The organism is Ralstonia condita (assembly GCF_958405655.1).
Classification (GTDB): Bacteria; Pseudomonadota; Gammaproteobacteria; order Burkholderiales; family Burkholderiaceae; genus Ralstonia; species Ralstonia condita.
In genome coordinates this window covers 1-115343 of the sequence record NZ_CATYWO010000001.1, presented here as the reverse complement: position 1 = coordinate 115343, position 115343 = coordinate 1, and the positions used below count along the sequence as shown (strand labels likewise).

At 65.0% G+C, this 115343-nt stretch carries 101 protein-coding genes, 1 tRNA gene and 2 pseudogenes (1 of these 104 running past the window's edge); 43 read left to right on the top strand and 61 right to left on the bottom strand.

Annotation, left to right across the window (positions count from 1 at the left end; genetic code table 11):
- Positions 1–208, top strand: the 3' end of a protein-coding gene (locus R2N03_RS00520) for a CinA family protein (protein ID WP_316653832.1). 293 nt of this gene lie to the left of the window's left edge; only the last 208 of its 501 coding nucleotides appear in the window; its start codon lies beyond the left edge, outside the window; its stop codon occupies positions 206–208.
- Here R2N03_RS00520 and R2N03_RS00515 read toward each other — a convergent pair.
- Positions 205–429: a metal transporter gene (locus tag R2N03_RS00515; protein ID WP_316653829.1), complete on the bottom strand. Its 225-nt coding sequence runs from the start codon at positions 427–429 to the stop codon at positions 205–207. The genes R2N03_RS00520 and R2N03_RS00515 overlap by 4 nt on opposite strands.
- A 37-nt stretch (positions 430–466) precedes the next feature.
- On the bottom strand, positions 467–1282 hold the full coding sequence (gene pyrF, locus R2N03_RS00510; RefSeq protein ID WP_316653827.1) for an orotidine-5'-phosphate decarboxylase: 816 nt from the start codon (positions 1280–1282) through the stop codon (positions 467–469).
- Positions 1283–1495: 213 nt separating this feature from the next.
- Here pyrF and corA point away from each other — a divergent pair, with 213 nt between their 5' ends.
- Entirely contained in the window at positions 1496–2458 is a 963-nt protein-coding gene (corA, locus tag R2N03_RS00505) for a magnesium/cobalt transporter CorA (RefSeq protein WP_316653825.1), read from the top strand.
- 16 nt (positions 2459–2474) lie between these two features.
- On the opposite strand, the gene mtgA is transcribed toward corA, so the two are convergent.
- From mtgA to mpl, 7 genes are all read right to left on the bottom strand, one after another.
- Entirely contained in the window at positions 2475–3179 is a 705-nt protein-coding gene (gene mtgA / locus R2N03_RS00500) for a monofunctional biosynthetic peptidoglycan transglycosylase (protein ID WP_316653823.1), read from the bottom strand.
- Positions 3180–3197: 18 nt separating this feature from the next.
- Positions 3198–4115 (bottom strand): shikimate dehydrogenase, encoded by a 918-nt coding sequence (aroE, locus tag R2N03_RS00495; RefSeq protein ID WP_316653822.1) that lies wholly within the window; start codon positions 4113–4115, stop codon positions 3198–3200.
- On the bottom strand, positions 4112–5026 hold the full coding sequence (locus tag R2N03_RS00490) for an energy transducer TonB family protein (protein ID WP_316653820.1): 915 nt from the start codon (positions 5024–5026) through the stop codon (positions 4112–4114). The genes aroE and R2N03_RS00490 overlap by 4 nt, the downstream gene beginning before the upstream one ends.
- A gap of 51 nt (positions 5027–5077) precedes the next feature.
- Positions 5078–7180, bottom strand: a complete 2103-nt coding sequence (locus R2N03_RS00485; protein ID WP_316653818.1) for a ribonuclease catalytic domain-containing protein — start codon at positions 7178–7180, stop codon at positions 5078–5080.
- Positions 7181–7311: 131 nt separating this feature from the next.
- Complete coding sequence (locus R2N03_RS00480; RefSeq protein ID WP_316653816.1) at positions 7312–7890, bottom strand: chorismate--pyruvate lyase family protein; 579 nt, start codon at positions 7888–7890, stop codon at positions 7312–7314.
- The gene (locus tag R2N03_RS00475; protein ID WP_316653814.1) at positions 7887–8513 is read right to left on the bottom strand and encodes a YqiA/YcfP family alpha/beta fold hydrolase; all 627 of its coding nucleotides are present in this window, start codon (positions 8511–8513) and stop codon (positions 7887–7889) included. The genes R2N03_RS00480 and R2N03_RS00475 overlap by 4 nt, the downstream gene beginning before the upstream one ends.
- A 7-nt stretch (positions 8514–8520) precedes the next feature.
- The gene (gene mpl / locus R2N03_RS00470; protein WP_316653812.1) at positions 8521–9906 is read right to left on the bottom strand and encodes a UDP-N-acetylmuramate:L-alanyl-gamma-D-glutamyl-meso-diaminopimelate ligase; all 1386 of its coding nucleotides are present in this window, start codon (positions 9904–9906) and stop codon (positions 8521–8523) included.
- Between the two features lie 79 nt (positions 9907–9985).
- Between mpl and R2N03_RS00465 the strand changes: the two genes are divergently transcribed.
- From R2N03_RS00465 to R2N03_RS00420, 10 genes are all read left to right on the top strand, one after another.
- Positions 9986–10660 (top strand): UDP-N-acetylmuramate--alanine ligase, encoded by a 675-nt coding sequence (locus R2N03_RS00465; protein ID WP_316653810.1) that lies wholly within the window; start codon positions 9986–9988, stop codon positions 10658–10660.
- 63 nt (positions 10661–10723) lie between these two features.
- Complete coding sequence (locus R2N03_RS00460; RefSeq protein WP_316653808.1) at positions 10724–11248, top strand: TlpA family protein disulfide reductase; 525 nt, start codon at positions 10724–10726, stop codon at positions 11246–11248.
- A gap of 182 nt (positions 11249–11430) precedes the next feature.
- The gene (gene aroQ, locus R2N03_RS00455; protein ID WP_316653806.1) at positions 11431–11898 is read left to right on the top strand and encodes a type II 3-dehydroquinate dehydratase; all 468 of its coding nucleotides are present in this window, start codon (positions 11431–11433) and stop codon (positions 11896–11898) included.
- A 142-nt stretch (positions 11899–12040) separates the two neighbouring features.
- Entirely contained in the window at positions 12041–12508 is a 468-nt protein-coding gene (gene accB, locus R2N03_RS00450) for an acetyl-CoA carboxylase biotin carboxyl carrier protein (protein WP_316653803.1), read from the top strand.
- A 132-nt stretch (positions 12509–12640) separates the two neighbouring features.
- Positions 12641–14008: an acetyl-CoA carboxylase biotin carboxylase subunit gene (gene accC, locus R2N03_RS00445; RefSeq protein ID WP_232041037.1), complete on the top strand. Its 1368-nt coding sequence runs from the start codon at positions 12641–12643 to the stop codon at positions 14006–14008.
- A complete protein-coding gene (gene prmA, locus R2N03_RS00440; protein ID WP_316653798.1) occupies positions 14005–14901 on the top strand; it encodes a 50S ribosomal protein L11 methyltransferase in 897 nt (298 codons plus the stop codon). The genes accC and prmA overlap by 4 nt, the downstream gene beginning before the upstream one ends.
- Before the next feature lie 95 nt (positions 14902–14996).
- Positions 14997–16451 carry a DUF3426 domain-containing protein gene (locus tag R2N03_RS00435; protein WP_316653796.1) on the top strand — a complete coding sequence of 485 codons (1455 nt, stop codon included), beginning with the start codon at positions 14997–14999 and terminating at the stop codon, positions 16449–16451.
- 37 nt (positions 16452–16488) lie between these two features.
- Positions 16489–16989, top strand: coding sequence for a thiol peroxidase (tpx, locus tag R2N03_RS00430; protein ID WP_316653794.1), 501 nt, complete (start codon positions 16489–16491; stop codon positions 16987–16989).
- Positions 16990–17086: 97 nt separating this feature from the next.
- Positions 17087–18022, top strand: coding sequence for a carbohydrate kinase family protein (locus R2N03_RS00425; RefSeq protein WP_316653791.1), 936 nt, complete (start codon positions 17087–17089; stop codon positions 18020–18022).
- A 9-nt stretch (positions 18023–18031) separates the two neighbouring features.
- The gene (locus R2N03_RS00420; RefSeq protein WP_316653789.1) at positions 18032–18499 is read left to right on the top strand and encodes an outer membrane lipoprotein; all 468 of its coding nucleotides are present in this window, start codon (positions 18032–18034) and stop codon (positions 18497–18499) included.
- 236 nt (positions 18500–18735) lie between these two features.
- On the opposite strand, the gene R2N03_RS00415 is transcribed toward R2N03_RS00420, so the two are convergent.
- The gene (locus R2N03_RS00415) at positions 18736–19323 is read right to left on the bottom strand and encodes a histone H1-like DNA-binding protein (RefSeq protein ID WP_316653786.1); all 588 of its coding nucleotides are present in this window, start codon (positions 19321–19323) and stop codon (positions 18736–18738) included.
- Positions 19324–19352: 29 nt separating this feature from the next.
- Positions 19353–19796, bottom strand: a complete 444-nt coding sequence (locus tag R2N03_RS00410; protein ID WP_316653784.1) for a hypothetical protein — start codon at positions 19794–19796, stop codon at positions 19353–19355.
- 1263 nt (positions 19797–21059) lie between these two features.
- On the opposite strand from R2N03_RS00410, the gene R2N03_RS00405 reads away from it, so the two are divergent.
- From R2N03_RS00405 to R2N03_RS00380, 6 genes are all read left to right on the top strand, one after another.
- Positions 21060–21836 (top strand): collagen-like triple helix repeat-containing protein, encoded by a 777-nt coding sequence (locus R2N03_RS00405; protein ID WP_316653782.1) that lies wholly within the window; start codon positions 21060–21062, stop codon positions 21834–21836.
- Positions 21837–21966: 130 nt separating this feature from the next.
- The gene (locus R2N03_RS00400) at positions 21967–23061 is read left to right on the top strand and encodes a collagen-like triple helix repeat-containing protein (protein ID WP_316653780.1); all 1095 of its coding nucleotides are present in this window, start codon (positions 21967–21969) and stop codon (positions 23059–23061) included.
- A gap of 63 nt (positions 23062–23124) precedes the next feature.
- Positions 23125–23577, top strand: a complete 453-nt coding sequence (locus R2N03_RS00395) for a DUF2147 domain-containing protein (RefSeq protein ID WP_316653778.1) — start codon at positions 23125–23127, stop codon at positions 23575–23577.
- 201 nt (positions 23578–23778) lie between these two features.
- On the top strand, positions 23779–25326 hold the full coding sequence (locus R2N03_RS00390) for a methyl-accepting chemotaxis protein (protein WP_316653776.1): 1548 nt from the start codon (positions 23779–23781) through the stop codon (positions 25324–25326).
- Between the two features lie 107 nt (positions 25327–25433).
- Positions 25434–26786: a peroxidase gene (locus tag R2N03_RS00385; RefSeq protein WP_316653774.1), complete on the top strand. Its 1353-nt coding sequence runs from the start codon at positions 25434–25436 to the stop codon at positions 26784–26786.
- Positions 26787–26884: 98 nt separating this feature from the next.
- Positions 26885–27778 carry an EamA family transporter gene (locus R2N03_RS00380; protein ID WP_316653772.1) on the top strand — a complete coding sequence of 298 codons (894 nt, stop codon included), beginning with the start codon at positions 26885–26887 and terminating at the stop codon, positions 27776–27778.
- Here R2N03_RS00380 and R2N03_RS00375 read toward each other — a convergent pair.
- The 3 genes from R2N03_RS00375 to R2N03_RS00365 all read right to left on the bottom strand — a co-directional run bounded on the left by R2N03_RS00375 (position 27775) and on the right by R2N03_RS00365 (position 33324).
- On the bottom strand, positions 27775–28857 hold the full coding sequence (locus R2N03_RS00375; RefSeq protein ID WP_316653771.1) for a M14 family metallopeptidase: 1083 nt from the start codon (positions 28855–28857) through the stop codon (positions 27775–27777). The genes R2N03_RS00380 and R2N03_RS00375 overlap by 4 nt on opposite strands.
- 154 nt (positions 28858–29011) lie before the next feature.
- Complete coding sequence (locus R2N03_RS00370; protein WP_316653769.1) at positions 29012–30223, bottom strand: ribonucleotide-diphosphate reductase subunit beta; 1212 nt, start codon at positions 30221–30223, stop codon at positions 29012–29014.
- A 128-nt stretch (positions 30224–30351) separates the two neighbouring features.
- The gene (locus R2N03_RS00365; protein ID WP_316653768.1) at positions 30352–33324 is read right to left on the bottom strand and encodes a ribonucleoside-diphosphate reductase subunit alpha; all 2973 of its coding nucleotides are present in this window, start codon (positions 33322–33324) and stop codon (positions 30352–30354) included.
- Positions 33325–33968: 644 nt separating this feature from the next.
- Between R2N03_RS00365 and R2N03_RS00360 the strand changes: the two are divergent.
- Positions 33969–34182 (top strand): annotated as a pseudogene (locus R2N03_RS00360) (hypothetical protein); the annotation flags it as partial.
- Between the two features lie 198 nt (positions 34183–34380).
- Here R2N03_RS00360 and ampD read toward each other — a convergent pair.
- Genes ampD through R2N03_RS00335 form a run of 5 tightly spaced genes read right to left on the bottom strand, consistent with a single transcriptional unit; the run spans position 34381 to position 39866 of the window.
- Positions 34381–34983, bottom strand: a complete 603-nt coding sequence (ampD, locus tag R2N03_RS00355; protein WP_316653767.1) for a 1,6-anhydro-N-acetylmuramyl-L-alanine amidase AmpD — start codon at positions 34981–34983, stop codon at positions 34381–34383.
- Entirely contained in the window at positions 34976–36583 is a 1608-nt protein-coding gene (locus tag R2N03_RS00350) for a sigma 54-interacting transcriptional regulator (protein ID WP_316653766.1), read from the bottom strand. Before R2N03_RS00350 ends, ampD begins: the two co-directional genes overlap by 8 nt.
- A gap of 35 nt (positions 36584–36618) precedes the next feature.
- Positions 36619–38664 (bottom strand): ATP-binding protein, encoded by a 2046-nt coding sequence (locus R2N03_RS00345; RefSeq protein WP_316653765.1) that lies wholly within the window; start codon positions 38662–38664, stop codon positions 36619–36621.
- The gene (locus R2N03_RS00340; RefSeq protein ID WP_316653764.1) at positions 38661–38912 is read right to left on the bottom strand and encodes a hypothetical protein; all 252 of its coding nucleotides are present in this window, start codon (positions 38910–38912) and stop codon (positions 38661–38663) included. The genes R2N03_RS00345 and R2N03_RS00340 overlap by 4 nt, the downstream gene beginning before the upstream one ends.
- 36 nt (positions 38913–38948) lie before the next feature.
- Positions 38949–39866, bottom strand: a complete 918-nt coding sequence (locus R2N03_RS00335) for a cytochrome C assembly family protein (protein WP_316653762.1) — start codon at positions 39864–39866, stop codon at positions 38949–38951.
- Between the two features lie 155 nt (positions 39867–40021).
- Between R2N03_RS00335 and ffh the strand changes: the two genes are divergently transcribed.
- Both ffh and R2N03_RS00325 read left to right on the top strand, forming a co-directional pair.
- Positions 40022–41437 carry a signal recognition particle protein gene (gene ffh, locus R2N03_RS00330; RefSeq protein WP_316653761.1) on the top strand — a complete coding sequence of 472 codons (1416 nt, stop codon included), beginning with the start codon at positions 40022–40024 and terminating at the stop codon, positions 41435–41437.
- A 68-nt stretch (positions 41438–41505) separates the two neighbouring features.
- Positions 41506–42054 carry a hypoxanthine-guanine phosphoribosyltransferase gene (locus tag R2N03_RS00325; RefSeq protein ID WP_316656466.1) on the top strand — a complete coding sequence of 183 codons (549 nt, stop codon included), beginning with the start codon at positions 41506–41508 and terminating at the stop codon, positions 42052–42054.
- Positions 42055–42130: 76 nt separating this feature from the next.
- Here R2N03_RS00325 and R2N03_RS00320 read toward each other — a convergent pair.
- From R2N03_RS00320 to R2N03_RS00305, 4 genes and pseudogenes are all read right to left on the bottom strand, one after another.
- A pseudogene (locus R2N03_RS00320) lies at positions 42131–42369 on the bottom strand (MarC family protein); the annotation flags it as partial.
- 85 nt (positions 42370–42454) lie between these two features.
- Positions 42455–43321 carry a 2OG-Fe(II) oxygenase gene (locus R2N03_RS00315; protein ID WP_316653757.1) on the bottom strand — a complete coding sequence of 289 codons (867 nt, stop codon included), beginning with the start codon at positions 43319–43321 and terminating at the stop codon, positions 42455–42457.
- A 70-nt stretch (positions 43322–43391) separates the two neighbouring features.
- Positions 43392–44126 carry a lytic transglycosylase domain-containing protein gene (locus tag R2N03_RS00310; protein ID WP_316653755.1) on the bottom strand — a complete coding sequence of 245 codons (735 nt, stop codon included), beginning with the start codon at positions 44124–44126 and terminating at the stop codon, positions 43392–43394.
- Positions 44127–44146: 20 nt separating this feature from the next.
- Positions 44147–45871 carry a proline--tRNA ligase gene (locus R2N03_RS00305; RefSeq protein WP_316653753.1) on the bottom strand — a complete coding sequence of 575 codons (1725 nt, stop codon included), beginning with the start codon at positions 45869–45871 and terminating at the stop codon, positions 44147–44149.
- 220 nt (positions 45872–46091) lie between these two features.
- Here R2N03_RS00305 and R2N03_RS00300 point away from each other — a divergent pair, with 220 nt between their 5' ends.
- Together R2N03_RS00300 and R2N03_RS00295 are read left to right on the top strand one after the other, a co-directional pair.
- A complete protein-coding gene (locus R2N03_RS00300) occupies positions 46092–46772 on the top strand; it encodes an RNA pyrophosphohydrolase (protein WP_316653751.1) in 681 nt (226 codons plus the stop codon).
- The gene (locus R2N03_RS00295; protein WP_316653749.1) at positions 46769–47407 is read left to right on the top strand and encodes a CNP1-like family protein; all 639 of its coding nucleotides are present in this window, start codon (positions 46769–46771) and stop codon (positions 47405–47407) included. The genes R2N03_RS00300 and R2N03_RS00295 overlap by 4 nt, the downstream gene beginning before the upstream one ends.
- 96 nt (positions 47408–47503) lie before the next feature.
- Here the strand turns inward: R2N03_RS00295 and proB are convergent, their stop codons facing one another.
- The 4 genes from proB to rplU all read right to left on the bottom strand — a co-directional run bounded on the left by proB (position 47504) and on the right by rplU (position 50575).
- On the bottom strand, positions 47504–48628 hold the full coding sequence (proB, locus tag R2N03_RS00290; RefSeq protein ID WP_316653747.1) for a glutamate 5-kinase: 1125 nt from the start codon (positions 48626–48628) through the stop codon (positions 47504–47506).
- A gap of 31 nt (positions 48629–48659) precedes the next feature.
- Positions 48660–49769, bottom strand: a complete 1110-nt coding sequence (gene obgE / locus R2N03_RS00285) for a GTPase ObgE (protein WP_316653744.1) — start codon at positions 49767–49769, stop codon at positions 48660–48662.
- 196 nt (positions 49770–49965) lie between these two features.
- Complete coding sequence (gene rpmA / locus R2N03_RS00280) at positions 49966–50226, bottom strand: 50S ribosomal protein L27 (protein ID WP_004633021.1); 261 nt, start codon at positions 50224–50226, stop codon at positions 49966–49968.
- 37 nt (positions 50227–50263) lie between these two features.
- Positions 50264–50575 (bottom strand): 50S ribosomal protein L21, encoded by a 312-nt coding sequence (gene rplU / locus R2N03_RS00275; RefSeq protein ID WP_011002728.1) that lies wholly within the window; start codon positions 50573–50575, stop codon positions 50264–50266.
- 322 nt (positions 50576–50897) lie between these two features.
- Between rplU and ispB the strand changes: the two genes are divergently transcribed.
- The 11 genes from ispB to R2N03_RS00220 all read left to right on the top strand — a co-directional run bounded on the left by ispB (position 50898) and on the right by R2N03_RS00220 (position 61500).
- Positions 50898–51827, top strand: coding sequence for an octaprenyl diphosphate synthase (ispB, locus tag R2N03_RS00270; protein ID WP_316656465.1), 930 nt, complete (start codon positions 50898–50900; stop codon positions 51825–51827).
- Between the two features lie 26 nt (positions 51828–51853).
- Positions 51854–51930, top strand: a tRNA-Pro gene (locus R2N03_RS00265).
- 188 nt (positions 51931–52118) lie between these two features.
- Positions 52119–53393: an HlyC/CorC family transporter gene (locus tag R2N03_RS00260; RefSeq protein WP_316653723.1), complete on the top strand. Its 1275-nt coding sequence runs from the start codon at positions 52119–52121 to the stop codon at positions 53391–53393.
- Between the two features lie 249 nt (positions 53394–53642).
- Complete coding sequence (pilB, locus tag R2N03_RS00255) at positions 53643–55370, top strand: type IV-A pilus assembly ATPase PilB (protein ID WP_316653721.1); 1728 nt, start codon at positions 53643–53645, stop codon at positions 55368–55370.
- 44 nt (positions 55371–55414) lie between these two features.
- Positions 55415–56692 (top strand): type II secretion system F family protein, encoded by a 1278-nt coding sequence (locus tag R2N03_RS00250; protein WP_316653720.1) that lies wholly within the window; start codon positions 55415–55417, stop codon positions 56690–56692.
- The gene (locus R2N03_RS00245) at positions 56692–57573 is read left to right on the top strand and encodes a prepilin peptidase (protein ID WP_316653718.1); all 882 of its coding nucleotides are present in this window, start codon (positions 56692–56694) and stop codon (positions 57571–57573) included. Before R2N03_RS00250 ends, R2N03_RS00245 begins: the two co-directional genes overlap by 1 nt.
- 13 nt (positions 57574–57586) lie before the next feature.
- The gene (coaE, locus tag R2N03_RS00240) at positions 57587–58201 is read left to right on the top strand and encodes a dephospho-CoA kinase (RefSeq protein ID WP_316653716.1); all 615 of its coding nucleotides are present in this window, start codon (positions 57587–57589) and stop codon (positions 58199–58201) included.
- 134 nt (positions 58202–58335) lie between these two features.
- Positions 58336–59094: a cell division protein ZapD gene (gene zapD / locus R2N03_RS00235; RefSeq protein WP_316653715.1), complete on the top strand. Its 759-nt coding sequence runs from the start codon at positions 58336–58338 to the stop codon at positions 59092–59094.
- Positions 59095–59103: 9 nt separating this feature from the next.
- Positions 59104–59310, top strand: coding sequence for a DNA gyrase inhibitor YacG (locus R2N03_RS00230; RefSeq protein WP_316653714.1), 207 nt, complete (start codon positions 59104–59106; stop codon positions 59308–59310).
- Between the two features lie 189 nt (positions 59311–59499).
- Positions 59500–60840 (top strand): cytochrome C, encoded by a 1341-nt coding sequence (locus R2N03_RS00225; protein WP_316653713.1) that lies wholly within the window; start codon positions 59500–59502, stop codon positions 60838–60840.
- A 39-nt stretch (positions 60841–60879) separates the two neighbouring features.
- The gene (locus R2N03_RS00220; RefSeq protein WP_316653712.1) at positions 60880–61500 is read left to right on the top strand and encodes a c-type cytochrome; all 621 of its coding nucleotides are present in this window, start codon (positions 60880–60882) and stop codon (positions 61498–61500) included.
- A gap of 21 nt (positions 61501–61521) precedes the next feature.
- On the opposite strand, the gene R2N03_RS00215 is transcribed toward R2N03_RS00220, so the two are convergent.
- The 5 genes from R2N03_RS00215 to R2N03_RS00195 all read right to left on the bottom strand — a co-directional run bounded on the left by R2N03_RS00215 (position 61522) and on the right by R2N03_RS00195 (position 68209).
- On the bottom strand, positions 61522–61977 hold the full coding sequence (locus R2N03_RS00215) for an NUDIX domain-containing protein (protein ID WP_316653711.1): 456 nt from the start codon (positions 61975–61977) through the stop codon (positions 61522–61524).
- The gene (locus R2N03_RS00210; protein WP_316653710.1) at positions 61967–62851 is read right to left on the bottom strand and encodes an ATP-binding protein; all 885 of its coding nucleotides are present in this window, start codon (positions 62849–62851) and stop codon (positions 61967–61969) included. The genes R2N03_RS00215 and R2N03_RS00210 overlap by 11 nt, the downstream gene beginning before the upstream one ends.
- Before the next feature lie 16 nt (positions 62852–62867).
- Positions 62868–64097 carry a bifunctional glutamate N-acetyltransferase/amino-acid acetyltransferase ArgJ gene (gene argJ / locus R2N03_RS00205; RefSeq protein ID WP_316653708.1) on the bottom strand — a complete coding sequence of 410 codons (1230 nt, stop codon included), beginning with the start codon at positions 64095–64097 and terminating at the stop codon, positions 62868–62870.
- Between the two features lie 94 nt (positions 64098–64191).
- A complete protein-coding gene (gene secA / locus R2N03_RS00200; protein WP_316653707.1) occupies positions 64192–66996 on the bottom strand; it encodes a preprotein translocase subunit SecA in 2805 nt (934 codons plus the stop codon).
- Positions 66997–67243: 247 nt separating this feature from the next.
- A complete protein-coding gene (locus tag R2N03_RS00195; RefSeq protein ID WP_316653706.1) occupies positions 67244–68209 on the bottom strand; it encodes a M23 family metallopeptidase in 966 nt (321 codons plus the stop codon).
- Positions 68210–68278: 69 nt separating this feature from the next.
- Between R2N03_RS00195 and R2N03_RS00190 the strand changes: the two genes are divergently transcribed.
- Positions 68279–68800 carry a DciA family protein gene (locus R2N03_RS00190; RefSeq protein WP_316656463.1) on the top strand — a complete coding sequence of 174 codons (522 nt, stop codon included), beginning with the start codon at positions 68279–68281 and terminating at the stop codon, positions 68798–68800.
- Positions 68801–68849: 49 nt separating this feature from the next.
- Here R2N03_RS00190 and lpxC read toward each other — a convergent pair whose 3' ends face one another.
- The 18 genes from lpxC to coq7 all read right to left on the bottom strand — a co-directional run bounded on the left by lpxC (position 68850) and on the right by coq7 (position 89555).
- Complete coding sequence (gene lpxC, locus R2N03_RS00185; RefSeq protein WP_316653705.1) at positions 68850–69767, bottom strand: UDP-3-O-acyl-N-acetylglucosamine deacetylase; 918 nt, start codon at positions 69765–69767, stop codon at positions 68850–68852.
- A 245-nt stretch (positions 69768–70012) separates the two neighbouring features.
- Entirely contained in the window at positions 70013–70513 is a 501-nt protein-coding gene (locus R2N03_RS00180; protein WP_316656461.1) for a peroxiredoxin, read from the bottom strand.
- A 446-nt stretch (positions 70514–70959) separates the two neighbouring features.
- On the bottom strand, positions 70960–72162 hold the full coding sequence (gene ftsZ / locus R2N03_RS00175; RefSeq protein WP_316656460.1) for a cell division protein FtsZ: 1203 nt from the start codon (positions 72160–72162) through the stop codon (positions 70960–70962).
- Between the two features lie 140 nt (positions 72163–72302).
- Complete coding sequence (ftsA, locus tag R2N03_RS00170; protein WP_316653704.1) at positions 72303–73535, bottom strand: cell division protein FtsA; 1233 nt, start codon at positions 73533–73535, stop codon at positions 72303–72305.
- A complete protein-coding gene (locus R2N03_RS00165; RefSeq protein WP_316653703.1) occupies positions 73532–74419 on the bottom strand; it encodes a cell division protein FtsQ/DivIB in 888 nt (295 codons plus the stop codon). Before R2N03_RS00165 ends, ftsA begins: the two co-directional genes overlap by 4 nt.
- Positions 74420–74442: 23 nt before the next feature.
- Positions 74443–75438, bottom strand: a complete 996-nt coding sequence (locus tag R2N03_RS00160; RefSeq protein WP_316653702.1) for a D-alanine--D-alanine ligase — start codon at positions 75436–75438, stop codon at positions 74443–74445.
- Positions 75435–76886: a UDP-N-acetylmuramate--L-alanine ligase gene (gene murC / locus R2N03_RS00155; protein WP_316653701.1), complete on the bottom strand. Its 1452-nt coding sequence runs from the start codon at positions 76884–76886 to the stop codon at positions 75435–75437. Before murC ends, R2N03_RS00160 begins: the two co-directional genes overlap by 4 nt.
- Positions 76887–76901: 15 nt before the next feature.
- Positions 76902–77999 (bottom strand): undecaprenyldiphospho-muramoylpentapeptide beta-N-acetylglucosaminyltransferase, encoded by a 1098-nt coding sequence (murG, locus tag R2N03_RS00150; protein WP_316653700.1) that lies wholly within the window; start codon positions 77997–77999, stop codon positions 76902–76904.
- On the bottom strand, positions 77996–79237 hold the full coding sequence (gene ftsW, locus R2N03_RS00145; protein WP_316653699.1) for a putative lipid II flippase FtsW: 1242 nt from the start codon (positions 79235–79237) through the stop codon (positions 77996–77998). The genes murG and ftsW overlap by 4 nt, the downstream gene beginning before the upstream one ends.
- The gene (gene murD / locus R2N03_RS00140; protein ID WP_316656458.1) at positions 79234–80733 is read right to left on the bottom strand and encodes a UDP-N-acetylmuramoyl-L-alanine--D-glutamate ligase; all 1500 of its coding nucleotides are present in this window, start codon (positions 80731–80733) and stop codon (positions 79234–79236) included. The genes ftsW and murD overlap by 4 nt, the downstream gene beginning before the upstream one ends.
- Positions 80734–80861: 128 nt before the next feature.
- Positions 80862–82031 carry a phospho-N-acetylmuramoyl-pentapeptide-transferase gene (gene mraY, locus R2N03_RS00135; RefSeq protein WP_316653698.1) on the bottom strand — a complete coding sequence of 390 codons (1170 nt, stop codon included), beginning with the start codon at positions 82029–82031 and terminating at the stop codon, positions 80862–80864.
- A 16-nt stretch (positions 82032–82047) separates the two neighbouring features.
- A complete protein-coding gene (locus R2N03_RS00130) occupies positions 82048–83487 on the bottom strand; it encodes a UDP-N-acetylmuramoyl-tripeptide--D-alanyl-D-alanine ligase (RefSeq protein WP_316653697.1) in 1440 nt (479 codons plus the stop codon).
- Positions 83484–85028, bottom strand: coding sequence for a UDP-N-acetylmuramoyl-L-alanyl-D-glutamate--2,6-diaminopimelate ligase (locus R2N03_RS00125; RefSeq protein WP_316653696.1), 1545 nt, complete (start codon positions 85026–85028; stop codon positions 83484–83486). Before R2N03_RS00125 ends, R2N03_RS00130 begins: the two co-directional genes overlap by 4 nt.
- Positions 85025–86812, bottom strand: a complete 1788-nt coding sequence (locus tag R2N03_RS00120) for a peptidoglycan D,D-transpeptidase FtsI family protein (protein WP_316653695.1) — start codon at positions 86810–86812, stop codon at positions 85025–85027. Before R2N03_RS00120 ends, R2N03_RS00125 begins: the two co-directional genes overlap by 4 nt.
- Positions 86809–87144 carry a cell division protein FtsL gene (gene ftsL, locus R2N03_RS00115; RefSeq protein WP_316653694.1) on the bottom strand — a complete coding sequence of 112 codons (336 nt, stop codon included), beginning with the start codon at positions 87142–87144 and terminating at the stop codon, positions 86809–86811. Before ftsL ends, R2N03_RS00120 begins: the two co-directional genes overlap by 4 nt.
- 17 nt (positions 87145–87161) lie before the next feature.
- Complete coding sequence (rsmH, locus tag R2N03_RS00110; protein WP_316653693.1) at positions 87162–88121, bottom strand: 16S rRNA (cytosine(1402)-N(4))-methyltransferase RsmH; 960 nt, start codon at positions 88119–88121, stop codon at positions 87162–87164.
- A 9-nt stretch (positions 88122–88130) separates the two neighbouring features.
- Positions 88131–88559 (bottom strand): division/cell wall cluster transcriptional repressor MraZ, encoded by a 429-nt coding sequence (gene mraZ / locus R2N03_RS00105; RefSeq protein WP_316653692.1) that lies wholly within the window; start codon positions 88557–88559, stop codon positions 88131–88133.
- Positions 88560–88919: 360 nt separating this feature from the next.
- Positions 88920–89555: a 2-polyprenyl-3-methyl-6-methoxy-1,4-benzoquinone monooxygenase gene (gene coq7 / locus R2N03_RS00100; protein ID WP_316656456.1), complete on the bottom strand. Its 636-nt coding sequence runs from the start codon at positions 89553–89555 to the stop codon at positions 88920–88922.
- Between the two features lie 377 nt (positions 89556–89932).
- On the opposite strand from coq7, the gene R2N03_RS00095 reads away from it, so the two are divergent.
- Both R2N03_RS00095 and R2N03_RS00090 read left to right on the top strand, forming a co-directional pair.
- A complete protein-coding gene (locus R2N03_RS00095) occupies positions 89933–91114 on the top strand; it encodes a porin (protein WP_316653690.1) in 1182 nt (393 codons plus the stop codon).
- Between the two features lie 188 nt (positions 91115–91302).
- Positions 91303–92622, top strand: coding sequence for an MFS transporter (locus R2N03_RS00090; RefSeq protein ID WP_316653689.1), 1320 nt, complete (start codon positions 91303–91305; stop codon positions 92620–92622).
- Positions 92623–92644: 22 nt separating this feature from the next.
- On the opposite strand, the gene arfB is transcribed toward R2N03_RS00090, so the two are convergent.
- Positions 92645–93079: an alternative ribosome rescue aminoacyl-tRNA hydrolase ArfB gene (arfB, locus tag R2N03_RS00085; protein ID WP_316653688.1), complete on the bottom strand. Its 435-nt coding sequence runs from the start codon at positions 93077–93079 to the stop codon at positions 92645–92647.
- Between the two features lie 43 nt (positions 93080–93122).
- Between arfB and trhA the strand changes: the two genes are divergently transcribed.
- Positions 93123–93740: a PAQR family membrane homeostasis protein TrhA gene (gene trhA / locus R2N03_RS00080; protein ID WP_232041095.1), complete on the top strand. Its 618-nt coding sequence runs from the start codon at positions 93123–93125 to the stop codon at positions 93738–93740.
- A gap of 76 nt (positions 93741–93816) precedes the next feature.
- Here the strand turns inward: trhA and R2N03_RS00075 are convergent, their stop codons facing one another.
- From R2N03_RS00075 to R2N03_RS00060, 4 genes are all read right to left on the bottom strand, one after another.
- The gene (locus tag R2N03_RS00075; protein WP_316653687.1) at positions 93817–95526 is read right to left on the bottom strand and encodes a long-chain fatty acid--CoA ligase; all 1710 of its coding nucleotides are present in this window, start codon (positions 95524–95526) and stop codon (positions 93817–93819) included.
- Between the two features lie 150 nt (positions 95527–95676).
- Positions 95677–96777 (bottom strand): aminopeptidase, encoded by a 1101-nt coding sequence (locus tag R2N03_RS00070; RefSeq protein ID WP_316653686.1) that lies wholly within the window; start codon positions 96775–96777, stop codon positions 95677–95679.
- A gap of 11 nt (positions 96778–96788) precedes the next feature.
- Complete coding sequence (locus R2N03_RS00065; RefSeq protein ID WP_316653685.1) at positions 96789–98894, bottom strand: molybdopterin-containing oxidoreductase family protein; 2106 nt, start codon at positions 98892–98894, stop codon at positions 96789–96791.
- Between the two features lie 82 nt (positions 98895–98976).
- On the bottom strand, positions 98977–99972 hold the full coding sequence (locus R2N03_RS00060; protein ID WP_316653684.1) for a LacI family DNA-binding transcriptional regulator: 996 nt from the start codon (positions 99970–99972) through the stop codon (positions 98977–98979).
- Between the two features lie 216 nt (positions 99973–100188).
- Here R2N03_RS00060 and ptsP point away from each other — a divergent pair, with 216 nt between their 5' ends.
- The 4 genes from ptsP to R2N03_RS00040 all read left to right on the top strand — a co-directional run bounded on the left by ptsP (position 100189) and on the right by R2N03_RS00040 (position 106752).
- Positions 100189–102729, top strand: coding sequence for a phosphoenolpyruvate--protein phosphotransferase (ptsP, locus tag R2N03_RS00055; protein WP_316653683.1), 2541 nt, complete (start codon positions 100189–100191; stop codon positions 102727–102729).
- Positions 102726–103679 carry a 1-phosphofructokinase gene (gene pfkB / locus R2N03_RS00050; protein WP_316653682.1) on the top strand — a complete coding sequence of 318 codons (954 nt, stop codon included), beginning with the start codon at positions 102726–102728 and terminating at the stop codon, positions 103677–103679. Before ptsP ends, pfkB begins: the two co-directional genes overlap by 4 nt.
- 48 nt (positions 103680–103727) lie before the next feature.
- Positions 103728–105443: a PTS fructose transporter subunit IIC gene (locus tag R2N03_RS00045; protein ID WP_316653681.1), complete on the top strand. Its 1716-nt coding sequence runs from the start codon at positions 103728–103730 to the stop codon at positions 105441–105443.
- 151 nt (positions 105444–105594) lie between these two features.
- Complete coding sequence (locus R2N03_RS00040) at positions 105595–106752, top strand: ABC transporter substrate-binding protein (RefSeq protein ID WP_316653680.1); 1158 nt, start codon at positions 105595–105597, stop codon at positions 106750–106752.
- Positions 106753–106868: 116 nt separating this feature from the next.
- On the opposite strand, the gene argE is transcribed toward R2N03_RS00040, so the two are convergent.
- From argE to R2N03_RS00010, 6 genes are read right to left on the bottom strand one after another with little or no spacing between them, the layout of a single operon-like run.
- Positions 106869–108056, bottom strand: coding sequence for an acetylornithine deacetylase (gene argE / locus R2N03_RS00035; RefSeq protein WP_316653679.1), 1188 nt, complete (start codon positions 108054–108056; stop codon positions 106869–106871).
- 6 nt (positions 108057–108062) lie between these two features.
- Positions 108063–109130, bottom strand: coding sequence for an ABC transporter ATP-binding protein (locus tag R2N03_RS00030; RefSeq protein WP_316653678.1), 1068 nt, complete (start codon positions 109128–109130; stop codon positions 108063–108065).
- Positions 109127–110143, bottom strand: a complete 1017-nt coding sequence (locus R2N03_RS00025) for an ABC transporter ATP-binding protein (RefSeq protein ID WP_316653677.1) — start codon at positions 110141–110143, stop codon at positions 109127–109129. Before R2N03_RS00025 ends, R2N03_RS00030 begins: the two co-directional genes overlap by 4 nt.
- On the bottom strand, positions 110140–111054 hold the full coding sequence (locus R2N03_RS00020) for an ABC transporter permease (RefSeq protein WP_316653676.1): 915 nt from the start codon (positions 111052–111054) through the stop codon (positions 110140–110142). Before R2N03_RS00020 ends, R2N03_RS00025 begins: the two co-directional genes overlap by 4 nt.
- Position 111055: 1 nt before the next feature.
- Complete coding sequence (locus tag R2N03_RS00015) at positions 111056–112033, bottom strand: ABC transporter permease (RefSeq protein ID WP_316653675.1); 978 nt, start codon at positions 112031–112033, stop codon at positions 111056–111058.
- Positions 112034–112068: 35 nt separating this feature from the next.
- A complete protein-coding gene (locus tag R2N03_RS00010; RefSeq protein WP_428984366.1) occupies positions 112069–113619 on the bottom strand; it encodes an ABC transporter substrate-binding protein in 1551 nt (516 codons plus the stop codon).
- 351 nt (positions 113620–113970) lie between these two features.
- Here R2N03_RS00010 and R2N03_RS00005 point away from each other — a divergent pair, with 351 nt between their 5' ends.
- Positions 113971–115161, top strand: a complete 1191-nt coding sequence (locus tag R2N03_RS00005) for a M20 aminoacylase family protein (protein WP_316653674.1) — start codon at positions 113971–113973, stop codon at positions 115159–115161.
- Positions 115162–115343: the final 182 nt, after the last annotated feature.

Sequence of the window (115343 nt, the reverse complement as noted above, 5' to 3'; positions counted from 1 at the left end):
GGTAGCGCTGGCGATCACCGGTGTGGCAGGGCCGACCGGCGGCACACCTGACAAGCCGGTCGGCATGGTGTGTTTCGGGTGGAGCAACCGCCTGCAGACGCAGGTGGAGACACGCCAGTTCAAAGGCGACCGCAAGCAGGTCCGCCTGCAGGCCGCCGAGCATGCACTGCGCGGCTTGCTCGACTTCCTCGCGACCGCCGAATCCTAGGCGGCGCGCTCGCTGGGGTGGTCCGGCTGGCGACGCTCCTCGTGCTCGTGCTCCGGCTGGTGCTCATGATCGTGCTCGTGTCGGCGATCGCGATCGTGATCACGGCGCGTCGTCTCGTGCTCGTGGGTGTCGTCGCGTTCCTTCTCGAGCTTGCGGTTCGGATCCTGGCCAGTCGCCTCGCGCCGGATGCTGGCGGCGGGATGGTGCAGATGCGGGGTCATGGCGTCCTCGCTGTGACGGCGACCGGACCAGCGCGGCTCAGTCGCGGAACAGGTTGATCTGGTCGCGCGTGGCTTGGGCAACGCGGCGAGCGGCATCGGCGAAATCGCTGTCAGTGCTGGCGTAGAGAATGGCCCGCGACGAGTTGATCATCATGCCGGTGCCATCCGCGGTACGGCCCGCGCGCACGGTCGCCTCGATGTCGCCACCCTGGGCGCCGATACCGGGGATCAGCAGCGGCATGTCGCCGACGATCTCGCGTACCTTGGCAATTTCCTGCGGGAAGGTCGCGCCCACCACCAAGCCCATCTGGCCGCTGGTGTTCCACACGTCGCGCGCACGCTCAGCCACCACCTGATAGACGGGGCGACCGCCGGTTTCGAGGAATTGCACATCGCTGCCACCCGCGTTGGACGTGCGGCAGAGCACGATCACGCCCTTGTCGGCGTGCGCGAGGTACGGCTGCATCGAATCGAACCCCATGTAGGGGCTGACGGTGATGGCATCGGCCTGGTAGCGCTCGAAGGCTTCCTTGGCATAGTGCTCGGCGGTGGACCCGATATCGCCACGCTTGGCATCCAGAATGACGGGGATGCCCGGATAGGCCTCGTGAATGTAGTTGATGAGCTGCTCGAGCTGATCTTCAGCGCGCTGCGAGGCGAAGTAGGCGATCTGCGGCTTGAACGCGCAGACGAGATCGGCCGTGGCATCGACGATGGCCCGACAGAACGAGAAGATCGCGCCGCCCGTGCCGGTGAGCGACGCCGGCAGGCGGGCCGGATCGGGGTCGAGCCCGACACACAGCAGGGAATTGTTGCGCTGCCAGGCGGCGGCCAGTTGTTCGGTGAATCGCATGATGTCGGGAAAGTGAGGGTGCAGCCGGACGGCCGCATGACTTGCCTGCATTTTACCCGCGAGCCGGCCCGGTGGCGGCATCTTCCTGGCGTGGCATCGGCCCTGCGCGTGCGCGTGAAGTCACGGTTTCCGGCGGAATGGGCCGCGCCTTTACGCTACACTCGGCGCGATTTTTCGCCCATCCGTCAACGCATCGCCTCGAGGAACTACCGCATGATCAACCTGTTCGTCGTGCAAAAAGGCCGTCTCGCGCAAGAACAGATCGAAGAACGCAGTGAACTGCTGCAGCACAAGCCGATCTGGATCGACGTCATTGACCCCGACGACGAAGAGCTCGCGTGGATCCAGGAAGCCTACGGCGTGAGACTGCCCGAGCTGGAGCAATTAGGAGACCTGGAAGCCTCCGCCCGCTACTTTGAAGGCGAAGACGGCCACATCCACATCCGGACCGATTTTCTCCTCGACGAAGAAACCACGTCGCGCAATGTGCGCGTGGCCTTCGTGCTGACCAGGGATGTGCTGTTCTCCATCCATGACGAGGACCTTCCTGCCTTCCGGCTTGTGCGCATGCGCGCACGGCTGCGCCCGGGGTCGGTGCGCAACGCCAAGGACGTGCTGATGGACCTCTACGCCACGGACGCTGAATACTCGGCGGATTCGATCGAAGAAGTTTACGAGCGCCTGGAAGATGCCAGCAAACGTGTGCTGGCCGATGAAGTGACCGATGCCGCTGCCGCGGACGTGCTGGAGATCATCGCGCGCGTGGAAGACCTGAACGGGCGCATCCGCCGTAACGTGATGGACACGCGCCGCGCGGTGTCATTCCTGCTGCGCAGCCAACTGCTTTCAACCGATCAGCAAGACGAGGCGCGGCAGGTGCTGCGTGACATCGACTCGATCGAGAACCACACCGCCTTCCTGTCGGACAAGGTCAACTTTCTGATGGACGCCACGGTCGGTTTCATCAACATCAACCAGAACAAGATCATCAAGCTGTTCTCCGTGGTGTCCGTGGCGCTGATGCCGCCCACGCTGATCGCTTCGATCTACGGCATGAACTTCAAGGTGATGCCCGAACTGGACTGGGCCGAGGGCTATCCGTATGCGATCATGATGATGATCGTGTCCGCGGCGATCCCGCTGATCTACTTCCGCCGCAAGGGCTGGCTGCGGTAGATGCCCCGGGACGGCATCAATCCGGCAGCGTAGCCGACCCCATCCGGTTGGCAATGATGGTGGCCTTGCGCGTGAAGTTCACGTGCACGTTCGCGCAATAACTCTTCTTGTCGAAGCACTTGGGCGCGGGCAGCGCCGCCGCCAGGCGTGCCGCCTGCCCGACCGTCAATTGCGAGGCCGGGCGCTTGAAGTAATGCTGCGCGGCGGCTTCGGCGCCGAACACGCCCTCGCCCCACTCAACAGAATTCAGATAGATCTCGAGAATGCGCTCCTTGTCGAGCCAGAACTCGAGCATCCACGTGATGACCAGTTCCTCGCCCTTGCGCAGGTAGTGGCGCTCGCCTGACAGGAACAGGTTCTTGGCGAGCTGCTGCGTGATGGTCGAGCCGCCCGCGACCACATGGCCACGCCGCTTGTTCTTCTCCCACGCATCCAGCATGGCGTCGACCTCCCAGCCGCTGTGCGAGACGAAATCGGCGTCTTCGCTGGCAATGACCGCGCGCTTGAGGTTGCGCGAGATCTGGTCGTAGTTGACCCAGCGATGGTCGATCCTGCACGTGAAGACATTGGCACCGCACAGGCGCATGCGTTCGGCGCGCATGAACGTGGTGGACGACGGGTCGAATACCTGCCAGCTCGCGATGGTGACGAAGAAGTACAGGTTGAGCGCGACCACGCCCGCGACGAAACAGCCGATCACATAGCCGAACCAACGCATCATCGCGGGACGCTCTCCGGTTCAGCGAGGCGCGCGCGCAGCGACCGCCGCTTCGCCCTGCAGCCCTTCCCGCATGGCATGCAGCACGGGGCCGGTATCCGGGCGCACGCCGCGCCAGACGAAGAACGATTCCGCCGCCTGCTCCACCAGCATGCCCAGGCCGTCCCATGCGCGCGCGCCATGACGCTTGGCGAATTGCATGAACAGCGTCGGCTGCGCGCCGTACATCATGTCGTAGGCCAATGCGTTGGGGCCGAATACGGTCGCCGGCACGGGCGGCACCTGCGCCTGCAGGCTACTGGCCGTGGCGTTGATGATGACGTCGAAGACGTCGTCGACGGCGAGTTCATCGTAACCGCCGCCGACGAGTTCCACTTCGTGCAGCTTGGCGGACACCTCGAAGCGCTGCACCAGCGAAACCGCGCGATCCGCCGTGCGGTTGGCGATGAACACGCGCGCCGGCTTGTGCTCGAGCAACGGAAGCAGCACGCCGCGCGCCGCGCCCCCGGCCCCGAGCAGCAGCACACGCTCGCCGACGAGCGCATTGCCGATGTTGTGGGTGATGTCGCGCATCAGCCCGACACCGTCGGTGTTGTCGCCAAAAATCTCGTCGCCGTCGAACTTGAACGTATTCACCGCGCCCGCCGATTCCGCACGCAGCGACAGCGAGGTCGACATCGCATAGGCATCGAGCTTGAACGGTACCGTCACGTTGAGCCCGCGCCCGCCCTCGCGCACGAAGTTCAGGACGGTCTCTTCAAAGGCGATCAGTTCGGCATAGATGCGGTCGTAGCGGATGTGCTGACCGGTCTGCTGGGCAAACGCGGCATGGATGGCGGGCGACTTGCTGTGCGAGATCGGGTTGCCGATCACGCCGTACCGATCCGTCGGGGGCGCGCTTGCAGCGGCAAGGATGGCTTCTTGAAACGACGAGGTCATCGGGTCTGCAGGTGAGTTTCCAGGCCGGCGCGGGTGAACTTGAAGGTCGCGACGACATCCTGGATATCAACGCGCTTGCGCATTTCGGCGGGGAAAGCGCCGAACGGCGCGGACGAACGCACGATGGCGACAGCCTGGCGGTCCAGCGCCGGATTGCCGGAACTCTTGGCAATCTCGATGCCTTCGATCTTGTAACCGTCCTGGTTGTAACCGAGTCGGCCGTCGCGGTTGATGCTGATCACGACGATCAGCTCGCCGTACAGCGGGCGGCCATTCTGGCTGGGGAAGTTGGCGGTGCCGCGCACTTCGATCTTGCGGCGCACGGCGTCATAGTAGCGGGCGTAGTCGACCTGGCGTGCGCTGGCGGCGGTCAGCACGTTGCGGCGCGGGCGCTTGGCGTAGTTCTCGAGATTGCGATCGATTTCGGCCTGCAGGCGGGCGATCTCGTCCTGCGTGGTGCGGTCATCGGTGCCGTTGGTGGGGGACGGCTGCGGGCGCTCGCCAGGTTTGACCTGGCGGTCGTTGACCAGCGGGGCACGATCCTTTGACTGCGTGAGCAGCCGGCGCTGCTCCTGTTCCAGGAACTCCAGCCGACGCTGCGTCAGCTTGATGGCATCGCCGGTCTGCTCGTTCGTGTCGGCCGGGAGGGGCGTGGTGGCGCGCTGGCGGTCATACTCGCCGCCGCCGTTCAGGTTGACCTGCGCCACGGCAGTCGCCTTCGCGGGCGCCGTGGAGGACTTGGCATTGACGAGCACCACGTCCAGCCCCGGATCGTCACGCTTGATGTCGAACGCCTCGGGCGCCACCACACGCACGAACAGCAGCAGAACGTGCAGAGCCAGCGACACCACCAGCGCCTTGGTGAGCGTGCTGTTGCCGGACCAGTCCGGTCGGTTTGCGAGGGCGGCCATGGGGCGAATTCCTGGGGTGTCGCGCGATGAAAAGTCAGACTGCGATTGTAGTTAGGCGGCGCCTGGCGTTCCACCGCTCTCGCCATCCTGCTGCGGCGGCGCCACAGGGGCGGCCGTTTCGGCGCGGGCTTCTTCCTCATCGGCCGCGGGGCGGGGCTCGGTTGGCTCATCGCCCTCGGCCTGCGCTTCGGCTTGCGCCAGTTCTTCTTCGATCGCCTCGGCTTCGGCTGCCGTGCCGGCGGCGGGCGCCAGGATCTCCAGCACGCGGCACGAGACTTCCAGGCTGATCTCGTCCGTGTCGAGAATGTCGAGTACCACGTGCGTGCCGCGGGCGGCCTGCGCCAGTTCCGGCACCTTGGTCACCAGCGGAATGTCGGCGAAGCGCACCGCGCCGTCCTTGAGCACCACGGCCTGCATGCGCGCTCGGTTTTCCTGCTTGAGCCAGCGCAGGCACCAGTAGCGCTCCATGGTCGACTGGTGATCGGCATAGGCGGCATAGGTGGCTTCGAAATCGGCCACGGCAGCGAGCAGGTCGGCGTCCTTGGGCTTGAACGGCGCGACCAGCTTGGCTGTAACCCCATGCTGGGCAACGGCGGCGATCTGCCACTGATTGACAAGGTCGACATAGCGGCGCAGCGGCGACGTGCTCCACGCGTATTGCGCCACACCCAGGCCTTCGTGCGGCGCGGGATAGGTCTGCATGCGCGTGCGGTGCATGCCCCAGGCCTTCTGCGTGCGATAGATGCCGGGCACGCCGGCGTCCGCCAGCATGCGGCCCCACGTGCTGTTGGCCAGGATCATCAGTTCGGCGACGATCTTGTCGAGCGGCGAACCGCGCTTGCGCTGTTCGATGCGGACGCGCTCACCGCCGCCCTCGGCCTCGGGAATCGGGTCGATGTAGAACGAGTAGTCGCCCTTCTGCGCGCCTTCCGGTTTGAGGCCGCTGGCCACGCGAGCCTGCTGGCGCGCGTCATACAGCGCACAGGCAAACGGCCACAGCACCGCAAGCTCGGCCTTGAAAGGGTAATCGCCGGAGCCCTCGGCCAGCGCCTCGGCGGTGATGACGTCGTCGAGCAGGTTGTGGCGCAGGTTGGCTGCCACCGTCACGGATTCACAGCGCGTCTCGCTGGCGGTGACCGTCCAGGTGGCGCGGTCCACCGTCGCGTACAGCGACAGCGCGGGACACGCACGCCCCTCCTGCAGCGTGTAGCGATCCACGACCGACTCCGGCAGCATCGTGATCTTGTCGCCGGGGAAATACACGGTCGACAACCGCTGGCGCGCAATCGCGTCCAACGCATCGCCGCGCTGAATGCCAAAACCGGGCGCCGCGATATGGATCCCGATGCGCACCGTCGCATCGTCGATGGGTGTGACAGAAATCGCGTCGTCGATCTCGGTGGTCGTCACATCGTCGATTGAGAACGCGCGCACGTCGGCGGCCGGCAACTCCAGCACAGGCTGAGGCACCGCCACCTCCGGAAAGCCGGTGCCCTTCGGGAAGCACTCCGACAGGAACCGCGCCTCGTGCAGCGCGCGCGCAGAGGCAATGCCGCCCACCGCCACCATCAGCCGCATCGGCGACAAACCCATCGCCGTACAGGCCGCGTCGAGCGCCTTGCATTCGAGGCTGTTCTTGTCAGGCTTGAACAGGAGCTGCAGTGCCTTGCCGCGGAAGGCTTCGGGCAGGCGCATGCCCTTGAGTTCGGCCTCGTACTCGGCCTGCAGGGCCGCTTGCTGCTTCTTGCGCTCCAGGCCGGCGAGCGCCGCCTTCAGTTGATCCTCAGGCGCCCGCTGATAGCGGCCACGGCCCTTGCGGCGAAAGTAGATCGGCGAACCGTGCAGCGCCATGGCCAGCGCCGCCTGCTGCGTGGCGTTTGCGCCCGCACCGAAGTATTCGCCCGCCAGGTCGCTAAAGCCGAATTCCTCGGCTGGCGCGCACTCCCAGAGAAAGTCCAGGTCGATGTCCGCCGACAGCGCCTGCGCCGCTTGCGACAGTTCGCTGGCCGACGGCTGGGCGAACTGCAGCAGCACGTCGCGCGACTTGACCTTGGTACGCTTGGCGCTCGGCAATTCGACCTGGTACGCCTCGCCCTGTTGAGACAAGACTGTGCCCGTGCGGATTTCGCCGCCTTCTTCAAACAGCAACTGCATGGATTCTTCTGGATTGCGACGCGACCGCCGCTTTGGATGGGATGAATTGACCGCGCGCAGCCACACGCGCGGCAACAAAAAAGTGGGGCGATGATACCGCACTGGCCGGCCGATCGGCCCGCCAAATGCGCCTACCGCGGCGGACTGAAACCCGCCAGCGCCGGCAGGAAAACCTCCGTCACCAGCATCGCACTGGCCCCGCGACGGAACACGGATCGGCGCGCGGGCAGACGCTCCGTTCGCGTGACGGGTGCATCGCCCATCGCCCGATGCGCCCGACGCGCCAGCGGGTGCCGCGCATCCAGCAACGCGAACTCAAAGTCGCCACGCTCGACACGCGGGTCCGCAAACAGGGAGTGCCCCAGCGGCTGCGTCCCGAGCGCCTTCAGAAACGGCCAGTCCAGCGCCACGCTGCGGGGGTGCACTACCGTGTGGGCATACACCACGGGGACATCGTCGCAAACCAGCAGCACTTCACGCACCAGCGTTTCCGCCAGCCCCACCATGCCGAGACAGCGCCATTCGTCGCGCAGCGGCATGCTCCGCGACTGGCCCAGTAGCTGCACACGAAAAGCCGACGAGGCCGCCCGCAACCGCGCCGTAAGCGAATCCGCGCCGATCGCCCAGCGCGCCCAGTGCCGATCGTAGATGACGGCGGGCGGCAACGCGCCCCGCCACCGGCTGCGCGGGTAGGACGGGTGCGCGATCATGTTGCGGCGTCAAACGGATGTGCGAGGAGCAGATCGGCGGAGATACCGCAGAAGACGAGCACTTCGTCGATGTACTGGGCAAAATCGCTGATGCCGTGGTCACCGCCATCAATCACGCGGGTGTTGGCACCCGGAAAGTGGGCAAGCATTTCCCGGTAATCGAGCACCTCGTCGTCAGTCGCGGCAAGCAGGTAATAACGCCCGGGCTGCGTGGTGACGGGTACGGCCAGGGCGCGCAGTTCGTCCAGGTGGTGCGGCTCGACGCGAATCGTGCCGCCGCCATGCCACAGGGGCTGCTCGCCGACGTACTTGGCCAGATCCCGTTCGGGGTGCGTGGCAGGATTGAGCAATGCCGCACGCAAGCCATGGCGCTCCGCGAGCCATGTGGCGTAATAGCCACCCAACGACGATCCAATCAACACGGGTGGCGCGCCACACCGCCCGCGCAGATCAGCGAGCAGCGTCTCGACCTCGTTCATCGCCTCCCGTGGTGAAACGGGAAGCATTGGGCAGACGTAGTGATCCTGCAGCCCAATGGAGGCCATCCGCCGACCCAACAATTGCGCCTTGAACGAGCGCGGCGACGATCGAAATCCGTGCAGATAGACGATAGATGCCGGCATCGCGCAATCAGTTGGCCCGGCCGGCCGGCCGGGCCAGCGCGTCAAGCAACTTCTGGTGCACGCCGCCAAAACCGCCATTGCTCATCACCAGGACGTGGTCGCCGGGGCGAGCAGTTGAAGTCACGGCGGCTACCAGCTCGGTCAGGTCCGAGAACGCCGTGGCACGCTCACCCAGGGGCGCCAGCGCGCCAGCAAGATCCCAGCCCAGCGCATCCCGCCCCGCGGCGGCGCCATAGGCAAAGACACGGTCGGCGCCCGACAGGCTATCGGGAAGCTGCTGCTTCATCACACCCAGCTTCATGGTGTTCGAGCGCGGCTCCAGCACGGCGAGGATGCGCGCGTCGCCAACGCGACGGCGCAAGCCTTCAATCGTGGTGCGGATAGCGGTCGGGTGGTGCGCGAAATCGTCGTAGACAGTGACCCCGTTGACCGTCCCGCGTACTTCCATGCGGCGTTTCACATTCTCGAAACGGGCCAGGCTTTCAATGGCCTGCGCCGGCGGCACGCCGACGTGGCGCGCGGCGGCAATGGCCGCCAGCGCGTTCATGCGATTGTGGTCACCCTGTAGTGCCCACCGCACCCGGCCCTGCGCCTGGCCGTCGAAAAGCACGTCGAAGCTGTCGTCATCGCCCAGATTGGCAATCTCCCAGCCTTTGCCATTTTCTGCGCCGAAAAGCTCGACTTCCGACCAGCATCCGCGCTCAAGTACGCGCTTGAGGCTCGCTTCGCGCCCATTGACAAGCAGCCGCCCCTGGCGAGGTATGGTGCGCACCAGATGATGAAATTGAGTCTCGATAGCTGCAAGATCCGGGAAGATGTCCGCGTGATCGAATTCGAGATTGTTCAGGATGGCTGTTCGGGGGTGATAGTGCACAAACTTGCTGCGCTTATCGAAAAAGGCCGTGTCGTATTCATCGGCCTCGATGACGAAGAAATCCGATTCCGTCAGCCGGGCCGACAAGCCGAAGTTGCGCGGCACCCCGCCAACCAAAAAGCCAGGGTTGTAGCCTGCATCCTGAAGGATCCAGGCAAGCATCGAGGTGGTCGTGGTCTTGCCATGCGTCCCCGCCACGGCCAGCACCCATTTCTGCCGCAGCACGTTGTCGCCCAGCCATTGCGGGCCCGAAACATAGGGCAGATTACGATCCAGGATCGCTTCCATGAGCGGGTTGCCGCGCGAGACCACGTTGCCGATCACATACAGGTCGGCGCCGATGGACAGTTGCTCCGGGTCGAAGCCCTCAATCAGTTCGATACCCTGCGCCTCGAGCTGGGTACTCATCGGCGGGTAGACGTTGGCGTCGCAACCAGTGACGCGGTGGCCGGCCTGACGGGCGATCAGCGCAATGCCGCCCATGAAGGTGCCGCAGATGCCGAGGATGTGGATATGCATGGGGAGCCATCTCAACTACGTTGCGCGGCATTGTACCCGCCGCGCCAGGCCCGCTCGCCCGCTCCAGTAAAATAGCACCATGTCCAAACGCTCCAACCTCGATCCCGCCCGCGTGCGGGAGGAAATCGCCGCCGTCGCTGCCCGCATGATCGCGGAGGACGGCGCCGATTACGCCACCGCCAAGCGCAAGGCTGCGCGCCAGGTACTCGGCACCGAATCGCGTGCCGCGGGCGAGTGGCTGCCGGACAATGAGCAGGTCGAAACCGAAGTCCGTGAATATCAGGCGCTCTTCCAGGCGGAATCCCAGCCCCGCGTCCTGGCGCTGTTGCGACGCATTGCGCTGGTCCTGATGGAAGGGCTCGCGCCCTTCAACCCGTACCTGGCTGGCGCGGTTTTCAACGGCACGGCCAGCGAGCACTCAGACATCCACCTGCAGGTGTTCTGCGACAGCCCCAAGGACGTGGCGATCTTCCTGCTCAATGCCGGCGTGGATTTTGATACGACAGAGAGCACCCACTTCGCCGGCCGCGACCAGGTGGAAACGCTCAGTTTCCTGTGGCGCGGACAGTGGCCCGCCGGCGCGGAGTCTCGTGAACTGGCTCGCACGCTGCGCACGGAAACCGGTACACCGGTCGGCGTCCACATTGCCCTGTATGACCTGAACGATGTGCGCGGTGCCCGGCGCGCCGACGCCACTGGCAAAGCCCAGCGCGGGGATGCGGTCGCAGTGCGCGCCCTCCTTTCGCAGGGCTGACCCGCCGACAGGAGTACAATCCGGCACGCCTCGCCTCTGTATATATATAGAGACCAATCGACCATGTCCCGCCGCACCGCTCTGATCGCCCTTCTGGTCGCTGGCATTGTTGCCGCGGCGCTGGGCATATACACCGGGCATCGCGCCACCGCACCGAAAGCGCCGACGAACGATGCCGTTACGGCGTTTTACGACAGCAAGCTGCAGGATGCCAATGGCGCGCCCCTTGATCTGGCCCGTTTTCGAGGCCACCCGGTCGTGATCAACTTCTGGGCGCCGTGGTGCGGACCTTGCGTGGAAGAGATGCCCGAATTGTCGGCGCTGGCGCAGGAACAGCAGGCCAAGGTCAGGTTTGTGGGCATCGGCATCGATACCGCCGCCAATATCAAGACCTTCCTGAACAAGGTACCTGTCGCGTATCCGGTGGCTGTCGCCGGCTTCGGAGGCACCGAATTGGGGCGCCAGTTTGGCAACGATGCCGGAGGCCTGCCCTTTACCGTGATCGTCAACGCACAAGGGCAGATCACTTTCCGGAAGATGGGTCGAGTACACGCAACAGAACTGATTGAAGCCTTGCAACGCACGTGAAGACGCAAAAACGTCATACGTGCGCTATGTGCTTTTAAATTCCCTTGTTCTGCACGCAAGAAGCGGATGGCTCGCTCCATATCGGTGAAAACACCGATTTGTCGATAGTTTTTCAGCAAAAACTAGACATACCATTCTAACTTGCGGTAAATTGCGCTCAACTTCGCTCAACCGGTCAAATCGTGGCTGAAAAACCGATCGCTAAAGCGCCTCGCAGCGTGCTCGTGTTGCACGGGCCCAACCTGAATCTCCTTGGAACGCGCGAGCCGGAAGTCTATGGTGCGACCACGCTCGCCGACATCAACGCCGCCCTGGTCGAACGCGCCACGGCGCGCGGCGTGACGTTGGCGCACTTCCAGTCGAACCATGAAGGCGCACTGGTTGACCGCATCCATGCCGCCAAGAGCGAAGGCGTCGAATTCATCATCATCAACCCGGCCGCCTACACGCACACGAGCGTGGCGCTGCGCGACGCACTGGCCGGTGTGGTGATCCCGTATATCGAAGTGCATCTGTCCAACGTGCATCGTCGTGAGCCGTTCCGCCACCATTCGTACCTGGCGGACCAGGCGGTGGGCGTGATTTGCGGACTGGGCTGGCGCGGCTATCTGGCGGCGCTGGACTTCGCCATCGACCAACACGGCGGCTGATCAGCCGTCTTCTTCCTTTTATTTCAACCACTTAACCAACGCAACGACGCCAGCGCCTGGAGCGCCATTGACCGATGCGCGGCCGAAGAGCCATTCGCGTGCATCCACCGCCCCAGATCGCCGACGCTGCAGGAGAACGTTCATGGATTTGCGCAAGCTGAAAACGCTGATCGACCTGGTGGCCGAATCGGGCATTTCGGAACTCGAAGTGACCGAAGGCGAAGGCAAGGTCCGCATCGTCAAGTCGGCGCCGCAAGTGATGGCCCCGATGCAATATGCCCCGATGCAGATGCAGGCCGCGCCGGCCATGGGGGCACCCGCTGCAGCGGCTCCGGCCGCCGTCGGCGCCGAAGCTGCCGCGCCGGCCCTGCCGGCCGGCCACATCGTGACGTCGCCGATGGTCGGCACGTTCTACCGTTCGCCGTCGCCGGGCGCCGCCGAGTTCGTCAAGGTGGGCGACACGGTCAAGGAAGGCCAGACGCTCTGCATCATCGAAGCCATGAAGCTGCTCAACGAGATCGAAGCGGACAAGGCGGGCGTGATCAAGGAAATCCTGATCGAGAACGGCCAGGCTGTGGAATACGGCCAGCCGCTGTTCGTGATCGGCTGATCTTCCGGCATCCGACCCTCATCGTGCGGCGCGCAGCGTGCCGCATCCGAGCGCGAGCCGGCGCACAAGGGCTGCCACTGAGCGCGGCCCAGCCACTGCGCCCTCGCCTCTCCTTTTTGTAGCGAGAACACGATGTTCGACAAGATCCTGATCGCGAATCGCGGCGAGATCGCTCTTCGCATCCAGCGCGCCTGCCGCGAACTCGGCATCAAGACCGTGGTGGTCTATTCCGAGGCGGACAAGGAAGCCAAATACGTCAAGCTGGCCGACGAAGCCGTGTGTATCGGCCCGGCACCGTCGCCGCTGTCGTACCTGAACATGCCGGCCATCATCTCGGCCGCCGAGGTGACCGACGCACAGGCCATCCACCCTGGCTACGGCTTCCTGTCGGAAAACGCCGACTTTGCCGAGCGCGTGGAGCAATCCGGCTTCACCTTCATCGGCCCGACACCCGAATCGATCCGCCTGATGGGCGACAAGGTCTCGGCCAAGCAAGCGATGATCAAGTCCGGCGTGCCGTGCGTGCCGGGCTCGGAAGGCGCCCTGTCCGAAGACCCGAAAGAAATTCTGGCAACGGCCAAGAAGGTTGGCTATCCGGTGATCATCAAGGCGGCTGGCGGCGGTGGTGGCCGTGGCATGCGTGTGGTCCACACCGAGGCTGCGCTGATCAACGCCGTCAACATGACGCGCGAAGAAGCCGGCCGTGCCTTCGGCAACCCCGAAGTCTATATGGAGAAGTTCCTGGAGCATCCGCGCCACGTGGAGATCCAGATCCTGGCCGACCAGCACCGCAACGCCATCTGGCTGGGTGAGCGCGACTGCTCCATGCAGCGCCGCCACCAGAAGGTGATCGAAGAAGCGCCTGCGCCGCACATTCCGCGCCGCCTGATCGAGCGTATTGGTGACCGCTGCGCCGAAGCCTGCAAGAAGATCGGCTACCGCGGCGCCGGCACGTTCGAGTTCCTGTACGAGAACGGCGAGTTCTACTTCATCGAAATGAACACGCGCGTGCAGGTCGAACATCCGGTCACGGAAATGATCACGGGCGTCGACATCGTGCAGGAGCAGATCCGCGTGGCGGCCGGCGAAAAGCTGCGCTTCCGCCAGAAGGACATCGTGCTCAAGGGCCACGCCATCGAGTGCCGCATCAACGCGGAAGATCCGTTCAAGTTCACGCCGTCGCCGGGCCGCATCACGTCGTGGCACGTGCCGGGTGGCCCGGGCGTCCGCGTGGATTCGCACGCCTACAACGGCTACTTCGTGCCGCCCAATTACGACTCGATGATCGGCAAGCTCATTACGTACGGTGCAACGCGTGAGCAGGCCATCGCCCGCATGCGCATCGCCCTATCGGAAATGGTGGTGGAAGGCATCCAGACCAACGTGCCGCTGCACCGCGACCTGATGCTCGACGCGAACTTCGTGGAAGGCGGCACCGACATCCACTATCTGGAGCACCGTCTGGCGCAACAGGAAGTGGCCAAGGGTGGCGGCAAGTGACGTACCGCGAATGCGTGCTCGAAGTGGCGCGTGACGACGCCGAAGCGTTGTCCGAAGCGCTGTTTGATCTCGGCGCGCTGTCGGTCTCGGTGGAAGACGCCGATGCCGACACGCCCGAAGAGCAACCACTCTTTGGCGAGCCCGGCCACGAGCCGACACGCCTTGCGTGGAACCGCTCGCGCGTGGTTGCGCTGCTCGCTGACGATGCCGACCCGGCATTGCTGGTGGCAGCCGCGGCCAACGAAATCGGGCTGTCACCGCTGCCTGCGTACACCGTGCGCGAAGTCGAAGAGCAGGACTGGGTGCGCGTCACGCAATCGCAGTTCGAGCCCATTCATATTGGTGAGCACATCTGGGTCGTGCCGTCCTGGCACGATGCGCCGGAGCCCGATGCCGTGGTGCTAGAGCTCGACCCGGGCCTCGCCTTCGGCACCGGCAGCCACCCGACCACGCGCCTGTGCATGGAATGGCTGGAGCAGCACGTGCAACCCGGCGAACGCACGCTCGACTACGGCTGCGGCTCGGGCATCCTGGCCATCGTCGCCAAGAAGCTCGGCGCCGGTGAAACCGTCGGTGTCGATATCGATCCGAACGCCGTGGAAGCCTCGCGCTACAACGCCGAGCGCAACCACGTCGAAGCCACCTTCGCCCTGCCCGACGATGCACCGGAAGGCACGTTCGATCTGGTCGTCGCCAACATCCTGTCGAACCCGCTCAAGCTGATGGCAGCCATGTTGTGCGCACGCGTGCGACCCGGCGGCCGGCTGATCCTGTCTGGTGTACTGGAGCGTCAGGCCGAAGACGTGGCAGCCGCATACGCCTCCGCCATTCCGCTCACGGTGTGGCGCGCGCGTGACGGCTGGGTCTGCCTGCACGGCGTCAAACCGGTCTGAGCACGCACGATGGATCGCCAGCGTCACCGCAAAGGTCGACGCTGGCGTGACTGTCTGCAATACTCGCGCGGTCGGCTTTTTTCTCTTCCTCCCGCATGGCAACCGCGCCACGTCTCGCCGCCCGCTGTCCCAATTGCCACACCGCATTTCGCGTCGTCGCTGATCAACTGCGCCTGCGCGGCGGACTCGTTCGCTGCGGACGCTGCAACCACGTCTTCGATGGGCGTACGCATCTGATCGAGCTCGGAGCCGTGCCGGCTCCGGCAGAAGCGGCGCGTGCCCCAGCCCCGACGACGCCAACACGCCCGCCTGCACCGCTGGAGCCGCCCGCCGCGTCGGCACCGGCCAGGGCGGTCGGGGTTCCCGTTGCGCCAGCCGAAGCCCAGGCAGTACCACAGGCTGCCGAAGACGATCACGGCTTCGGCATGACGCTGATCTGGGAAGAAGACATCGCCGAAGGCAGTGTCGCCGAAGTCCATCTCGGTGAAGTGGAAGGCGCAACGCCCGTTCCCGAAACGGAGCCGACTGCACCTGACACGCGCCCGCTGCTTGACGAAGCGCCAGCCCAATCCGCCAGCCCGCTTCCCGCAGGCGCGCCGGTTGCGCCTGCGACCCCTCAGCCGTCGGCAGCGCCGGCTGACCCCTTCCACGGGCTCCCGCCGATCCGCGATCTCGAAGACGACGAAGACGCCTTCGCAGCGGCCTTGCCCAGACAGCCGTCGGCAGACTTGCCGGCCGAACCTGCCAGTGCGCCCGCACCTGCGGCAATACCCTCGCCACCCACGCCGGCTGCCTCGCCGAAGGCGTTGGACGAGCGGCATGACTCGTTCTGGATGCGCCACAAGTCCGATCCCCACACGCTGTTCGCGCCCGTGCCCCGCCGCCACGGCAGCCACGCACGCAAGACCCACGAAGGGCGCGACGATCGTGCAGGTCCGGCACCGCAGCGCACGCTGACCGGGGCACCGCGCCAACGGAAGACGCGCGGCCCGAACCACGGTGTCTCTGCGGCGACGCTGGATTTCCTGCGCGCTGCACAGGCGCGTGAACAGGCCCGCAAATCAACGGGCCGCCGAGCCTTGGCGCGCATCGCGATCGGTTTGCTGGCCATGACGGCGATCGCGCAGGGACTCTTCCTCGGCCGCGCCGAAATCGCCCGACGGCTCCCTTCGACGCGCCCACTCTGGGAAGCGGTATGCCAGCCGCTGCATTGCAGGATCGCACCACCTCGTGACCTCGAGGCATTGCAGATCGAATCGTCGCAACTGCAGCGCCAGGAAGGCGATGCGTCCGACCAGTATGTGCTGACCGCCACGCTGCGCAACCGGACGGGCGGCCCTGTCGCGCTGCCGGCCATCGAGCTCGTGACGACCGACTTGCAGGATCAGCTTCTCGCGCGCCGCGCCCTGTTGCCTGCCGACTACCTGAACCCCGCCGACCGGGCATATGGCACATCAGGCCTGCCCGCCCGCGCCGAATTGCCGATTCGGGTACGATTCGAATCCCAGCGCCCGACGGCTAACTACCGGGTCCTGATTTTCTACCCCTGATTCACCCCAACACGTATCAACGAAGGAGCAGCACACCATGGCAAACGTGACCCTTGGCGGCAACCCGATCGAAGTCGGCGGCCAATTCCCGACCGTCGGCGCGAAGGCCCCGGCATTCACGCTGGTCGGCAAGGACCTGAAGGACGTTTCGCTGGCTGATTTCGCCGGCAAGCGCAAGGTCCTGAATATCGTGCCGAGCCTGGACACGCCGGTGTGCGCCACCTCCACGCGCAAGTTCAACGAAGCGGCATCGAAGCTGGACAACACGGTCGTGTTCTCCATCTCCGCCGACCTGCCGTTCGCCGCTGGCCGCTTCTGCACCACCGAAGGCATCGAAAACGTGGTGCCGCTGTCGACCTTCCGTGACAAGGGTTTCAAACAAGCCTACGGTGTCGACATCACGTCGGGGCCGCTGGCCGGCGTGACGGCGCGCGCGGTCGTCGTACTGGATGGCAGCGACAACGTCCTGTACTCGCAGCTCGTGCCCGAGATCAAGGAAGAGCCGAACTACGACGCCGCCCTGGCCGCGCTGAAGTAAGCTCACCAACATTCTGCCGAGACCGATCCCCCGGTCTCGCATGCATCACACGGCCGTCCACTTGGGCGGCCGCGTTTCCATTTGGAGCCTTTTCAATATGGCCAGCGTGATCTGCGGCTCGGTCGCCTACGACACCATCATGACGTTCGACGGACACTTCCGCGAACACATCTTGCCGGACAAGATCCACATCCTGAATGTGTCCTTTCTGGTACCAAGCATGCGCCGGGAGTTTGGCGGCTGCGCAGGCAACATCGCCTTCACGCTGAAGCTGCTCGGCGGCGAGCCGATCGTCATGGCTACGGTTGGTCAGGATGCTGGTCCGTATCTCGCGTACCTGAAGAACCTCGGCATCTCCACGCAGCACATCAAGGAGATTCCGGACACGTTCACCGCCCAGGCGATGATCACCACCGACCGCGACAACAATCAGATCACGGCCTTCCATCCGGGCGCGATGAGTGAGTCGAGTCTCAATTCGGTCAAGGATGCCCTGCCGGCCCGGGTCGGTCTGGTCGGCCCCGACAGCCGCGACGGCATGCTCCACCATGCCACGCAGTTTGCCGAAGCCGGCGTGCCGTTCATCTTCGACCTCGGTCAGGCGATGCCGCTGTTCGACGGCGCCGACCTGCGCCGCTTCGTTGAACTCGCCACCTACGTGGTGGTCAATGACTACGAAGCGCAGGTCATGCTGTCACGCACGGGCTACAGTGCGGCAGAACTGGCGCAGCGCGTCGAGGCGTTCATCGTCACACGCGGGGAAGAGGGGGCGGAGATCCACGCCGGCGGCAAGCTGTACACGATTCCGGCGGTGCCGGCCGAACGCGTGGTGGACCCGACCGGTTGCGGCGACGCTTTCCGTGGCGGTCTGCTCTACGGCATCGAGAACGGTCTGGATTGGGAAACCACCGGCCGGCTCGCCAGCCTGATGGGCTCCCTCAAGATCACCTGCCAGGGCCCGCAGAACCACGGCATGCCCATCGACGAGATTGCACGGCGCTTCGAAACCGCTTTCGGATACCGGTATCAATAAGGAACGAACATGAAACCCATCTATCGCATTGGTGCCGCGACCCTGCTCGTCGCCGCGCTGGGCCTGCAAGGCTGCGCCATGGGCACCAACTCCAACAGCGCTTATACGTCGGGCCAAGCGCAGCGTGAGCAGACCGTGCGCTTCGGCACGGTCGACTCCGTGCGCAACGTCGTGATCGATCGCGAACAGACCGGCGTGGGTACCATCGCGGGCGGGGCAATCGGCGGCATCGGCTCGGCGGCGGCTATCGGGCGGGGCAACGGTTCGGTGGCCGCCGGTGTGCTCGGCGCCATCCTGGGCGGCGTCGCGGGCAGCGCGCTCGAAGGCCAGGTGAACAAGCGCCCCGGCCTGGAAATCACCGTCAAGCTCGACAACGGCGAATATCGCGCCATCACGCAAGACGCCGACGAGGCGTTCCGCCCGGGCGAGCGCGTGCGCCTGCTGTCTTCCGGCGGCGTGACGCGCGTGACGCACTGATCGACGCGACGTACGCCCCTCGGCGGGCTACGAGACCAGCCGCATCGGCATTGCGCCGGTGCGGTTTTTTTATGCCTCGATGAATCGCGCAGCCAAGAAAAAGCCCGCCGGGGCGTGAGCCGATCGGCGGGCGGTGCAAGACACCAGGTCTTGCGGACCGGATACGCAGTATCCGATCAGGTGGGCGCGACACGCGCGCCGCTTGGGTCCCGGAGGATCACCGTCGTAGGAATGACTTACGGACGGTTGCCGGTCGGGAACGGCCATGCCGCAGCCGGGTTCAGCGCGGTCTTGGCAGCGGGTGCAGCAGCAGGTGCAACGGCCGGAGCAGCAGCGGGCTTGGCGACAGCCTTCTTGGCCGGGGCCTTCTTCGCAGCAGGCTTGGCAGCAGCCTTCTTGGCAGCCGGGGCCTTCTTGGCCGGAGCCTTCTTCGCAGCAGGCTTGGCAGCAGCCTTCTTGGCGGCCGGAGCCTTCTTGGCAGCAGCCTTCTTGGCCGGGGCCTTCTTCGCTGCAACCTTCTTCACTGCAGCCTTCTTGGCCGGGGCCTTCTTCGCTGCAACCTTCTTCACTGCAGCTTTCTTGGCCGGAGCCTTCTTCGCTGCAACCTTCTTCACTGCGGCCTTCTTGGCGGGAGCCTTCTTGGCAGCAGCCTTCTTGGCGGCCGGAGCCTTCTTGGCAGCAGCCTTCTTAGCGGCCGGAGCCTTCTTGGCGGCCGGAGCTGCCTTCTTTGCAGCAGCCTTCTTGGCGGCCGGAGCAGCCTTCTTCGCAGCGGCCTTCTTGGCCGGGGCCTTGGCGGCCGGTTTCTTCTTAGCAGCAGTTGCCATGGGAAACTCCTTCAAGATTGGGTATCGAACTATCGAGATTGAGCAACCCGACCGGCCCGATCCCACGACGCGACTTCATCGCCAGACCAACCGAGCGAGCGATTCATCGGCGCGCCACCAGACAGCAGTCGCACGCTAATGAATTCGGTAGGAAGACTCGCAACGAGCGCGGCGAACACACGCAGCAAGTTGCGAACCTCGGCTGCGTACACGCACACAGCTTCGGCCAGCCGGACAGACGGCATCCGGTGAGTCTTCATCAACTGAGAGAACCGGGGCATCGTGGCCACACCGGTCGAAATCTGATCTTGCGCGAATCGCTGCGTGGGTTGCAAAGCCGCTTGCAGCGGCGCTTTGCAGACAGCGAGAAACTGGAGAGCGCGCGTTTTCTTTTGGGGGTAGTACGCCCATCCCGAAGGCGGGATCGCAGAGACGGCACCGAGTTCAAACAGCCCTGTCGGCGTGGCGTGCATCAAAGTGGTTACGCTCCTCGACTACTCTTCTTCACTACCGCATCTTGAACTTCATCGACGTTGATCGAGTAAAGCTGTCTTGCATCGAACTCAACGTCTTGTCAAGGCGAATCATAATTCGTTTGCGCAGTGATGTTAAGAGATTTATGCAAAAAGCGCGGCGAGTTTTGGTGAAGGATTGCGCTGCCTCTGTGCGTCGACACGATCTGAATCGCGCATGCGTGGCAGACGACCTCGCAAGCGCGCATTTTCTTGCGTCGTGACCTCACGTCGACGCGTTGTTTCACGCTGACACACACCCCCCGCAAAGCCAATGTTCATGCCGGTTTACGGCGGCTTGCAATGCCACGCGCTGACGCATCGTGCAGACGTGCGCGATCGATGCGCGTATTCGGCATCGTCGCGCGCAACCACACGCGACCAACGCCATGCATGTCGAAAAAAACGATGCGTGGATACGACAACGTGCGCGGATTTCTGACGCGCGCTCACGCATTCGATGCGCGCTGCGCGCACGCGGCGACGAGACAAACGCATCGCAGCGCATCGCAGACACGCTGCGCATGCGCCTGTCGCTCATGCGCGATGCATGGTGTGCGAAGCGGATGCGATCGCGGTGACCCACATGCATACGCATACCGCAAATCGCGTGCCGCAGGTCACGCTGTGTTGTCGAATCGCTGACGCGGATCGATGCATACGACGGTGCGAGCGTTCGTCGCGATGAGGATGCGCAACGCTGCGGCCTTCTGCGTTGCGCGTTTCGATGCCGGCGCTGCCGAGCAGGCTGTGCAAGGGGCGTTGTCGTGAAGCTGTGTGGAAGCCATGGCGCCGCACCGAACGCGGGAAAACCCTGCTCGATCACGGTCGAGATCCGCACGCGACGGCGTTTGAAACGACGCGGTTTTGCGACGATAGAAGGATTGCTCTATGCCACTCGGACGACCTGTTTTGTTGCAATCCAAAAACCTCACGTGCGGCTTGATATCTGGCTTTACGCGACTCCAATCCGGTGAAATGCTGCAACCGCACGGGCTCATGTCAGGTTGGCGCTGATTGCCATGCCATTCGGTTTCACTCCACGATCCTTCCACCACGTCAGCGCGGCATCGACTGCGCGGCGTGGCACGGACCTGCGCGTGGTTCGTGACAAGACAGGGAGGTCTTCGCCAACCCGTTGGTGCGGCGATGGCCCACCCGACGAACAAAGAGCGCAAGACAGCAGGGGTCCAACACAAGCGTTCTGAGCAGTGGAGGCACAAGATGCGCGATATAGCGTTCTTGGCGAAATCGAATCCGCCAACGTGCGGAATCCTGGCGCAGTGCGTGCTGGCGACAGCATCGCTGGCCGCGCTGGCTGGCTGCGCGAATTCAGGCAGCGGCGACATGGGTGCGTCGCTGGGCGGCGGCAGCGATTCACAAGCCAAACCGGCGATCACGGCATCGGGTTCGCCGACGTGGTCGAGCAACAACGGCGATGCGTCGACGGGCAGCACCGGCGCAACCGGCAATACGCCCGTCGCCACGCTAAGCGGCCCGGTCGAGCAAGTGGCCACGACCACCGTCACGGCCATCGTGCCGCTGACTTCCACGCTGACCTCCACGACGCAGACGCTGGCAACGGCGACGGGTCTGGGCACGCCGGTGGGCAGCACACTGACGACGCTCGGCGGCACGCTTGGCAGCGAGGGCAGCACGATTACGTCAGCGGGCGGCGGCAATGCACTGGTGTCGACGGTCGGCAATACGCTGACCTCGCTGGGTTCGCTCACCAGCGGACTGTCGACACTCGTCACGCCCACGGCACAGCCGGGTGCGGCGAGTACGGCGGGTGGCGCATTGTCCGGCGCCCTGGGCGGCGCGCTGGCGCCGGTCACCTCGGCCGTGAGCGCCTTGACGGCGGGGATCCCCGGCGCCGGCACGCTAGGCAGCGTCACGGGTGCGAATACGGCGCTCGGCGGGCTCGGCAGCATGGGCTCTGCCGTCAGCGGGCTGGTCGGCGGGGTGCTGTCGGGTGTGACATCTGCTGCCCCCCGCTGAGCCCTGGAGAACTTTCTTTGCATTCGACGGCAAACGCAGGCGGATGCTACCCGCTGGACGCCAGATGCGCGTTCTTCTGACACCCAGCGGTTTTTACGCGGTACGGGCCGCGCTTACAAGGAGACACACCATGAAGACTCAAACCCCGCTCCAAGCTTCTTCCGCTTCTTTGTCGTCCCGCACCCTGCTCGCCGCGGCCGCACTTGCCGTGCTCGCGCTGGCCGGCTGTGCATCGGGCGGCAATCCAAACGGTTCCACACCGACTTCGACCACCAACAGCGACCCTGGCGCAGTGCCGGTCGGCAACGTCGCCAGCAACGGCGGCAACGTCGTGACGCAGAGCGGCAAGACGGTCAGTGACCTTGGCACGACGATCGGCACGGCCTCGGTGCCCATCGTGGGCGGCACCGCCGCGCAGAAGGACCTGGGTGCGACCGTCACGTCTGCGGGCAATACCGTGCAGGTGCTGGGCAACGGCATCGGTAACGGGCTTGGCAAGACCGGCTCGACGCCCGATCCGGTGGGCACCACGGTGCAGAGTTCGGGTGACGTCGTGCGCTCCACCGGCGTAACCGTCGGCAATGCCGGGCAGACGATCACCGACGTTGGCGCCCCGGGCAGTCCGCTGGCGCCGCTCAATCCGGTGACAGCACCGGCGGGTAGTGGCGTGTCTGCGCTCGGCCAGGTGCTGCAAGGCGCGGGCGGACTCATCACCATTGGCACGTCGAGCGGGCCGGTTCAGCAAGTCACGCAACAGACGAGCAATGCAATCGTGCCGCTGGCCTCGCAGGTCGCGAAGGGCACGCAACAGGTCGGCGCGGCGACCATGCTCGGCGGCCCGCTCGCCGGCGCCCTCAACACGGCAGGCGGAGGTCTGCAGACGGCAGGTGCGCAGGCCGGCGCTGCCGGCGGCAACCCGGTCGCGGCCGATGCTGGCGGCGTGGTCGGCGCTGTGGGCGCAACGGTAGCCAGTGCCGGCGGCCTGGTGAACGGCGGTAGCGGCGGCTCGACCAACCCCCTTGCGCCGGTCACTGGCGCGCTGGGCGGCGGACTCGGTGGCGGCAGCAATCCGCTGGCACCCGTAACAAGCGCGCTGAGCGGCGCTGCCGGTAGCGGCAACCCGCTCGCGCCCATCACGAATGCGCTCGGCGGTGTCACGAACACCGCCGCTGGCTCGGGCAGCAATCCGCTGTCCCCCCTGACCGGTGCGCTCGGCACCCACTGATCCGCGAGATACGCACCGGTCTGCCCTTACCCCATTTTTGTACCCTAACAAGGAGACTCCACAATGAAACAGACCCCCCACACCCTCGCGCGCCTGGCTGGCGCATTGGCCTTCGCACTGGCGGCCGGCGGCGCGTTCGCGCAGGCCACCCCCGCTGGCACCTGGAAGACGATCGACGACAACACCGGCAAGCAAAAGGGCGAAGTCACGATCGTCGACAACGACGGCGTGTTCTCGGGCAAGGTCACCAAAATCCTGGTGCCCGGCGATGAGAACAAGACCTGCTCCAAGTGCACGGACGATCGCAAGGACCAGCCGATCCAGGGCCTGACCATCCTGAAGGACCTGAAGAAGACCGGCGACAACGAGTGGTCGGGCGGCAACATCCTCGATCCCGAGAACGGCAAGGTCTACAGCGCCAAGATGTCGCTCGAGGATGGCGGCAAGAAGCTCGACGTGCGCGGCTTCCTGGGCATCAGCCTGCTGGGCCGCACGCAGACCTGGGTCCGCGAATGATCGCCAAGCGATAACGGGTCAACCCACGCGCGGCGGCGCCCCCTTTTCGGGCGCCGTCTCTTCGGGCGCCGGTGTATGCCGGCGCCTTCTTTTTTGGGAAATTCCGGGACCCGGTGCACGCGGTCCTCCACTCAAGAAAGGACACCTGGCGCCGTTACTTCGTGAGGAAGACACATCAACGGCAGGTGGAGAGAACACGACATGGGACAGTGGACCCTCAAAGCAAAGCTGCGCCTGGCTCTGGCCCTGATGTGGCTTGGCCTCGTCGGCGTCGGCATCTGGAGCGCGATGGAGACCCGCACCACCATGCTCGACGAGCGCAAGGCAGGTCTGCAGAACCTCGTGGATGCTGCCGAGGGCGTCGCCAAGCTGTATCACGCCAAGGCGCAATCCGGCGCCATGAGCGAAGCCGACGCAAAGAAGGCCGCCCTGACGACGCTCGCCTCGATGCGCTACGGCACTACCGGTTACCTGTTCGTGGTCGATTCACAGCTCACCTTGCTGATGCACCCCACACTTCCCGACATGGTGGGCAAAAGCACGGCCGGCTTCAAAGACCCGACCGGCAAGCCCGTGTATCCGACCATCGTCAACGCGGCCAAAGACAAGGGTTTCGGCTTTGCCGAGTACCAGGGCCGCCTGCCTGGCAGCGACACGGCACTGCCCAAGATCGGGTATGTGAAACGTTTTGCTCCGTGGGACTGGAATCTGTCGAGCGCGCTCTTCCTGCAGGAAGTGGACGCTACGTACCGGCATTCGCTCATCGCGAACCTGATCGTCATCCTGCTGGTGGGTGGCGTGGTGACGGTGGCCATGTCACTCATCATTCGAAACGTGCAGCGAGGGCTTGGCGGCGAACCGAGCTATGCCGCCGAGGTGGCTCGCCGCATCGCCGCGGGCGATCTCGCCATGCATGTGGAAACCTCCGCCGGCGACCGTGACAGCATGCTGGTGGCCATGGCGCAGATGCAGCAGCACCTGACCGGAACCATTGGCCACATCAAGACGTCCGCCGATTCAATTGCCAGTGCGACCAAGCAGATCGCGGCGGGCAATGCCGACCTGTCGCAGCGCACGGAGCAGCAGGCCAGCTCGCTGGAAGAAACCGCTTCCAGCATGGAAGAGCTGACCAGCATCGTGAAGCAGAACGCGGACAACGCCCGCCAGGCGAGCCAGTTGGCGGGCAATGCGTCGGACATCGCCGTCAAAGGCGGCGAGGTGGTCGGCCGCGTGGTGGAAACCATGGCCGGCATCAACGCCAGCAGCAAGAAGATCGCCGACATCATCGGCGTGATCGAGGGCATCGCGTTCCAGACCAACATCCTGGCGCTGAATGCGGCGGTGGAAGCCGCGCGCGCGGGCGAACAGGGCCGGGGCTTTGCGGTGGTGGCGGGTGAAGTGCGCAGCCTGGCGCAGCACTCGGCCACGGCGGCCAAGGAGATCAAGGAACTCATCAGCGATTCGGTTGGCCGCGTTGAGAACGGTTCGACCTTGGTGGCGGAAGCCGGCAGCGTGATCGACGAGGTGGTCGTCGCCGTCAAGCGCGTGACGGACATCATGGGGGAGATCAGCTCGGCGTCCGACGAGCAAAGCTCGGGCATCGAGCAAGTCAACCAGGCCGTCACGCAGATGGATGAGGTGACGCAGCAGAACGCGGCGCTGGTCGAGCAGGCGACGGCTGCGGCGCTGTCACTGGAAGAGCAGGCGCAGACGCTGCGCGACGCGGTGGCGTCGTTCCGTACCGCCTGATCGCGCACCGCCTGCCCAACCAGGGGAGGGGCGCCGGTGCATTTTCGGGTATGCCGCATGGTGCTATGCTGCGCGCCAGAGGAATCGATACAACGACTGGAACAACCATGCCCGAGCGCAACCGGCCGCCATACAGGGGCCTTTCTGGCGCGATTGCCGGGTCGACCAACAGCGCCCAGGCCGGAGCAGGAGACGTCCCCGGCGGCGCCCGCGAGCCGATGTCCGGCGCCCGCCCCGCTGCGGTGGCTGCCCACACCCAGGCGGCCGCGCAAGACCTGGCCAGCGACACAGCGCTATGGCGCTTCGCCCTGGCCGCCGAACACGGCGGCCGCGCTCCGCATCCCGACGCCGCCCTGCGCGACGACCTGTCCATCCTGCGCATCCTGCGCGGCTCCGACGGCCTGCGTTTGCTACGACAAGGCTTGCGCGGCGCGTTTCCGGGTTCGGCACTGCGCCTGACCACCTTCTGGCCCGACGAACAACCGCACGCCTACCCTGCCCGGGCAGAAGCACGCCCGGCCGAGTTCGGCGACATGCTCGTGCTGCTGCGCCTGCGCGGTGCCGTGCCGACCCTCGATTGCCGCGCGCTGTTCATCACCGCCCGCCGGATCGACCAGCCCGACGATGCCCTCGACAAGCACCACACGCTGCCGCAGATCAGCCTCTACGAGGGTTGGCCCGACTTCAATGTCTATGCGCGCTCGCCAATCAAGTCACGCAATGCCGTGTTCCTCGGCAAGTTCGAGCTGTCGGCGGATCTCGATCCCCTGCGCCGCATCGGTCGCGATCAGCGCCAATGGCGCTACCTGACGCCCTGCTCCGGTCTGCAGCAGTACGCGCAGTGGCCCGGTGCGCGGCCACCGTCGCCGCTGCAATGGCGCTGGCCGTCAGGCCCGCAGGCAGGCGGGGCGCGCCCCCACTCGGGCTCGTTCACGGGCTTGCTGCGCCAACTCGCGCGGCCGGAAGGTCCGGGTGAAGACTGCTCTGCCGGCACCGACGTGCCCACCTGGGGACGACTCATCAACCGGCTGCTCGACCATAGCTGGGAAGTCGCACCGAGCCATGCGCTCAAGAGCGGCAACATCGCGCCGCCGGCGTTCTGGACCCGGCTGCGCGGTTTCCTGACGGCGGAATACCTGCTTGGCACGCACTCGCTGCAGAAGGGGTTCGGTGCATCGTTGCAATTCGAGATGGCCAACGGCCTGCAGGACATCGCGCGCGACGACTGGACGGCGACCACCGGCTTCGACCCGGAAGACCTCGACGTGCCAGGTGTGCGCAGCACGCTGCAGCGCATTGCCGCATCGAAACTGGCGGTATTCGGGATGAGCGCCGAAGACCCGGCACCGCTTGCCGCCCCGCGTCCGCAACGCGGCGTAACCCCACGGCCCGACGGTGAGCGCGAGGGCCTGCGCGTGTTGCTGATCGACGTCATCCGCCCCAGCGCTGCTGCCCTGTAGGGCGCCCAGGCAAGAAAACCCGCCCGCGCGGCCGAGGACGTCACGTTCGCTCTGCCCCGCGCGGCTATGCTATGGCGTTGCCCTCGCCGCCGCCCTCCATGCCCTCCTCTGCTACTGCTTCCGCCACCCCTGCCACATCGTCTCCCTGGATACCGATTCTTGCGCTGATGGGATCGATGGCCTCGGTCTGCCTCGGCAACTCGTTTGCCAAGACGCTGTTTCCGGCGCTCGGCGCGGCGGGCACGGTCACCTATCGGATCACCATCGGCGCGGCGATCCTGCTGGCAGTGTGGCGGCCGTGGCGGCTGCCCTTGAGCCGTGCAGACGCCGGCCGCGTGGCGCTCTACGGCGTCACGCTGGCGAGCATGAACCTGTTGTTCTATCTGTCATTGCAGCGATTGCCGATCGGCATTGCGATCGCCATCGAATTCACGGGGCCGCTGGTGCTGGCCGTGCTGCTGTCGCGCCGCATGCTCGACTTCGTGTGGATCGGGCTGGCGGTCGTGGGCCTGCTGATGCTGACGGTTGCCGACAAGTCGGTCGGACAAGTTGACCATCTGGGCGCGGCCTATGCGCTGGCGGCGGGGGTGTGCTGGGCGCTGTATATCCTGACGGGCAAGAATCTGGGTGGCTTGCACGCGGGGCAGGCAACGTCGCTCGGCATGACCGTGGGCGCGCTGTTTGCGATTCCGTTCGGAGTGGCGCAGGCAGGGTCGGCGCTGCTGGCGCCGTCGCTCATGCTGGCGGGGCTGGGCATCGGGCTGCTGTCGAGCGCCATCCCGTATTCGCTCGAAATGGTCGCGCTCAAGCATCTGCCCGGCAAGACGTTCTCTGTGCTGCTGAGCCTGGAGCCGGCCATCGGCGCGCTGGCCGGGGCGATCGTGCTGCACGAGCAACTGACCGGGCGGCAGTGGGCGGCCATTGTTGCCATCATCGCTGCGTCGGCGGGATGCGCGCTGACGGTGCGGGCACCCAAACCCATCCAGAGCTAGCCGGAAACCCGCGCCACGGCTTGCAATACAGCCATGCGCGTCTGCGCGTAGACCATCCCCTTCCATTCCGGCACGTCGCAATAAAACGCATCGCGTAGCCCCTTGCGGATGCCGGCCTGCTGCGCAGCGCTCTGCTCCGGATGGCGATGCAGCCAATGGTCGGCGCGCAGCGCCTGCAGCACCGCCAGCGGCGCGAGCGTACCGAACTCCAGCGTCACGCAGGTCTTCTCGATGCCAGGCAGCAGTTCGTACGCGATGCCGACCAGATCGCCCTTGACGACCGACGAGACCGAACCCGCTGCAGCAATCGGTCGAACATCGGCACCCCACGTGCGCATGGCACGCTCAAGTTCGGCGGGATCGGGGCTGTTGAAGATCTTCTCGCCGTGGCCGTAGTGGCCGAGCCCGGTATGCAGGTCGATCCACACCAGGCGCGACATGCCGGCCGCGTGCCGCGACACGATCCCGCGCATCTGCAGCGTGCTCCAGCACGGCGCGCTGCCGCCGTAGAACATACCGTCCGGCACGCGGTATTGGCCGCTCGTTGCGGCGTCTTGCAGGGCTTTTTCGCCGCGGGTGACCATGTAGTGCTGCAACGCTGCCTGATCCGCCTGGCTGGGCGGCCACGTGCGCGGCAGCAGCAGCGGATCGACCTCGAGATACGCCGGGTTGGCGGACGCGGCTTCGGCAAAGTCGACGCTGTTGCGGTTCAGGTCAACGTTGTCTTCATTCACGCGCCGCAAGTGTGCAAACCCGTACGGGTTGACCGCATGCACCAGCAGCAGCGCTACGTTGGCAGCCGCCAGCCGCGCGAACAGTTCGTCGTCTTGCAGCAGGCCGGTCTGGCAACCGGAGCCGCAGAACCCCTCCACACCATGGACGCCGGAGGTGACGATCAGCAGCGTCTGGGCCTGCGCCGGCGCGAGCAGCGCGGTATCGATGGAAAGCTGCTCACCGGATGGCCCGACCACATCCGGATGCAGATGACGCTCGATGCGAAGCCCCCGGCTCTGTGCGGCGGCGAGGAACTTGCTGCGCGCTTCATCGTAGGTCTGCGAGAAGAAGGCTTCGACCGTCATGGCGGGAATCCGGGGGCAGTGGTAGCCGCAGCGTGCCATGTCTGACAGGCGCGGCGCAATCGCACAAACGTGAATGGACGCCCCAAAACGCAAACAGGCGACGCATGGTGCGTCGCCTGTCTACGTTGATGCCGGGTCGAGCGCGTGGCTCAGATCACTCCCAGGACAGCGCACCGCCGGTCTGGTACTCGATCACGCGCGTCTCGAAGAAGTTGCGCTCCTTCTTCAGGTCGATCATCTCGCTCATCCACGGGAACGGGTTTTCTTCGTTCGGGAACAGCGCGTCCAGGCCGATCTGCTGGCAGCGGCGGTTGCAGATGAAGCGCAGGTAGCCCTTGAACATCGGCGCATTCAGGCCCAGCACACCGCGCGGCATGGTGTCTTCTGCGTAGCGGTATTCGAGGTCGACGGCCTTCTTGAACAGCTCCGTGATCTCGGCCTTGAACTCGGCCGTCCACAGGTGCGGGTTCTCGAGCTTGATCTGGTTGATCAGGTCGATCCCGAAATTGCAGTGCAGCGACTCGTCGCGCAGGATGTACTGGTACTGCTCGGCAGCGCCGGTCATCTTGTTCTGACGGCCCATCGCCAGGATCTGCGTGAAGCCGACGTAGAAGAACAGGCCTTCCATGATGCAGGCGAAGACGATGAGCGACTTCAGCAGCTTCTGGTCGTTCTCAGGCGTGCCGGTCTTGAAGGACGGATCGGTCAGCGTATCGATGAACGGGATCAGGAACTCGTCCTTGTCGCGGATCGACTGCACCTCGTGGTACGCGTTGAACACCTCGGCCTCGTCCAGGCCCAGCGACTCAACGATGTACTGATAGGCGTGCGTGTGGATCGCCTCTTCAAACGCCTGGCGCAGCAGGTACTGGCGGCATTCCGGCGCAGTGATCTGGCGGTATGTGCCCAGCACGATGTTGTTGGCGGCCAGCGAGTCGGCCGTCACGAAGAAGCCCAGGTTGCGCTTGATGATGCGGCGCTCGTCTTCGGTCAGACCGTTCGGGTCTTTCCACAGGGCGATGTCGCGCGACATGTTGATTTCCTGCGGCATCCAGTGGTTCGCGCAGCCGGCGAGGTACTTTTCCCACGCCCACTTGTACTTGAACGGCACGAGCTGGTTGACGTCGGTGGCGCCATTGATGACGCGCTTGTCAGCAGCATTCACGCGGCGCTTGCTTTGCGCGGCGGCGGCGTTCGGGTTGTTGCCAAGGATGCCGGTACCGGCAGCCGCGGTGGCCGACGGGGGCAGAACGCCGCCCTGGTCCGGCGTGACGGACTGCAGTTGCGGCTGTTGCGGTTGATACACCGGCTGCGGTGCAGCGGCGGGTTGTGCGGCAGGTTTGACGTCGTCGTCCCAGCTCAGCATGTGTGTTTCTCCTGAATTCTTGACTCGTCGACCCGATTTCCGGGCGACGCGCGTCTAGTGTGGCCTAGTGTCGCTCAGGCCACGTTGCCCCCGCTTGCGCGGGAGCAACCGCAGACACCTGTTTTGACTTATTGGCAGGCTTCGCATTCCTCGAAACCGGGGTCGCCCGGGCGCATCGTGCACACGGCGCCTTCGGCTTCCGGCATGGCCTGGGCGGTGGCAGCGGCGGCATCCAGCGCACTGGTCGGTGCGGCCGACGTCACGCCCGATGCACCTGCAGCCGACACACCACCTGTATCACTACCCGAGGACACCGCATTCAGCGTGCCGCGCGACACGGTCGACTTCTCGACGTGCGTGGCGCCGATCGTGCGCAGGTAGTACGTGGTCTTCAGGCCACGCAGCCAGGCCAGCTTGTACGTGTCGTCCAGCTTCTTGCCCGACGCGCCAGCCATGTAGATGTTCAGCGACTGCGCCTGGTCGATCCACTTCTGGCGGCGCGATGCAGCTTCCACCAGCCACGTCGGCTCCACCTCGAAGGCCGTCGCGTACAGGTCGCGCAGGTCTTGCGGGATGCGGTCGATGCGGGCCAGCGAGCCATCGAAGTACTTCAGGTCGGCGACCATCACTTCGTCCCACAGGCCGCGTGCCTTCAGGTCGCGCACCAGGTAGTCGTTGACCACCGTGAATTCGCCCGACAGGTTCGACTTGACGTACAGGTTCTGGTACGTCGGCTCGATACAGGCCGACACGCCGATGATGTTGGAGATCGTTGCCGTCGGGGCGATCGCCACGCAGTTCGAGTTGCGCATGCCGTACTGCTTGATGCGGCCGCGCAGGCTGTCCCAGTCCATGGTCGACGACATGTCGGTTTCCAGGTAGCCGCCACGCTCTTCGGCCAGCAGCTTGAGCGAGTCTTGCGGCAGGATGCCGCGATCCCACAGCGAGCCCTTGTAGCTGCTGTAGCGGCCACGCTCTTCGGCCAGCTCGGTCGACGCCCAGTAGGCGTAGTAGCACACGGCTTCCATCGAGGTATCGGCAAACTGCACCGCTGCATCGCTGGCGTACGGCACGCGCAGCACGTGCAGCGCATCCTGGAAGCCCATGATGCCCATGCCGACCGGACGGTGGCGCAGGTTCGAATCACGTGCCTTCTTGACCGCGTAGTAGTTAATGTCGATCACGTTGTCGAGCATGCGCATGGCCGTGCGCACGGTCTTCTTCAGCTTCTCGTGATCGAGCACCACGCTGCCGTCCGCCTGCTTGACCAGGTGGGCGACCAGGTTGACCGAACCCAGGTTGCACACGGCGATTTCGCTGTCGTTGGTGTTCAGCGTGATTTCCGTGCACAGGTTGGAGCTGTGCACCACGCCCACGTGCTGCTGCGGGCTGCGGATGTTGCACGGATCCTTGAACGTGATCCACGGGTGGCCGGTTTCGAACAGCATGCCCAGCATCTTGCGCCACAGCTGCAGCGCCGGCATCTTCTTGAAGAGCTTGATCTCGCCGCGCGCGACCTTGTCTTCATAGGCCAGGTAGGCCTGCTCGAATGCCTTGCCGACCTTGTCATGCAGGTCCGGGCAGGTGGACGGCGAGAACAGCGTCCACTCGCCGCCTTCCATCACGCGCTTCATGAACAGGTCCGGGATCCAGTTGGCCGTGTTCATGTCGTGCGTGCGGCGGCGGTCGTCACCGGTGTTCTTGCGCAGTTCCAGGAATTCTTCGATGTCGAGGTGCCACGTTTCCAGGTACGCGCAGACGGCGCCCTTGCGCTTGCCGCCCTGGTTCACGGCCACTGCCGTGTCGTTGACCACCTTCAGGAACGGCACCACGCCTTGCGACTTGCCGTTCGTGCCCTTGATGTGCGAGCCGAGGGCGCGCACGTTGGTCCAGTCGTTGCCCAGGCCGCCGGCAAACTTCGACAGCAGCGCGTTTTCCTTCAGCGCTTCATAAATGCCGTCCAGGTCATCCGACACGGTGGTCAGGTAGCACGACGAGAGCTGCGAGCGGCGCGTGCCCGAGTTGAACAGCGTCGGCGTGCTCGACATGAAGTCGAACGACGACAGCAGTTGGTAGAACTCGATGGCGCGGGCTTCGCGGTCGATTTCGTTCAGCGCCAGGCCCATCGCCACGCGCATGAAGAATGCCTGCGGCATCTCGATGCGGGTTTCATTGATGTGCAGGAAGTAGCGGTCGTACAGCGTCTGCAGGCCGAGGTAGTTGAACTGGAAGTCGCGCGAGGCGTCCAGCGCGGCACCCAGGCGGGCCAGGTCGAACTGCGCCAGCTTGTCGTCGAGCAGTTCGGCGTTGATGCCGCGCTTGATGAACTGCGGGAAGTAATCGACGTAGCGCGTGCTCATTTCGGCTTGCGTGACTTCTTCGCCGAGGATTTCGCGACGGATCGTGTGCAGCAGGATGCGCGCCGTGACCTGGCTGTACGCCGGGTCCTTTTCGATCAGGGTACGCGCGGCCAGGATGGCCGAGTCGTACACCTGCGTCATCGGCACGCCTTCATACAGGTTCTTGACCGTTTCCTTGAGGATCGGCTCCGGGTCCACCGCTTCGCCCAGACCTTCGCAGGCCGAGACGATCACGTTGCGCAGCGCCGCCATGTCCAGCGGTCGGGTGATGCCGCCGTCGGTCACGTTCAGGCCGATGAAGGCCGGTTGCTGCTGGGTTTCACCGGCTTGCGCGCGCTCCTGGGCGCGGCGCTCGCGGTACAGCACGTAGGCGCGGGCCACGTCGTGCTCGCCCGAGCGCATCAGGGCCAGTTCCACCTGGTCCTGCACGTCTTCGATATGGAACGTGCCGCCGTTCGGGCGGCTGCGCAGCAGCGCGCGCACCACGTTCTGCGTGAGGCCCTCGACCAGCTCGCGCACACGCGCAGAAGCAGCGCCCTGCCCGCCATTCACGGCGAGGAAGGCCTTGGTCACGGCCACGGCGATCTTGGAGGGCTCGAAACCGACCACCGCGCCGTTGCGGCGGATGATCTTGTAGTCGGCGTAGCCAGCGCTGGGGGCCACGGCCGTGCCGCCAGCGCTTTGCGTGAATTGAGTGGGATTGGCGGTGCCGGAGTGAATTTCGGATTGGGCCGTCTGCATGTGGACTCCTGTTGAACCGTTCGATTGGCGGCTCGCCCGATGGGGCGAACCCTTGCGCCGCGCCGGAAAAAGAGACGGAAAAGACCCTTGCCTTTTCTCAGCTCCCAAGCGCCGGCCTCACCTGCCGTACGCCCGCCCCCGCGTGGCGCCGAAATAAGAATCCCGGAAAGCTACCACTACATCTAGTGTCTCGTCCCGGGATTGACCCCAAGTATAGTGGATCGATCGAGTTTGCCTAGTCTTGACAGATGCGGGCGAACAGGCTTTTTTGCAATCGGAATGCAGTGCCGCAAGCCCGCTACCCCAGTCTCCACAACGGGTCGGCGGGGCCAGCATGCGGCATTGCAATGGACGTCTTGTCAGAATAATTCTTTCTATCGAATGCAAAAGCCCGATAGACGTCACCTCGTCCGTCCCCTGGATAGGGGTGGCACGCACTGCACTGGTGCACCCTGCGCAGTACGCCCCCTCTACAGACGCCGAAAACGCTGAAGAAATCCGAATCGCCGCATCAACATTCTTGCCGCGGCTATCACTTGATCGACAGGCCCCAACCCCGCGATCCGGTCGCGCTGCAGGGAGCGCAATCACAGCAGCCGCGCCGAGCGCTGCGCACGACGTTGGCCGCTGCGCTGACGACGTTCGGGGACTGCGAGGTGCGCTTGCCACCTGGGCAGCGGCGGCAAGCGCGATGACACCCCGGGCATGACGTTCAGCGCCAACCTGTGGGCGTATCTCGCCCTGTCGGTCGACGCGCAGGCGAAGCGCTTCAGCGCCTACATGCTCGACCCGGTGCTCGGCGCGCAGAAGGTGGAAGACAAGGCCATCGCCGACACCGACGTCACGAAGGTCAACGGCCGATCGCGCGCCAGGGCCACTGGTGCGACTTCACGATGATGGTGCCGCAGGGTAGCTTCACGCGGCGCTTTGCGGGTCGCATGGAAACGGCAAGGAAGGCGTGTCCGACCCCGCGATGGGCACCTGAAGCGATGAACCAGGAAGACAGCCGGGAAGGAAGACGCGGGCAGCCTCGCAACGGGGCCGCCTGTTTCCACTTCAGCGCGCGTGCTGATACGGAAACAGCGCCGCGTGGAACCCGCCGAGCGCGCGCAGATGCGCCCAGTCGAAATGCGGCCCTGGATCGGTCTTGCGGCCCGGTGCAATGTCCGAGTGCCCCGCAATCGCCGTAATCGGATACGCCGCGCAGATCGCCCGGACGAGCGACGCCGTGGCGGCGTACTGCTCGTGCGTGAAGGGCAAATGGTCGGTGCCCTCGATCTCGATGCCGACCGAGAAATCATTGCAGCGCGTGCGGCCGAAAAAGTCCGATGCACCGGCATGCCACGCCCGCGCGTCGCACGACGCGAACTGCACGCATTCGCCCGTGCGGCGGATGAAGAAATGGGCCGACACGCGCACGCCGCGCAACTGATCGAAGTACGGATGCGCGCTGCAGTCGAGCGTGTTGGTGAAGAAGTCGAGCACGGCGTCCGTGCCGAAGTCGGCTGCGGATCGCGCAGGCGGCAGGCTGATGTTGTGCAGCACGATCAGATCGATCGGCATGCCTGCCGGCCGCGCGTCGATATTCGGCGACGGATGGCGGCGCGTGCCGCTGACCCAGCCATCGGCGCCAACGTGCGGGACATGCGGCTCAGGCATCGCCATTCAGGCCGTTGGCGACCGGTTCGACGTCACGCGGGTCGCGAATGCCCAGTTGCTGCATGCGATAGCGCAACTGGCGGAACGACAGGCCGAGCAGCTTGGCCGCAGCCGTGCGATTGAAGCCGGTCTGGTCCAGCGCGGCAAGGAGCACGTTGCGCTCGACCGACTCCAGATAGGCCGGCAGATCGATCGGTAGCCCGACACTCGGCAGCGGCGGCTCAGCCACCGGTGCAGGTTCAGCCGGCTGCGGCATCGGCTGCGCCATGCCGGTCGGGCCCGGGGCCGGCACCGCCTGCGGCAGGTAGACCGCATCGGGCCATCCGGTGACAGGCGGCGGCGCCATCGGATGACCAGGCATCGGGATGCCAGCCACCTGTGCGTCCCGCGTGCGATGAAACAGCGGCGAGCGCTCGATCTCGGCGCCCAGCGCGCCCAGGTCGTCCACGTCGATCGACTCGCCTTCCGCAAAGGCGTAGGCGCGCTCGAGCAGGTTCTCCAGTTCGCGCACGTTGCCCGGGAACGGATAAGCGCACAACTGCTGCAGCGCCGGGCGTGTGAGGCGCTTGGGGCGCGGATCGCCGTAGCGGCTGGCGAGCTGCTCCAACAATACGCCGGCCAGCACGGGCACGTCTTCGGCGCGCTCGCGCAGCGTAGGCATGCGCAGCTCCAGCACGTTCAGGCGATAGAACAAGTCCTCACGAAAGCGGCCAGCCGCCACGAGACGCGCGAGGTTCTGGTGGCTGGCGCACACCACGCGCACATCGACCGGGTCTTCGCGGCTCTCGCCGATCTTGCGCACGCGGCGCTCCTGCAATGCGCGCAGCAATTTCACCTGCATCGTGAGTGGCAGGTCGGCCACTTCGTCGAGCATGAGCGTGCCGCCGTTGGCCGCCTGGAAGAAACCCTGGCGATCGCTGTCGGCGCCGGTGAAGGCACCCTTCACGTAGCCGAAAAACTCGGCTTCCATCAGGTTTTCTGGAATCGCCCCGCAGTTGACGGCCACGAACGGGCGCGACGCGCGTGCCGACAGGGCGTGGATAGCGCGCGCGGCCCGCTCCTTGCCGCTGCCGGACTCCCCGCTGATGACCACCGGCGCCATGCTGCGCGCCAAGCGCATCAACGACCGGCGCACCTCCTGCATGGCGGCAGAGTGGCCGGGCAGCAGTTCGCTGGTGCGCTCGGCGAGGTCTGCGTTACCCGGATCGGGATCGCGCTGCTGGCGACCGAGCGCATTGAGCACGAGGCTGCGCAACTGATCGAGCGAGAGCGGCTTGGCGATGTAATCGAAGGCGCCGGCCTTGAGGGCCTCCACGGCGTTCTCGGCGCTGCCGTATGCGGTGATGACGGCCACCGGCGTGCGGTCAGCCGTGGCAGAAAGCTGTCGCACAAGCTCGATGCCCAGGCCGTCGCCCAGGCGCATGTCGGTCAGCACGAGCGCAAAGCGCTGCCGGGACAAGGCGTCGCGCGCCTCGGCCAGCCCGCTCGCGAGGACCACGTCGTGGCCCATGCGGCGCAGGGAAATCTCCAGCAGCTCGCGCAGATCGGCCTCGTCATCGACGACGAGAATGGGTTCGCGAACGATGGCGGCTTTGGACATGGATCAGCGGGATCTGCGGAGAATCAGCCGGCGGTTCATTCCGCGATCGGCAGGGCGGGTTGATCAAACATCAAGGTGATGACGAAGGCGCGGCGCGGCAACGCGTCGTGCGTCTCCATGGTCAATGTTCCGGTGCGTTCGAGCAAGGATTCCAGCGCGATTGCGCCGTAGCGGATCTGCGCATCGTTGGCGCTGCACAACTCGCGCGCCATGTAGAGCCCCAGGCCGGTGCCCTGGGCGTCGTTCGTGAAGAACGGCTCGAACAGGCTGCGCTGCTGCTCGACAGGCACCTCGGGGCCATCGTTCCAGATGACCAGTTCGGCGTGGGTGTCGTCCAAGGCGTCGGCTGCGAGCAGGATCGAGCCCGGCACACGGCGACAGTAGCGCAGCGCGTTGTCGAGCATGTTGCCGACCACCTGCTGCAGCTGCGCGGGGTCAAACAGCACCGGGCGGTTCAGATCGACCGCCACGCGCACGAGGTTGGCATTGATTTCGGTGCCGGCGCGACGCAGCGCTTCGGCACGCCAGCGCTCCACCACTTCCGGCAGCACCTGGGCAAGCTGCACGCGCACGCGCTCGCCGCGTGGCCGGCGCGACAGCATCAGCACGTCGGCGACGACCTGATCGAGCCGGCGCACGTTGTCCCGGATGATGCGCAACAGGCGGGTCTCGACGCCGGAGCCCTCTGGGCGCGCGTGCTCGCCGCGATCGCCCGGGTCGTCGAGCAATTCGGCGGCCTGGCTGATCGCCGCCAGCGGATTGCGGATCTGGTGGGCAACGCTGGCCACCAGCCGGCCCATCGACGCGAGCTTCTCCTGCTGTGCCTGCTCGGCCACGCGCTCCCAGCTTTCCACGTGGATCAGGACGGTGTCGTGCAGCTCATGGCGCAGGAAGGCTTCGTCGTCCGCTGACCAGCTCCGCGTAGTGGCCTCGGCTGAGAGACTGCGCGGACGCCGCACCTCGCTGCCCTCCCCCGCCGAACCGAAGCCGATCGAGCTGACCAGGCTGTCCATGTAGACACTGCGCAGATTCGCCAGGCTCGGCAGGATGAACCGCAGCCGCAAGCGCGCACGCAGCGCAGGCGCACGTCCGCCGGACGCGATCGGCAGCAGGTCGAGGATGCGGGGAGCATCGTCCTCTGCGGCAGCGTCAACGGCCCCCGGGGGGCGGCTCTTGCGGCGCAGCCACTGGCGCAACGTTTCGAGCAGCGGACGCAGGTGGGGCACGTCCTTCAGGTCGAACAGCATCGCGCCACTTCCCGCAAACGCGCTCTGCGGCACACCCAGCAACATCGCTGCCGCGGGGTTGGCGGCAACGACGCGACCATCGGCTCGGACGAGCATCACGCCGTCCTGCATGTCGTACACCATCAGCCGGTTGACCAACTGCTGCAGGCGCAATTCACGCTCGCGCGCCATGGTCAGGCGCTCCTGCGCGATCTGGCGGTGCGACAGGCCGTACATCATGGACGCGGCTGTCATGTAGACGAGACCATAGAGTCCTGCCGAAGCCAGCCCCGGCGCGATCATGCCGTCACTCAGCATCTGCAGGAACGGCTCCGCCAGCACCACCATCGACGCCACCGCGGCAGTGAATAGTGCGAACAGGAGGCTCGTGAGTGCCCCGGCGGCCAGCACCGGCATCAGCAGCACCATCGCCACACTCGCTGACAAGCGCGAGAGCGTGGCATATGCGAGCCCGAGAAACAGAAGATCAAGCACCACGTCCAGCCGCACGCGGAACTGGAAGCGCGTGCGCCACCAGCCCGCCGTTGCCAGGATGAGCAGGGCCACGGCCAGGTACGGAAACGTCAGGCTCAGCAGCGTGTCGCTGGTCGGCAGGCTTGCGGTTTCGTCGTGCCCGCGCGGCACCATCACGAATAGCAGCAGCACCAAGGCCACCGCCGCGCGGCTGAACGCGAAATAGCGCATCAGGCGCCACTGGAATTCAGGCGGATCGGGCTCCAGCCAGACAGATCGGAGGGCGCGCCACGCGTTCAGGCGGGAGAGCAGTCGGCGCGCTCCGGCACCTGCGACCTTATGCGGCCCGGCCGGCGACGTGCCGGACGCATCGGGCATCACGCGCCGCTCCGATCGGCGTGTTCGGGGCAGCGGTAGCGGCCGCCGGGCAGCGCGACCATGCCGGTGCGCGGGGCATGCACGCCGCATACATCGCACCGCTCGATCGGCTGGGACGTGCGACCTTCAGGCGGGCGTCCAGACGCCCCCGGCGACGCGGGTCCCGACGAGCGCGACGGCCGCGTCCCCACGCGGCTCAGCCACCACCAGCCGGCGAGCAGCATCAGAATCAGCAGGACAGGACGGGACATGGAAAGCGGAAGTGACAGAGGTGGCGCGAAAGCGCACTACACGCGATGCAGGATGACTTCAAGGACGAAGCGGCTGCCAACATACGCCAGCAGCAGGATCGCGAACGCCGCCATCACCCAGCGCAGCGCCACACGGCCGCGCCAGCCGCGGAACCGGCGGCCCAGCAGGATGCCGCCGAACATCGCCCAGGACAGTACCGCAAACACGTTCTTGTGATCGAACTGGAAGGCACGGTGGAAGAGCTGTTCCGAAAACACCACACCGGAAGCGATGGTCAGCGTGAGCAGCACGAAACCCGCACCGATGAGGCGAAACAGGAGCTTCTCCAACGTAAGCAGCGGGGGGAGCAAGTCGAGCCAGCGGCCAAGCCACCCCGCCTCGTTCGGCCGATTGATGGTATGCAGCCGACGCTCGGCGGCGAGCATAAGGATGGCGTGGAAGGCCGCGAGCGTGAAAAGCCCATACGCCACGTTGGCGATGGCGAAGTGCAGCTTGAACAGCGGACTGGCCGCATAGCCCAGGATCTGCGTACCGGGAAAGGCCAGTGGCAGCAGCACGCCAACCAGCGCGACCGGCATCACCAGCAGCCCCAAACCCGCCAGCGAGAAGAACAGACTCTCGATCCAGAAGATGCCCACGCCCAGCCACAGCATGGCCGACAGCGCATAGGCAAAGCCAAAGACCATCGAATTGGCCGGAAAGATGGTTTCGTGCAACAGGAACCCATGCGCGGCCAAGGCGGCAAGCAGGGCCCAACGCCACCAGCGGGGGGCGGAGTCGGCCGATGCCGGAGGCGGTGGCACGAGCACCGTGGCGCCCGGCGGCTGCCCGCCTGCCATGGCGCTGGTAGCGGCCGGGGCCCCGAGCCCGCCGCGTCCAGCATGCTGAGCCCACGCCGCCGAGGCGAGGGTGCCGTAGAGAAGCGCCGTCAGCGCATACAGTACAATGACCATCTGCACAGTTTACCGCAGCGCACCCCGGTTTTGGCTGGGGAACGCCCCCCGCCGAGCGCCTCAGCGGGCGGCCAAGCGAAACGCACATTCCAGCCGGGGCAAGCCATGCCTGCGCCGGCCCCCTCCGTCCTCAATTCCGGATCCCTGTCACTGTCATGCTGGATAACCTGACCCAACGGCTTGCGCGCGTGGTCAAGACCATGCGCGGCGAAGCGCGCCTGACCGAAGCCAACACCGCCGAGATGCTGCGCGAAGTCCGCCTGGCGCTGCTCGAAGCCGACGTGGCGCTGCCGGTCGTGCGCGAGTTCATTGCCCGCGTCAAGGAAAAGGCGCTCGGCGAGGAGGTCATCACGAGCCTCTCGCCGGGCCAGGCGCTGGTCGGTATCGTCCAGCGCGAGCTGACGGCCATCATCGGCGGCCAGGAAGCGCTGGAAGGCGTCGGCAGCAACATCATGGGCGGCCGCGCGGCGGAGTTGAACCTCAACGTCACGCCGCCCGCGATCATCCTGATGGCCGGCCTGCAGGGCGCGGGCAAGACCACCACGGTCGGCAAGCTCGCCAAGTGGCTCAAAGAGAACAAGAAGAAGAAAGTCCTGACGGTGTCGTGCGACGTGTACCGCCCCGCCGCCATCGCGCAGCTGAAGACCGTTTCCGAACAGGTCGGCGCGGACTTCTTCCCCTCGCAGCCGGACCAGAAGCCGGTTGAGATTGCCGCCGCAGCATTGGACTGGGCCAAGAAGCACTACCACGACGTGCTGATCGTGGATACGGCCGGTCGCCTCGGTATCGACGAGGCGATGATGCAGGAAATCGCCGCGCTGCACGCCACGCTCAAGCCGGCCGAAACGCTGTTCGTGGTCGACGCGATGCTCGGCCAGGATGCCGTCAACACCGCCAAGGCCTTCAACGACACCCTGCCGCTGACCGGCGTGGTGCTGACCAAGCTCGACGGCGATGCACGCGGCGGCGCGGCGCTGTCGGTGCGCCACATCACGGGCAAGCCGATCAAGTTCGTCGGTGTGGCCGAAAAGCTCGATGGGCTGGAGCCGTTCTACCCCGATCGCATGGCCCAGCGGATTCTGGGCATGGGCGACATTCTCGCGCTGGTGGAAGAAGCCCAGCGCGGCGTCGACATGGAAGAGGCGCAGAAGCTTGCGGCCAAGATCAAGAAGACCGGCGGCTTCGACCTCGAAGATTTCAAGGCCCAGATCGGCCAGATGAAAAAGATGGGCGGGTTGGGCAGCCTGATGGACAAGCTCCCCGCGCAACTCGCCCAGCAAGCCCAGGGCGCCAACATGGACCAGGCCGAAAAGCAGGTCCGCCGCATGGAAGGCATCATCAACAGCATGACCGCTGCCGAGCGGGCCAAGCCTGAACTGATCAAGGCGAGCCGCAAGCGCCGCATTGCCGCAGGCGCGGGCGTGCAGGTGCAGGAAGTCAACCGTCTGCTCAATCAATTCGAGCAGATGCAATCCATGATGAAGAAGCTCAAGGGCGGCGGCATGATGAAAATGATGCGCGCCATGGGCGGCATGAAAGGTGGCATGAAGGGGCTGTTCGGCGGCCGCTGAGCCGGCTACCCTCCCGCGTGAACCACCCCATTGATCGACACACCGAACCGTTTCACCCAACTGACACGATGCTGAGCGCAGAACAGGCCCGCGAACTGTGGGCCAACTCCGAAGAAATCGTCAGCGAAGACGCCGTGCGCGGCTCGCTGGACCGCATGGCCGACGAGATCACCGAAAAGATCGGCGATACGTTCCCGATGGTGCTGTCCGTGATGGGCGGCGCATGCGTCTTCACCGGCATGCTCCTGCCCAAGCTGGCCTTCCCGCTGGAGTTCGACTACATCCACCTCTCGCGCTACAACAACAAGACGGTGGGCGGCGAGATGCAATGGCGTGTAGCGCCGCGCGAGTCGGTCAAGGGCCGCACGGTGCTGGTCCTGGACGACATTCTTGACGAGGGCGAAACGATGGCCGCCATCCGTTCGCGCATCATCGACATGGGCGCTGCCGAGTTCTACTCCGCCGTGCTGTGCGAAAAGACGCTTGCCAAGGACAAACCGCTCTACCCCGACTTCTGCGGCTTCGCGGTGCCGGATCGCTACGTCTTTGGCTGCGGCATGGACGCCAAGGGCTACTGGCGCAACCTTCCGACGATCCGCGCGCTCAAGACCATCTGACGCTGCGCGGGCGCAAACGAAAAAGGGAAAAAGGGCGACGTATCAGTCGCCCTTTTTTGTTATCCGCGCGGCGCCCTCACAACTGGTGCGCAAAGATATGGATGCCCTTGAGCAGCATTTCCACGGAGATTGCCATCAGGACCCGTCCCATCCGTCGCTCGAACGCCATCACCGTCCGCTCGCCGACCCGACGCTGGATCTGCGTCGCGCTGAGCAGCACCACCGCCGACACCGCCATCGTCGCGCCTAGCGAGCCACCTACGCCCACATGTGCCCGGGCGCCCGAGATACCGGCAGCATCACTGTCGCCACGGCGCCGAGCGGATCGCTGATCAGGACCAGCAGGACTGCCCCGGAGACGAACGTGTATTCCATCTGCCCTGCCGACGTCGATCGCCGCTCAGGCGCCGCGGCGGTAGGGCCGCTCACGCAACCACTTCGTGGCGATCCACTTTTCACCGCGCTCGACCGGCAGGCCGGCATGCAGTGTCGCTTCATCCAACGTACCGTCTGGGCGCTTGTAGACAAAGAAGACCGCATTGCCCTTGACCGGCGCGACCTCCAGCCCGAGCTTCGGAAAACCCGTCGCACCGCCCGCCGGCACGCTGTTCAGGTAAATGACGAGCGTCGCGACGCGCTGGCCTCCGACCTCGAGTTGGCGCGCCTCGCCACTGCGGCCAGGGTTGAAGAAATCGAAGTGCGGCTGGTATTCGCCGCCGGGCTGGTAGTTCAGCACCTGGAAACCTTCGCCGTGTTCGACCGGCACGCCCACAGCCTGGGCGATGCGCGCCTCGATTCTGGCGATCAGCGGGTGCTCGCCCACCTGGAACATGCCGCCCTGGCTTGTCCGGGCCGAGATCAACTTTTCTTCGCCCGTGTCCGGATTCACAACCGGCGACCGCTTGAGTCGATTGCGCCCAAGCGCGATCAACTGGTCACATTCCTCATCCGACAGGAAGTGCTGAAACAGCACGATGCGTGGCGTTTCAATGGCGAAGAGAATCGGGATGTCGCCGTCGGCGGTGCGCACCGCATTGCTGTTCTCGGCCACGTCGTTTGCGGCGGTCGCCGGCACGGGAGCCACAGCCGGAGCGGGTGCGCGAGCGGCCAGCGCCTCATCGACGACACGGCGCGCGAACGTGCGGTCATAGCCGGACTGCACCATCGACGCCACCAGTGATTCAGCCTCGAACCCCTCGATGACATGTCGCTGCAGCCAGTCGCGCAGCGCTTCGGACATGGTCGCGTACGGTTGAATGGTCGTCATGCGAAGTGAGGAGAGGCAGGCCAGCGATGGAGATGGCCTTATTGTAGGCCGGCGGACCAGCTGCCGACGATCAGGACCCGCCGGCGATGCGCAGCGGCGAGAACGGGTTGCGTGCGGGCACTTCCGGCAGGGCCTTGGCCCGCGAACCGCGTTCCGCTGGCGCTGAAACCGTCATCGCGCCCGGCTCCTGATACTGCCAGCGCTTCCACGCTGCCAGCACGGCATTCGGATACTGCGGCTGCCCGCGGCTGCCGTTGTAACGGCCCAGCGCCAGATACAGATTGCCGCCCTCCATGTCGAGGTAATGACGCAGGATCGTGCAGCCGTAGCGCAGATTGCTCTGGAGGTGAAACAGCTTGCGCACGTCGTTGTCGCCGATGCTGCGCGTCCAGAAGGGCATCACCTGCATGAGACCCATCGCGCCCGCGCTGCTGATGGCGTACTTGCGGAAGCCGCTCTCCACCTGGATCAGACCCAGCACGAGCGCCGGGTCAAGGCCCGCCCGCTTGGCCTCGTAGTACGCCGTTTCAATCAGCTCCACGCGTACCGATGCCTGCGGAATCTTGCTCGACATGCGCACCGACATCTCGGCCAGCCAGCGCAGGTAGCCGAGCTGCTCGTCGTTGCTGGCAAATACCGGGCGCAGCGGCCGGCTGTCGGCCACAGCGGCGGACAGGGCGCTGCGCACGGCGTCCGCCAGGTATTCCTCTTTCTGGGCGCCGGCCCACGCTGCCTGCGTGCCCGCGAGCAACGTCCCTGCGCACAGCGCAGCAACGATCGGGCGGAGGGGCAGGCAGCAGCGCATGGTGGCTCAGTGTGGTGACGTTATTGCGCGAGGCGCGCCTTGAGCGTGGCCAGGACGTCGGTCGGCGCCACGGCGGTGGCGGCTTCGTCGCGGCGGCCCTGGAATTCCAGCTTGCCTTCCTTCAGGCCGCGGTCACCCACCACCACGCGGAACGGCACGCCGATCAGCTCCCAGTCGGCGAACATCGCCCCCGGACGCTCGCCGCGATCGTCGAGGATGACGTCGATGCCGGCGGCAACGAACTCGGCGTGCAGGCGGTCGGCCTCCGCGCGCACGGCGTCGGAGCGGTCGTAGCCCACGGGGCAGATCACCACCTGGAACGGCGCGATCGAGGCCGGCCAGATGATCCCGCGCGCATCGTAGTTCTGCTCGATGGCTGCGCCCAGGATGCGCGTGATGCCGATACCGTAGCAGCCCATCACCATCGGCTGGGTCTTGCCGTTCTCGTCGAGGAACGTCGCGTTCATCGCCTCGGAATAGCGCGTTCCGAGCATGAAGACGTGGCCGACTTCAATCCCGCGGCAGATAGCCAGTGTGCCCTTGCCGTCCGGCGAGGCGTCCCCCTCGACCACGTTACGCAGGTCGTGCACTTCGGGCTCGGGCAGGTCGCGGCCCCAGTTGGCGCCGGTGAAGTGATAGTCCTCTTCGTTGGCGCCCACGACGAAATCGCTCATCGCAGCTGCTGTGCGATCGGCGATCACCTTGACCGATTGCTTCGTGCCGATGGGGCCAAGGTAGCCCGGACGCGTGCCGAACGCGCGCAGGATTTCGCCTTCGGTGGCGAAACGGAAGTCGGCCAGGCCCGGCACCTTCGACGCCTTGACCTCGTTGAGCTCGTGATCGCCGCGCAGCAGCAGCAGCCAGATCTGGGGCTCGCCGCCGTCCACATCGGTTGCGAGCACGATGGATTTGATCGTGCGCTGCAGCGGAATGCCCAGTTGCTCGGCCACGGCCTCACACTTGGCACGGCCCGGTGTATGCGTCTTGGCGAGCGCCTCCGTGGCCGCGCCGCGCGGCGCTGCCGGGGCGACAGCCTCGGCGGCCTCGATGTTCGCGGCGTAATCGGAGTCCGGGCAATACACGATGGCGTCCTCGCCAGTCTCGGCGATCACGTGGAATTCATGCGAGCCCGACCCGCCGATGGCACCGTTGTCAGCCGCAACCGCGCGGAACTGCAGACCGAAGCGCTCGAAAATGCGCGTGTAGGCGTCGTACATCTTCTGATACGACACCTTCAGACCCTCAGCGTCACGGTCGAAGGAGTACGCGTCCTTCATCGTGAATTCGCGGCCGCGCATGATGCCGAAGCGCGGGCGGCGCTCGTCGCGGAACTTCGTCTGGATCTGGTAGAAATTGACCGGCAACTGCTTGTACGAGCGGATCTCGGTACGGGCGATGTCGGTCACCACCTCTTCCGACGTCGGCTGGATGACGAAGTCGCGTTCATGGCGGTCCTTGAAACGCAGCAGTTCGTCGCCCATCTTGTCCCAGCGGCCGGTCTCCTGCCAGAGTTCGCCCGGCTGGACCACCGGCATGAGGACTTCCACCGCGCCGGCGGCATTCATTTCCTCGCGCACGATCTGCTCGACCTTGCGGATCACACGCAGCCCCACGGGCATGTACGTATAGAGGCCCGCGCCGAGCTTCTTGATCATGCCGGCACGCATCATCAATTTGTGCGAGACGATTTCCGCGTCGGCGGGCGCTTCCTTGAGCGTGGAAATGAAGAATTGGGACGCTTTCATGCGACTGACGATAAGGGATGGCCGCGGCCGTCAAAGCCGCGAGAACAAGGGCAAAAGCCACCGGAATCAGGAGATGAGACGAGGCGCCTGGCGCACATTCGCGCGATCGGCACCCCTCCCCCAGGAGGCGCGAGTGAGCGGCAACATTTCGGCTTCTGTGACAGCCGAGCGACGGGCCGCTCTATAATCGGCGTAATTCTAAAGTATTCGAGGTGCAGTCATGCTCGATCGTGAAGGCTTCCGCCCGAACGTCGGCATCATCCTCATCAACGCAAGAAACGAGGTGTTCTGGGGCAAGCGCATTGGCGAGCACTCCTGGCAGTTTCCACAAGGCGGCATCAAGTACGGCGAGACGCCCGAACAAGCGATGTTCCGCGAACTGCACGAAGAAGTCGGCCTGTTGCCAGAACACGTCCGGATCGTCGGTCGCACGCGCGACTGGCTGCGGTATGAGGTGCCGGACAAGTTCATCCGCCGCGAGATTCGCGGCCACTACCGGGGCCAGAAACAGATCTGGTTCCTGCTGCGCATGGTCGGTCGCGACTGCGACATCCAGTTGCGCGCCACCGAGCATCCGGAATTCGATGCGTGGCGGTGGAGCCAGTACTGGGTGCCGCTCGAGGCCGTCATTGAGTTCAAGCGCGAGGTGTATCAGCTGGCGCTGTCGGAGCTTTCGCGCTTCGTGCAGCGGCAGGCGCGCGCACCGCTGTCGCCCTATGGGCGCGGCGGACAGCATCGCGAGCAACGCGAAGGCCGTGACCGCTCGGGGGGCCACGGCGGCCCGCGCCCCCAGCCGACGTTGACGGTCACCACCACGACGGTCATCGTCGAGACGGTGGCTGCACCGGAAGCGGCGGCCTCTCCCAACCCCGAAGACACTCCGTCCAAGGACAACTCGTGAATGTAAAGACGACGACACGTGGAGCGCACCGCGCTCTCGTGCCGCTCGCGCTGGCGGCTGCGCTGGCGTTGACGGCATGTGGCCACAACCGCACCGGCGACCTCGAAGACAAGCTGTTGATGGACCCGTTCAACGACAAGCCCTTCAAGGAAGACGCCGTGACCTTCCCGGCTCCGCCGGTCGATCGTGATGCCGTGCCGTTCGATGTGGGCGGCCGCACTGATTCGCCGCTGCGTTTTGCCATCGATCCGAAATCGGTGTCGATCGGCAAGGACAACGTGGTGCGCTACACCGTGCTGATCACCAGCAAGACGGGCGCGCGCAACGTGAACTACGAAGGCCTGCGCTGCGATACGGCAGAACGACGCATCTATGCGACGCTGCGCAATGACACCAACCAATGGATCAGCAACCGCGCGGTGGACATGAACGAAACCGCGAATACCGAGTCCGCCAGCATGAATGCCTACAAGCCCGCCACGGATTGGCAGCGCGTTGGCAATGGCGGTCCGACGGACTATGCGTCGGCGCTGATGCGCTCGTACTTCTGCGACGTGCGCTCGGTAGCTGGAGATGGAAAGGCCTCTACGCTGGTGCAACGGTTGGGACAGGGCGGCCGGTATTTCGGGCCCTGAGCGGCAAACGTCGGCGTACTGCATCATCTGCCTCAAACACAAAGGCCAACCCTGCAAGGTTGGCCTTTTGTTTTGACACGCCGCCGAGCGACTGAATCAGAGCAGCACCAGGTTGTCCCGGTGCACCAGCTCCGCGGCGCTTACGTAGCCAAGCACCGACTCGATCTCGGAGGATGCCCTGCGCGCGATGAGCCGGGCCTCGGCCGACGAATAGTTCGTCAGCCCCCGCGCCACTTCACGGCCTGCCGTATCCACGCAAGAAATCACCTCGCCGCGCGCAAATTCGCCCTGCACTTCGGTCACGCCGATCGGTAGCAACGACTTTCCGCCGGCCGTGAGTTTTTCCACTGCACCGGCATCCAGCACCACGCGACCGCGCAGTTGCAGGTGATCGATCATCCATTGCTTGCGTGCCGCCATCCGCCCCGTCGGCGCGCGAAGTTGCGTGCCGATGGCCTCGCCATTCGCCAGGCGCGCAAGCACGTCGGGCTCGCGCCCCGAAGCGATGATAGTGTGCGCACCCGATTTGGCCGCACGCTTGGCCGCCAGAATCTTCGTCAGCATGCCGCCCTTGCCGATGCTCGAACCGGCGCCGCCGGCCATCTGCTCAAGATCTGGCGTGCCGGCTTGCGCCTCGTCGACAAAGCGGGCGTCCGGGTCCTTGCGCGGGTCAGCGGTATACAGGCCGCGCTGGTCTGTCAGGATGATCAGCGCATCACCTTCGATCAGGTTGGTGACCAGCGCGCCCAGCGTATCATTGTCGCCAAACTTGATCTCGTCGGTGACGACCGTGTCGTTCTCGTTGATGATCGGCACGACACCGAGGCTCAGCAGCGTGAGCAGCGTGGAACGTGCGTTGAGATAGCGCTCGCGATCGGCCAAATCGCCATGCGTGAGCAGCACCTGCGCGGTGCGGATGCTGTGCCGCGCGAACTCGGATTCGTACACCTGCGCCAGCCCCATCTGCCCCACGGCCGCGGCGGCCTGCAACTCATGAATCTCCTTCGGACGCTTGGTCCAGCCCAACCGCTGCATGCCCTCGGCGATGGCGCCTGAGCTGACCAGCACGACCTCCTTGCCGGCCGCCCGCAGCGCCGCGATCTGCTCGGCCCAACGGGCGATGGCGGCCTGGTCGAGCCCGCGTCCGTCATTCGTAACCAGACTGGACCCGACCTTGACGACAAGGCGGCGCGCATCGGCAATCAGCGAACGCAGGGCCATGGTGGCGTGTCTCCGATGAATATTGTGGTGGTTATGCGTGGGTGTCGTCGTCGCCGCTGCCTTGATCGACGTTGTGCAGGGTTGGGTCAAGACGGAGGTCCGGTGCAGCGGCGGCGGCCTCTTCTTGCGCGCGCAGTTCGTCCAGATACTCCTGGATCGCGTGGACCAGCGCCTGCGTGCCGTCGTGGGTCAGCGCAGAAATTCGGTGCACCGGCCCCTTCCACTTGAAGCGCTTCACGAAGTCTTTCACGCGCGCTTCGCGTTCTTCCTGGGGCACCATGTCGAGCTTGTTGAGCACCAGCCAGCGCGGCTTCTCATAGAGCTCGGCGTCATATTTCTTCAGTTCGCCGACGATGGCCTTGGCTTCGGCCACCGGATCGACATTTTCGTCGAATGGAGCCAGGTCCACGACGTGCAGGAGCACGCGCGTGCGTTGCAGGTGACGCAGGAACTGGTGGCCCAGGCCCGCACCTTCGGCGGCACCTTCGATGAGGCCCGGAATATCCGCCACAACGAACGATTTCGACGGACCGGTGCGCACCACGCCCAGGTTCGGATGCAGCGTCGTGAACGGATAGTCAGCAATCTTAGGGCGCGCGTTGGAGATGGCGGTGATCAGCGTCGACTTCCCGGCATTGGGCATCCCCAGTAGCCCCACATCGGCCAGCACCTTCAGCTCCAGCCGCAGGTTGCGTCGCTCGCCGGGCTTGCCATCGGTCTTCTGGCGCGGCGCACGGTTGGTGCTCGACTTGAAGTGGATGTTGCCCCAGCCCCCCTCGCCGCCGCGCGCCAGGCACAGGCGTTGACCATCGAGCGTCAGGTCGGCGATCAGCTCGTCGGTGTCGGCATCGTAGATGGCGGTACCGACGGGCATGCGCAGCGTGATGTCGTCGCCTGCGGCGCCGTAGCAGTCGGCACCCCGGCCGTTTTCGCCGTTGCGTGCGAGATGCTTCTTGGCGAAGCGGTAATCGATCAGGGTGTTGATGTTGCGGTCTGCCACGGCCCACACGCTACCGCCACGCCCACCGTCGCCGCCGTCCGGTCCGCCGAACGGGACGAATTTCTCGCGGCGCATCGAGGCGCTGCCGTTGCCGCCGTCACCAGCGATCACTTCAATCCGGGCTTCGTCGATGAACTTCATGGAGGGCCTCCGCCCGTGCGGCGTGCGCACGGCAGGTAAAAAGAAATCGGCGCCGCTCGCGCCATTGCTAACAGAACGCACCTGGAAACAAGCGCCAAGAAGCAGCGTACCGCCCAGGATCAGGGTCGCGTTTTGTTAGCAGCCAGAAACGAAAAAGCCCCGCACGGGTGCGGGGCCTTTTGACTACAAGGCTGAATCAGGCCGCCGGAACAACGTCGACGAACTGCTTCTTGCCTTCGCCGCGGTTGGCGAACTTCACGTGGCCATCGACCAGCGCGAAGAGGGTGTGGTCCTTGCCCATGCCCACATTCACGCCAGCGTGCGTGCGGGTGCCGCGTTGGCGAACGATGATGCCGCCAGCGTTGATGGCTTGACCGCCGTACACCTTCACGCCCAGGCGCTTCGACTCGGAATCGCGGCCGTTCCGTGTGGAACCGCCGCCTTTTTTCTGTGCCATGACTGAACTCCTATCCGGTTACGTAGACGACGCAGCCTCAGGCCACGATCGAGTCGATACGCAACTCGGTGTAATTTTGACGATGCCCCTGGTGCTTCTGGTAGTGCTTACGACGGCGCATCTTGAAGATTTTCACCTTGTCGTGACGACCATGGGAGATGACGGTGGCTTTGACGGCAGCCCCGCTCACCAGCGGCGCACCAACCTTCAGTTGGTCGCCGGCGCCCACTGCGAGCACCTGGTCAAGCGTGATTTCTGCGCCAACGTCCGCCGGTATCTGTTCTACTTTCAGTTTTTCGCCAGCAGCAACCTTGTATTGCTTACCGCCGGTTTTTACGACCGCGTACATTGTCGGACCTCGATAAAAGAACTAAAACGTGACTCTTGCGCCACTCACCGCCCACATACGCGGGCGACGGGCACAGAGAACCGCTAAATATACAAGAAAAACCCAAGTAAATCAAAGGCCAAAGCGTGCCGCCCACGCAACGGGCCGGCGCATCACCCGCGCACCGCAGACGCCGACGGGCGAACGACTGCTTGCTCTATAATTTTGCGGTTTTTGCGCCGCACCCGTTGCGCGCCCGCCAACTGTCAGACACCGCCCTTCGCTGGAACCCGCCTTGACCCAGACCTCCGCCTCCGTCCTGCTCGCCCCCGTCGCTGAAGACATGCGCGCCGTCGATGCCGTGATCCGGCGCCGGCTCGGCTCGGAAGTGGTGCTGATCAACCAGATCGGCGAGTACATCATTAGCGCGGGCGGCAAGCGCCTGCGCCCCGTGATCCTGCTGCTCGTGGCCAACGCGCTGGGTTACAAGGGCGAACATCAGCATGAGCTGGCCGCCGTGGTCGAGTTCATCCATACGGCCACGCTGCTGCACGACGACGTGGTGGACGAATCCGATCTGCGCCGCGGGCGCAAAACCGCCAACGCGGTCTTCGGCAACGCGGCGAGTGTCCTGGTGGGCGACTTCCTGTATTCACGCGCCTTCCAGATGATGGTGCAGGCCAACAGCATGCGCATCATGCAGATCCTGGCGGACGCCACCAACGTCATTTCCGAAGGCGAGGTCCTGCAACTGCTCAACATGCACGATCCGGACGTGACGGAAGAGCGCTATCTGCAGGTCATCCGCTACAAGACCGCCAAGCTGTTCGAGGCCGCCGCGCAAATTGGCGCCGTGCTGTCGGGCGCGGATGCCGCCACGGAAGAGGCTGCGGCAGAATATGGCCGCCGCATCGGGACGGCCTTCCAGATCGTGGATGACCTGCTCGATTACACCGCGACGGCCGACCAGATGGGCAAAAACGCCGGTGACGACCTGCGCGAGGGCAAGCCAACGCTACCGCTCATTCACCTGCTGTCGAACGGCACCGAAGCACAGCGCGCGCTGGCGCGCCAGGCCATCGAGCAAGGCGGCACGGAACATTTCGACGCGATCTTTGCTGCGATCCAGGCGTCCGGCGCGCTGGAATACACGCGCCAGGCTGCCGAGCGCGAAGCGGCCGCAGCAGAAGCGGCCGTCACCGCTTTCCCCCCTTCCCTTTTCCGTCAGACGCTGATAGACTTGTGTGCTTTCTCGCTGCAACGTCAGTCCTGACACGCACGAGAGTTGCGAAGAAGCATCGGGGTGTAGCTTAGCCTGGTAGAGCGCTACGTTCGGGACGTAGAGGCCGGAGGTTCGAATCCTCTCACCCCGACCAGTTTCTCGTAGTCAAGCAGTTCTTGCGGCATCGTGTTTCAGCATCGCCGCGCCATTTCTCAAGTGCTCTGGTGCAGTGCTTGCCTTGTCCGGCAAGCGTGGTGTTGTGCGTGCAACCCATGGCTTTACATGGTGGCGCGACAAACCCCTCTGCTATAGTGGGCGCTTCGCTGCTTCCGCTCCCCCGCCTTGGACTCCTGGCCGCTCTGGGCGCAGCTCGGCGCCGTTGCGCTGCTGCTGTGCTGCTCCGCTTTTTTCTCGATTTCCGAAACCGCGATGATGGCGCTCAACCGCCATCGCCTTCGCCATCTTGCCAAATCCAATGTATCGGGCGCGCGCAACACGCAGCAGTTGCTGGGCCAGACGGACAAGCTGCTCTCGCTGATCCTGATCGGCAACAATCTGATCAACACCGCCGTGCCCGTGCTGATTGCGAATCTGGCAATCCACTACTTCGGCAACAGCGGGACGACGCTGTCGATCGCCACCGCCATCGTCGCCTTCCTCATCATCGTGTTCTGCGAGATTGCACCCAAGATCGTCGGTGCAACCTTCCCCGAGCGCATCGCGTTTCCAGCCAGTTTCATCATCGGGCCCCTGATGAAAGTGGCGACTCCGCTGGTGGCGGTGGTCAATGCCTTCGCTATGGGCCTGTTGCGGCTGGTGCGCATCAACACGAAAGCCGCCCCGGAACAGCGCATGTCGACAGAGGAGCTGCGCACGCTGGTGCTGGAGTCGGGCAATTTCATCCCGCACAAGCACCGCAGCATCCTGCTGAACCTGTTCGACCTCGATGCCATTACCGTGGATGACGTGATGACGCCGCGTGCGCGAGTGGAATCGCTCGATCTGTCGCGCCCGATCGAAGAGGTGATTCAGCAACTCGAAACCTGCTATCACAACAAGCTGCCCGTATTCGAGCACGACAGCGACCAGGTGATCGGCATCCTGCATGTGCGCAAGGCGCTATCGCTGCTGGGGCATACCGAGCTGACACACAACGATTTCCGCAATCTGCTGGCCGAGCCTTACTTTGTGCCGAGCGGCACCCCGGTGTTCCGGCAGCTACAGTACTTTCAGGAGAACCGCCGCCGCCTCGGCCTGATCGTCAACGAATACGGCGACATGCTGGGCCTGGTGACACTCGAGGACATCATCGAGGAGATGATCGGCGAGTTCACCACCACACTCCCCAACGCCGAAAAGCTCGCCTGGGACAAGGAAGGCACCTATCTTGCGGACGCGGGCATGTCGTTGCGCGACCTGAACCGACGCCTGGGCCTGAGCCTGCCGACAGATGGTCCGAAGACACTCAATGGGCTGATTCTTGAAGTCCTGGAGGAGATCCCGGAGGCAGCGGTCAGCGTGAAAATCGCGGGGTGCGTAATGGATATCGTGCAAATGGATAACCAGTCGATCCGGACAGTCCGGCTCCATCGGCCGGTACCTGTAAAGCGAGGCTGAGACCACTCCCCCGCACGGGAGCCTTCAGTCCGCGCGGTTTTCTGCCGATGTGGCACAAATGCACGTGGCGCTTTGGTGTGCGCTTTACAAATGCAGGGGCGGTCGGCAAACTGCCCCGATCCCGGGCGTTACCCCCCACGAATGGGTGGGGTCCCGGCTACAGAACATAAAACAACTCGCCTATGGGGGGCGGGCGCACACGAGAGGCAGTGGGGCCGGGTGCGCTGAAATGGTCAGTCAGACAGGCTCATGACACTCGGACTCGCTCTAGCACAGAGCCGGCGGATCGCGCCGACGTTGCTCGCCCAACTCGAACAGAGCGCGCGCGAAAAGCGCACGCAATTGATCGACGAACTGGTGGGTAGCGGCATCATGAGCGCGCACGATCTGGCCGTGTTCGTTGCGGGCAAATACCAGATGCCCTTGCTGGATCTGGCCCAGTACAAGCTCGACACCGTGCCGGCCGTGCTCTCTGCCAACAGGCACTTCGCGCAGTTGCGGCTGCTGCCACTTGGCCGGCGAGACAACCGTCTGATCCTCGCGACGTCCGACCCGAGCGACCCGAAGCCGATCGAAGAGCTGCGCCAGAAGATGAACGTGGCGGTCGAGACGGTGATCGTCGAACACGACAAGCTCGTGCGCCAACTCAGTCTCGCGAACGAGGCCCCTGCCGAAATCAAGTCGCTCTATCCCAAGCAGGAGGCCACCCAGATCGTATACGACCCGGGTGCCGCTGCCGCCACGCGACGTACCACCACCGACGGGATCGACGATGCCCCTGTGGTGCGTTTCCTGCAGAAACTCTTTACCGAGGCGCTGCTGCGGGGCGCGTCAGACCTTCACTTCGAGCCGTTTGAAACGTTTTACCGCGTGCGGTTTCGCATCGACGGCATCCTGGCGCAAGTGGCACAACCGCCGCTGGACATCCGCGACAAGATCGCCACACGGATCAAAGTGCTTTCGCGCCTGGACATCTCGGAAAAACGCGTGCCCCAAGACGGCCGCATGAAGCTGCTCATCACCGTCCCGAAAGACAAGAAGGACAAAGAGAACAAGGAGATGGTCGAGCGCGCCATCGACTTCCGGGTCTCCACGCTGCCGACGCTGTTCGGCGAAAAGATCGTGATCCGGATTCTGGAGTCGTCCACCGAACGGCTCGACATCGACCAGCTCGGCTACGAGCCCGAGCAGAAGCAATTGCTGCTCGACGTGATCAAGCGCCCCTACGGCATGGTGCTGGTGACGGGGCCCACCGGCTCGGGCAAGACGGTGTCGCTGTACACCTTCCTGAACATGTTGAACCAGGGCGACATCAATATTTCCACAGCCGAAGACCCGGCGGAAATCCAGTTGCCCGGCATCAACCAGGTCAACGTGAACGACAAGGCAGGACTGACCTTCGCGGCAGCGCTGAAGTCATTCCTGCGGCAGGATCCGGACATCATCATGGTCGGCGAAATCCGGGATCTGGAAACCGCGGACATCTCCATCAAGGCAGCGCAAACCGGCCACCTGGTGTTCTCCACGCTGCACACCAACGATGCGCCGACCACGCTGACGCGCCTGATGAACATGGGCGTCGCGCCGTTCAACATCGCGTCGTCGGTGCTGATGATCACGGCACAGCGCCTGGCGCGGCGACTCTGCAAGGAATGCAAGAGGACAGGGCCGCTGCCGAAGGAAACCCTGCTCGACGCGGGCTTCACCGAGGCCGACCTCGACGGGTCCTGGCAACCGTATCATCCGGTTGGGTGCGAAGTGTGCAACGGCAGCGGCTACAAGGGTCGGGTCGGCATCTATCAGGTCATGCCGATCACCGAGACCATTCAGGAAATCATCCTGACGCACGGTACAGCACTGCAGATTGCGGAGCAGGCTCGCCGCGACGGCGTGCTGTCGTTGCGCGAATCGGGCTTGAAGAAAGTGAAGCAAGGGCTGACTTCCCTCGAGGAAGTGCTGGCCACGACGAACCAATAACCTTCTCGATCAATCGTTCCCATACCGGGGGGTAGGAACCAACCATGGCCACACGAGCACCCGCAGCAAGACCCGCCCCAAAGGGTGCGGCCGCCGCGCCCGCACGCAAGACCGCTGCCAAGAAGGCACCCACGCAGTACATCTTCGAGTGGGAGGGCAAGGACCGCAAGGGCAAGATCTTCAAGGGCGAGATGCGCGCCGAGAGCATCACCGAAGTGAATGCCATGCTGCGCAAGCAGGGCCTGTCGATCACGAAGTCCAAACGCCGGCGGGCTGCCCGCGGCAAGAAGATCACGCAGAAGGACGTGGCGTACTTCACGCGCCAGCTCTCGACGATGCTCAAGGCCGGCGTGCCGCTGCTGCAGTCCATCGACATCATCTCGCGTGGCCATGCCAACCCTAACTTCACGCAGTTGCTCACGGAAATCCGCTTCGATATCGAATCGGGTAGCAGCATGGCGCAGGCGTTCCGCCGCCATCCCCAGTATTTCGACACGCTGTACTGCAACCTGATCGACGCGGGCGAACAGGGCGGTATCCTCGACGCCCTGCTCGAGCGCCTGTCGCTGTACATGGAAAAGTCGATCGCGCTCAAGGCGCAGATCAAGTCGGCCATGATCTATCCGATCTCGGTGCTGACGGTGGCATTCCTGGTGACGGTGGTGCTGATGATTTTCGTGGTGCCTTCGTTCAAGGGCGTGTTCTCTAGCTTTGGTGCTACGTTGCCGGCACCGACACTAGTGGTGATGGGCATCTCCGACTTCTTCGTGAAGTGGTGGTACATCATCGTCTTCACGCCCGTCATCGCAATTACGCTGTTCGCTCGCGCCTTCAAACGATCGCAGGACGTGCAGCGGTCCACGCACAGATTCATCCTGAAAATGCCGATCTTTGGCGCCATCATCCGCAAGGCGACCATCGCGCGATGGACCCGCACGCTGGCTACCATGTTTGCTGCCGGAACGCCGCTGGTGGAGTCGATGGAATCGGTGGCCGGTGCAGCAGGTAACTGGGTCTACCACGATGCCACCCTTGAGATCCAGCAGGCCGTGCGCATCGGCACGAGCCTGACCAACGCCATGCAGGCCACCCACGTATTCGACAACATGGTGCTGCAGATGACGCAGATTGGTGAGGAGTCCGGCGCCTTGGACAACATGCTGCTGAAGGTGGCTGAGTTCTATGAGCGCGAGGTCGACGACGCTGTCGCCAATATCTCCACCCTGATCGAGCCAATCATCATCGTCATCCTGGGCGTGCTGATCGGCGGCATGGTCGTGGCGATGTACCTGCCGATCTTCAAGCTGGGCCAGGTGGTTTGATGCCCGAGATGTTCGTCATCCCCACGCTGGCGCAACTGCCGGCGTGGTTCGTGATCGGAGCGGGCGGGCTGGTCGGCCTGTTGGTCGGCAGTTTCCTCAACGTGGTGATTCACCGTCTGCCGCGCATGATCGAGCGCGAGGAAGCCAACTACATCGCCGAGCTACGCGGCGAGCCGCTGCCCCAGCCCACCCCCTACAACCTGGTCGTGCCGCGCTCGGCGTGCCCGTCGTGCGGACACCAGATCAAGGCGTCGGAGAACGTCCCCGTGTTGAGCTGGCTCGCCCTGCGCGGCCGCTGCAGCGCATGCAAGACGCCGATCTCCTGGCGCTATCCGGCGGTCGAGGCGGCGACCGGCCTGTTGACCGCCGCTTGCCTCTGGCACTTCGGCCCGACGTGGACCGCCGTTGCCTCGGCGGCGCTGCTTTGGTTTCTGGTCGCCGGCACGATGATCGACGCGGATACGCAACTGCTGCCCGACGCCCTCACGCAGCCGTTGCTTTGGCTTGGCCTGGGGGTGAATCTGTTCGGCATGTTCACGCACCTGCAGGATGCGGTCATCGGCGCAATGGCTGGCTACCTCTTCCTCTGGTCGATCTACTGGGCCTACAAGCTGCTGCGCGGCCGCGAAGGCATGGGCTACGGCGACTTCAAGCTGATGGCCGCCCTGGGCGCCTGGTTCGGCTGGCAAGCGCTGCCCTTGCTCGTGCTGCTGTCGTCGGTGGTCGGCCTGGTCTTCGGCCTTGTGCGTATCGCGCGTGGCGCAAAGAGCGAATCGCCGTTCTCGTTCGGGCCCTTCATTGCCGGCGCGGGCGTGATCGCACTGCTGGCGGGCCCGCAGCTGATCGTGCTGACGGGGCTGGCTCCCGGGCTTGCCCCTTGAGGGTGTCGGTAACATGCGCGTGATTGGCCTGACTGGCGGCATCGGCAGCGGCAAGAGCTATGTGGCGGACCGTCTTGCCGAGCGCGGCGCCGCCATCGTCGACACCGATGCCATCGCCCACGAGATCACCGCGCCCGGCGGGGCTGCCATCCCCAAGCTGGTCGAAACCTTCGGCCCCGGCATCCTGCGTCCGGACGGCGCGATGGATCGCGACGCCATGCGCGCCCTCGCCTTTTCCGACGCTACCGCCAAGACACGGCTGGAGCAGATCACGCATCCGCTGATCCGCGAGATTGCCTTGTCACGCGGAGCCGCCGCGCAAGCATCCGGCGCATCTCCGTACCTCGTCTACGTCGTACCGCTTCTGGTGGAGTCCCTTACCGGCCATCAAAGCTGGCGCAGCCTTGTCGAGCGCATCCTGGTCGTCGACTGTCCGGTCGAGATGCAGATTGCCCGCGTGATCGCCCGCAATGGCCTGCCACGCGCGCAGGTCGAGGCTATCGTGGCCCGGCAGGCCAGCCGTGAAGCGCGCCTGGAAGCCGCGGACGACGTGATCGACAACAGCGGAGCGCTGGCGGACTTGCAGCCGCAGATCGACCGTCTGGACCAAGCCTATCGGTCGGATTGAACCGCCCTGAAAGCGGATGTCACAGCCCTTTGCATTGTGATGAGCGAGGGTCTCGCATAGAATGCGGGCAGATCGAAGCCAAATGGGCTTCGGGGCCACATACGCCAGCAGGCCAGCAAACCGGGCACCAAGTTTTGATCCTGTACGAATATCCCTTCAACGAACGCATTCGGACGCTGCTGCGCCTCGAAGATCTGTTCGAGCGGCTGGATTTCTTTCTCGTGCAGGAACATCCGCTGCAGCACCATGTGGCGCTGACCACGCTGTTCGAGATCGTCGACGTGGCGGGCCGCGCCGATCTCAAGTCCGACCTGCTGAAAGAGCTCGACCGCCAGCGCCAGACGCTGACTGCGCTGCGCGCTAACCCGCAGATCGATCAAGACGCGCTCGACGGCGTCATCAGCGAGCTGGAAACCGCCTCGGGCAATCTCACCGCCACGCACGGCAAGGCCGGACAGCTCATCGCCGACAACGAATGGCTGACCAGCATCCGCAGCCGCGCGATCATTCCCGGTGGTACCTGCGAATTTGACCTGCCGGCGTATTTTGCGTGGCAGCATCACCCTGCGGAACGCCGCCGCGCCGACATTATCAAATGGGCGCAGCCCCTGGTACCGCTGCGTGACGCGACGATGATCGTGCTGCGCCTGCTGCGCGAGTCGGGCCAGAGTGGCAAGGTCATTGCTACCGCCGGAAGCTATCAACAGATGCTGTCGGGGCGCGTCTACCAACTCATGCAGGTGCGCCTGGACGATGCTGCGCTGGGCTTCATCCCTGAGATCAGCGCCAACAAGTACATGCTCTGGGTACGCTTTACCCAGCAGGATGGCGACCTGCGCCCCAAGCCGGTCGACGCCGATATTCCGTTCCAGCTCAAGCTCTGCAATTTCTAGACGTTTGCAATGAACGCGAAGACCGTCAAATGCCCGACCTGCGGCAAACCCGTGCCGTGGGTACCGGAAAGCCGTTACCGGCCGTTCTGCTCCGAGCGCTGCAAGCAGATTGATCTGGGCGCCTGGGCGGCCGAGCAGTACACCATCCCCGTGGTCGAAGACGACGACCTGCCGCCCGAAGCGCCGGGCGGCGACACCAGCGGCAAGCTCAATTGACACTCCCCCGGTGCGTTGCACCATGCAGTAGGCCGTCCCGCCCTCTCGCTCCCCTCAGCCGCGATACCACCTTGGCTGGCCGGTCTTGATCCACGTCAGCGTGACCCAGTTCGCACGTTGACGAAATCAGCCGCGTCATCTTTATTGATGAGGTGAGACGGTGAACCACAACAAAAAGAGGGGGGCACCATGCAACGGTCGACGACGGCGCTCAATGCGCTTGTTTGGCTGCTGCTCTGCGTTGCGCTTGGCGTGCCAAGAGAGGCCTCTGCGGTGCCGGCGTTCGCCAGACAGACCGGCATGGCCTGCATGGCTTGCCACGTAAGCTTCCCGGAACTGACCCCCTTTGGCCGGTTCTTCAAGATGACCGGCTATACGCTGTCCAACAAGAGCACGATCCCGATTTCGGGCATGGTGCAGATCTCGCGCACCAACACCCGGACGGTCGATCAACAGAATTACGATTTCGTGCGCGACGGCGATACCGTCCCCCAGCAGCTCAGCCTGTTTTATGCGGGACGCATTGCCGGGCCAGTCGGCGCCTTCGCGCAGTGGTCTTACGACGGCATCGCCCACCACAGCGCCCTGGACAACACCGACATCCGGGCCGCATGGCACCTGACGCGGGAGGACGTCGACTTCATCTACGGCATCACGGTTAACAACAACCCGACGGTATCCGACGCCTGGAACAGCAGCCCCGCCTTCGGTTATCCGTACGCGTCGCCCACCGTCGGCGTGCCGCCGCTGGCCGGGACGCTCATCGACGGGAGCCTGGCGCAACAGGTGGTGGGGGCAAGTGCGTATGCCTTCTGGCAACGCCATCTTTACGCAGAGTTCGGCGCCTACCGGACTGCGGACCAGGCCTTCTCGGTATTCCGGGCCGGCCAGGATACCGCCACGCCAGGCGGCGTGGCGCGCCTGAGCGGAGCCAATCCGTACTGGCGTGTGGCTTACAACCAGGAGTGGGGGCCGCATTCGATGATGGTCGGCACCTTCGGGCTGCTGGCCAACCGGTATCCGGACAACACGATGCCCGGTACGCCCACCGACCGCTTCCAGGACTATGCGCTCGATGCCCAGTACCAGTATCTGACGATGACGCACACGTTCACCGCACAGATGGCGTGGATCTATGAGCATCAGGACTGGCGCGCCAGCTTCCCAAGCGGCGGCATCGGGGCCGGTCCGACGCCGGCCAACCCGACGGATCATCTCAATACATTCAAGGCGAAGGCGTCGTATTACTACCAGCGCAAATACGGCGCCACCCTGGCCTACTTCTCAACCACCGGCGACGCCGACCCCGGCCTCTACGCCCCGGCGCCCGTCACCGGCAGCGCCAATGGCCGGCCGGATACCCAGGGCGTGATCTTCGAGCTGGATTATCTGCCGCATCCCCAGATCAAGCTGGCGCTGCAGTACACGTGGTACCTCAAGTTCAACGGCGCCCACGCCAACTACGACGGCAACGGGCGCAACGCGATCAACAACAACACGATCTATCTGCTCGGCTGGTTCATGTTCTAGCTGCCTGGTCGGATCAACGACAGAAGGGGGGAACACGTGATGAAGGGATTGCATCGATCCGGCCCAGCCTGGCTTGCAGGTCTCGTCGCACTCGCGGCCTTGGGTTGGTCCGGCGCCGCCACCGCACAAGACGGCGAGAGGCTTGCTGAGCAATTGTGCGCGTCCTGCCACGGCGCGCACGGCACCAGCGGGTCGCCCATGTTCCCGCGCCTGGACGCGCAGGTTCCGCACTATCTGGAAGCGCAGCTGAAGGGCTTTCGCAACCGCGGTCGCGGCGAGACCGACGCGCAGGCCTTCATGTGGGGCATTGCCTCGCAGCTGGACGATGCCACCATCGCCTCACTGGCTGAGTACTACGCGCGCCAGACAGCGCCTGCGGGCCAGGCGGGAAATCCGGCACTGATGGCGCGCGGCAAGACCATCTTCGAACACGGCCTGCCGGCCGAGGGCGTGCCCGCCTGTGCGTCTTGCCACGGCGCGCACGCGCAGGGCAACGATATCTATCCGCGTCTGGCCGGTCAGCACGAGACGTACCTGTTGCGGCAGATCAGCGTCTTCAAGAACGGCACGCGCGCCAATGCGCCAGTGATGAGCGCCGTTGCTCACACGTTGACGGACGAGCAGGCACAGGCGGTTGCCGCCTTTCTGCAAGCGCAGTAGATCCCTGGAGAGACGGGAAGACTAGGCAGACGCAGCGGCGTCTTCCGCGCGCATCCACTCGAACACCGGCAGCGTGGCCGGCAGTACCGGTTCCACGTTGATCGGCAACGTCTGCCAGGCGAATTCCTGGCCTTCCAGTGCGCGCAGCGTGCCTTCCCACGCCGTCACCTTGCAGAAATGCAGGCGCACGTACGCGTGCGGATAATCATGCTCGATGGTGTGCCACGGCGTGCAAGTGCGCAGCGTCACATCGAGCTCTTCCTTCAGCTCACGCGTGAGCGCGGCTTCCACCGATTCGCCCGCTTCAAGCTTGCCGCCAGGAAATTCCCAGTAGCCCGCGTAAGGCTTGCCTTCTGGACGCTGGGCCAGCAAGAACTGGCCGTCCGGCTGCACCAGCACGCCAACGGCCACTTCGGTGATCTTGCGGCCGTCGGGCGTGTGCGTGGGTGGCACTTGCGTCAGATTGTCAGTCGACATGCTGCCGCCCATGCTTGCCGCCCCAGTCGCGGGCAAATTGCCATGCCACGCGGCCCGAACGCGAGCCACGCTCGAGCGCCCAGACCAGCGCGTCGCCACGTGCAGCGGCGATGTCCTCGTCGCTGCAGCCGAAATGCCGGAGCCAGTGGCCGACAATGGTCAGGTATTCGTCCTGCTTGGGCGGGTAGAACGACAGCCACAGTCCGAAGCGCTCCGACAACGAGATCTTCTCTTCCACCACTTCGCCCGGATGGATTTCGCCGTCAGACGTGTGCTGATAGGTTTCGTTGTCCTTCATGTATTCCGGCAGCAGATGGCGCCGGTTGGACGTCGCGTAGATCAGCACGTTGTCTGATTGCGTTGCCACCGAGCCGTCCAGCGCAGACTTCAGCGCCTTGTAGCCCGATTCGCCCTCTTCGAACGAAAGGTCATCGCAGAAGATCGCGAAGCGCTCGGGGCGCGTCGAAAGCTGCTCGACGATATCGCCCAGATCGGCCAGATCATCCTTGTCGACTTCAACCAGGCGCAGGCCGTCCTTCACGAATTCGTTCAGGCACGCCTTGATGAGCGACGACTTGCCGGTACCACGTGCGCCCGTGAGCAGCACGTTATTGGCCGGCAGCTTGCTGACGAACTGGCGCGTGTTGGCGACGATGGCGTCTTTCTGACGTTCGATGTTGTGCAGATCGCTCAGGTGGATCGGCGGCAGTTGGCGGATCGGCGCGAGATAGCCGATATTGCCGAACAGGCTCTGACGTTTTCGCCAGCGGAAGGCAACGGCCTCGTTCCAATCCGCCTCGGTCAGTTCGGGCGGCAGCCATTGCTCGAGCCGCCCAAGAAAGCGGTCGAGCCGTGCGGAAAGGTCGGACGACATGGAGGCAGACTCCGGATTACGAACGGTAGTCCGCGTTGATCGACACGTAGTCGTGCGAGAAGTCGCACGTCCACACGTTGGCGGTGGCGTCGCCGCGGCCGAGCGCGATGCGCACGGTGATCTCCGCCTGCTTCATCACACGCTGGCCGTCTTCTTCGCGGTACTCGGGGTTGCGGCCACCGTCACGCGCGACCCACACGTCGTCGAGCCACAGGTTGACGCCGTTTACATCAAGGTCCGTCACGCCAGCGTAGCCGACGGCCGCCAGGATGCGGCCGAGGTTGGGGTCCGAAGCGTAGAACGCGGTCTTGACCAGCGGCGAATGTGCGACCGCATAGGCGATCAGGCGACACTCCTCAACGTTGCGGCCGCCCTCGACCTGGATGGCCATGAACTTGGTCGCACCCTCGCCGTCGCGCACGATCTTCTGCGCAAGCTCTTGCGCGAGGCCCGTCAGCGCATCGCGCAGCGCCGCGTAATCAGGGTGCGATTCGGAATCGATGCGCGGCGTGCCGGCGCGGCCCGTCGCGATGACGACGAACGAGTCGTTGGTCGACGTATCGCCGTCCACCGTCACGCTGTTGAACGAATGATCGGCGGCGTGGCGCACCAGACCTTGCAGCACAGCTTCGTCCACATTGGCATCGGTGGCGATGAAGCCCAGCATCGTCGCCATGTTCGGACGGATCATGCCCGCGCCCTTGCTGATGCCCGACATGCGCACCGTCTTGCCCGACAGCGTGCACGTGGCCGACGCCGCCTTGGGTACGGTGTCGGTGGTCATGATGGCCTCCGCGGCTGCCAGCCAGTTGTCCGGCTTGGCGTTCGCCTCAGCCGCAGGCAGTCCGGCGATGATGCGGTCGACCGGCAGCGGCTCCAGAATTACGCCCGTGGAGAACGGCAGCACCTGCTCCGCCGACACGCCCAGCAGCTTGGCCACGGCATCGCAGGTCTGGCGTGCATGCGCGAGGCCCGGCGCGCCCGTGCCGGCATTCGCGTTGCCCGTGTTCACAACGATCGCCCGCGCCCCCTTGCCGCTCGCCAGATGCTCGCGGCACACCTGCACTGGCGCCGCGCAGAAACGGTTCTGCGTGAACACACCAGCCACCGCCGAGCCCTCGGCGATACGAACGAGCAGCACATCCTTGCGATTGGCCTTGCGTACACCGGCCTCGGCCCAGCCGAGTTCCACGCCGTCGATCGGCAACAGTGAGTCAGCGGCGGGCGCGACGAGATTCACAGCCATGGAGCACACCTTTCAAATAAGGATGCCCGCATTGCGGGCATCGTGAATCAACGGAAAACGAGGCGCGCCGCCCAGGCGGCGCGTCTGGGCAGCGTCAAACCAGCTTGCCGTGGCACTGCTTGTACTTCTTGCCCGAACCGCACGGGCACGGGTCATTGCGTCCGACCTTGGGCACTTCGCCCGCCAGCGCCGCCGCTGCCGCAGATGCCGCCGAACGCTGCGCGGCCATCGCTGGTGCGGCCCCGTGGATCTCGGCGTCGCCAGCCGCAACTTCGGCGAGGTCGTCGAACTCGTCGTGCTTGTACTGCAAGTTGGTCAGCGCCGAAAGGTCTTCTTCGATCTGCTCGGAAGCCTGCTCCAGCTCCTCTTGCGACTGGATACGCACCGTGAAGACAATACGCGTGACTTCATTGCGGATGGTATCGAGCAAGCGGCCGAACAATTCGAACGACTCGCGCTTGTACTCTTGCTTCGGGTCCTTCTGCGCATAGCCGCGCAGGTGGATGCCCTGGCGCAGCATGTCGAGCGCAGCCAGGTGCTCACGCCAGTGCGTGTCGAGGCTTTGCAGCATCACCGAACGCTCGAAGCCGGCGAACGACTCGCGGCCCACTTGCGCCACCTTGCCTTCGTACACCGCTTCGGCAGCCTCCAGCACCATCTTGAGCAGGTCTTCGTCTTCGATCGACTGCGCGTCTTCCAGCGTCTTCACCAGCGGCTGGTCGACACCCCAGTCTTCGCGCAGAATCTTCTCCAGGCCGGCAACATCCCACTGCTCTTCCATGGTCTCGGCCGGCACATACGTGCGGAACAGCTCGGTGAACACGGACTCGCGCAGGTTCTTGACCAGATCGCCCACGTCCTGCGCTTCGAGAATCTCGTTACGCAGCTTGTAGAGTTCCTTGCGCTGATCGTTGGAGACGTCGTCGTACTGCAGCAGTTGCTTGCGGATATCGAAGTTGCGGCCTTCGACCTTGCGCTGCGCCGATTCGATCGAGCGCGTGACGATGCCGGCTTCGATCGGCTCGCCTTCGGGCATCTTCAGGCGATCCATGATCGCGCGCACGCGGTCGCCCGCGAAGATGCGCAGCAGCTGATCGTCCAACGACAGATAAAAGCGCGACGAACCCGGATCACCCTGACGACCGGCACGGCCCCGCAACTGGTTATCGATCCGGCGCGACTCGTGGCGCTCGGTACCGACAATGTGCAGACCACCGGCGGCCTTCACCTGCTCGTGCAGCGATTGCCATTCGTCCTGCAGTTGCTTCACGCGTGCGGCCTTCTCTTCATCAGAGAGCGATTCGTCCGCCATCACGAAAGCGGATTGCTTCTCCACGTTGCCGCCCAGCACGATGTCGGTACCGCGACCGGCCATGTTGGTGGCGATGGTGATCGCCTTCGGCCGGCCCGCTTCCGCGATGATGGCGGCTTCGCGCTCATGCTGCTTCGCGTTGAGCACCTGGTGCGGCAGCTTGACCTGGTTCAGCAGGTTCGACAGCAGCTCGGAGTTTTCGATGGACGTCGTGCCCACCAGCACCGGCTGACCACGCTCGTAGCAATCGCGAATATCGCGAATGACGGCGTCGTAGCGCTCCTTCGAGGTCTTGTAGATCTGATCCTGCAAGTCCTTGCGCTGCGGCGTGCGGTTGGTCGGGATCACCACGGTTTCAAGGCCGTAGATCTCCTGGAATTCGTACGCTTCCGTGTCCGCCGTGCCGGTCATGCCCGACAGCTTGTTGTACATGCGGAAGTAGTTCTGGAACGTGATGGTCGCCAGCGTCTGGTTTTCCTGCTGGATCTGCACGCCTTCCTTGGCCTCCACGGCCTGGTGCAGACCGTCGGACCAACGGCGGCCCGACATCAGGCGGCCGGTGAATTCATCGACGATCACCACTTCACCGTTCTGCACCACGTAGTGCTGATCGCGGAAGAACAGGCTGTGCGCACGCAGGGCTGCGTACAGGTGGTGCATCAGCGTGATGTTCTGCGGCGCGTAGAGCGATTCACCCTCGGCGATCAGGCCTGCCTGGAGCAGGATCTGCTCAGCCTTTTCATGGCCCGATTCAGTCAGATAGACCTGGTGCGATTTTTCGTCGACGTAGTAGTCGCCCGGCTTCTCGACGCCCGTGCCATCCGACTTCTCTTCGCCGATCTGGCGCGTAAGCTGCGCGGGGATGCCGTTCATGCGGCGGTACAGGTCGGTGTGATCTTCGGCCTGGCCGGAGATGATCAGCGGGGTACGCGCTTCATCGATCAGGATCGAGTCCACCTCGTCGACGATCGCGTAGTTCAGCGGACGCTGCACGCGCTGGCCGGCGTCGTACACCATGTTGTCGCGCAGGTAGTCGAAGCCGAACTCGTTGTTGGTGCCGTAGGTGATGTCCGACGCGTAGGCGGCCTGCTTCTGGTCGTGGTCCATGGTGGTCAGGTTGACCCCCACCGACAGGCCCAGCCAGTTGTACAGGCGGCCCATCCACTCGGCATCGCGCTGGGCAAGGTAATCGTTGACCGTCACGACGTGCACGCCCTGGCCTGAGATGGCGTTCAGGTACACGGCCAGCGTCGCGGTCAGTGTCTTGCCTTCACCCGTGCGCATTTCGGCGATCTTGCCGTCGTGCAGCACCATGCCACCGACCAGCTGCACGTCGAAGTGCCGCATCTTCATCACGCGCTTGCTGGCCTCGCGGCACACGGCAAACGCTTCGGGCAGCAGCGCATCCAGCGTCTCGCCCTTGGCGAAGCGTTGGCGGAACTCCTCGGTCTTGGCCTGCAGCTCGGTATCGGAGAGCGCCTCGAACTTCGGTTCGAGCGCGTTGATCTGCGCCACCTTGCGGCGGTACTGTTTGATCAGCCGCTCATTGCGGCTGCCGAAAATCTTCTTGAGAAGGCCCGTGATCATCGATGGCTAGGGGCGGTGAACCACCAGAATCGCCTCGCGCGACACGGCGAAACGCAGGCAGCGCAACGGCCCAGAAAGGGTTGGCGCAAAGGCGGGAGTTTAGCATGTGCAAAACGCCCGCTTGATGGCGGCAGGCCGGCCGGATGTGGCAGGAACGCCGCACTTTGCAGCAGCACCGGGGCATGCCCTTAGGCCACAGGCTCATAGGGAACTGGGGGCAGGCACCCCCGATTGCAACCGTGGCGCGTCAGTGACCAGCGCTGGCCATGCCCTTACCAATATCCGCGTCTGCAAGCTGCGGCACAGGTGTCTGCTTGCCAGCCAGCTTGGGCTGGCCGGCGTTCTCCAGGAAAGCCACCGGATTCTGCGGCACATCGTTGACGTGCACCTCGAAATGCAGATGCGGCCCCGTGGCGCGGCCGGTACGGCCGATCAGTGCAATGCGCTCGCCTGCCTTGACGATATCGCCGACCTTCACGAACACCTTCGACGCGTGGGCATAGCGGGTCTTCAGGCCATTGCCGTGATCGATATCGACCATATTGCCGTAGTCGCTACGGTATTCACTGGCTACCACGACGCCGCCTGCGGCGGCCACGATCGGGGTGCCGACCGGCGCGACGAAATCCACGCCATCGTGCTGCGTACGCCTGCCGGTGAACGGGTCGATCCGCACCCCGAAGCCCGATGAGTCATAGCCGGTGGCCACAGGGCGGACAGTTGGCATCATCTTGGCGTGGATCTGCCGATCCATCAGCGTGCTTTCGAGCACGCTGAAATAGTCGTTGCGCTGGTCTGCCGAGCGCGTCAGGCGATCCAGTTCTGACTGGATCTCGGGCATCGACATCGGCCGCGAGAACGCGCCCTCCGGGCCGCCGCGCCCCGGCTGCGACTTGAAGTCGAACTCACGGGGCGGCACGCCTGCCAGCCCGGACACGCGCGCGCCCAAGGCATCGAGCCGCACCAGTTGCGCCTGCATTTCGCCGATGCGCGCGGCCATCAGGTTCAGGTTTTCGCGCATGACGCGCGTGTCGCCACCGGGACTCGCCGAAGCACCGGCTCCGGGCAGCAACCCTTGCTTGGCCGCAAGCCATGTTCCGCCGACGGACAGAGCCGCCACGGTCAGCAGTGCCGCACCAATAGCCACGAAGACGCCGCGTCGCGACAGGTGCGTCGCGCCGGCCTTGCGTGGGTGAATCAGGATGATCTGCATCGCTCGATTTCCGGACAAAAAAGCTGCCCACCGGCACGAAAGCACAATGAAGGGCCCTACAATGCCGGCATGCGAATCTTTGTTCATCCCGCTCTCAAGACGCCGGTGGCAAAACCCGTCCAGGACTGGCTTTCGGGTGCCGGTTCGGTCGGCCCGCTGATGCAGGCGGCCAGGCAATTGGCGTCGTTGGAAGCGGAGGTGTTGTCGCTGTTGCCGCCCGGCTTGGGCGGCGGTGTGGCCATCGGCGGCATCAAGAACGATGCGCGCGACAGCCGGGAAGCGACTCTGGTGTTGCTCGCCGCACATAGTGCGGCTGCGGCGCGCTTACGGCAGGTGGTACCCACCTTGCTGGAGCGTCTGCAGCGCCGGGGATCGCAGATTACCGCAATTCGTGTACGGGTACAACCGCAGGGCGGGAGCGACAGTTTATGGCCACAAGAGATCGAAAAGCCGCCTAAACGCGCCAAGATGACGGCAGTTGGGGTCAACAGCCTGGCGGCACTCGCCAACGAACTGCCCGATTCGCCACTTCGGCAGGCCTTGGCCGAAATGGTTGCGCGGCACGTTGCACCTGCCGGCAAGCCCAAATGAAAAGCGCCCCGCGGGGCGCTTTTTTCATACAGACAACCGCATCAGCCGATCACGAGAACGCCGGTTGCAACTGCGGCAGGAACGCGCGCGGCGCCTCTTCCACCTTGTCGAACGAGACGATTTCGTAGGCCGTTTCATCTGCCAGCAAGGCGCGCAGCAGCGCGTTGTTCAGGCCATGCCCCGACTTGTGTGCAGTGTACGCCGCGATCAGGGGATGGCCGACTACGTACAGGTCGCCAATCGCGTCGAGTATCTTGTGGCGGACAAACTCGTCGCCGTAACGCAGTTCGTCGTTGTTGAGCATGCGGTGCTCGTCGAGCACGATGGCGTTGTCGAGGCTGCCGCCGCGCGCCAACCCGACCTCGCGCAGCATCTCGACTTCATGTGCGAAACCGAAGGTGCGAGCGCGGGCGATTTCACGGGTGTAGCTCGTGTCGGCGAAATCGATTTCGAATGTCTGGCCGGTCTTGTCGACGGCCGGGTGCCGGAACTCGATCGTAAACGACAGCTTGAAGCCAAAATACGGATCGAGGCGGGCAAACTTGTCGCCTTCGCGGATTTCCACCGGCTTGAGCACGCGGATGAACTGCTTGGCCGCGCCCTGCTCTTCGATACCCGCCGACTGCAGCAGGAACACGAACGACGCCGCGCTGCCATCCATGATCGGAATCTCTTCCGCGTCGACATCCACGTACAGGTTGTCGATGCCGAGACCGGCGCACGCAGACATCAGGTGTTCCACGGTCGAGACGCGAGCACCATCCTTCTGGAGCACGGAGGCCAGGCGCGTGTCACCGATCGCATTGGCGTTGGCGGGAATCTCGACGGCAGGGTCCAAGTCGACGCGCGTGAAGACGATGCCCGTGCCCACGGCAGCCGGCCGCAACGTCAGCGTTACCTTGCGGCCCGAGTGCAACCCGATGCCGACGGTCTTGACGACGGACTTGATGGTGCGTTGTTTCAACATGGCCGCCCTCGACTCACAGAACCTTCACGATTGTTTTTATCTATGCAGGACGCATAGGTGATAACCCTAAGCATACCATTTTCAGCCCCCCACCCTCAAAGCGACTTTTGTATCGGGATGTTAGGGGTCCACATATTCCGCTCAATCTGAGCGCGTGCAGAATCAGGACCCGGGCTCGGGCAACCTTGAGCCGTGACGGGAAAGCGGGCGGTATTCCGCCATTCGGTTGAGGGGCGAGCGCGGCGTCAGAGTATCGCGAGGACGGCTTCTGCGCTGCTGACGACGAACTGCCCAGGCGCCTCGACCTGTAGCGCTGTTACCACACCGTCTTTCACGATCATCGCGTAACGCTGCGAGCGCACGCCCATGCCCCGCTGGGTCAGATCCTGATCGAGACCGACCTTGCGTGTGAATTCGGCGCTGCCATCGGCCAGCATGCGGATCTTGTCGCCTGTTACCTGCGAGCGCGCCCATGCCCCCATCACGAAGGCATCGTTGACCGATACACACCAGATTTCATCAACACCCTTGGCGCGCAATTCGTCGTAATGCTCGACGTAGCCGGGCACATGACGCGCTGAACACGTCGGAGTGAACGCCCCGGGCAATCCGAAGATGACGACCGTCTTGCCCTCCGCCAGGTGTTTGACGGAGAAGGCATTGGGGCCCAGGGCGCAGCCGTCCTTCTCACTTTCGAAGAACTCGTAGAGCGTTGCGTCTGGAAGCGGTTGACCAGGCTGGATCATGATCATCACAAAGCGTTGCGCACGAATCTCTCGATCATAGAACCGGATCACGGTTCGTGGCGAGCAGCCCATCAACCCGAGGGCGTCAGCCTGAAAGCAGCGCACACGCGTGAGCTGGGCGGGACCATGCCGCGCGGCGAAGCGCGGGCACGTTCATAGAACGAGACCGCCCGCGTGAGGCAATCACGCGGGCGGTCTTGGGAGACAACAACATCGCACCACGCGGCGCGCGATGAACGGGCACACCCGCCGGGCGGGTTGAACCCTTCCGGGGAGGCGGCCAGAGGCCAACCTGCCCGGCGGCAACGACTGTGTCCGGTTCATCGCGCGCTGTCGGCTGGCGGGCGGCGGGCCGTCACATCGCGGCGGTCACGGGAGGGGAGCCGTGAGCCGCGCGCGACGTGGGGTGCCGCGGGCTGCCGGACGTGCGCGGGCGAGGCGCCGGATCAGTCAGCCTGCTTGCGCAGGAATGCCGGGATGTCGTACGTATCGACACCCTTTTCCTGCAGGGCCGCCACGTGCGCCGATGCGGATTCACGCGAGCTGCGCCAAACGGCCGGGGTGTCGAAGTTGCTGTAGTCGGGCGCGGCTGCCACGGCATGACCCATGGCGCCACCGCCGAAGGCTACCGGCTGGTTGTCCGTACCGGTCTTCAGCAGCGTCATCGTCTGCTGCTGTTGTTGCTTGTTGCGAGCGGCGCGGCCCAGGCCCGTGGCAACCACGGTCACGCGCAGCGCGTCGCCCATGGCGTCGTCGTAGACCGTACCGAAAATGACGGTGGCATCTTCCGCGGCATAGCTGCGGATGGTGTTCATCACTTCCTTGGTCTCGGACAGCTTGAGCGAGCGGCTGGCCGTGATGTTCACCAGCACGCCACGCGCGCCCGACAGGTCCACGCCTTCCAGCAGCGGGCTGGCCACGGCTTGCTCAGCGGCCAGACGCGCACGGTCGACGCCGGACACGGTGGCCGTGCCCATCATCGCCTTGCCTTGCTCGCCCATCACGGTCTTCACGTCTTCAAAGTCGACGTTCACCAGACCATCGACGTTGATGATTTCCGCAATGCCGGCCACCGCGTTGTGCAGCACGTCGTCGGCGCACTGGAAGCACTTGTCCATCTCGGCGTCGTCGCCCATGACTTCGAAGAGCTTTTCGTTCAGCACGACGATCAGCGAATCGACGTTGCCTTCGAGGTCGTTGGCGCCATGCTCGCCGACCTTGGCGCGGCGTGCGCCTTCGAAGTCGAACGGCTTGGAGACCACGCCCACGGTCAGGATGCCCATTTCCTTGGCGATCTGCGCGACCACCGGGGCGGCGCCCGTACCCGTGCCGCCGCCCATGCCAGCGGTGATGAAGACCATGTGCGCGCCGCGCAGTGCGTCGGCGATCTGCTCACGGGCTTCTTCTGCGCAGTGCTTGCCCACCTCGGGCTTGGCGCCGGCGCCCAGGCCCGTGCTGCCCAGTTGCAGCACGCGCGACGCGGTCGAGCGCTTGAGTGCCTGCGCATCGGTGTTCATGCAGATGAATTCCACGCCTTGCACGCCGCGGTTGATCATGTGCTGCACGGCATTGCCGCCCGCGCCGCCGACGCCGACCACCTTGATGATGGTGCCGTCCTGCATTTCCGTTTCAATCATGTCGAAGTCCATCATTGCCTCCAGAAGTGATCAGTCCCAGACGATGCAGCCTCCCCGCCGCAACCCCTGGTTCCTGAACGAAAAACATCAAAAACAAGAAATCAAACCTGCTCCCCCTGGGGAGCACATCGCCAATACCCAAGCAAGCACGCTCAGAAGTTGCCGATGAACCATTCCTTCATGCGCGTCCAGACCTGCTTGACCGATCCGGACTGCACCACCACCTTGCGGCCACGCATGCGCTGCACGCGGCCCTCCTGCAGCAGACCCATCACCGTTGCATAGCGCGGGCTCTTGACGACTTCATGCAGGTTGCCCCGGTACTCAGGCACGCCCACGCGCACGGGCTTCAGGAACATGTCTTCACCCAGCTCGACCATGCCCGGCATCATCGCGGTGCCGCCGGTGAGGACGACACCGCTCGAGAGCAGCTCCTCGTAGCCCGACTCACGCACCACCTGATGCACCAGCGAGAACAGCTCTTCCACGCGCGGCTCGATCACGGCGGCCAGCGCCTGGCGCGAGAGCGTGCGCGGGCCGCGGTCGCCCACGCCAGGCACATCGATCATCTCGTCCGGATCCGCCAGCACCTGCTTGGCGATGCCATATTGGATCTTGATGTCCTCGGCATCCGGCGTCGGCGTGCGCAGGGCCATGGCGATGTCGTTGGTGATCTGGTCGCCGGCGATGGGGATCACGGCCGTGTGCCGGATCGCGCCTTCGCTGAAGATGGCGATGTCGGTCGTGCCGCTGCCGATGTCGACCAGCACCACGCCGAGTTCCTTCTCGTCTTCGGTCAGCACCGCCAGGCTCGACGCCAGCGGCTGCAGGATCAGGTCGTGCACTTCCAGTCCGCAGCGGCGTACGCACTTGACGATGTTCTGCGCCGCGCTCACGGCACCGGTCACGATGTGCACTTTCACCTCGAGCCGGATGCCGCTCATGCCGATCGGCTCGCGCACGTCTTCCTGGCCGTCGATGATGAATTCCTGCGTGAGGATGTGCAGGATCTGCTGGTCGGTCGGGATGTTGACGGCCTTGGCGGTCTCGATCACGCGCGCCACATCGGCGGGGGTGACTTCCTTGTCCTTGATCGCCACCATGCCGCTCGAATTGAAGCTGCGGATGTGGCTGCCCGCGATACCGGTGAAGACCTCGCTGATCTTGCAGTCGGCCATCAGCTCCGCTTCTTCGAGCGCTTTCTGGATCGACTGGACGGTCGCCTCGATGTTCACGACGACGCCCTTCTTGAGCCCCTTCGATTCGGTCTGGCCCATGCCAATGACCTCGTAGGCGCCGTCGGGGCGAAGCTCGGCCACCACCGCCACCACCTTGGAGGTGCCGATATCCAGCCCGACCAGAAGATCCTTGTATTCCTTGCTCATCGCGTTTTCTCTGTGCTTCGCGTTGCTTTGTTATTGGCCCCTGCATCGGCCTTCGCCTTTGCAGCATTGCCGGTGCCGGGCAGCTTGCCCCCCTTTGCCAGCACCGCGGCCTGCGCATCGGTCAGGAAGCGCACACCCGCCGCCCGAACTGCGAACCCGTTGGGGTATCGCAAATCGGCGTATTCAATCTGACCGCCCCAGCGCTGCGTCACCTGCGGCCAGGCGCGCACGAAGCGGCGGGCGCGGGCAGCCAGGGCCGTGCGGTCATCGTCATTCAATTCGCGGCCGAACTCGATCACCGTGCCGTTGGACAACCGCGCTCGCCATGCGTAGCGATTGGTCAGCGTCACGCTCACCGGCTCGACGTTCATTGGCTTGAACCACTCGGTCATGGTCTCCAGCTTGTCGACCACTTCCTGCTCGCTGCCTTCGGGGCCAGCAAGCGCAACCAGATCGGTGTCGTCCTCCGCCTCGGCCAGGTTGGCCACGAAGACTTCGCCGTATGTATTGACCAGCTTGCCGGAATCGTTGCCGCCCCACGTGCCCAGCGCCTCGTGCTCCTGCACTTCAACCAACAGGCCATTGGGCCAGACGCGACGCACACTCGCGCGGCGCACCCATGGCACCGACTCGAATGCCTGACGGGCTTCATCCAGGTTCAGCGAGAAGAAGTTGCCACGCAGCTTGACCAGCGCGTTGGCGCGAAGGCTCGGCACATTGACGTGACGCAGCTCCCCACCCGCCATGGGTACGACACGCACCTGCTGCAACTGGAACATCGGGCGCTGCATGAGCCAGACCGCGCCGACGCCCAAGCCGCCCAGCGCGAGCAGCGCATACAGCGCACTCGCGATGGCGTTGAGGAGACGGGTGTTGTGCCACATAACGTTGTGCCGACCGGTTTCGCTTACTCTGGTTTCCAATCACTGCTTGCGTGCAGCTCAAGCGACGCACTGGCCGCCAGTTGCAACACGAAATCCTCATAGCTGATCCCGGCAGCGCGCGCGCCCATCGGCACCAGCGAATGCCCGGTCATGCCCGGCGACGTGTTCATCTCCAGCAGGAACGGCGCGTTGTCGGACTTGCGCAGCATGATGTCGGCGCGGCCCCAGCCACGGCAGCCCAGCCCGCGATACGCCTGCACCACCAGGGCCTGCACGCGCGCGGCCACGTCGGCGGGAATCGGTGCCGGACATTCGTAGCGCGTGTCGTCGGTGAAGTACTTGTTCTGGTAGTCGTAGTTCGCCTGCGGCGCGACGATGCGGATGAGCGGCAAGGCGGTCGCGCTTTCACCTTCGCCGATGATCGGGCAGGTCAGTTCGTCGCCTTCGATGAACTGCTCTGCCATCACGTCGCGGTCCAGGCGCGCAGCCTTTTCGTAGGCGGCGGGCAGCTCGGCGGCGCTCGTGACCTTGGTCAGGCCGATCGACGAACCTTCGCGCGCCGGCTTGACGATCAGCGGCAGGCCAAGGCGGTCGGCCACGGCCTGCCAGTCACTGCCGGCATGGAGCATGACGAAATCAGGCGTGGGCAGGCCGTGGGTCTGCCATTGGCGCTTGGTGGCTTCCTTGTCCATCGCCAGCGCAGACGCGAGTACGCCGCTGCCGGTGTACGGAATGCCGAACTGCTCGAGCAGGCCCTGGATCGTGCCGTCTTCGCCAAAGCGGCCGTGCAGCGAGATCACCACGCGATCGAAACCTTGCCTGGCAAGATCGGCCACCGCCTGCAGACCCGGATCAAACGGATGCGCATCGACGCCTCGCGAACGCAGCGCAGCCAGCACGCCGTTGCCGGACATCAGCGAGATCTCGCGTTCGGCGGAGCGACCGCCCATCAAGACGCCGACCTTCCCCAGTGACTTGGGATCAATCTTCGGATGCGGCACAAACGGTCCGGTCGTCATGCTGCGGCGCCTCCGTTCAGATCGACCACATTCGATGCGCGCACTTCGGCCTGCCGGGCCACCACCTGGCCGGGCACCTGTCCGATGGACCCGGCGCCCATGGTGATGACCACGTCGCCATCACGCGCCGCATCCAGGATGGCTTGCGGCATCTCTTCGATCTGTTCCACGAATACGGGCTCGACCTTGTTGGCGACACGCAGCGCGCGGGTGAGCGACCGTCCGTCCGCCGCCACAATCGGCGGCTCGCCGGCGGCATAGACCTCGGCCAGCAGGAGCGCATCGACGGTACCAAGGATCTTCACGAAATCCTCGAAGCAGTCGCGCGTGCGCGTAAAGCGATGCGGCTGGAAAGCCAGCACGAGACGACGCCCCGGGAATGCACCACGGGCGGCTGCCAACGTGGCGGCCATCTCGACCGGGTGGTGACCGTAATCGTCGATGAGCGTGAAGCGGCCGTTGCCGTCAGCGGTCGGCACTTCGCCGTAGCGCTGGAAACGGCGGCCGACGCCGTTGAACTCCGCCAGTGCCTTGACGATGGCTTCGTCCGGCACTTCGAGTTCGGTGGCGATGGCGATGGCGGCCAACGCGTTCTGCACGTTGTGCATGCCGGGCAGGTTCAGCGTGATCGACAGCGGCGGCTCCGCATGGCCGTTGAGCTGTCGGATGACGGTGAATTCCATGCGGCCATCGACGGCACGCGCGTTGACCGCGCGCACCTGCGCGTCTTCGGCAAAGCCATAACGGACGATCGGCTTGGAGACGAACGGCAGAATCTCGCGCACATTCGGGTCATCCACGCACAACACGGCAATGCCGTAGAACGGCAGGCGATGCGTGAACTCGATGAACGCCTGCTTCAGACGCGCGAAGTCGTGCCCGTAGGTGTCCATATGATCGGCATCGATGTTGGTGATGACCTCGATCACAGGGAACAGGTTGAGGAACGAGGCGTCGGACTCGTCCGCTTCGGCGACGATGAAATCGCCCGTGCCCAGCCGCGCATTGGCGCCGGCCGAGTTCAGGCGGCCACCAATCACGAAGGTCGGGTCCAGTCCGCCCTCGGCCAGCACGGATGCGACCAGGCTGGTCGTTGTCGTCTTGCCGTGCGTGCCGGCAATGGCAATGCCCTGCTTCAGCCGCATCAGCTCAGCGAGCATGACGGCGCGCGGCACGATCGGGATGCGCTTGGCACGCGCGGCCAGCACTTCCGGGTTGTCACCGCGCACGGCGGTGGAGACCACCACGGCGTTCGCCCCGACCACATGCTCCGGCGCATGACCCTGCATGACGGTCGCGCCCAGCGAAGCCAGACGCTGGGTCGCCGCGCTCGTGCCCAGATCGGAGCCTGTCACGCGGTAGCCCAGGTTGAGCAGCACTTCCGCGATGCCGCTCATGCCGGCACCACCGATGCCTACAAAATGGATGTTTTTGACGATGTGCTTCATCAGTCGATTCCTTCTCTATGCCCGTGCCACCGCAACACACACGTCGGCGACACGCTCGGCCGCTTCCGGCCTTGCCTGTTCGCGTGCTTTAGCCGCCATATCGGCCAATTGCGCACGCGTCAGGGACGCGAGTGTATCCGCCAGCGATGCCGGACTCAGTTTCGACTGAGGCACCAGCAAGGCCGCACCGCGTCCGGACAGGAAGCGCGCGTTGGTCGTCTGGTGATCGTCCACGGCATGTGGGAAAGGCACGAACAGCGCTGCGACGCCCGCCGCAGCCACTTCGGAAACGGTCATGGCACCCGCGCGGCAGATCACCAGATCTGCGTGCGCGTAAGCGGCTGCCATGTCGTCAATGAACGGAACGGCCTGCGCGTGCGTGTCGTCGATGCCCGCAGCGGCGTAATTCGCGCGCAGCGTGTCGATCTGCTTCGCGCCGGCCTGGTGGATCACGATGGGGCGGGAATCGGCGGGCAACAGCGCCAACGCCTTGGGCACGACGTCATTGAGCGCCGCAGCGCCCAGGCTGCCACCCACGACAAGCACGCGCAGCGCGCCGGTGCGCTCGGCGTAGCGCGTCTGCGGCGATGCGATCGTCGCCAGATCCGCGCGGATCGGATTGCCGACCCACTCTGCGTTGGCCAGCGCGTTCGGGAACGCGCACAGCACGCGATCGGCCACGCGCGCGAGCACGCGGTTGGCAAGACCGGCAATCGAATTCTGTTCGTGCAGCACCAGCGGGCGGCCCATCAGCACGCTCATCATGCCGCCCGGGAACGTGATGTAGCCGCCCATGCCGAGCACAACGTTCGGGCGCACACGGCGCACCACGCCGAGGCTCTGCCAGAACGCGCGCAACAGATTGAGCGGCAGCAGAAACTTGGTGAGGAGACCCTTGCCGCGCAAACCACCAAACTGCACCGACTCCAGAGGGAAGCCGTGCTTGGGCACCAGTTGCCCTTCCATGCCGTTTGCATTGCCGAGCCACACCACCTTCCAGCCGCGCGCGGCCAGCATCTTGGCCACCGACAGTGCGGGGAAGATGTGTCCGCCCGTGCCGCCGGCCATCACGAGAAGGGTGCGGGGCAGCGTGCCCGGCGCGTGCGCCGTCATACCTTGCCCCCCCGCATCAGCACGCGGTTCTCGTAGTCGATGCGCAGCATCAGCGCAATCGCCACGCAGTTCATGAGGATGCCGGAGCCGCCATAGCTCACCATCGGCAGGGTGAGGCCCTTGGTCGGCAGCAGACCGAGGTTCACGCCCATGTTGATGAAGGCCTGCCAGCCCATCCAGATGCCCAGTCCCTTGGCGACCAGCCCCGCAAACGTGCGGTCGAGCTGCAGCGCGGTGCGGCCGATCTCGAAGGAACGGCGCACCATCCAGTAGAACAGCAGAATCACGATCAGCACGCCCACGAATCCGAGCTCTTCCCCGATCACGGCCAGGATGAAGTCGGTGTGCGCTTCAGGCAGGTAATGCAGCTTTTCAATGCTGCCGCCCAGGCCGACACCCGTCCACTCACCGCGGCCGAAGGCGATGAGCGAATGGGTCAATTGGTACGCCTTGCCCTGCGCGTATTGCTCTTGCCACGGGTTGAGGTACGCGAAGATGCGCTCGCGCCGCCACGGCGACGCCACGATGAGGAGCGAGAACGTCGACACCGCCGTGAGTACCAGGCCGCCGAACAGCTTGCCGTTCACGCCACCCAGAAACAGGATGCCCATCGCCACGGCCGCGATCACCAGGAACGCGCCCATATCCGGCTCGAGCAGCAACAGCGAACCGACGAAAGCGACCGCGACACCCATCGGCAGGAAGCCCTTGCGGACGTTCTGCATCCAGTCCTGCTTGCGCACCGTGTAGTTGGCGGCGTACAGCACCACCGCCAGCTTCATCAGTTCCGACGGCTGGAAGTTCATGATGCCCAGCGGCAGCCAGCGTCGCGCACCGTTGACGCCCTTGCCGATATGCGGGATCAGCACGATCACCAGCAGCACGAGCGAGATGATGAAGAGCTTGGGCGCGTACTTGTCCCAGAACTTGACCGGAATCTGGAACGCCACGACAGCGGCCACCACGCCGATCACCAGCGAGAAGATGTGCCGCACCAGGAAGTGGCCGTTGCTGTAATTGGCGTACTTGGGCGAATCGGGCAGCGCGATCGAAGCGGAATACACCATCACCAGCCCGAGGCCCAGCAGCACGATCGCCACCCACATCAGCGGCTGGTCGTACTCCATCATCTTTGAGCGCGTGGGCTTGACGCCCGACACGGCATCGCGCAGGCCACCCCATGCATTGCCGATAGTCGCGCCGATGAAGCCGCTGCGCTTGATCTGGGCGTCGCTCATAGCATCACTCCCCGGTCTGCCGCGAGCGCGGCGACGGCCTCGTGGAACACCTGTGCGCGGTGCTCGTAATTGCGGAACATGTCGAAGCTCGCGCATGCCGGCGACAGCAACACGGCGTCGCCCGGCACTGCGCGCGCGGCGGCTTCGAGCACGGCGGCTTCGAGCGTCGGGGCATCCACCAACGTGACGCCGGTCGTGGCCAGTGCCTCGCGGATCAACGGTGCGTCTCGGCCGATCAGCACCACAGCGCGTGCGTACTGCGTCACTGGCCCAGCCAGCGGCGAGAAGTCCTGACCCTTACCCTCTCCGCCGGCAATCAGTACCACGTGCTTGGACAAGCCCGACAGCGCGGCAACCGTCGCACCAACATTGGTGCCTTTGCTGTCGTCAAAGAACTCGAGATCATCAAACGCGGCGATCAACTCGACGCGATGCGGCTCGCCGGCATAATCGCGCAGACCATGCAGCAAGGCGCTTACCGGCAAACCGATGGCGCGGCACAGCGCCAGCGCCGCCATCGCGTTGGCGGCGTTGTGCAGGCCGCGAATGCGCAAAGCATCTGCCGGCATCAGGCGCTTCAGGCGCACGGGGACCGGCGCGGTGGGCGCGGTGTCGCCTTTCTTACGGCGCGCCGGCTTGGGGAGATCGTCGTCTTCGGCCTCTGCCAGCACGATCCAGGGCATGCCGCCTTCGCGCAGCAGGCCCAGCGCATCGGGCGCGGTCGGCTCGTCGGTCCCGAAGGTGACATCACGGCCGCCCTTGCGGGCGAACGCCATCACGGCGGCGTCCTGGCGATTCAGCACGCGTACCGTGCTGGCACCGAAGATGCGGCCTTTGGCGGCGGCATAAGCTTCCATCGTGCCGTGCCAATCCAGGTGATCCTGCGTGATGTTGAGGATGGTCGCCGCGTCGGCGTCCAGCGTGTGCGTGGTCTCGAGCTGAAAGCTGGAGAGTTCCAGCACCCACACGTCCGGCAGCGTGTCAGCGTCGACACACTCGGAGAGCTTGTCCAGCGCCGAGGGGCTGATGTTGCCCGCCACACCAACGGTCTTGCCGGCCCGTTGCGCCAACGCGCCCGTGAGTGCCGTGGTGGTGGTCTTGCCATTCGTACCGGTAATGGCCAGCACGCGGGGGGCGTAGCCCTGCGCGGCCTTGAGGCCGGCCAGCGCGCGGGCGAACAGTTCGATCTCCCCCCAGACCGGCACGGTGCGTTCGTGGGCACCCGCCAGTAACGCAGCGACATTCGCATCCAGCGGGGACAGGCCGGGACTGATCGCCACCAGCGTCACGCCGTCGAGCAGCGACACGGCAAACGGACCGCTCACAAATTCAGCATCCGGAACGTGAGCCCGCAGCGCCGGCAGGTTGGCCGGCGCCTCGCGCGTGTCGGCCACGCGCACGCGCGCGCCATGGCGTGCGCACCAACGCGCCATCGCCAGGCCGGATTCGCCCAGGCCCAACACGAGCACGAACGGCGCATCGCATTCGCCGAACATCCGCGGCGCCTGTACCGTCTCCGCAGGCGGCATCGGCTCGGCCGAGTCGAACGTGGTCGCGACGGATTCGGGCAGCGATGCCATGTCGTCGTCGGGTGCGGTGGTTTCGGTCATGTTGGCCATGTCCGTCAGCGCAGCTTGAGGGTCGACAGACCGATCAGCACCAGCATCATGGTGATGACCCAGAAGCGCACGACCACCTGCGTCTCTTTCCAGCCGCCGAGCTCGAAGTGGTGATGCAGCGGCGCCATGCGGAACAGGCGCCGTCCCTCGCCGTAACGGCGCTTGGTGAACTTGAACCACGTCACCTGCAGCATCACCGAAACGGTCTCGGCCACGAAGATGCCGCCCATGATGAACAGCACGATCTCCTGCCGCACGATCACGGCAATCGTGCCAAGCGCACCGCCCAGTGCCAGCGCGCCGACGTCGCCCATGAACACCTGCGCCGGATGGGCGTTGAACCACAGGAACGCAAGCCCCGCCCCAGCCATCGCCGAGCAGAAGATCAGCAGTTCGCCCGCGCCAGGAATGTGCGGGAACAGCAGGTACTTGCTGTAGACGGCACTGCCCATCACGTAGGCAAAGATGCCCAGGGCGCTGCCCACCAGCACCACGGGCATGATGACGAGTCCGTCAAGGCCATCGGTGAGGTTCACCGCATTGCTGGAGCCGACGATGACCAGATACGTCAGGATGATGAAGCCGAACACTCCGAGCGGGTAGCTGATCTCTTTGAAGAACGGCACGATCAGGTGCGACTTGGCCGGCAGGTTGAGTGACAGGCCGCTGCGCACCCAATCCATGAACAGTTCAAGCACGCGCATGTTGCTCGTCTCGGACACCGAGAACGCCAGGTATGCCGCTGCAAAGAGGCCGATCACGGTCTGCCAGAAGAACTTCTCGCGCGACGACATGCCTTTCGGATCGCGGTGTACGACCTTGCGGTAGTCGTCCACCCAGCCGATGGCGCCGTAGCCGAGTGTCACCAGCAGCACGATCCAGATGAAGCGATTACCCCAATCGGCCCACAGCAGCGTCGATACCGCGATGCCGATGAGCACCAGCACACCGCCCATCGTCGGCGTGCCGGCCTTCACGAGGTGCGTCTGCGGGCCATAGCTGCGCACGGCCTGGCCGACTTTGAGTTCCGTCAGGCGACGGATCACGAACGGCCCGAACCCGAGGCCGATCACCAGCGCCGTGAGGGATGCCATCACGGCCCGGAACGTCAGATAGTTGAAGACGCGCAGGAAGCCATAGTCGTTCTGCAGCCACTGCGCCAATGCCAATAACATGGGTTCTTACATCCCTCTAATGCTTCTGTTGCGTGGAAGAGCCGGCCGACGATGCGGCAGCCGGGTCTTTCAAGACCAGCGCTTCGACAATGCGTTCCATCCGCATGAAGCGCGAGCCCTTCACCAATACCGTCGCGCCCGGCGCAATGGCCGGTACGCCTTGTTCAATCAGGGTCTCGGCGGACGCGAAATGCTGCGCGCCGGCACCGAAGGCTTTCGCCGTATATCGAGCGAGTTCCCCGGTGGCCAGCACCGCGTCGATACCGCGCTCGCGCGCATAGATGCCGACCTCTTCATGGAACGCCGGCCCCTGCGACCCAACCTCGCCCATGTCGCCAAGCACGAGCCAGCGCGGAGCGGGCAGCGTGACCAGCGCATCGATGGCTGCGCGCATGGAATCCGGATTCGCGTTGTAGGTATCGTCGATGACAAGGCCGCCGTGCGCCCCGGGCTTGCGCTGCAGCCGGCCCTTGACCGGTGCGAAGTTTCCCAGCGCCTGCACGATGATTTCCGGCGCGACGCCGGCGGCCAGCGCACACGCCGTCGCGGCGAGCGCGTTGCGGGCGTTATGCAGCCCGAGCAACGGCAGCGTGATGACGAAGCGATGCCCAGGAGCCTGCACGTCGATGCATTGGCCTTCGGAGGTATCGGTCACGGTGCCGCTGACCGCGCCGCCTTCTATACCGAAGTCGAATACCGGACGGGCGCCAGCCGCGGCGCGCCATAGCGGGGCGTATTCGCCGCCGTTGGCGGCATCGCGCGGGAACACGGCCACGCCGTCAGCCGGCAGCGCGGCCAGCACGGCCGCGTGTTCTTCGGCCACCGCAGCCACGCTGACCATGAACTCCTGGTGCTCGCGTTGCGCGTTATTGATGACCGCCACCGTCGGCTGCGCAATGGCAGCCAGCACCGCGGTCTCGCCCGGATGGTTCATCCCCAGCTCGAGCACCGCGAGCTTGTGCTCCCGGTTCAGACGGAAGAGCGTGAGCGGCAGCCCGATGTCGTTGTTGAAATTCCCAGCCGTCGCCAGACGGGCATCCTCGCCAACGGCCTGCGCGAAGATGGCGGAGATCATTTCCTTGACCGTCGTCTTGCCGTTGCTGCCCGTCACGGCCACTACGGGGATGGAGAATTGGCGACGCCAGCCGGCAGCCAGTTGGCCCAGCGCGACGCGCGTATCGGCCACCGTCAGCATGGCCACGTTGGACACGTCCAGCGTCGCCGCCGGTGCCCGCGACACCAGCACGGCAGCAGCGCCGCGCGCCACCACTTCCGGCAGGAAATCGTGTGCGTCGAAGCGCTCGCCAATCAAGGCGACGAACAGGTCGCCGGGTTGCACGGTACGGCTATCGGTCGTCACGCGGTGAATGGCGGCGTCGGGCCCGGCCAGATGGGCGCCCGCCATCCAGGCGGCGGCGTCGGTGGCATGCATCATCACGGCGTGTGCGGCGCTCATGCGTTCACCCCGCGGGCAGCCAGCGCCAGGCGCACATGTTCCTGATCGGAGAAGGGTCGCTTGCGACCGGCAATCTCCTGCGTGGATTCATGGCCCTTGCCGGCCACGACGATCACGTCATGCACATCGGCGTGCCGCACGGCGTGCAACACGGCAGCGGCGCGGTCTTCGATCTGCGCGGCGGCACGCGGGTTGTCCATACCGTCGGCGATCATGTCGATAATTTGCTGGGGGTCTTCGCTACGCGGGTTGTCGGAGGTCAGCACAACGTGTTGCGCCAGCCGCTCGGCAATGGCGCCCATCTGCGGACGCTTGCCCGGGTCCCGATCACCGCCGCAGCCGAATACAGCCCACAGCTTGCCGCCACGCGCTTCGGTGATCGGCGTAAGTGCGCGCAGCGTCTGCTCCAGGGCATCCGGCGTGTGGGCGTAGTCGACCACCACGAGCGGGCCGTCTTCGCCGCCGAAACGTTCCATGCGGCCGCTCACGGGCTGCAGCTTTTCCAGCCGGCCGATGGCGTCCCGCCACGGCACACCGGCCGAGAGCAGCGCCCCAAGCACGCCCAGCAGATTCGACACATTGAACTGGCCCAGTGTCGGTGCATGCACGGTGGCCTGGCCGAAGCTGCCGTCCACATCGAAGGTCGTGCCGGTGCGGTGCGCACGCACGTGGGTGGCGCGCAGCCATTGCCTGCCGCCATGCTGCGCGGCGGGCTCGCCGTCAATGCCGTACTCGATGGTCTCGATATTGGCGCGAGCGTTTCGCAGCAGGCGCACGCCAGCGGCGTCATCGCGGTTGATCACGGCGGCGCGCAGATCCGGCCATGCGAACAGTCGCGCCTTGGCCAACTCGTACTCGGCCATGGTGCCGTGGTAGTCGAGATGATCCTGCGTGAGGTTGGTGAACACGGCGATATCGAAGCGCGTGCCGTCCACGCGGCCCTGCTCCAGCCCGTGCGACGACACCTCCATGGCGATGGCGCGTGCGCCCGCGCGGTGCAGGTCGGCGAGGCTTTGCTGAAGCTGGATGGCATCCGGCGTGGTAAAGCCGGTGGCGACCAATGCGTCGACGAAACCCGTGCCGAGCGTCCCCACCACCGCGCAACGCTCGCCCTGTCCGGTGAGCGCCTGCGCGATCCACTGTGAACACGACGTCTTGCCGTTGGTGCCGGTCACGCCAATCACGCGCAGCGCTTCCGGCCCTGGCACGGCATACCACTGCGCGGCCAGGGGCCCGGCCAGCTCGGCGAGGGCGTCCACCGGAAGAATGCCTACCGGCGCGTCAGCCGGCATCGCGTAGCCGTGCGCTTCGGCCAGCACGGCAGAAGCGCCCGCCTGAATGGCCTGCGGAATGTGCGGACGGCCGTCCCCACGCTGGCGCGCATTGCCGAGCACGTAAGCAACGAATACGTCGCCAGTCTTGAGCTTGCGGGTATCGCAGGTGAGGTTGGCGCCTGCCGGCGCGTGCGCGCGCAGCCAGTCAAGCACGGGCGCAAGGCGCGCGGCGATGGGCGGACGGTCGAAGGTGGGCAAGGCCGTCATTGCAGCGCTCCCACGGGCTCTTCGGCGACGCCTTCGGTCATGATGAGCTGGCGCACCGGCGAATCCGGCGGCACGTTCAGCGCACGCAGGCTTCCGCCAGCGATTGCAGCGAACACCGGGCCCGCGACCGAGCCGCCATAGTGGCTGCCCGCCGACGGCTCGTCGACACTCACCGCCACGATGATGCGCGGATTCGACATCGGCGCCAGGCCGATGAACGAGGCACGGTACTTGGACCGGTCGTAGCCTCGGCCGAAATGCTTGTAGGCCGTGCCGGTCTTGCCGCCCACGCGGTAGCCCATCACCTGCGCCTGGGGTGCTGTACCACCCGGGGAGGTCACCGTCTCCAGCATCTGGCGGATCTGTCGGGCGACTTCAGGCGACAGCACGCGCTCGCCCTGGGGCGGCTGACCGTTGGTCCGGTACATCGTGACCGGAATCAGCTCGCCGTCGTGCGCGAAGATCGTGTAGGCATGGGCCATCTGGAACAGTGACACCGACAGGCCGTAGCCGTAGGACATGGTCGCCTGCTCGATCCGGCGCCACTTGTTGGCCGGACGCAGGCGCCCTGCCACCGCGCCAGGGAACCCGATCTTGGGCGCCTGGCCAAAGCCGACGCTGGTGAACATGTCCCACATCTCCTGCGGTTTCAGCATCAGCGCGATCTTGGTCGTGCCGATGTTGGAGGAGTGCTGGATCACCTGGCCGACGGTCAAGGTGCCGTAGTTGCCGGTGTCTGAAATCGTGGCGCCATCGAGCGTGAACTTGCCATTGGTCTGGATCAGCGTGGTGGGCGTCACGCGCTTGAGTTGCAGGGCCAACCCGATGGTGATGGGCTTCATCATCGAGCCCGGCTCGAAGGTATCCGTCAGCACCCGGTTGCGCAGCTGTTCGCCCGACAGCCGGCTTCGATCATTCGGGTTGTACGTCGGATAGTTGGCCAGTGCCAGCACCTCGCCGCTCTGGGCGTCGAGCACGATCGCGCTGCCCGCCTTGGCGCGATTCCGCTCCACGGCAGCCTTCAGCTCGTTGAAGGTCAGATACTGGATCTTGGCGTCAATCGACAGCGTCAGGTCGCGCCCATCACGCGGCGCCTTGAGCACGCCCACGTCTTCCACCACCCGCCCCAGGCGATCCTTGATCACCTGACGCTGGCCCGCCGAGCCGGCAAGGTCGGCCTCGCGCGCGAGTTCCATGCCTTCCTGGCCCTTATCCTCGACGTTGGTAAAGCCGACGATGTGCGCCATCGCCTCGCCTTCCGGATAAAAGCGCTTGTACTCGCGAGTCTGGTAGATACCGTCAATCTTGAGAGCGGCGATCTGGTCGGCCACCTCGGGCAACACCTGCCGCTTGAGGTAAACGAAGCCCTTGTCCTCGCCCAGCTTGGCCGCCAGTTCCTTGTTATTCATGCCAAGCAGCTTGGCCAGCTTTTGCATGTCCTGGCCCGGCACATTGCCGGGCACGTCCTCCGGCACCGCCCAGATCGCCTTGACCGGCAGGCTGGTCGCCAGTACCAGGCCGTTGCGATCGAGGATCTTGCCGCGCGTGGCCGGCAGTTCCAGCGTGCGCTGGAAGCGCTTCTTGCCCTCGGCCTCATAGAAGCGATTGCCGGGCCCCTGAATCCACAGCGCGCGGCCGATCAGCGCCACGAATGCCGCAAACATGAGGAATACGACCAGCTTCGAGCGCCACATCGGCAGGCGCAGCCCGAGCACCGGGCTAGCGGAAAACTGGCCGGGGCGCGCGCGCGCCGCGGTGCCGTTGGATTTGCGTGCGCCGCTCATGGCCGAACTCCTGAAGCCGTGGGCGCGCTGGCTGCCGCGGCGGCATTGGAAGCCCCGGCCGGCATATCGGCAAACCCCTGCAGGTACAGCGTGCGACCCGCCTGCGCGGGCGCCATCTTCAATTGCTTGCTCGCAATATCGGCAATGCGAGCGCTCTTTCCCAGCGCGCCCTGCTCGTATTGCAGGCGCGACCAGTCGATATTCAGTTGCTTTTCTTCCGCCTGCGCGCGATCCAGCTCGACAAACAGCTGTCGCGCCTGATGCTGTGCGTTGACCAGCGACAAGGCGCACAGCACCAGCGCGGTCAGCAGGAACATGTTCAGGCGGTTCATGGAGGCGGCCCCGTCGGTCAGCAGCGTTCGGCCACGCGCATGATGGCCGAGCGCGCGCGCGGGTTGGCCGACACCTCGGCCTCCGACGGCTTCACGCGGCCAAGCAGGCGCAACTGCGGCGCCGGCAGCTCATGCGCACGCAGCGGCGCCCGACGCAGTTCCGGCGCGGCGGATTGCTCCGGGCGCGCCAGGGCCTGCATGAAGCGCTTGACGATGCGGTCTTCCAGCGAATGGAAGCTGATCACGACGAGACGTCCCCCCTGCTCCAGGCGTTCAAAGGCGGCCTTCAGACCGGTTTCGAGGTCCGCAAGCTCTTGATTGACGTGAATCCGTAAAGCTTGAAAGGTGCGGGTCGCAGGGTCTTGACCCTTCTCGCGTGTTTTGACGGCTTGCGCCACGAGCGCGGCAAGCTCGGATGTGCGATCGAGAGGACCTCGATCCCCGGATTGGCCCCGGCGAGCAACAATCGCCTTTGCAATCGGTACAGCAAACCGTTCTTCCCCATAGTCCCGTATCACCCTCGCAATGTCGCGCTCATCAGCCTCGGCCAGCCATTGGGCTGCGGTGATGCCGCGCGTGGTGTCCATCCGCATGTCGAGCGGGCCATCCATCCGGAACGAGAAGCCACGTGCGCCTTCGTCGATCTGCGGCGAGCTGATGCCGAGATCGAGCAGCACGCCGGCCACCCGTTCAATGCCGCGCGCATCCAGGGCCGAGGCCATCTGCGCGAAGCTGTCATGCTCAATAGCGAAGCGGGCATCCTCTACGGTGCCCGCTTCGGTGATTGCTGCTGGGTCCTTGTCGAAGGCGACAAGTCTGCCGCCGGGCCCCAGCCGTTCCAGGATGCGCCGGCTGTGCCCGCCTCTCCCGAAGGTTCCATCGATATAGATGCCGTCGTCGCGCCAGATGAGCGCATCGACCGCTTCGTCCAAGAGCACCGTCTGATGGCGCAGTCCCGTACTGGCTTGGGTTGTCATCGCGCGTCATCAAAAGGAGAAATTCTTGAGGGCGTCGGGCATGCCTTGCGCCATGGCGGCTTGCTCCTTCGCGATGTACGTGGCGGCGTCCCAGACTTCGAAGTGGCTGCCCATGCCGAGCAGCATCACGTCACGTTCAAGGGAGGCAGCCGTGCGCAGTTCTGGGGTGATGAGGACGCGGCCGGCGGTATCGAGTTCGACATCGGCGGCGCTGCCCAGGAAGATCCGTTTCCACCAGTGGGCTTCCATCGGCAGCGCAGCGATGCGCTCGCGAAAGCGTTCCCACTCGGGGCGCGGAAACAGCATGAGGCAACCGTCCGGGTGCTTGGTCACAGTCACCCGGCCCTCGGCCTGCAGCTGGAGCGCTTCGCGGTGCCGCGACGGAATGGACATCCGCCCTTTGGCATCCAGCGTCAGCGCTGACGCACCCTGGAACACGTTGGATTCTCTCTCCGTACGGCGACCGCCCCGCCGTCAAATGGCCTGCAAAACAGCCTCCTCAAACCACAAAACTACACTTTCTGACACTGTTTCCCACTTTAGAGGAAGGCTTTTAGGCGGTCAAGGCTTGCAACGGCCCGCGAGACGGAAAATTTGCAATCAGAACAATGACTTAGCGTACCGCCAGCCATCGCTTGAAGCAGTTTTCCCAATCAAATGAAGGAGATAGCGTGGTTTATGGAGAAACCACGTGAGAGAACCGACGGCCCCGAACCGCGCTGGCGGCGGGAAGTCCGCGGCGGCGCGACTCGGGCGAACGGAGGAGCATGGGCGCGCCGTCAAGCGACGGCGCGGGCGTCAAATGCGGTAGGCAGTGCTCGTCATGACGCGTGAGGCAGCACGCATGGCCTGGCGAATCGGCGCCGGCAGATCGATGCCGCCGGCCTGGCGCGCCTTTTCGCCATGGCGGATTTCGTCGTCCCGCATCTGGGCGACGATGGCGCGTGAGCGGGAGTCCTCCTCGGGCAATCTGGCCAGATGGCCGTCGAGGTGGTGCTCGACCTGCCGCTCGGTCTCGGCGACGAAACCGAGGCTGACCTTGTCACCAATTCGGCCGGCGATTGCGCCGATGGCGAAGGCGCCGGCATACCAGAGCGGGTTGAGCAGGCTGGGGCGGTCATTCAGCTCCTGCAGACGCTGCGCGCACCACGCGAGGTGATCCTCCTCCTCGCGGGCTGCCTCGTCGAGCTGGGCGCGGATGGCGGGATCACGCGCAAACAATGCCTGCCCCTGGTACAGCGCCTGCGCGCAGACCTCGCCCACGTGGTTCACACGCATCAGGCCAGCGGCGTGCCGGCGCTCAGCCTCGGAAAGTCTGGCGGCGTCGTCAGCGGGCGCGACGACGGCATCGGCGGGATTGGGACGGCTGGCGCGGGTGAGCCCAGCCACTGCGCGCAGGGCGCGGTCGAATTCAGGGAGAAAGCGATCGAACATGAGAGCGGCGCCGCCGGCAATGGCGCGCGGCGCGGGTGCCATTGTAAGGCCGCCCTCGGATCCGGCGTGGCGTCTGGTCAGATCGGAACGACCAAACACAACTGTACGGGATAACCCTGTCGCTGGCGGGATCGCATCCGAAACCAATAGGAATTCCAAACCGTTGCCGTATTTCTGTTTCCGATTCAGAAACAGCATGTTGCCCAGATCAGACAGCAAACGCGCGTTTGCGCACATTCGTTCGCAAAATTCGACCGGGGCCAGTAGCCCATTGCTACATTAGTCGGCGACTTCGTTTGAAAGTCATGGGGCGGGAAGACGGGAACGGAGGGTCTGCCTGCCGCTGAACTCAATAAATAAGATTTGGAGACCGACCGATGAAGAAATCGCTGCTGGCATTGGCAGTTCTGGGCACGTTTGCAGGTGTGGCGCAGGCTCAGTCGAGTGTGACGCTGTATGGTGTTGTCGACGCCAACGTCGAGTACGTCAACCACGAGCAGGCCGTGACTGCGGCGGGGGTTGCCGTTCCGGGCAGCAGCGGGTCGCGCCTTGCGATGCAGGCGGGCGGCCTGTCTTCCAACCGTTGGGGCCTGCGCGGCGTCGAGGACATCGGCGGCGGGCTCAAGGGCCTGTTCGTGCTGGAATCGGGCTTCGGCATGGACACCGGTACGCTGCAGCAAGGCGGTCGCCTGTTCGGCCGTCAAGCGTTTGTCGGCCTGCAGGGCAACTGGGGCAAGATCACGCTGGGTCGCCAATACACCACGATCTTCGACATGATGGCGAACTTCTCGCCGAGCGGTTACGCCACGCAGTGGGAGCCGGTGGTCGGCTTGCTGGGCGCGAACTTCCGCGAAGACAACATGATCAAGTACGGCGCCGTGTTCGGCCCGGTGACGTTCGAGGCCCACTGGGCATTCGGCGAGCGCTCAGGCAGCCAGACGGCCAACTCGGCGTACGGTGCTGGCGCGAACTACTTCTCCGGCCCGTTTGGCTTGGGCGTCGCATACGACGAAGTGAAGGTGTTGACGGCCGCCGAGGCGCTGGGTCTGTCGGGCGGCAACGAGTATGCCCGCGACAAGCGTGCCGCCATCGCGGCCAGCTACACCATGGGCCCGGTCAAGCTGATGGGCGGCTACCGCTACGGCAACACCGAAGCGCCTTCGAGCGGCGCTACCGCCGCCCTGACGCCGCACCGCGACGACCTCTACTGGCTGGGCGTGAACTACCAGGCCACCACGGCGCTCGGCCTGACGCTGTCGTACTACTACGACAACATCAAGGAAGCGACCATCGGCGGTGCAGTGGTGAATCCGCGCAACCCGCAACAGTGGAACTTCATCGCCGACTACGCCCTCTCCAAGCGCACGGACGTGTACCTGACGGCCGCGTATTCGCGCAATGGCTCGCTGAACTGGGACTCGATCGGCTACGTGACCAACCCGGCAACGGGCGCACAGACGTCGGTGGGTTACCTGCCGGCCGCGTCGCAGACGTACTTCATCACGCCGGATTCCACCAACCAGACGGGCGTGGCAATCGGCCTGCGTCACAAGTTCTGATGCGCTGACGCGCATTGTTTTTGCCCGCCGCCCCTCTCCTTGGCGGGCGCAAAAAAGGCACCTTCGGGTGCCTTTTTGCATGGGTCGTTGCGTTGCATCGCCGGCGGATCCATTGAGCGCACCGCCGGCCCGGCGCACAATACTCGGCCCTCATCACGATAACAACGAGACATTCACGGGAGACCCGCATGTCCTCATCGACGTCCCCAACCATGGCCACACCGGCCAGCACCGATGCAACATCCGAAAACAGCCGCGCGCGCATCGTGTTCGCCAGCTTCATCGGCACTGCCATCGAGTTCTACGATTTCTATGTCTACGCCACGGCCGCCGCGCTGGTGATCGGGCCAGTGTTCTTTCCGCACGGCTCGGCCACGGCGCAGGCGCTCTCGGCCTTTGTCACGTTCGGCATTGCCTTCATTGCGCGGCCGATCGGCTCGTTCCTGTTCGGGCATTTTGGCGATCGTATCGGGCGCAAGTCCACGCTGGTGGCCTCACTGCTGGTCATGGGTATTTCCACCACGCTGATCGGACTGGTACCGGGGTATGACAGCATCGGCACTCTCGCGCCGGTCTTGCTGTGCGTCCTGCGCTTCGGACAGGGCATCGGCCTGGGCGGTGAATGGGGTGGCGCGGCCCTGCTGGCTACCGAGAACGCGCCGGCGGGCAAGCGCGCGTGGTTCGGCATGTTCCCGCAGCTCGGGCCCTCGGTAGGCTTTCTGGCATCGAACGGGCTGTTCTTCGGTCTGGCGATTACGTTGTCGGATGAGCAATTCCGCAGCTGGGGGTGGCGCGTGCCGTTTTTGGTAAGCGCGGTACTCGTGGCGCTGGGCCTGTACGTCCGGCTGAAGATCGCCGAGACCCCCGCCTTCCAAGCCGCCATCGACCGGCAGGAGCGCGTGAAGGTGCCGGTCGCCACACTGCTGGCGCACCACTGGTGGCCGACGCTGCTGGGCGCGCTGGCCATGGTGGTCTGCTACACGCTGTTCTATATCTCGACGGTGTTTTCACTGTCGTACGGCGTGAGCACGCTGCATTTCTCGCGCCCGAGCTTCCTGGGATTGCTGTGCCTGGCGGTGGTCTTCATGGGGCTGGCGACGCCGCTGTCGGCGTGGGCGTCGGACCGCTTCGGGCGCAAGCCGGTGCTGATCGTCGGCATCATCGCGGCCATCCTGTCGGGCTTTACGATGGCGCCGCTGCTGGGTAGTGGCCAAACGCCGCTGGTAGCGCTGTTCCTCATCATCGAGCTGTTCCTGATGGGCGTGACCTTCGCGCCGATGGGCGCACTGCTGCCGGAGTTGTTCCCAACCAACGTGCGCTACACCGGCGCGGGCGTGTCGTACAACCTGGGCGGCATTCTGGGCGCGTCGATTGCGCCGTATATCGCGCAGAAGCTGGCCGAGCAAGGCGGCCTGAGCTGGGTAGGCATGTATGTGTCGGCGGCCGCGGTGGTCAGCCTGATCGGCGTGCTCTGCATGCGCGAGACGCGCGATACCCGGCTGATGTAAGGGGCCGTGCCTATCGGCGCGATTAATCCCACGAGTGGCGACCCGAGCGACCCCGCTTGACGTCGCCACGCGCGCGCTTGCCTTCCAGACGGCGCGTCTTGGAAGCGCGCGTGGGCTTGGTGGCGATGCGCGACTTCGGCACCGAAAGCCCCGTCGCAATGAAAGCGGCCAGACGTTCACGGGCATCCTGGCGGTTGCGTTCCTGCGTGCGAAAGCGTTGTGCATCAATCACAATCACGCCGTCAGCGGTCAAGCGGCGGTCGCGCTTGCCCAACAGGCGAGCCCGCAATGCCTCCGGCAACGACGGCGATTGGGCGATGTCAAAGCGCAACTCCACCGCCGTCGATACCTTGTTGATGTTCTGCCCACCCGGTCCGCTTGCGCGCACAAAGCGCTCGACCAGCTCGGACTCCGGAATGGACAATTGGGGGGTGATGGTGAGGTCAATGCCAGGCATTGGGGCATTGTAGGAAGAACCGGGTTTTTCTGGAGATCAGTGTATGTATCGTGGAGAACGATTCAACGGCTTCAGCCACCTGGCCGGGGCCATCCTTGCCGCGGGGGGCATGGCCGTTCTGGTAACGTCGTCCGCCCTGCACCACGACGCTTGGAAGGTGGTCAGCTCCGTCGTCTACGGCACGACGCTGGTCCTGCTCTACACAATCTCTACGCTTTATCACAGCCTGCGAGGCCCGGCCAAAAGCATCTTCCAGCGGCTGGACTATTGCGCCATCTACCTGTTGATCGCCGGCAGCTACACACCGTTTGCGCTGGTGACGCTGCGCGGCCCATGGGGCTGGGCGCTGTTTGGCATCAACTGGGCACTGGCAGCCATCGGCATTGCGCAGGAACTCTGGATCGGCCACCGCACGCGCCTGTTCTCACTGCTGATTTACGTGGTGATGGGCTGGCTGGTGCTGATTGCCATGGGGCCGCTGGCGGCCGCGCTGCCAGCACCAGGCCTGTGGTGGCTGGTGGCGGGGGGCGCGCTTTATACGACTGGCATCGGCTTCTTTCTCTTTGACGAGAAGGTGCGGCACTTCCACGGCATCTGGCATTTGTTTGTGCTGGCAGGCAGCGCTTGTCAGTTCGTCAGCATCCTCCTGTACGTGGGCTGACCGGCCACGCCTTGCTTGTACCGGACCAAAAAAAAGCCGCGACGAATCGCGGCTTTTTCTTTGCAGCTACGCAGACTCAGGCACGCTTCTTCATCGCCTCGTCGCGCAGTTCGCGGCGCAGGATCTTGCCGACGTTGGTCTTCGGCAGCTCGTTGCGGAACTCGATGAACTTCGGGCGCTTGTACCCGGTGAGCTGATCCTTGCAGAACTCCTGCAGCTTCTGCTCGGTCAGCGTCGGGTCTCGGCGCACCACGAACAGCTTGACCACCTCGCCCGAATGCACGTCGGGTACACCCACGGCGGCCACTTCCAGCACGCCCGGGCACATCGCCACCACGCCTTCGATCTCGTTCGGATACACGTTGAAACCCGACACCAAAATCATGTCCTTCTTGCGATCGACGATCTTGGTGTAGCCGCGCTCGTCCATCACGCCGACGTCGCCGGTCTTGAAGAAGCCGTCGGCATACATGACCTTGGCGGTCTCGTCCGGGCGCTTCCAGTAACCGGCCATGACCTGCGGGCCACGGATGCAGATTTCACCGGCCTGGCCGATCGGCAGATCACGCCCCTCGTCGTCGCGGATGGCGATTTCAGTGCCCGGGATCGGCAACCCGACCGTGCCCGAAAACTTGTCGGTATTCGTCGGATTGCAGATGGCCGACGGCGAGGTTTCCGACAGGCCGTAGCCCTCGATGATCGGACACCCTGTCACTTCGAGCCATTTCTTGGCAACGGCTTCCTGCACCGCCATGCCGCCGCCGTTGGCCACGCGCAGGTTGGAACAATCGACATCCTTGAATTCGGGATTGTTCAGCAGCGCGTTGTACAGCGTGTTCACGGCCGGGAACATGTGGAAGCGGTACTGCTTGAGCACCTTGATGAAGCCCGGGATGTCGCGCGGGTTCGGGATCAGTACCGCCAGCCCGCCCTTGCGCATCGACAGCAGGCAGCACACGGTGAGCGCGAAGATGTGATACAGCGGCAGCGCGGTGATGGTGATGATTTCCTCGCCGTCGGCGAGCATGCGGCCATCGCGGCCCGGCTTGACCAGTGCCGGGTTCATCCAAGCTTCAGACTGCAGCACGTTGGCGACAATGTTCCGGTGCAGCAGCGTCGCGCCCTTCGATACGCCGGTCGTCCCACCCGTGTATTGCAGGAAGGCGACGTCGTCCGGACCCACCGAGGTCGGCTTGAGTGTCTGCTTGGCACCGGCTTCGAGCGCCGTGTTGAAGCGGACGCAGTTGGGCAGCTCCCACGCCGGCACCATCTTCTTGACGCTGCGCACGACGAAATTGACGAGCATGCCCTTAAGGCCGCCAAGGAGGTCGCCCATGCTGGCCACCACGATGTGCTTGACGGGCGTGTGGGGCAGCACCTGCTGCAGCGTCGTGGCGAAGTTCTCCAGGATGATGATGGCTTCGGCGCCGCTGTCCTTGAGCTGGTGTTCGAGTTCGCGCGGGGTGTAGAGCGGATTGACGTTGACGACCACATAGCCGGCGCGCAGCACGGCGGCCAGCGCCACCGGGTACTGCAGCACGTTCGGCATCATCAGCGCGACGCGCGCGCCGGGCGCGAGGCCCCGCGATTGCAGCCACGCCGCGAGTTGCCGCGACAGCGTGTCGAGCTCGCCGTAGGTCAGCACCTTGCCCATGCACTCAAAGGCGCGACGGTTGCGATTCTTCTGGAATGAATCCTCAAGCAGATGGGCCAGCGATCGATACTGCGACGCATCGATCTCGGCCGGCACCCCGGCGGGGTATTGCTTCAGCCACGGTTTATCCATGGACGTGTCTCCTGGCGATAGTCGATTTTTTCGAATGGTCGTTCGATTTTTTCGGCATCCTACGCGGATGTGTGTGTCAAAACAATAACTTAGACAGTTCCCTCGGGGCGTTGACCAAGCGCCAAACCCGCACTTCACCTGGTGTTGGCATCACTTTTGCAAGGCCACGCCACTGGTATCGGGAAAGGCTGGCCGGGCCAAGGCCTGCAATGCAGCCTCGCGCCGCGGCTTCGACTCGCGAGCCATCGCCTTGACGTCGGCGTAGAAGCGGGCCCAGTCGCCGCCGTCGCGGTGGTATAGCGCTTTAAACGCAGGCACCCATTGCAGGTAGCTGGCGACCGCGCCCAGGTGCGCGTTGGACAAGGGCTGCGCAAACCAGCGGTCATAGCCGGTATACCCGCCCCAGCTTGCCTTGAGCTTGGCGTAATCGGCCTGCAGGCTCGCAAAGATGGCGCGCTTGCCGGCGCGTTTCTCGTCGTCGGACACCGGGCTTGCATACAGCTTTTCGAGCCGATCGCGGTACGCCAGCAGGAGGGCGCGGAATTGAACGCGGCGGGCATCGTAAGCGGCGTACTCCGTGCGGATGTCTGCAGTGGCCGCGTCGGCCAGCCAGCGCTCGACCCCAATGGTTTCGACCGCGGTGGCAAAGGATTCGTTGAAGGCTGTGTCGCCCTTCGCATACGCCACCTGATGCGCCAGCTCATGAAAAATCAGCCGCGCCAACTCCCCTTCGGGCAGCCCGACAAAGGTGTTGAGCAGCGGATCATCGAAATAACCCAGTGTGGAATACGCAGGAATGCCGGCCACATCGACGTCCAGCCCCTGCGCACGCAGCGTGTCGGCGTAGGCTTCTGCTGCTTTCCGATCGTAATAACCGCGATACGTCACGCAGCCGACGACGAGGAAGCACCACTCCTTGAGCTTGACCGACAGCTCGGGCGCGGCAAAGACGTTCCACACCGCAAAGGGGCGCCCAAGATTGGCATAGACGCGATAGCTGCCGTTGTCGGGCAGGCCCAGCTCGCGCGAGGCGTAGATGCGGATACTGCGCGCATCCTCCAGGCGCCTGGCGAGTTTGTCGTTGCGGGCCTGTCGGGCGTCATCGATGGCCTGGTCGAGCGACTCGCGGCGCGCCATCAACGACAGATGCCCGGCGACCGACTGATAGTAATAGCCAACGGTGTCGCAGCCGGCCAGCAGGATCGCACTGACCAGGGACACCGCCATGCACCGCGCGCGAGCAGCACGCATGACTCACCTCATCAGGCAGCCGACGCCACAGGTGCTGCCGGCGCGACCTCCACCAGGCAGTCATAGAAGGTCGGGGCGCGCCCCATGTCGGTCAGGCGCTGGCTGGTCAGCTCGTTGGCGTTGGTGCCGTCGGGCGCGAGCTTCTTCCACCAGATCGACAGGCCGACGACCACGCCCCGCCGCGCACGGTCGGTCACGCGGGCGCGCGCCTGCATGGTGCCGCGATCGTTGAAGATGCGGACAAGCTCGCCATCGACGACGCCGCGTGCATTCGCATCGTCGGGGTGGATGTCGAGATGCGGCTCGCCTTCAGTGTTGCGCAGGCTGTCGACGTTGACGAAGGTGGAGTTGAGGAAGTTACGCGCCGGCGGCGAGATCATCGACAGCGGATAACGCTTGGCCAGCTCTGGCGTGCTGATCGCCGACTCATGCGGCGGCACATAGCCGGGCAGCGGGTCGAGTCCGTCCTTGGCCATCTGTTCGGAATAGAACTCGCAGCGGCCGGACGGCGTGCGATAGCCGCCGCGTGCCAGCGGCGCGGCCGGGTGTGACAGCTTCTGCCAGCCCTCGCGCTTGAGCGTCGCCCAGTCGATGTGCGCGGCGGCCGGGTCGTCACGGCGCACGGCCTGGGCGGCGATGTCGTCGTCCGAGTCGGCAAAACAGGTGTCGTTAAAACCCATGCGTTGCGCGAGACGGCGAAAAATCTCCGTGTTCGGCAACGATTGCCCCATCGGCGCAATGGCAGCGTTGTTGGCCAGCACATAGGTGTGGCCGTAAGCCTTGTGCACATCGACGTGTTCGAGCTGCGTGGTGGCGGGCAGCACGATGTCGGCGTAGTCGGCGGTATCGGTCTGGAAATGCTCCAGCACCACGGTGAAGAGGTCTTCGCGCGCAAAGCCGGCGGCGACCTTGCGCGAGTCCGGCGCCACCGCCACGGGGTTGCTGTTGTAGACGACCACCGCGTCGACCTTCGGGCCGAACGATGCGTCGCCCGTATGCAGCAGCGCATCGCCGATGGTGCTCATGTTGATCGTGCGCGGCATGTTGGGCCAGCTCGGCAGCAAGTCAGGACGCTGCAGCTTGGCGGTGTCGATGGGGAAGAAACCGGACGTCGACAGTTGCAGCCCGCCCGCCGCATCGCGCCACGCGCCCACCAGCGACGGCAGGCACGCGACCGCGCGCACCCCCTGCCCGCCGCCATGCGCGCGCTGCATGCCGTAGTTCAGGCGAATGGCCGCCGGCTGTTTGTCGCGCACGACGGTCGTGCCGTACAGCTTGGCGAGCCACTCGATATCGGCCGCGTCCACCCCACACAGCGTCGCCGCATATTCCGGCGTGTATTGCTGCGCGCGCTCACGCAACGCCTCGAAACCGAGCGTGTGATTGGCGATGTAATCGTGGTCGAGCAAGTCATCACGGACCAGCACGTGGATCATCGCCAGCGCCAGCGCCGCATCGGTACCGGGGCGTACCGCCAGATGGCGATGGCACTTCTCGGCCGTCAGCGAGCGATACGGATCGATGGCGACGAGCGTGGCGCCACGCCGTTTCGCCTCCTGCGCGCGCGTCCAGAAATGCAGGTTCGACGCGATCGGATTGGCGCCCCAGATCAGGATCAGCTTGGCATCCTGCACGTGCTCGATGTCCATGCCGAGGCTCGCGCCGTACGTATAGCGCAGCGCCGTCGCACCGGCCGATGCGCAGATCGTGCGATCGAGCAGCGACGCCCCGAGCTTGTGAAAGAAGCGCGCAGCCATGCTCTCACCCTGCACCAGGCCCATCGTGCCGGCGTAGCTGTAAGGGAGGATGGCTTCGGGGTTGCGCGCAGCAACGTCGCCCAGGCGCGTGGCGATGGTGTCGATGGCCTCGTCCCACGAAATCGGTTCGAACTTGCCTTCGCCCTTGGCACCCACACGCTTCATCGGCGTCAGCAGGCGGTTCGGGTGGTACGTGCGTTCCGCATACCGATTGACCTTGGTGCACAGCACGCCAGCCGTCGTCGGGTGGTCCGGATCGCCCTGCACGCGGGTGGCGCGGCCGTCCTCAACGGTGACGAGCAAGGCGCAGGTGTCGGGGCAGTCGTGCGGGCAGGCGGCACGGATGACTTGGGTGGACATCAAGGGGCTCCGGAGTGGGTGGCGGCTGGCGCATGTCGGTGTCTTCGCACCGCCGCGGGCATCCGGAAATTGTAATCGCCCGCTAGTGGCTTCGCAGCGGCGTGGAGCCGCGCGTGACAAGCCGCCCCGTGAGCAACACGCGACGCGTCGGCAGGGCGGGCTGTGCGAGGCGATCCTGCAGCATTGCCATCGCCATGCGGCCGATGTCATAGACCGGCTGTTCGATCACGGTGATGCCCGGGCCGGCGAGTTCCGTCCAAGGCTCGTTGTCAAAGCCCGCCACGGCGATGTCGCGCGGCACATCCAGCGAGAGCTTGCGCAACGCGCGCAGCACGCCCAGCAGCGATTGCGCGTTACTCGCGACGAGCGCGTCGGGGCGATCACATTCCGTACCGGACAGCCATGCCAGCGTCTCGGCCTCCGCGGCCTCGGCGGTCGGCAGGATGAAACGTGCCTCGAGGGTCATGCCGTGACGTGCCAACGCCGTCGCGAATCCGGCCTGACGCTCAGCGCCTGTGCTGCTCGTCCGCCCGAACAGGCCACCGATGCGCCGATAACCCTGCGTGGCGAGGTGCTCAGCCAATGCTTGCGCGGCCTGCTGGTTGTCGAGCACGACGGCATCGGTCCCACAAGCCGGGCCCGCTCGGTCGATCAGCACGACCGGGTAACCGAGGTGCACCGGTTGCTGCGCTTCAGCAATGGCGCGCGTCGGCGAGAGGATCACACCGGTCACGCGCTCCTCTTCCATCAAGCGCAGGTACATCGCCTCCTTCTCAGGGTCTTCGTCGGAATTGCACAGGATGACGCGCAGGCCGGCGGCGTAGGCCGCGTCTTCCACCGCCCGGCTGACGCTGGTGAAGAACGGGTTGCGGATGTCGGAGACGATCAGCCCGACGGTCTGCGCCTGCTGTGAGCGCAGCCGCCGTGCCGACAGGTTCGGCCGATACCCGGACGCTGCCACCGCCGCATCGACGCGTCGGCGCAGTTCTGCGCTCACGGGGCCGCCGGCGAGCGCGCGTGACACCGTTGCCACCGACACGCCCGCTGCCGCCGCTACGTCCTTGATTCGAACCGTCATGCTGAAATCGTTTCCAAAGAAAGCGCCATCATAGCGAAGGGCAGCCTCGTCACTAAAGCCTGATCGCCCTAGGGAAAACCCCGTAAATACAGGAAGATACGTCACTTTGTGTCGCGCCGCACATTGACACTCCAACTGTAATCGATTTCAATTCGCGATCATCGACGACACGCATGCCGAGCCCTGGAGCACGGCAGCCGCAGGAGACCCCGCCGCATGGCTTCCGCCCTGATCTGCGCCGAACGCATCCGTCTGCAGCAACGCGCCACCGACAAGGAAAGCGCTATCCGCGCCGCCGGCCAATTGCTGGCCGACGCAGGCTGCATCGACCCGGCCTATATCGACAGCCTTCTACGCCGCGAGACCGTGGCCAACACGTTTCTCGGCCATGGCGTCGCCATTCCGCACGGCATGGGCGAGGACCGTCACCTGATCGGCCAGACGGGCATTGCGGTGCTGCAATTTCCCGACGGGCTGGAGTGGCACCCGGGGCAGACGACGCACCTTGTGTTTGCCATCGCCGCGCAGTCGGACGAGCACATCACGCTGCTGCGCCGGCTGACGCGACTGCTGAATGACGACGCACGCCTGCGGCAGCTCTTCACCACGCAAAACGCCGAAGAGCTTGTCGCCGCGCTCTCGAGCGACGCACCCGCGCCCGCCGCCAGCACGCCCGGCGCCGACCTCGCCGAGCAGCGCACCTTGACGCTGGAATACCCGAGCGGCCTGCACGCCCGTCCGGCCGCGCAGTGGGTGGAAGCCGCCCGCCGCTTTGCCGCGCGCGTGCAAGTGCGCCATGGCAATGAAACCGCCGACGCAAAGAACCTGGTGGCGTTGCTGCAATTGGGGCTTGCGGCGGGCGCCAAGCTCACGCTCTCTGCGGAAGGCCCCGACGCCGGCGCTGCGCTCGACGCCCTGATGCAGACCATCCGAGGCCTGACGGCGCAGGAACGCGCGCAGGCCGCACGCGACACGCAAGCAGCGCGCACGCGCCAGACCGCGCACGGGTGGCAGGCCGACGCGGCGTTGCCGGCCATCGGCGGCATTGCGGCGAGCCCCGGCTTGGCGCTCGGCCCCATCCATGTGTTGCAGCACGGCGCGTCGACCGTGCCCGATCACCCGGTCGCGCTGACCACCGGCGGCGATCTGCTGGACCAGGCGCTGGCCAGCACGCGCGCCGAGCTGGACGCCCTGGCACGCGACACCGCCGCCCGCCTGGGCGAAGCCGAAGCGGGCATCTTCAAGGCCCAGGCCGAACTGCTGGGCGACACCGATCTCATGACGCTGACGTGCCAGGCGATGGTCGAGGGCCACGGCGTGGCGTGGTCCTGGCATCAGGCCGTCGAACGCCTGGCCGAGCGACTGGGCGCGCTCGGCAATCCGCTGCTGGCCGCGCGCGCGGCCGACTTGCGCGACGTGGGGCGGCGGGTGCTCGGCCATATCGATCCGTCGCTGCGCAGTGCCGCGCAGACACTGCCGGACACGCCCTGCATCCTGGTTGCGGCAGATCTGTCGCCTTCGGATACGGCGGCACTCGATACGCGACGCATCATCGGCATCGTCACGGCGCAAGGCGGTCCGACCTCGCACACGGCCATCCTGACGCGCACGCTGGGCATCCCGGCCGTCGTGGCCGCCGGCCAGGCCGTGCTCGATGTGGCGACGGGCACACAGGCCATCATCGACGGCACCGGCGGCCGTCTGGTGCTCGATCCGGACGCTGCCAGCATCGCCAGCGCCCGGGCATGGCTGCAGGAAGACGCCAGCCGCGCTCAGCGTGAGCAGGCAGAGCGCGGCTTGCCCGCCCGCACACGTGACGGCCACACGGTGGAGATCGCCGCCAACGTCAACCTGCCCGCGCAGGCGGTCGAAGCCATCGCGCTCGGCGCGGAAGGCGTTGGCCTGATGCGCACCGAATTCCTGTTCCTCGAACGCGACCACACACCGGACGAAGACACGCAATATGCCGTCTACGCCGACATGCTGAAAAGCCTCGGCGGCCGCCCGCTGATCGTGCGCACGCTGGATATCGGCGGCGACAAGCAGGTCCCGCATCTGAACCTGCCGACAGAAGACAACCCCTTCCTCGGTGTGCGCGGTGCGCGCCTGCTGCTGCGCCGGCCCGACCTCATGGAGCCGCAACTGCGAGCGCTCTATCGCGCCGCCCGCGATGTCGGCAAGGGCAGCGCGTTGTCGATCATGTTCCCGATGATCACCGCCTTGGAGGAAGTGATCGCCCTGCGCACCGCGTGCGAGCGCATCCGCGCTGAACTCGACGCGCCGGCGGTGCCGCTGGGCATCATGGTGGAGGTGCCGGCCGCCGCGCTACTGGCCGATCGCCTGGCCGAGCATGTCGACTTCTTTTCCATCGGCACGAACGACCTGACGCAATACACGCTGGCGATCGACCGCCAGCATCCCGACCTCGCCGCCGAGGCCGACAGCCTGCACCCGACGGTGCTCCGTCTGATCCAGCAGACCGTGCAAGGCGCCGCACGCCATGGGCGCTGGGTAGGCGTATGTGGCGGCTTGGCGGGAGACCCGTTCGGCGCGCTGCTGCTCACGGGGCTGGGCGTGCATGAACTGTCGATGAGCCCGCGCGATATCGCGCCGGTCAAGGCGCGGTTGCGCGAGGCACATGCCGGCACGCTGTCACAACTCGCGGAACGCGCGTTGGCCTGCGCATGCGCCCAGGACGTGCGCGACCTTGAAGCGACCTTGACGATCCTGGCACCGGGCAAGGAGATGGCGGCATGAGCGACGCGCGCATCGTCACCATCACGCTCAATCCGGCCATCGACATGACCATCGGGCTGGAGCGCCTCGAACGCGGGCGCGTCAACATCGGCCGCAGCGTCACGCAACAGGCCGGCGGCAAGGGCGTCAACGTGGCGGCCTGCCTGGCCGATTGGCAGGTGCCGGTAATCGCCACGGGCCTCCTGGGCGACGCCAACGCCGAGCTGTTCGAGGCGCTGTTTGCGCGCAAGGGCGTGCTCGACGGCTTCTGCCGCGTGCCCGGCACCAATCGCACCAACATCAAGATCAGCGACCAGGCCGACGGACAGACCACCGACATCAACCTGCCCGGCATCGACGCAACGGCGGCCGATCTGGACGTGCTGTGCAAGCGCCTGGACGCCCTGCCCGACATTGCCGGCGTTGCGCTATGCGGCAGCCTGCCGGGAGGCGTGCCGGCAGATACCTACGTGTCACTGCTCGCGCGGCTGAAGCGGCGCGGCGTACGCACATTGCTCGATACCAGCGGACTGCCGCTTGCGCATGCGCTGAACGCGCCGCGCGACGCCCTGCCGACGGCCATCAAGCCCAACCGGCACGAACTGGAGTTGTGGGCAGGTACATCGCTGCCCACGCTGGCTGAAGCAGTAGACGTGGCACGCGGCATCCACGCGCGTGGCGTCGCGCAGGTCATCGTATCGCTCGGCGAGGACGGCGCGCTGTTCGTCACCGAAGACGGCACTTGGCAGGCGAGTCTGCCGCCGGTGCGCACCGTCAGCACCGTCGGCGCAGGTGACGCCATGGTGGCCGGGGTGCTGGCCGGCTGGCACGCCCGCGCCGGCATCGAAGCGACCGTGCGCCTGTCGGTGGCCTTTGCCGCGTGCAAATTGCTGCGGCTGGGTCCGCACCTGCCGCCGCCCGACCAAGTGCGCGAACGCGCGACTGCCGTGCGCATGCAGCGCGTGGCCTGACACCCCGCCTCCCATCGCCACACGCTCAACGCACTCAAGGAGCCGATCATGGCAAACCTGTTGGCAATTCTCGGCGCAGACGGCCGCACGACCCGCGCCATGCTGGCCGGCGCGGCACTGCGGCACGCGGCGCGCGAATCCGGCTGCAAACTCGACGTGGATGTGCGCGGCCCGGGTACGGCTTCCGCATTCGATGCTGCGGCGCTGGCCACGGCCGATGCCGTCGTCTGGGCGGGTCTCGCACCCGATGAGACAGCGCGCCGAGCCAATCCGCGCACGCTCGAGGTCAGCCTTGACGATGTGCTCGATGACGCGCGCACCGTCCTGTCCCGCATGATGGACAGCGCGCCGCCCGCACCGCAGGTTGGTGCGCAGACCCGCCGCATCGTCGCCATTACTTCGTGCCCGACGGGTATCGCTCATACCTTCATGGCGGCCGAGGCGCTCACGCAGGCGGCAGCGGCGCTCGGCCACACGATCCACGTGGAGACGCAGGGTTCGGTCGGCGCGCAGAACACGCTGTCGGCTGATGCCATTGCCAGCGCAGACCTCGTGCTCATTGCCGCCGACACGCAGGTCGACCTGTCACGCTTTGCCGGCAAGCGCATCTTCCGTTCGGGCACCAAGTTAGCCATCCATGATGGGCAGGCGCTGATCCGCCGTGCGCTTGATGAGGCCACGGCAGAGGCTCGCGGCGCCGGACAGCCGGCCAGCGCCGCTGCGCCGGCAGCCGAGCAGCAGCGCACCGGCCCCTACAAGCACCTGATGACTGGTGTCTCCTTCATGCTGCCCTTCGTGGTGGCGGGCGGCATTTTGATTGCACTGGCGTTTGCCCTGGGTGGGATCTACGTGACGGATGCCGCCGCAAGCCACACGCTGGGCGGCGCGCTGTTCCAGATCGGCGCCAAAGCAGCCTTTGCGCTCATGGTGCCTGCGCTGGCCGGGTATACGGCTTACTCCATCGCCAGCCGGCCCGGCATCGCGCCCGGCATGGTCGGTGGCATGCTGGCAGCCAGCCTCGGGGCGGGATTCCTCGGCGGCATCGTCGCCGGGTTCGTTGCAGGCTATGGCACCGAAGCGCTCAACCGGTGGCTGAAGCTGCCGCGCAATCTGGAAGGGCTGAAGCCCGTGCTGATCCTGCCGGTGCTGGGCTGCCTGCTCACGGGCCTCGTGATGCTGTACGTGGTCGGCGCGCCGGTCGCCGCACTTCTCGCTTCGCTGACCACGTGGCTGCGTGGCATGCAGGGCGCCAACGCCGTACCGCTGGGCGCACTCCTGGGCGGCATGATGGCCTTCGACATGGGCGGCCCCATCAACAAGGCGGCGTATGCCTTCAGCACCGGGCTGATCGGCGCACAGGTCTACACGCCGATGGCCGCCACCATGGCCGCCGGGATGACGCCACCACTGGGCATCGCGCTGGCGGCCTGGCTGTTCCCCTCGCGCTTCACCCCGGACGAACGTCAGGCGGCAAGAGCCACTGCGGTGCTGGGGCTCGCCTTCATCAGCGAGGGAGCGATCCCCTATGCGGCCCGAGACCCGTTCCGCGTCATTCCCGCGCTCGTGGCCGGTTCAGCCTGTGCCGGCGCGCTGTCGATGCTGTTCGAGGTCGAACTGCGCGTGCCGCACGGCGGCGCGTTCGTGCTGCCGATTCCGAACGCGGTGACGCATCTGGGCGGCTATGTGGCAGCGCTGGTCGCCGGCACGGTCGTGACGGCCGCGCTGCTGGCCGTGCTGAAGCGCCGCGTGGCTGAAGTGGCCTGACGCGAGGTCCGCATGCCATGGGAGCCGCGCAGAACTCGCGGCTTCCTTGTCTCAAAACGTTCAAAAACGCCGCCCATGTGCCGATTCTGTTTGCCTGCCCCGCCTGTTTGGCTATGATGCCGTGCAGACCAATCTCTTCGGGGGGAGAGCAATGCAAGCACGCAGAATCAAAGGAATGCTGGCGGCGTTCCTGACGGGCGTCATCGGCATGACGGCAGGCAGCGCACATGCGGAAACCGGCGTCACCAACGACACCATCATCGTCGGACAGTCCGCTGCGATGAGCGGCCCGGCTGCACAGCTCGGCCAGCAGGTCAACCGCGGCGCGCAGCTGTACTTCAATGCCATCAATGCAGCGGGTGGCGTCAATGGCCGCAAGATCCAGTTCAAGGTGCTCGACGATTTCTACGAGCCCGACGCGGCCGCACGCAACACGAAGACGCTGATCGACGATACCAAGGTGTTCGCGCTGTTTGGTTATGTCGGCACGCCGACGAGCCTGGCCGCGCTCAAGCTCGCCAATCCGGCCGGCGTCCCGTTCTTTGCGCCGTTCTCCGGAGCAACGGCACTGCGCGTGCCGTTTGCGCGCAACGTCTTCCACGTGCGCGCCAGCTACAACGACGAGACCGCAGCCATCGTTCAGCAGATTCACACCACGGGCCTCAAGCGTATCGCCGTGGTCTACAACGACGATGCTTACGGCAAGGCAGGGCTCGACGGCGTGCAACGCGCACTGAAACTGCCTGCCGGACAGGGAGTGTCGCTCGTTGCGCAGGCCAGCGTGGTGCGCAATACCACCGACGTGAACGGCGCCATCGCTACCGTGCTGGCGCAGAAACCGGACGCGGTGGTGGTCATCAGCGCGTACCAAACCGTCGCGGCGCTGGTGAAGGGCGCACAGGAACAAGGCTTTGCGGGCCAGTTTTATAACGTTTCGTTCGTGGGTACCAAGGCGCTGGCCAATGCGCTGGGCAAGGCCGGGGGCGGCGTGATCATCTCGCAGGTGATGCCCTATCCGTATAGCGGTGCGTCGCCGCTCGTGCGCGACTACCAGAAGCTGCTCAAATCGGAAGGCATCACAGACTTCGACTACGGCAGCATCGAGGGCTACGTGGCCGCCCGCGTATTCGTCGAAGGGCTCAAGCGCGCGGGCCGCGACCTCACGCGCGAGCGATTCGTCAGCGCGCTGGAGTCGATGGGCAACTATGACGTAGGCGGCTTCAATGTCAACTTCTCGCCGACCAACCATGTCGGCTCTAAGTTCGTCGAAATGACGATCATCAACTCAAACGGCCAGGTGATCCGCTGACCATCCCGGGCCGCGCGGCCACGCTCGTGGCCTCGTGCGCGGCACGCTGAACTCGGCGCGCGGCACGGAAAGCCTTGCACGTCGCGCGCCGAACCCGAAGACGGGGCTCCGTGCGCTCACCCCGGCAGCCACTGAGGCCGGCGCTGTGCGAGCCGCCGCATGAAGGCCTCGCACTGAGCGATCTGCGCCAGCTCGATGTACTCGTTGGGCTTGTGCGCCTGTTCAATATTGCCGGGCCCGCAGACCACCGTCGGAATGCCGGCACGCGAAAACAGCCCCGCTTCCGTGCCGTAATCCACCTTGCCGAACATGCCGCGGCCCTGGGCCAGGGCCTGCGCCAGCGCAACCAGCGCGTGGCTCGGAGCAATCGAGAGTCCGGGCGTGTCGGCCTTGATGGCGAAGCTGATGTCGGCGTCCTCGGCAATGCGGCGCATCTGCGGCAGCAGCATATCGCGGGCGTAGCGCTCCACCTGGCCAAATAGCCAGTCGGGATCGGTGCCGGGCAGATAGCGGAAGTCGAACGTAAATTCGCAATCACGCGGCACCACGTTGGTGGCAATGCCACCCTTGATCGTGCCGGTGTTGAGCGTAGTGTGCGGCACCACGAACGCCGCATCGCGCGCTTCCTCTTCAGCCAGACGCGCGCCCAGCGAGCGGAGATGGGCAATGAGCAGCGCGGCAAATTCGATGGCGTTCACACCCTGCGGGGTGCGGGCCGAATGCGCCTCCTTGCCGCGTACGCAGCAGCGGTATTCGCGCTTGCCCTTGTGGGCCACGATGGCCCGCATAGACGTGGGTTCCCCGACGATGCAGCCGGCGGGCTGGATACCGTTGGCCTCGAGGTCGCGCAGCAGGCTGCGTACGCCCACGCAGCCGATCTCTTCGTCGTAGGACAGGCTCAGGTGAAAGCTCGCGTCGCCTTCCGCAGCCATGAATTCGGGCACGTGCGCGAGCGCCACGGCAATGAAGCTCTTCATGTCGGCCGTGCCGCGCCCGTATAGGCGTCCATCACGAAGTTGCGCGTCAAACGGGTCGGTGTCCCAGGGCTGGCCGTCCACGGGCACCACATCGGTATGCCCCGAGAGCACGAGCCCCGGCTTGCGCCCCGGCGACAGCGTGGCAAACAGGTTGGCCTTGCCGCCCGTGGCGTCGTAGGTTAGCCGGCACACCGCGCCCTGCGCCTGCAGGCGGTCACGGACCCATTCGATCAGGCCCAGATTGGAATTGCGGCTGACGGTGTCGAACCCCACCAGCGTGCGGATCAGTTGCAGAACCTCATCGGACGGTTGGGCGGCGGCAGGCATGGGCAGTCAGGGCTGGTCGTTCAGGTGGCAGGCTGAGAACCGTAGCGGCGCGATCGCCCTGAGCACCGGCTGTTCGCTCTTGCAGCGCGGCATCGCATGCGGACAACGCGGATGGAAATGGCAGCCCGCGGGCGGATGCAGCGGCGATGGAATCTCGCCCGAAATCGCCGCGTAGGTCTTCTTCCGAACTTCCAGTGTCGGCGCCTCGGCCAGCAACGCCTGCGTATAGGGGTGATTGGGCGACGCGAAGATCGCCTCGGTGGGCGCGGACTCCACCACCCGGCCGAGGTACATGATGACCACCCGGTCGCTCACATGTTTGACCACGCCAAGGTCGTGGCTGATGAACAGGTAGGTCAGGTTCAGTTGCTCGCGCAGGCGGATGAACAGGTTCAGCACCTGGGCCTGGATCGACACATCGAGTGCCGCGACCGACTCATCGCAGACGAGGAACTCGGGCTTGACCGCCAGCGCGCGGGCAATGCCGATGCGCGCCCGCTGCCCGCCCGAGAACTGGTGCGGGAAGCGTCGCATGAGGCTGGGGTCGAGACCGACGCGCGTGAGCATGTCGGCCACATAGTCGCGCTGCGCGGCCGCGTCGACCATGCCGTGCACGACCGGCGCTTCGCCGACAATGTCCTGCACGCGCATGCGGGGGTTGAGCGACGCATACGGATCCTGAAAGATCATCTGGATGGCGAGCTGCTTTTCGCGACGGCGCTCGGGCGGCAGGCGATCGAGATCGACGCCCTTCCATAGGCGCGTGCCGGTAGTCGGCTTGTGCAGGCCCACGGCAAGACGACCGAGCGTCGACTTGCCGCAGCCGGATTCGCCGACCAGGCCCACCACCTCGCCGGTGGCGATGTCGAGATCGACGAGATCGACGGCATGGACGACCTCCTCCCGCACGCCGGCGCCAAACCAGTTGGCGATGCGAGACGCGATGTCCAGCCCCTTCACGAAGCGCTTGGACATGCTCTGCAACGAGAGGATCGGCACGAGAGGTTCGGCGGAAGCTGTTTCGGTCGCCCCCTGGAGCGCGACGGCATCATGCGCCGGATGCTTCGCGTTCATGCGGCGGCCTCCTCGGGGCGGATCGTGACGGGGTGGAAACAGCGCAGGCTGCGGCCGTCGTCGAGTGTGTCGAGCATGGGCGTCTGCTTGCAGACCTCGGTAGCAAAGGCGCAGCGCTCGCGGAAAGCGCAGCCGCTGGGCAACGCCAGCAGCGATGGCGTCATGCCCGGAATCTGTCGCAGTGGCGCCCCGCGCGGATTGCGCGATGGCGCCGAAGCGATGAGGCCGAACGTGTAGGGGTGGCGCGGCACCTCCAGCACTTGCTGCACGCTGCCCTGCTCGACGATGCGGCCGGCGTACATCACGCACACGCTGTCGGCCAGTCCAGCTACCACGGAGAGATCGTGCGTGATCCAGATCAGCGCGGTGCCGCTCTCCCGGCACAAGGTCTGCACTTCCGACAGGATCTGCCCCTGGATGGTCACGTCCAGCGCGGTGGTCGGCTCGTCGGCGATGATCAGGTCCGGCTTGTTGAGCAGGGCAATGGCAATCGCCACGCGCTGCCGCATACCGCCCGAGAACTGGTGCGGATAGGCTGTCAGACGCTCGTCCGGCGATGGGATGCCGACCCGCGCCAGCGCCTCGCGCGCCATCTCTCGGGCCCGCTGCTTGCCCACCCGCTGGTGCGCAAGCACCGCTTCGATCATCTGCGTGTCGACGCGCAAGACGGGATTGAGCGTCATCATCGGGTCTTGGAAGATCATGGCAATGCGGTTGCCGCGCATGTCGCGCATCTGCCTGGCGGGGAGCGTGCGCAGATCGTGCGTGACGCCATCACGGCCGGTCAGCTCGATACGCCCGCCGACCACGCAGCCCGGCGGGTCGATCAGGCCCATGACGGAGTAGCCCGTCATCGACTTGCCCGAACCGGACTCGCCAACAAGGCCCATGATCTCGCCGCGCCCGACCGTGAAGGAGACGTCGTCCACCGCGCGCGCGATGCCCCCGCGCGTGACGAATTCCGTCTTCAGGCCTTCGACGACCAGCGTCGGTGTGCTGTAGGTTACCGTCATAGCGTCTGCAGGCGGGGGTTGAGCACGTCGCGCAGCTGGTCCGAGACGAGATTCATCGACACGATCGTCAGAAGCAGCGCCAGCCCCGGGAAGAAGCTGATCCAGTATTTGCCCGACAACATGTACTGGAAGCCGTTGGCAATGAGCAGGCCGAGCGATGGCTCGGTAATCGGCACGCCAAGCCCCAGGAACGAGAGCGTCGCCTCCAGCGTGATGGCCGATGCCACTTGCAGCGCGGCAATCACGATCAGCGGCGGCAGGCAGTTCGGCAGCAGATGGCGAAACATGATGCGCGACGGCGGCAGACCCAGCACCTGCGCGGCTTCGATGTATTCGCGCCGGCGCTCGACCAGTGCCGCGCTGCGCGTGGTGCGCGCGTAATACGCCCACTGCACGGCCACCAGCGCAATCACGATGTTGGTGATGCCCGGCTTGAGCAGGGCGAGCAGGATCAGCGCCAGCAGGATCGGCGGAAACGAAAGCTGCAGGTCGGCAATGCGCATGATGAGCGATTCGATGCGGCCGCCTGCAAAGCCTGCGATCAGCCCGAGCACGGTGCCCAGTACGAGTGCGAACACCGTGCTCAGCACACCCACGCCTACGCTGATGCGCAAGCCATACAGGATGGCCGAGAGGATGTCGCGGCCCTGATCGTCCGAGCCAAGCAGGAAGGTCATGCCATCGGAAGATTGCTCGCCGGGGGCGAGGCGCGAATCGAGCACGTCGAGCTTGGCGAGATCGTACGGGTTCTGCGGTGCAATCCAAGGCGCGGCAACCGCCACGACGACGATGATGGCCAGCACGATCAGGCCGACGACGGCGACGCGGCTGGCGCAGAACTGGCGCGCGAACCGGCGCAGCGGTGTCTCTTCGTTCGCCGGCTTGGCGACGGGGGTAGCGGAAGTCGTCATGTCAGCCTCGGCCGTCGGACAGGCGCACGCGCGGGTCAAGTACCCCGTAGATCAGATCGACCACGAGATTGATGAGGATGAACAGCGTCACGATCACCAGCAGGTACGCCACGATCACGGGGCGGTCAAGCAACTGGATTGAATCGATGATGAGCTTGCCCATGCCCGGCCACGCGTAGATGGATTCCGTCACGATCGAGAAAGCGATGACGGAGCCGAATTGCAGGCCGACCACCGTCACGATCGGGATCAGGATGTTCTTGAGCACATGAACGCCGACGATGCGGGTATTCGACAAGCCTTTGGCGCGCGCGAATTTTACGTAGTCCTGCAGCATGGCTTCTTGCGTACCGGCACGCGTGAGCCGGATCACCATGGCGATGTTCAGGAGCGAGAGCGTCACACCCGGCAGGATCAGGTGGCGGATGCCATCCAGGGTGAGGAAGCTGACGGGAACACCGAGCAGCAACCGCGTCTCGCCGCGCCCATTGGACGGCAGCCAGCCGAGCTGCACCGCGAACACCATGATCAGCATCAGGCCAACCCAGAACGTGGGCAGCGAGAACCCCAGGATCGAGACGGTCATGATGGTGCGGTTGGCGATGCCGTTGGGCCGCAGCCCCGCCCACAGACCGAGCGGAATGCCGAGCGCGATGGCCAGCAACATCGCGAAGATGGCCAGCTCGAAGGTGGCGGGCATGCGCTCGAAGATGAGCTTGAGCGCGGGCGTGCCCTGCGCGAACGACACCCCCAGGTTGCCGTGCATCGCCCCCTTGAGAAAATACAGGTACTGCTCCCAGAGCGGTTTGTCGAGTCCCAGCGCCGCAATGGTGCGCGCAATGTCCTGCTGGTCTGCCTGCGGGTTGATGAGGATATCGACCGGGTTGCCAATGGCATACACGCCCAGGAATACCAGGATCGACATCACCAGCAGCACCGCGACGGATTCCAGTAACCGTCGGATCAGGAAGACCAGCATCGGAGGCTCTCAGTGAGTGGAAAAAGGCGCGTGCGTTATTGCGGTTTGAAGCCGTGCGCGTAGGTGCGTTCGTCGGTGCGCGGCGTGTAGGTGATGCCCTTGCGCGCCGCCCAGGTCGTGACTTGGAAATGGACCGGGATGATACCGCCATCCTCCACCACGATGGCCGTGGCCTCCTGCAGCAGCTTCGAACGCTCCTGGTCGTCCACGGTGTATAGCGCCTTGGTGAGCACGGCATCCATCTTGGGGTTGCAATACTGGCCCCAGTTGACGGTACCGAACCCCGTCTTGGCATCGTCGCACGCCACCAGCGCACGCAGCGGTGAGCTGACTTCGCCGGTTTGCGCGCCCCAACCGACCAATCCGAACGAATACTCGTGGCGGATGCTCTTGGCTGCATAGGTCGCCATCGGCATGCCTTCCACACGCGTCACGATACCGATGCGCGTGAGATTCTGCGCGATGGTTTGGGCAATCTTCTCGTCGTTCACGTAGCGATTGTTCGGCGTGTGCAGCGTGATGCCGAAGCCATCGGGGTAGCCCGCCTCGGCCAGCAGTTTCCTGGCGGTCTCGGGGTCGTACTTGAGCGTCTTGAGGCCAGGGTTATAGCCGAAGAGCTGCGGTGGCACCAGATTGTTGGTCGGCTCCGACAGGCCTTCCATGATGCGGTCCTTGATGCCCTGGCGGTTGATGGCCATGCTCATGGCCCGTCGCACGCGCGGGTCTTTCAGCGGATTTTTCGCCAGCGGTTTGCCGTCCTTGCCCGTGACGTAGGGGGAGAGATCGCGCTTGTCATCCGTATAGAGATAGATGACACGGTGCGAAGTTTTCGAGAAGAAGTTGAGTGACGCATCGCCCCGCACACGCGCCAAATCCGGCGTCGGCACATTCTCGATCGCCTGCACGTCGCCCGAGAGCAGTGCCGCGATGCGCGTCGCGCCGTTCGGAATGAAACGCAGTGTCACATGCTCCCATGCGGGTTTCGGGCCCCAGTAATGATCATTCCGGATCAACTCCACCCGGTCGTCACGTGCATAGCTGACAAACTTGAACGGCCCCGTGCCGACCATGCCCTTGCCTTGTGCAAAATCGTCGCTCGACAGACCCTGCGTTGCTTTCTTCTGCACGATGAACACGGACGTGAGATCAGACAGCATCAACGGGTATGGCTGGGCCGTGGTCAGCTGGATGGTGTACTTGTCGATGATCTTCTTGTTGATGATCGCCTTGGTGTAGGTGTCGAACTTGCCCGGACTGTTGACGATGGTGGCCGGACGATCGAGCGACCACGCCACGTCTTCGGTTGTCAGCTCGCTGCCATCGTGGAACTTCACACCGGGGCGCAGCTTGAATTCCCACGTAAGGTTGTTGACCATCCTCCACGACTGGGCGAGGCCCGGAATGATGTGGCTGTCGGCGTCCATCTTCACGAGGCACTCGAACATGTGCTCCGAGACGTTGATGTTCGAGAACAGGTTGTAGAAGTGCGGGTCCATCGAAGTGGGCGGCGAGCTCATGCCGATCTTCAGATCGGCCGCGAGGGCTGGGGCGCTGCTGCCCGCCATCACGCATCCTGCCACGCACATCGCAGCGGCGACACGCCGCAAAGTCCGAATCATGTTCACGGCTTTTCTCCCCGGATTAAGGCATCGACGAATCGATTTCCCTGATGACGCGGCGGCGCTTCTGGCGTGCGCTCGCGCCGACTATAACGATGCGTACAGGTGGGCCGCAATGTGCAGCGCCACAAATTGGTGCATCCCTGCTCGGCAGCCGCTGAAAAACAGCGCTCCAACGTTGCGGGCGGGGGAGAAAAGCAGGAAGCAGTCCATGCAAGGAACGCGTGAGTGGCGGCAGGCACCCTACCGGCTGAAAATCGGCCATCGGCGTATCATCGAACACGATTGCGACCTTTCCGTCAGAACCCGAACGCATCCATGAAGCTGATTCCAGAAATCCAAGCGGCGCAACCTGAAATTCAGGCGCTGCGTCGCGATATCCACGCACACCCAGAACTCTGCTTCGAAGAACAGCGCACTTCCGACTTGGTGGCCACCAAGCTCACGGAATGGGGCATTGAAGTGCATCGCGGCCTAGGCAAGACCGGCCTGGTGGGCGTCATCCGCAATGGCGAGGGCAAGCGAATTGGTCTGCGCGCCGATATGGATGCGTTGCCGCTCGCCGAGGCAAATGCGTTCGAGCATCGATCCAGGCATGCAGGCAAGATGCACGCGTGCGGTCACGACGGGCACACGGCGATGCTGCTTGGCGCGGCGCATTACCTCGCCAAACACCGCAACTTCAGCGGGACGGTCCACCTGATTTTTCAGCCGGCCGAAGAAGGCGGCGGCGGTGCGCGCGAAATGATCAAGGATGGCCTGTTCGAGCGCTTTCCGTGTGACGCGGTATTCGGCATGCACAACTGGCCCGGTGTTCCGGTCGGTGCGTTCGGTACGCGCGTCGGCGCGCTGATGGCTTCAAGCAACGAGTTCCGCATCATCATCAAGGGAAAGGGCGCGCACGCGGCGCTGCCCCATAACGGTCACGATCCCGTATTTGTCGGCGCTCAGGTGATATCTGCGTTGCAGGGCATCATTACGCGCAACAAGCGCCCGATCGACACGGCAGTGCTGTCCGTCACGCAGTTCCACGCAGGAGACGCGACGAACATCATCCCGAACGAAGCGTGGATCGGCGGCACGGTACGCACGTTCTCAACGGAAGTCCTTGATTTGATCGAACGGCGCATGGAAGAGGTGTCGAAGGGCATTGCCTCTGCGTATGCGTGCACGGTCGACTTTGTCTTCCACCGCAACTACCCGCCGACGGTGAACACTGAGGCAGAGACCCTCTTCGCCGCCGAAGTCATGCGCGAACTCGTCGGTGCCGAGAACGTAGATGCCGACATTGACCCGACCATGGGAGCGGAGGATTTCTCGTTCATGTTGCTTGAGAAACCCGGCTGCTTTGCGTTCATCGGTAACGGTGACGGTGACCACCGCGAGCAAGGTCATGGCATCGGCCCGTGCATGCTGCACAACCCGAGCTATGACTTTAACGATGAATTGCTGCCCCTGGGTGCAACGTACTGGGTACGCCTCGTTGAGAAGTTCCTGGCACGAGCCTGACGCTCCTGCATGCTGGAAATGAAAAAGCCACCGTTTTCGGTGGCTTTTTCTTGGGGGCGTTTTGCTGTTACCAACGACGAAGTAATAACAAAACCGACCCGTAAAAAGCAAACACCCCAGCTATTTGAGTAGCTGGGGTGTTTAGAGGGAGAGCCTGGCGATGACCTACTTTCACACGGGAA

Excerpts from the sequence above, each read along its gene's own strand:
- R2N03_RS00460 (WP_316653808.1), top strand. The coding sequence starts at position 10,724 with ATGTCCCGCCGCACCGCTCTGATCGCCCTTCTGGTCGCTGGCATTGTT.
- R2N03_RS00415 (WP_316653786.1), bottom strand. The coding sequence starts at position 19,323 with ATGGCAACTGCTGCTAAGAAGAAACCGGCCGCCAAGGCCCCGGCCAAG.
- R2N03_RS00020 (WP_316653676.1), bottom strand. The coding sequence starts at position 111,054 with ATGACGACTTCCGCTACCCCCGTCGCCAAGCCGGCGAACGAAGAGACA.
- R2N03_RS00120 (WP_316653695.1), bottom strand. The coding sequence starts at position 86,812 with ATGAGCGGCGCACGCAAATCCAACGGCACCGCGGCGCGCGCGCGCCCC.
- murD (WP_316656458.1), bottom strand. The coding sequence starts at position 80,733 with ATGTTCGGCGAATGCGATGCGCCGTTCGTGCTCGTGTTGGGCCTGGGC.
- R2N03_RS00015 (WP_316653675.1), bottom strand. The coding sequence starts at position 112,033 with ATGCTGGTCTTCCTGATCCGACGGTTACTGGAATCCGTCGCGGTGCTG.
- pilB (WP_316653721.1), top strand. The coding sequence starts at position 53,643 with ATGACACTCGGACTCGCTCTAGCACAGAGCCGGCGGATCGCGCCGACG.
- R2N03_RS00070 (WP_316653686.1), bottom strand. The coding sequence starts at position 96,777 with ATGCGTGCTGCTCGCGCGCGGTGCATGGCGGTGTCCCTGGTCAGTGCG.
- rplU (WP_011002728.1), bottom strand. The coding sequence starts at position 50,575 with ATGTACGCGGTCGTAAAAACCGGCGGTAAGCAATACAAGGTTGCTGCT.
- R2N03_RS00160 (WP_316653702.1), bottom strand. The coding sequence starts at position 75,438 with ATGACGACCGGACCGTTTGTGCCGCATCCGAAGATTGATCCCAAGTCA.
- R2N03_RS00310 (WP_316653755.1), bottom strand. The coding sequence starts at position 44,126 with ATGCGCTGCTGCCTGCCCCTCCGCCCGATCGTTGCTGCGCTGTGCGCA.
- R2N03_RS00025 (WP_316653677.1), bottom strand. The coding sequence starts at position 110,143 with ATGACGGTAACCTACAGCACACCGACGCTGGTCGTCGAAGGCCTGAAG.
- R2N03_RS00165 (WP_316653703.1), bottom strand. The coding sequence starts at position 74,419 with ATGTGGCACAACACCCGTCTCCTCAACGCCATCGCGAGTGCGCTGTAT.
- R2N03_RS00090 (WP_316653689.1), top strand. The coding sequence starts at position 91,303 with ATGTCCTCATCGACGTCCCCAACCATGGCCACACCGGCCAGCACCGAT.
- R2N03_RS00420 (WP_316653789.1), top strand. The coding sequence starts at position 18,032 with ATGAAACCCATCTATCGCATTGGTGCCGCGACCCTGCTCGTCGCCGCG.
- coq7 (WP_316656456.1), bottom strand. The coding sequence starts at position 89,555 with ATGTTCGATCGCTTTCTCCCTGAATTCGACCGCGCCCTGCGCGCAGTG.
- ampD (WP_316653767.1), bottom strand. The coding sequence starts at position 34,983 with ATGCCTGAGCCGCATGTCCCGCACGTTGGCGCCGATGGCTGGGTCAGC.
- R2N03_RS00130 (WP_316653697.1), bottom strand. The coding sequence starts at position 83,487 with ATGAGCGCCGCACACGCCGTGATGATGCATGCCACCGACGCCGCCGCC.
- mtgA (WP_316653823.1), bottom strand. The coding sequence starts at position 3,179 with ATGATGCGTTGGTTCGGCTATGTGATCGGCTGTTTCGTCGCGGGCGTG.
- R2N03_RS00385 (WP_316653774.1), top strand. The coding sequence starts at position 25,434 with ATGCCCGAGCGCAACCGGCCGCCATACAGGGGCCTTTCTGGCGCGATT.
- ftsZ (WP_316656460.1), bottom strand. The coding sequence starts at position 72,162 with ATGGACTTCGACATGATTGAAACGGAAATGCAGGACGGCACCATCATC.
- tpx (WP_316653794.1), top strand. The coding sequence starts at position 16,489 with ATGGCAAACGTGACCCTTGGCGGCAACCCGATCGAAGTCGGCGGCCAA.
- R2N03_RS00300 (WP_316653751.1), top strand. The coding sequence starts at position 46,092 with ATGCTCGATCGTGAAGGCTTCCGCCCGAACGTCGGCATCATCCTCATC.
- rsmH (WP_316653693.1), bottom strand. The coding sequence starts at position 88,121 with ATGACAACCCAAGCCAGTACGGGACTGCGCCATCAGACGGTGCTCTTG.
- accC (WP_232041037.1), top strand. The coding sequence starts at position 12,641 with ATGTTCGACAAGATCCTGATCGCGAATCGCGGCGAGATCGCTCTTCGC.
- R2N03_RS00210 (WP_316653710.1), bottom strand. The coding sequence starts at position 62,851 with ATGTCGTCCGACCTTTCCGCACGGCTCGACCGCTTTCTTGGGCGGCTC.
- aroE (WP_316653822.1), bottom strand. The coding sequence starts at position 4,115 with ATGACCTCGTCGTTTCAAGAAGCCATCCTTGCCGCTGCAAGCGCGCCC.
- R2N03_RS00515 (WP_316653829.1), bottom strand. The coding sequence starts at position 429 with ATGACCCCGCATCTGCACCATCCCGCCGCCAGCATCCGGCGCGAGGCG.
- mpl (WP_316653812.1), bottom strand. The coding sequence starts at position 9,906 with ATGCATATCCACATCCTCGGCATCTGCGGCACCTTCATGGGCGGCATT.
- R2N03_RS00325 (WP_316656466.1), top strand. The coding sequence starts at position 41,506 with ATGCTGAGCGCAGAACAGGCCCGCGAACTGTGGGCCAACTCCGAAGAA.
- ftsL (WP_316653694.1), bottom strand. The coding sequence starts at position 87,144 with ATGAACCGCCTGAACATGTTCCTGCTGACCGCGCTGGTGCTGTGCGCC.
- R2N03_RS00425 (WP_316653791.1), top strand. The coding sequence starts at position 17,087 with ATGGCCAGCGTGATCTGCGGCTCGGTCGCCTACGACACCATCATGACG.
- lpxC (WP_316653705.1), bottom strand. The coding sequence starts at position 69,767 with ATGTTGAAACAACGCACCATCAAGTCCGTCGTCAAGACCGTCGGCATC.
- R2N03_RS00350 (WP_316653766.1), bottom strand. The coding sequence starts at position 36,583 with ATGTCCAAAGCCGCCATCGTTCGCGAACCCATTCTCGTCGTCGATGAC.
- corA (WP_316653825.1), top strand. The coding sequence starts at position 1,496 with ATGATCAACCTGTTCGTCGTGCAAAAAGGCCGTCTCGCGCAAGAACAG.
- R2N03_RS00095 (WP_316653690.1), top strand. The coding sequence starts at position 89,933 with ATGAAGAAATCGCTGCTGGCATTGGCAGTTCTGGGCACGTTTGCAGGT.
- R2N03_RS00060 (WP_316653684.1), bottom strand. The coding sequence starts at position 99,972 with ATGACGGTTCGAATCAAGGACGTAGCGGCGGCAGCGGGCGTGTCGGTG.
- R2N03_RS00030 (WP_316653678.1), bottom strand. The coding sequence starts at position 109,130 with ATGAACGCGAAGCATCCGGCGCATGATGCCGTCGCGCTCCAGGGGGCG.
- ispB (WP_316656465.1), top strand. The coding sequence starts at position 50,898 with ATGCGCGCCGTCGATGCCGTGATCCGGCGCCGGCTCGGCTCGGAAGTG.
- argE (WP_316653679.1), bottom strand. The coding sequence starts at position 108,056 with ATGCCTGCCGCCGCCCAACCGTCCGATGAGGTTCTGCAACTGATCCGC.
- R2N03_RS00400 (WP_316653780.1), top strand. The coding sequence starts at position 21,967 with ATGAAGACTCAAACCCCGCTCCAAGCTTCTTCCGCTTCTTTGTCGTCC.
- R2N03_RS00225 (WP_316653713.1), top strand. The coding sequence starts at position 59,500 with ATGCAACGGTCGACGACGGCGCTCAATGCGCTTGTTTGGCTGCTGCTC.
- R2N03_RS00365 (WP_316653768.1), bottom strand. The coding sequence starts at position 33,324 with ATGCAGACGGCCCAATCCGAAATTCACTCCGGCACCGCCAATCCCACT.
- R2N03_RS00485 (WP_316653818.1), bottom strand. The coding sequence starts at position 7,180 with ATGCAGTTGCTGTTTGAAGAAGGCGGCGAAATCCGCACGGGCACAGTC.
- pyrF (WP_316653827.1), bottom strand. The coding sequence starts at position 1,282 with ATGCGATTCACCGAACAACTGGCCGCCGCCTGGCAGCGCAACAATTCC.
- R2N03_RS00250 (WP_316653720.1), top strand. The coding sequence starts at position 55,415 with ATGGCCACACGAGCACCCGCAGCAAGACCCGCCCCAAAGGGTGCGGCC.
- R2N03_RS00045 (WP_316653681.1), top strand. The coding sequence starts at position 103,728 with ATGGCAAACCTGTTGGCAATTCTCGGCGCAGACGGCCGCACGACCCGC.
- trhA (WP_232041095.1), top strand. The coding sequence starts at position 93,123 with ATGTATCGTGGAGAACGATTCAACGGCTTCAGCCACCTGGCCGGGGCC.
- accB (WP_316653803.1), top strand. The coding sequence starts at position 12,041 with ATGGATTTGCGCAAGCTGAAAACGCTGATCGACCTGGTGGCCGAATCG.
- obgE (WP_316653744.1), bottom strand. The coding sequence starts at position 49,769 with ATGAAGTTCATCGACGAAGCCCGGATTGAAGTGATCGCTGGTGACGGC.
- R2N03_RS00215 (WP_316653711.1), bottom strand. The coding sequence starts at position 61,977 with ATGTCGACTGACAATCTGACGCAAGTGCCACCCACGCACACGCCCGAC.
- ftsW (WP_316653699.1), bottom strand. The coding sequence starts at position 79,237 with ATGAGCGACGCCCAGATCAAGCGCAGCGGCTTCATCGGCGCGACTATC.
- R2N03_RS00375 (WP_316653771.1), bottom strand. The coding sequence starts at position 28,857 with ATGACGGTCGAAGCCTTCTTCTCGCAGACCTACGATGAAGCGCGCAGC.
- R2N03_RS00405 (WP_316653782.1), top strand. The coding sequence starts at position 21,060 with ATGCGCGATATAGCGTTCTTGGCGAAATCGAATCCGCCAACGTGCGGA.
- R2N03_RS00305 (WP_316653753.1), bottom strand. The coding sequence starts at position 45,871 with ATGAAAGCGTCCCAATTCTTCATTTCCACGCTCAAGGAAGCGCCCGCC.
- arfB (WP_316653688.1), bottom strand. The coding sequence starts at position 93,079 with ATGCCTGGCATTGACCTCACCATCACCCCCCAATTGTCCATTCCGGAG.
- R2N03_RS00190 (WP_316656463.1), top strand. The coding sequence starts at position 68,279 with ATGCGAATCTTTGTTCATCCCGCTCTCAAGACGCCGGTGGCAAAACCC.
- ftsA (WP_316653704.1), bottom strand. The coding sequence starts at position 73,535 with ATGAGCAAGGAATACAAGGATCTTCTGGTCGGGCTGGATATCGGCACC.
- R2N03_RS00220 (WP_316653712.1), top strand. The coding sequence starts at position 60,880 with ATGAAGGGATTGCATCGATCCGGCCCAGCCTGGCTTGCAGGTCTCGTC.
- R2N03_RS00340 (WP_316653764.1), bottom strand. The coding sequence starts at position 38,912 with ATGTCCCGTCCTGTCCTGCTGATTCTGATGCTGCTCGCCGGCTGGTGG.
- R2N03_RS00435 (WP_316653796.1), top strand. The coding sequence starts at position 14,997 with ATGGCAACCGCGCCACGTCTCGCCGCCCGCTGTCCCAATTGCCACACC.
- R2N03_RS00125 (WP_316653696.1), bottom strand. The coding sequence starts at position 85,028 with ATGACGGCCTTGCCCACCTTCGACCGTCCGCCCATCGCCGCGCGCCTT.
- mraY (WP_316653698.1), bottom strand. The coding sequence starts at position 82,031 with ATGTTATTGGCATTGGCGCAGTGGCTGCAGAACGACTATGGCTTCCTG.
- murC (WP_316653701.1), bottom strand. The coding sequence starts at position 76,886 with ATGAAGCACATCGTCAAAAACATCCATTTTGTAGGCATCGGTGGTGCC.
- R2N03_RS00065 (WP_316653685.1), bottom strand. The coding sequence starts at position 98,894 with ATGTCCACCCAAGTCATCCGTGCCGCCTGCCCGCACGACTGCCCCGAC.
- pfkB (WP_316653682.1), top strand. The coding sequence starts at position 102,726 with ATGAGCGACGCGCGCATCGTCACCATCACGCTCAATCCGGCCATCGAC.
- ffh (WP_316653761.1), top strand. The coding sequence starts at position 40,022 with ATGCTGGATAACCTGACCCAACGGCTTGCGCGCGTGGTCAAGACCATG.
- R2N03_RS00380 (WP_316653772.1), top strand. The coding sequence starts at position 26,885 with ATGCCCTCCTCTGCTACTGCTTCCGCCACCCCTGCCACATCGTCTCCC.
- R2N03_RS00395 (WP_316653778.1), top strand. The coding sequence starts at position 23,125 with ATGAAACAGACCCCCCACACCCTCGCGCGCCTGGCTGGCGCATTGGCC.
- R2N03_RS00475 (WP_316653814.1), bottom strand. The coding sequence starts at position 8,513 with ATGCCGGCATCTATCGTCTATCTGCACGGATTTCGATCGTCGCCGCGC.
- R2N03_RS00010 (WP_428984366.1), bottom strand. The coding sequence starts at position 113,619 with ATGTGCGTGGCAGGATGCGTGATGGCGGGCAGCAGCGCCCCAGCCCTC.
- R2N03_RS00245 (WP_316653718.1), top strand. The coding sequence starts at position 56,692 with ATGCCCGAGATGTTCGTCATCCCCACGCTGGCGCAACTGCCGGCGTGG.
- R2N03_RS00465 (WP_316653810.1), top strand. The coding sequence starts at position 9,986 with ATGTCCAAACGCTCCAACCTCGATCCCGCCCGCGTGCGGGAGGAAATC.
- rpmA (WP_004633021.1), bottom strand. The coding sequence starts at position 50,226 with ATGGCACAGAAAAAAGGCGGCGGTTCCACACGGAACGGCCGCGATTCC.
- argJ (WP_316653708.1), bottom strand. The coding sequence starts at position 64,097 with ATGGCTGTGAATCTCGTCGCGCCCGCCGCTGACTCACTGTTGCCGATC.
- R2N03_RS00005 (WP_316653674.1), top strand. The coding sequence starts at position 113,971 with ATGAAGCTGATTCCAGAAATCCAAGCGGCGCAACCTGAAATTCAGGCG.
- ptsP (WP_316653683.1), top strand. The coding sequence starts at position 100,189 with ATGGCTTCCGCCCTGATCTGCGCCGAACGCATCCGTCTGCAGCAACGC.
- R2N03_RS00195 (WP_316653706.1), bottom strand. The coding sequence starts at position 68,209 with ATGCAGATCATCCTGATTCACCCACGCAAGGCCGGCGCGACGCACCTG.
- R2N03_RS00315 (WP_316653757.1), bottom strand. The coding sequence starts at position 43,321 with ATGACGACCATTCAACCGTACGCGACCATGTCCGAAGCGCTGCGCGAC.
- coaE (WP_316653716.1), top strand. The coding sequence starts at position 57,587 with ATGCGCGTGATTGGCCTGACTGGCGGCATCGGCAGCGGCAAGAGCTAT.
- R2N03_RS00180 (WP_316656461.1), bottom strand. The coding sequence starts at position 70,513 with ATGATCCAGCCTGGTCAACCGCTTCCAGACGCAACGCTCTACGAGTTC.
- R2N03_RS00040 (WP_316653680.1), top strand. The coding sequence starts at position 105,595 with ATGCAAGCACGCAGAATCAAAGGAATGCTGGCGGCGTTCCTGACGGGC.
- R2N03_RS00075 (WP_316653687.1), bottom strand. The coding sequence starts at position 95,526 with ATGGATAAACCGTGGCTGAAGCAATACCCCGCCGGGGTGCCGGCCGAG.
- proB (WP_316653747.1), bottom strand. The coding sequence starts at position 48,628 with ATGGCCCTGCGTTCGCTGATTGCCGATGCGCGCCGCCTTGTCGTCAAG.
- R2N03_RS00390 (WP_316653776.1), top strand. The coding sequence starts at position 23,779 with ATGGGACAGTGGACCCTCAAAGCAAAGCTGCGCCTGGCTCTGGCCCTG.
- R2N03_RS00410 (WP_316653784.1), bottom strand. The coding sequence starts at position 19,796 with ATGCACGCCACGCCGACAGGGCTGTTTGAACTCGGTGCCGTCTCTGCG.
- R2N03_RS00335 (WP_316653762.1), bottom strand. The coding sequence starts at position 39,866 with ATGGTCATTGTACTGTATGCGCTGACGGCGCTTCTCTACGGCACCCTC.
- R2N03_RS00370 (WP_316653769.1), bottom strand. The coding sequence starts at position 30,223 with ATGCTGAGCTGGGACGACGACGTCAAACCTGCCGCACAACCCGCCGCT.
- R2N03_RS00230 (WP_316653714.1), top strand. The coding sequence starts at position 59,104 with ATGAACGCGAAGACCGTCAAATGCCCGACCTGCGGCAAACCCGTGCCG.
- murG (WP_316653700.1), bottom strand. The coding sequence starts at position 77,999 with ATGACGGCGCACGCGCCGGGCACGCTGCCCCGCACCCTTCTCGTGATG.
- R2N03_RS00480 (WP_316653816.1), bottom strand. The coding sequence starts at position 7,890 with ATGATCGCGCACCCGTCCTACCCGCGCAGCCGGTGGCGGGGCGCGTTG.
- secA (WP_316653707.1), bottom strand. The coding sequence starts at position 66,996 with ATGATCACGGGCCTTCTCAAGAAGATTTTCGGCAGCCGCAATGAGCGG.
- R2N03_RS00490 (WP_316653820.1), bottom strand. The coding sequence starts at position 5,026 with ATGGCCGCCCTCGCAAACCGACCGGACTGGTCCGGCAACAGCACGCTC.